90 protein-coding genes and 1 riboswitch (2 of these 91 running past the window's edge) are annotated in these 115,343 nt (G+C 62.4%); of the genes, 53 read left to right on the top strand and 37 right to left on the bottom strand.

All coding sequences use genetic code 11. From position 1 onward, the window contains the following. Positions 1-616, top strand: the 3' end of a protein-coding gene (locus tag ABD837_RS11960; RefSeq protein WP_345054591.1) for a TonB-dependent receptor. 2,735 nt of this gene lie to the left of the window's left edge; only the last 616 of its 3,351 coding nucleotides appear in the window; its start codon lies beyond the left edge, outside the window; the stop codon is at positions 614-616. A gap of 100 nt (positions 617-716) precedes the next feature. On the opposite strand, the gene ABD837_RS11955 is transcribed toward ABD837_RS11960, so the two are convergent. Next, positions 717-1,958: a carboxypeptidase-like regulatory domain-containing protein gene (locus tag ABD837_RS11955; protein WP_345054588.1), complete on the bottom strand. Its 1,242-nt coding sequence runs from the start codon at positions 1,956-1,958 to the stop codon at positions 717-719. Positions 1,959-2,077: 119 nt separating this feature from the next. On the opposite strand from ABD837_RS11955, the gene ABD837_RS11950 reads away from it, so the two are divergent. From ABD837_RS11950 to ABD837_RS11940, 3 genes are all read left to right on the top strand, one after another. After that, the gene (locus ABD837_RS11950) at positions 2,078-4,567 is read left to right on the top strand and encodes a TonB-dependent receptor (protein WP_345054586.1); all 2,490 of its coding nucleotides are present in this window, start codon (positions 2,078-2,080) and stop codon (positions 4,565-4,567) included. Positions 4,568-4,657: 90 nt separating this feature from the next. Next, positions 4,658-5,854: a glycosyltransferase gene (locus ABD837_RS11945; protein WP_345054583.1), complete on the top strand. Its 1,197-nt coding sequence runs from the start codon at positions 4,658-4,660 to the stop codon at positions 5,852-5,854. Between the two features lie 34 nt (positions 5,855-5,888). Further along, complete coding sequence (locus ABD837_RS11940; RefSeq protein ID WP_345054581.1) at positions 5,889-7,169, top strand: lipopolysaccharide biosynthesis protein; 1,281 nt, start codon at positions 5,889-5,891, stop codon at positions 7,167-7,169. Positions 7,170-7,283: 114 nt separating this feature from the next. Here the strand turns inward: ABD837_RS11940 and ABD837_RS11935 are convergent, their stop codons facing one another. The 3 genes from ABD837_RS11935 to ABD837_RS11925 form a co-directional block, all read right to left on the bottom strand. Then, positions 7,284-7,634, bottom strand: coding sequence for a hypothetical protein (locus tag ABD837_RS11935; RefSeq protein WP_345054578.1), 351 nt, complete (start codon positions 7,632-7,634; stop codon positions 7,284-7,286). Between the two features lie 100 nt (positions 7,635-7,734). Continuing rightward, positions 7,735-11,319 (bottom strand): DUF7948 domain-containing protein, encoded by a 3,585-nt coding sequence (locus tag ABD837_RS11930; protein WP_345054575.1) that lies wholly within the window; start codon positions 11,317-11,319, stop codon positions 7,735-7,737. 89 nt (positions 11,320-11,408) lie between these two features. Further along, a complete protein-coding gene (locus ABD837_RS11925; RefSeq protein WP_345054572.1) occupies positions 11,409-14,924 on the bottom strand; it encodes a DUF7948 domain-containing protein in 3,516 nt (1,171 codons plus the stop codon). 155 nt (positions 14,925-15,079) lie between these two features. Between ABD837_RS11925 and ABD837_RS11920 the strand changes: the two genes are divergently transcribed. The 4 genes from ABD837_RS11920 (at position 15,080) to ABD837_RS11905 (ending at position 20,833) form a co-directional block, all read left to right on the top strand. Further along, the gene (locus tag ABD837_RS11920; RefSeq protein WP_345054569.1) at positions 15,080-16,237 is read left to right on the top strand and encodes an endonuclease/exonuclease/phosphatase family protein; all 1,158 of its coding nucleotides are present in this window, start codon (positions 15,080-15,082) and stop codon (positions 16,235-16,237) included. 460 nt (positions 16,238-16,697) lie between these two features. Beyond that, entirely contained in the window at positions 16,698-18,230 is a 1,533-nt protein-coding gene (gene cysS, locus ABD837_RS11915; protein WP_345054566.1) for a cysteine--tRNA ligase, read from the top strand. Positions 18,231-18,338: 108 nt separating this feature from the next. Then, complete coding sequence (locus ABD837_RS11910) at positions 18,339-19,376, top strand: M28 family peptidase (protein ID WP_345054564.1); 1,038 nt, start codon at positions 18,339-18,341, stop codon at positions 19,374-19,376. Between the two features lie 131 nt (positions 19,377-19,507). Then, positions 19,508-20,833: an alpha/beta fold hydrolase gene (locus tag ABD837_RS11905; protein ID WP_345054561.1), complete on the top strand. Its 1,326-nt coding sequence runs from the start codon at positions 19,508-19,510 to the stop codon at positions 20,831-20,833. A 57-nt stretch (positions 20,834-20,890) separates the two neighbouring features. Here ABD837_RS11905 and ABD837_RS11900 read toward each other — a convergent pair whose 3' ends face one another. The 5 genes from ABD837_RS11900 to ABD837_RS11880 all read right to left on the bottom strand — a co-directional run bounded on the left by ABD837_RS11900 (position 20,891) and on the right by ABD837_RS11880 (position 26,225). Continuing rightward, a complete protein-coding gene (locus ABD837_RS11900; RefSeq protein ID WP_345054558.1) occupies positions 20,891-21,898 on the bottom strand; it encodes an SDR family oxidoreductase in 1,008 nt (335 codons plus the stop codon). Between the two features lie 93 nt (positions 21,899-21,991). After that, a complete protein-coding gene (rfbB, locus tag ABD837_RS11895; protein ID WP_345054556.1) occupies positions 21,992-23,047 on the bottom strand; it encodes a dTDP-glucose 4,6-dehydratase in 1,056 nt (351 codons plus the stop codon). Positions 23,048-23,150: 103 nt separating this feature from the next. After that, the gene (gene galE / locus ABD837_RS11890) at positions 23,151-24,164 is read right to left on the bottom strand and encodes a UDP-glucose 4-epimerase GalE (RefSeq protein ID WP_345054553.1); all 1,014 of its coding nucleotides are present in this window, start codon (positions 24,162-24,164) and stop codon (positions 23,151-23,153) included. 99 nt (positions 24,165-24,263) lie between these two features. Further along, positions 24,264-25,559, bottom strand: a complete 1,296-nt coding sequence (locus ABD837_RS11885; RefSeq protein WP_345054550.1) for a nucleotide sugar dehydrogenase — start codon at positions 25,557-25,559, stop codon at positions 24,264-24,266. Positions 25,560-25,592: 33 nt separating this feature from the next. Continuing rightward, on the bottom strand, positions 25,593-26,225 hold the full coding sequence (locus tag ABD837_RS11880; RefSeq protein ID WP_345054548.1) for an acyltransferase: 633 nt from the start codon (positions 26,223-26,225) through the stop codon (positions 25,593-25,595). 89 nt (positions 26,226-26,314) lie between these two features. Between ABD837_RS11880 and ABD837_RS11875 the strand changes: the two genes are divergently transcribed. Continuing rightward, entirely contained in the window at positions 26,315-26,905 is a 591-nt protein-coding gene (locus ABD837_RS11875) for a Uma2 family endonuclease (RefSeq protein ID WP_345054545.1), read from the top strand. On the opposite strand, the gene ABD837_RS11870 is transcribed toward ABD837_RS11875, so the two are convergent. Together ABD837_RS11870 and ABD837_RS11865 are read right to left on the bottom strand one after the other, a co-directional pair. Continuing rightward, a complete protein-coding gene (locus ABD837_RS11870; RefSeq protein ID WP_345054542.1) occupies positions 26,902-27,228 on the bottom strand; it encodes a hypothetical protein in 327 nt (108 codons plus the stop codon). The two genes, ABD837_RS11875 and ABD837_RS11870, sit on opposite strands and share 4 nt — an antisense overlap. 70 nt (positions 27,229-27,298) lie before the next feature. After that, positions 27,299-28,741, bottom strand: a complete 1,443-nt coding sequence (locus tag ABD837_RS11865) for an aldehyde dehydrogenase (protein ID WP_345054540.1) — start codon at positions 28,739-28,741, stop codon at positions 27,299-27,301. Between the two features lie 182 nt (positions 28,742-28,923). On the opposite strand from ABD837_RS11865, the gene ABD837_RS11860 reads away from it, so the two are divergent. Further along, positions 28,924-29,727 carry a dolichyl-phosphate beta-glucosyltransferase gene (locus ABD837_RS11860; protein ID WP_345054537.1) on the top strand — a complete coding sequence of 268 codons (804 nt, stop codon included), beginning with the start codon at positions 28,924-28,926 and terminating at the stop codon, positions 29,725-29,727. A 50-nt stretch (positions 29,728-29,777) separates the two neighbouring features. After that, positions 29,778-31,361: a hypothetical protein gene (locus ABD837_RS11855; RefSeq protein WP_345054535.1), complete on the top strand. Its 1,584-nt coding sequence runs from the start codon at positions 29,778-29,780 to the stop codon at positions 31,359-31,361. Here ABD837_RS11855 and ABD837_RS11850 read toward each other — a convergent pair. After that, complete coding sequence (locus ABD837_RS11850) at positions 31,249-33,708, bottom strand: DUF6311 domain-containing protein (protein WP_345054532.1); 2,460 nt, start codon at positions 33,706-33,708, stop codon at positions 31,249-31,251. The genes ABD837_RS11855 and ABD837_RS11850 overlap by 113 nt on opposite strands. 185 nt (positions 33,709-33,893) lie before the next feature. On the opposite strand from ABD837_RS11850, the gene ABD837_RS11845 reads away from it, so the two are divergent. The 5 genes from ABD837_RS11845 (at position 33,894) to ABD837_RS11825 (ending at position 39,711) form a co-directional block, all read left to right on the top strand. Next, positions 33,894-34,442: a carbohydrate binding domain-containing protein gene (locus ABD837_RS11845; protein WP_345054529.1), complete on the top strand. Its 549-nt coding sequence runs from the start codon at positions 33,894-33,896 to the stop codon at positions 34,440-34,442. After that, positions 34,432-34,983 carry a hypothetical protein gene (locus ABD837_RS11840; RefSeq protein ID WP_345054527.1) on the top strand — a complete coding sequence of 184 codons (552 nt, stop codon included), beginning with the start codon at positions 34,432-34,434 and terminating at the stop codon, positions 34,981-34,983. The genes ABD837_RS11845 and ABD837_RS11840 overlap by 11 nt, the downstream gene beginning before the upstream one ends. A gap of 34 nt (positions 34,984-35,017) precedes the next feature. Then, a complete protein-coding gene (locus ABD837_RS11835; protein WP_345054525.1) occupies positions 35,018-36,346 on the top strand; it encodes a hypothetical protein in 1,329 nt (442 codons plus the stop codon). A 66-nt stretch (positions 36,347-36,412) separates the two neighbouring features. Beyond that, on the top strand, positions 36,413-37,777 hold the full coding sequence (locus tag ABD837_RS11830; protein ID WP_345054523.1) for a glycoside hydrolase family 16 protein: 1,365 nt from the start codon (positions 36,413-36,415) through the stop codon (positions 37,775-37,777). A gap of 80 nt (positions 37,778-37,857) precedes the next feature. Beyond that, complete coding sequence (locus ABD837_RS11825) at positions 37,858-39,711, top strand: hypothetical protein (protein ID WP_345054520.1); 1,854 nt, start codon at positions 37,858-37,860, stop codon at positions 39,709-39,711. Positions 39,712-39,753: 42 nt separating this feature from the next. Here ABD837_RS11825 and ABD837_RS11820 read toward each other — a convergent pair whose 3' ends face one another. Together ABD837_RS11820 and ABD837_RS11815 are read right to left on the bottom strand one after the other, a co-directional pair. Beyond that, positions 39,754-40,479 carry a glycosyltransferase family 2 protein gene (locus ABD837_RS11820; RefSeq protein ID WP_345054518.1) on the bottom strand — a complete coding sequence of 242 codons (726 nt, stop codon included), beginning with the start codon at positions 40,477-40,479 and terminating at the stop codon, positions 39,754-39,756. Between the two features lie 138 nt (positions 40,480-40,617). After that, complete coding sequence (locus ABD837_RS11815; RefSeq protein WP_345054515.1) at positions 40,618-41,406, bottom strand: SDR family oxidoreductase; 789 nt, start codon at positions 41,404-41,406, stop codon at positions 40,618-40,620. 114 nt (positions 41,407-41,520) lie between these two features. Here ABD837_RS11815 and ABD837_RS11810 point away from each other — a divergent pair, with 114 nt between their 5' ends. The 10 genes from ABD837_RS11810 to ABD837_RS11765 all read left to right on the top strand — a co-directional run bounded on the left by ABD837_RS11810 (position 41,521) and on the right by ABD837_RS11765 (position 50,462). Beyond that, complete coding sequence (locus ABD837_RS11810) at positions 41,521-43,077, top strand: DUF2079 domain-containing protein (protein WP_345054513.1); 1,557 nt, start codon at positions 41,521-41,523, stop codon at positions 43,075-43,077. Positions 43,078-43,109: 32 nt separating this feature from the next. Next, positions 43,110-43,640: a 3-hydroxyanthranilate 3,4-dioxygenase gene (locus ABD837_RS11805; protein ID WP_345054511.1), complete on the top strand. Its 531-nt coding sequence runs from the start codon at positions 43,110-43,112 to the stop codon at positions 43,638-43,640. A 189-nt stretch (positions 43,641-43,829) separates the two neighbouring features. Then, the gene (locus ABD837_RS11800) at positions 43,830-44,840 is read left to right on the top strand and encodes an amidohydrolase family protein (RefSeq protein ID WP_345054508.1); all 1,011 of its coding nucleotides are present in this window, start codon (positions 43,830-43,832) and stop codon (positions 44,838-44,840) included. Positions 44,841-44,918: 78 nt separating this feature from the next. Beyond that, positions 44,919-45,467, top strand: coding sequence for a hypothetical protein (locus tag ABD837_RS11795; protein WP_345054505.1), 549 nt, complete (start codon positions 44,919-44,921; stop codon positions 45,465-45,467). 33 nt (positions 45,468-45,500) lie between these two features. After that, entirely contained in the window at positions 45,501-46,793 is a 1,293-nt protein-coding gene (locus tag ABD837_RS11790; RefSeq protein WP_345054503.1) for a hypothetical protein, read from the top strand. A 95-nt stretch (positions 46,794-46,888) separates the two neighbouring features. Further along, the gene (locus tag ABD837_RS11785; RefSeq protein ID WP_345054501.1) at positions 46,889-47,239 is read left to right on the top strand and encodes a transposase; all 351 of its coding nucleotides are present in this window, start codon (positions 46,889-46,891) and stop codon (positions 47,237-47,239) included. Between the two features lie 20 nt (positions 47,240-47,259). After that, complete coding sequence (locus tag ABD837_RS11780) at positions 47,260-47,667, top strand: transposase (protein WP_345054500.1); 408 nt, start codon at positions 47,260-47,262, stop codon at positions 47,665-47,667. 84 nt (positions 47,668-47,751) lie between these two features. Beyond that, on the top strand, positions 47,752-49,011 hold the full coding sequence (gene kynU, locus ABD837_RS11775) for a kynureninase (RefSeq protein ID WP_345054498.1): 1,260 nt from the start codon (positions 47,752-47,754) through the stop codon (positions 49,009-49,011). Positions 49,012-49,096: 85 nt separating this feature from the next. Further along, a complete protein-coding gene (locus tag ABD837_RS11770; RefSeq protein WP_345054496.1) occupies positions 49,097-49,789 on the top strand; it encodes a hypothetical protein in 693 nt (230 codons plus the stop codon). Between the two features lie 70 nt (positions 49,790-49,859). Next, on the top strand, positions 49,860-50,462 hold the full coding sequence (locus tag ABD837_RS11765) for an alpha-ketoglutarate-dependent dioxygenase AlkB family protein (RefSeq protein ID WP_345054494.1): 603 nt from the start codon (positions 49,860-49,862) through the stop codon (positions 50,460-50,462). 416 nt (positions 50,463-50,878) lie between these two features. Here ABD837_RS11765 and ABD837_RS11760 read toward each other — a convergent pair whose 3' ends face one another. Then, on the bottom strand, positions 50,879-53,647 hold the full coding sequence (locus ABD837_RS11760) for a TonB-dependent receptor (RefSeq protein ID WP_345054491.1): 2,769 nt from the start codon (positions 53,645-53,647) through the stop codon (positions 50,879-50,881). Positions 53,648-54,234: 587 nt separating this feature from the next. On the opposite strand from ABD837_RS11760, the gene ABD837_RS11755 reads away from it, so the two are divergent. After that, a complete protein-coding gene (locus tag ABD837_RS11755) occupies positions 54,235-55,626 on the top strand; it encodes an FAD-dependent oxidoreductase (protein ID WP_345054489.1) in 1,392 nt (463 codons plus the stop codon). A 192-nt stretch (positions 55,627-55,818) separates the two neighbouring features. Here ABD837_RS11755 and ABD837_RS11750 read toward each other — a convergent pair whose 3' ends face one another. Beyond that, a complete protein-coding gene (locus ABD837_RS11750) occupies positions 55,819-56,244 on the bottom strand; it encodes a hypothetical protein (RefSeq protein WP_345054486.1) in 426 nt (141 codons plus the stop codon). A 200-nt stretch (positions 56,245-56,444) separates the two neighbouring features. On the opposite strand from ABD837_RS11750, the gene ABD837_RS11745 reads away from it, so the two are divergent. Further along, on the top strand, positions 56,445-57,161 hold the full coding sequence (locus ABD837_RS11745; protein ID WP_345054483.1) for a LytR/AlgR family response regulator transcription factor: 717 nt from the start codon (positions 56,445-56,447) through the stop codon (positions 57,159-57,161). A gap of 104 nt (positions 57,162-57,265) precedes the next feature. Here the strand turns inward: ABD837_RS11745 and ABD837_RS11740 are convergent, their stop codons facing one another. The 3 genes from ABD837_RS11740 to ABD837_RS11730 form a co-directional block, all read right to left on the bottom strand. Further along, entirely contained in the window at positions 57,266-58,483 is a 1,218-nt protein-coding gene (locus tag ABD837_RS11740; protein WP_345054480.1) for a DUF1501 domain-containing protein, read from the bottom strand. Positions 58,484-58,644: 161 nt separating this feature from the next. Then, positions 58,645-60,204, bottom strand: coding sequence for a DUF1800 domain-containing protein (locus ABD837_RS11735; protein ID WP_345054478.1), 1,560 nt, complete (start codon positions 60,202-60,204; stop codon positions 58,645-58,647). Positions 60,205-60,407: 203 nt separating this feature from the next. After that, a complete protein-coding gene (locus ABD837_RS11730; protein WP_345054476.1) occupies positions 60,408-63,005 on the bottom strand; it encodes a lamin tail domain-containing protein in 2,598 nt (865 codons plus the stop codon). Positions 63,006-63,127: 122 nt separating this feature from the next. On the opposite strand from ABD837_RS11730, the gene ABD837_RS11725 reads away from it, so the two are divergent. The 4 genes from ABD837_RS11725 (at position 63,128) to ABD837_RS11710 (ending at position 67,772) form a co-directional block, all read left to right on the top strand. Further along, positions 63,128-64,126 (top strand): aspartate-semialdehyde dehydrogenase, encoded by a 999-nt coding sequence (locus ABD837_RS11725; protein WP_345054475.1) that lies wholly within the window; start codon positions 63,128-63,130, stop codon positions 64,124-64,126. A gap of 64 nt (positions 64,127-64,190) precedes the next feature. After that, positions 64,191-65,015, top strand: coding sequence for an energy transducer TonB (locus ABD837_RS11720; protein WP_345054472.1), 825 nt, complete (start codon positions 64,191-64,193; stop codon positions 65,013-65,015). A gap of 135 nt (positions 65,016-65,150) precedes the next feature. Further along, positions 65,151-67,073 carry a carboxypeptidase-like regulatory domain-containing protein gene (locus tag ABD837_RS11715; RefSeq protein ID WP_345054469.1) on the top strand — a complete coding sequence of 641 codons (1,923 nt, stop codon included), beginning with the start codon at positions 65,151-65,153 and terminating at the stop codon, positions 67,071-67,073. A 90-nt stretch (positions 67,074-67,163) separates the two neighbouring features. After that, complete coding sequence (locus tag ABD837_RS11710) at positions 67,164-67,772, top strand: DNA-3-methyladenine glycosylase (RefSeq protein WP_345054467.1); 609 nt, start codon at positions 67,164-67,166, stop codon at positions 67,770-67,772. Positions 67,773-67,881: 109 nt separating this feature from the next. On the opposite strand, the gene ABD837_RS11705 is transcribed toward ABD837_RS11710, so the two are convergent. The 5 genes from ABD837_RS11705 to ABD837_RS11685 all read right to left on the bottom strand — a co-directional run bounded on the left by ABD837_RS11705 (position 67,882) and on the right by ABD837_RS11685 (position 72,689). Further along, positions 67,882-68,064 carry a hypothetical protein gene (locus ABD837_RS11705; protein WP_345054464.1) on the bottom strand — a complete coding sequence of 61 codons (183 nt, stop codon included), beginning with the start codon at positions 68,062-68,064 and terminating at the stop codon, positions 67,882-67,884. Between the two features lie 59 nt (positions 68,065-68,123). After that, positions 68,124-68,780, bottom strand: coding sequence for a toxin-antitoxin system YwqK family antitoxin (locus ABD837_RS11700; RefSeq protein WP_345054461.1), 657 nt, complete (start codon positions 68,778-68,780; stop codon positions 68,124-68,126). Beyond that, a complete protein-coding gene (locus ABD837_RS11695) occupies positions 68,770-70,410 on the bottom strand; it encodes a hypothetical protein (protein ID WP_345054458.1) in 1,641 nt (546 codons plus the stop codon). Before ABD837_RS11695 ends, ABD837_RS11700 begins: the two co-directional genes overlap by 11 nt. A 66-nt stretch (positions 70,411-70,476) precedes the next feature. Continuing rightward, the gene (locus ABD837_RS11690) at positions 70,477-70,821 is read right to left on the bottom strand and encodes a DUF4280 domain-containing protein (RefSeq protein WP_345054454.1); all 345 of its coding nucleotides are present in this window, start codon (positions 70,819-70,821) and stop codon (positions 70,477-70,479) included. Between the two features lie 53 nt (positions 70,822-70,874). Beyond that, positions 70,875-72,689, bottom strand: a complete 1,815-nt coding sequence (locus ABD837_RS11685; RefSeq protein WP_345054451.1) for a type VI secretion system Vgr family protein — start codon at positions 72,687-72,689, stop codon at positions 70,875-70,877. 204 nt (positions 72,690-72,893) lie between these two features. Here ABD837_RS11685 and ABD837_RS11680 point away from each other — a divergent pair, with 204 nt between their 5' ends. After that, the gene (locus tag ABD837_RS11680) at positions 72,894-73,832 is read left to right on the top strand and encodes a hypothetical protein (protein ID WP_345054448.1); all 939 of its coding nucleotides are present in this window, start codon (positions 72,894-72,896) and stop codon (positions 73,830-73,832) included. 65 nt (positions 73,833-73,897) lie between these two features. Then, positions 73,898-74,251, top strand: coding sequence for a hypothetical protein (locus ABD837_RS11675; RefSeq protein WP_345054444.1), 354 nt, complete (start codon positions 73,898-73,900; stop codon positions 74,249-74,251). Between the two features lie 595 nt (positions 74,252-74,846). On the opposite strand, the gene ABD837_RS11670 is transcribed toward ABD837_RS11675, so the two are convergent. From ABD837_RS11670 to ABD837_RS11655, 4 genes are all read right to left on the bottom strand, one after another. After that, positions 74,847-75,569, bottom strand: coding sequence for a GAF domain-containing protein (locus ABD837_RS11670; RefSeq protein WP_345054440.1), 723 nt, complete (start codon positions 75,567-75,569; stop codon positions 74,847-74,849). 586 nt (positions 75,570-76,155) lie between these two features. Beyond that, positions 76,156-76,635 carry a hypothetical protein gene (locus tag ABD837_RS11665; RefSeq protein ID WP_345054437.1) on the bottom strand — a complete coding sequence of 160 codons (480 nt, stop codon included), beginning with the start codon at positions 76,633-76,635 and terminating at the stop codon, positions 76,156-76,158. Positions 76,636-76,862: 227 nt separating this feature from the next. Further along, on the bottom strand, positions 76,863-77,315 hold the full coding sequence (locus ABD837_RS11660; RefSeq protein WP_345054434.1) for a GNAT family N-acetyltransferase: 453 nt from the start codon (positions 77,313-77,315) through the stop codon (positions 76,863-76,865). A 162-nt stretch (positions 77,316-77,477) separates the two neighbouring features. Then, complete coding sequence (locus tag ABD837_RS11655; protein ID WP_345054432.1) at positions 77,478-82,358, bottom strand: fibronectin type III domain-containing protein; 4,881 nt, start codon at positions 82,356-82,358, stop codon at positions 77,478-77,480. 504 nt (positions 82,359-82,862) lie between these two features. Here ABD837_RS11655 and ABD837_RS11650 point away from each other — a divergent pair. Continuing rightward, positions 82,863-85,304 carry a T9SS type B sorting domain-containing protein gene (locus ABD837_RS11650; protein ID WP_345054430.1) on the top strand — a complete coding sequence of 814 codons (2,442 nt, stop codon included), beginning with the start codon at positions 82,863-82,865 and terminating at the stop codon, positions 85,302-85,304. Positions 85,305-85,387: 83 nt separating this feature from the next. Here the strand turns inward: ABD837_RS11650 and ABD837_RS11645 are convergent, their stop codons facing one another. Then, a complete protein-coding gene (locus ABD837_RS11645) occupies positions 85,388-86,374 on the bottom strand; it encodes a cation diffusion facilitator family transporter (RefSeq protein ID WP_345054429.1) in 987 nt (328 codons plus the stop codon). Positions 86,375-86,591: 217 nt separating this feature from the next. On the opposite strand from ABD837_RS11645, the gene ABD837_RS11640 reads away from it, so the two are divergent. From ABD837_RS11640 to ABD837_RS11620, 5 genes are all read left to right on the top strand, one after another. Next, positions 86,592-87,938: an Nramp family divalent metal transporter gene (locus ABD837_RS11640; protein ID WP_345055101.1), complete on the top strand. Its 1,347-nt coding sequence runs from the start codon at positions 86,592-86,594 to the stop codon at positions 87,936-87,938. A 295-nt stretch (positions 87,939-88,233) separates the two neighbouring features. Next, complete coding sequence (locus tag ABD837_RS11635) at positions 88,234-90,696, top strand: TonB-dependent receptor (RefSeq protein ID WP_345054427.1); 2,463 nt, start codon at positions 88,234-88,236, stop codon at positions 90,694-90,696. Between the two features lie 77 nt (positions 90,697-90,773). Further along, positions 90,774-91,634 carry a transporter gene (locus ABD837_RS11630; protein WP_345054425.1) on the top strand — a complete coding sequence of 287 codons (861 nt, stop codon included), beginning with the start codon at positions 90,774-90,776 and terminating at the stop codon, positions 91,632-91,634. A gap of 84 nt (positions 91,635-91,718) precedes the next feature. Beyond that, positions 91,719-91,934: riboswitch (cobalamin riboswitch) on the top strand. Between the two features lie 163 nt (positions 91,935-92,097). After that, entirely contained in the window at positions 92,098-94,155 is a 2,058-nt protein-coding gene (locus ABD837_RS11625; protein WP_345054423.1) for a TonB-dependent receptor plug domain-containing protein, read from the top strand. 69 nt (positions 94,156-94,224) lie between these two features. After that, positions 94,225-95,295 carry a DUF5074 domain-containing protein gene (locus ABD837_RS11620; protein WP_345054421.1) on the top strand — a complete coding sequence of 357 codons (1,071 nt, stop codon included), beginning with the start codon at positions 94,225-94,227 and terminating at the stop codon, positions 95,293-95,295. Between the two features lie 83 nt (positions 95,296-95,378). Here the strand turns inward: ABD837_RS11620 and ABD837_RS11615 are convergent, their stop codons facing one another. Together ABD837_RS11615 and ABD837_RS11610 are read right to left on the bottom strand one after the other, a co-directional pair. Beyond that, positions 95,379-96,170: a hypothetical protein gene (locus tag ABD837_RS11615; protein WP_345054419.1), complete on the bottom strand. Its 792-nt coding sequence runs from the start codon at positions 96,168-96,170 to the stop codon at positions 95,379-95,381. A 67-nt stretch (positions 96,171-96,237) separates the two neighbouring features. Beyond that, positions 96,238-97,209, bottom strand: coding sequence for a YihY/virulence factor BrkB family protein (locus tag ABD837_RS11610; protein WP_345054417.1), 972 nt, complete (start codon positions 97,207-97,209; stop codon positions 96,238-96,240). Between the two features lie 173 nt (positions 97,210-97,382). Here ABD837_RS11610 and ABD837_RS11605 point away from each other — a divergent pair, with 173 nt between their 5' ends. Beyond that, positions 97,383-98,198, top strand: a complete 816-nt coding sequence (locus tag ABD837_RS11605; protein WP_345054415.1) for a hypothetical protein — start codon at positions 97,383-97,385, stop codon at positions 98,196-98,198. 93 nt (positions 98,199-98,291) lie between these two features. On the opposite strand, the gene ABD837_RS11600 is transcribed toward ABD837_RS11605, so the two are convergent. Continuing rightward, on the bottom strand, positions 98,292-99,035 hold the full coding sequence (locus tag ABD837_RS11600; RefSeq protein ID WP_345054412.1) for a DUF3891 family protein: 744 nt from the start codon (positions 99,033-99,035) through the stop codon (positions 98,292-98,294). Positions 99,036-99,174: 139 nt separating this feature from the next. Here ABD837_RS11600 and ABD837_RS11595 point away from each other — a divergent pair, with 139 nt between their 5' ends. The 3 genes from ABD837_RS11595 (at position 99,175) to ABD837_RS11585 (ending at position 101,775) form a co-directional block, all read left to right on the top strand. Beyond that, the gene (locus ABD837_RS11595) at positions 99,175-100,065 is read left to right on the top strand and encodes an alpha/beta fold hydrolase (RefSeq protein WP_345054409.1); all 891 of its coding nucleotides are present in this window, start codon (positions 99,175-99,177) and stop codon (positions 100,063-100,065) included. Positions 100,066-100,149: 84 nt separating this feature from the next. After that, the gene (locus ABD837_RS11590; RefSeq protein WP_345054408.1) at positions 100,150-100,914 is read left to right on the top strand and encodes a TerC family protein; all 765 of its coding nucleotides are present in this window, start codon (positions 100,150-100,152) and stop codon (positions 100,912-100,914) included. Positions 100,915-101,106: 192 nt separating this feature from the next. Continuing rightward, the gene (locus ABD837_RS11585) at positions 101,107-101,775 is read left to right on the top strand and encodes a hypothetical protein (RefSeq protein ID WP_345054406.1); all 669 of its coding nucleotides are present in this window, start codon (positions 101,107-101,109) and stop codon (positions 101,773-101,775) included. A gap of 5 nt (positions 101,776-101,780) precedes the next feature. Here ABD837_RS11585 and ABD837_RS11580 read toward each other — a convergent pair whose 3' ends face one another. Further along, entirely contained in the window at positions 101,781-102,407 is a 627-nt protein-coding gene (locus tag ABD837_RS11580) for a response regulator (RefSeq protein ID WP_345054403.1), read from the bottom strand. A 114-nt stretch (positions 102,408-102,521) separates the two neighbouring features. Here ABD837_RS11580 and ABD837_RS11575 point away from each other — a divergent pair, with 114 nt between their 5' ends. Both ABD837_RS11575 and ABD837_RS11570 read left to right on the top strand, forming a co-directional pair. Continuing rightward, complete coding sequence (locus ABD837_RS11575) at positions 102,522-103,103, top strand: Crp/Fnr family transcriptional regulator (protein ID WP_345054401.1); 582 nt, start codon at positions 102,522-102,524, stop codon at positions 103,101-103,103. Positions 103,104-103,195: 92 nt separating this feature from the next. Continuing rightward, complete coding sequence (locus ABD837_RS11570) at positions 103,196-103,756, top strand: DinB family protein (protein ID WP_345054400.1); 561 nt, start codon at positions 103,196-103,198, stop codon at positions 103,754-103,756. 81 nt (positions 103,757-103,837) lie between these two features. On the opposite strand, the gene ABD837_RS11565 is transcribed toward ABD837_RS11570, so the two are convergent. Then, positions 103,838-105,754 carry an ATP-binding protein gene (locus ABD837_RS11565; protein ID WP_345054397.1) on the bottom strand — a complete coding sequence of 639 codons (1,917 nt, stop codon included), beginning with the start codon at positions 105,752-105,754 and terminating at the stop codon, positions 103,838-103,840. A gap of 288 nt (positions 105,755-106,042) precedes the next feature. Between ABD837_RS11565 and ABD837_RS11560 the strand changes: the two genes are divergently transcribed. The 3 genes from ABD837_RS11560 (at position 106,043) to ABD837_RS11550 (ending at position 109,350) form a co-directional block, all read left to right on the top strand. Next, positions 106,043-106,618 carry a DUF3575 domain-containing protein gene (locus ABD837_RS11560; protein ID WP_345054395.1) on the top strand — a complete coding sequence of 192 codons (576 nt, stop codon included), beginning with the start codon at positions 106,043-106,045 and terminating at the stop codon, positions 106,616-106,618. 129 nt (positions 106,619-106,747) lie between these two features. Further along, entirely contained in the window at positions 106,748-107,461 is a 714-nt protein-coding gene (locus ABD837_RS11555; protein WP_345054393.1) for a hypothetical protein, read from the top strand. Positions 107,462-107,628: 167 nt separating this feature from the next. Then, on the top strand, positions 107,629-109,350 hold the full coding sequence (locus tag ABD837_RS11550) for a T9SS type A sorting domain-containing protein (protein ID WP_345054391.1): 1,722 nt from the start codon (positions 107,629-107,631) through the stop codon (positions 109,348-109,350). Between the two features lie 264 nt (positions 109,351-109,614). On the opposite strand, the gene ABD837_RS11545 is transcribed toward ABD837_RS11550, so the two are convergent. Next, entirely contained in the window at positions 109,615-110,607 is a 993-nt protein-coding gene (locus ABD837_RS11545; protein ID WP_345054389.1) for an NAD-dependent epimerase/dehydratase family protein, read from the bottom strand. Positions 110,608-110,746: 139 nt separating this feature from the next. Here ABD837_RS11545 and ABD837_RS11540 point away from each other — a divergent pair, with 139 nt between their 5' ends. Together ABD837_RS11540 and ABD837_RS11535 are read left to right on the top strand one after the other, a co-directional pair. Further along, complete coding sequence (locus ABD837_RS11540) at positions 110,747-111,169, top strand: BLUF domain-containing protein (RefSeq protein WP_345054387.1); 423 nt, start codon at positions 110,747-110,749, stop codon at positions 111,167-111,169. 42 nt (positions 111,170-111,211) lie between these two features. After that, positions 111,212-112,291, top strand: coding sequence for a patatin-like phospholipase family protein (locus ABD837_RS11535; RefSeq protein ID WP_345054384.1), 1,080 nt, complete (start codon positions 111,212-111,214; stop codon positions 112,289-112,291). Positions 112,292-112,365: 74 nt separating this feature from the next. On the opposite strand, the gene ABD837_RS11530 is transcribed toward ABD837_RS11535, so the two are convergent. Next, positions 112,366-112,728: a hypothetical protein gene (locus ABD837_RS11530; RefSeq protein ID WP_345054382.1), complete on the bottom strand. Its 363-nt coding sequence runs from the start codon at positions 112,726-112,728 to the stop codon at positions 112,366-112,368. Positions 112,729-113,149: 421 nt separating this feature from the next. Next, a complete protein-coding gene (locus tag ABD837_RS11525; RefSeq protein WP_345054379.1) occupies positions 113,150-113,638 on the bottom strand; it encodes a TVP38/TMEM64 family protein in 489 nt (162 codons plus the stop codon). A gap of 106 nt (positions 113,639-113,744) precedes the next feature. Between ABD837_RS11525 and kbl the strand changes: the two genes are divergently transcribed. Both kbl and ABD837_RS11515 read left to right on the top strand, forming a co-directional pair. Beyond that, the gene (kbl, locus tag ABD837_RS11520; protein WP_345054376.1) at positions 113,745-114,998 is read left to right on the top strand and encodes a glycine C-acetyltransferase; all 1,254 of its coding nucleotides are present in this window, start codon (positions 113,745-113,747) and stop codon (positions 114,996-114,998) included. A 279-nt stretch (positions 114,999-115,277) separates the two neighbouring features. Then, positions 115,278-115,343 carry the 5' portion of a TIR domain-containing protein gene (locus ABD837_RS11515; protein WP_345054374.1) on the top strand. 1,575 nt of this gene lie beyond the right edge of the window, so only the first 66 of its 1,641 coding nucleotides appear in the window; its start codon is at positions 115,278-115,280; its stop codon lies off the right edge, out of view.

Raw genomic sequence — 115,343 nt, 5'->3', positions numbered from 1 at the left:
CTACACCTGGGTGTACAACAACAACCTGCTCGGCAACGGCCAGCAGAACGTGCAGCTGGCCTACATCCCGAGCGGCCCGAGCGACATCACATTCGTAACGGCCGTGCCCAAAACCACTACTAACCCCAGCGGCTTCGCCGTGGATGCCAGCGGCGCGCAGTACAACGCCTTCAGCCGCTTCGTGGATGGCGACTCGTACCTGAGCACCCGCCGCGGCAAGTATGCTGAGCGCAACGCCGGCCGCACCCCCTGGAACAACCAGGCCGATGTGCGCTTCATGGTGGAAGCCAAGCTCGGCAACCTGGAGCCCAACGCGGCTAGCGTAACGACTTCAGGTGGCCACACGCTCCAGATTTCGCTGGACCTCATCAACGTGGGCAACCTGCTAAACAAGAGCTGGGGCCGCCAGTACTTCGTGCCCAACACCTTCAACTCGACGCTGGGCACGGGTCTCACGCAGGCCGCCGCCTACGCCGATGGCGCGGGCAACCTCTCGGGTAGCTACACCTCAGTGTTCAACCGGCCTACCTACACCTACGGCACACCGGCCACGTACTCGGTCGACCAGCTGGCCTCGCGCTGGCAGGGGCAGCTGGGTCTGCGCTACTCGTTCTAACTAACAGGTTGACGCTAATTCCTGTATTCAGCACAAAGCCCGCCCTTTGCAGGGGCGGGCTTTGTTTTTACCGACTGCGTCGGATATTGCCCCGCTGGCGCTAGCGAGTCAGGGAGGGAACATAGTCGAGCGGCAGGGCTTCGCCTACTCTTTCGAAAGCCCAGTAGCCATCTACTTTCACGCTCATAGGGTTGGCCAGGTAGCCGTTGGGCTGAATGACGGCAGCCGGGCCCAGCAAGTGCAGCTCCGACACTTCCAACACGGGCTCATAGGGTGGCCGGCCCAGTCCGACTTCTGCCCGGCTTGCCGGCCACTGGCTTTTGGCTGCGGCCCGCGACTCGCTGATGCGGGCTTGTAGTATGCGGGCCGCATATTGGCCGTCTGGCAGCTCGTTCTGATAGGTGACGCGCAGGTCGAAAGGGGTTTCAAGTTTCACCTGGCCGGCCGCAGCCTTGCTTATTTGCGCGGCGCTCAAGGGCTGCTGGTACACGAGGGCCACGATGCCGGGGGTAGGGGTGAGAACGGCAGCCAGCGAATCGCCGGCTTGCTTTATCCGTTGTTGCGTGGGGCCCGAGTTGAGCGCGAGGACCATTGCCTCTACCCGAAACCCTTCCTGCGCGAGCCGGTCTTCGCGCACACTGCGCAGGAAATGCGGCAGCGAGCCGGCGTAGGCTTTGCGCCGGCTTGCCTCCCAGCGCTGCTGCTGCTGGGCATCAGTGCTTTTCAACTCTTCGAACACCGGCGCCGCCGTAAACGTGATGCGTTGGCTGGCGTAGTCGACCCGGAAATCGAAGTGGTGATAGGTGATGCGGTAGCCCAGGGCCTGATTGATAACCGACAAGTGCCGCGGGGCCACGGCCACCAGCTCGTGGCGGCGCTGGTCGATGAATACGGCCACGTCGGCGGGGTTTTCGATACGGCAATGCTCCGACAAAGCGCTGCCGCCCAGGAACTGTCGCACGAAACGCCGGTAGTCGGCCGGCCGGTTTTCAGCCGGTCGAACCACTACTTCATCCAGATGAGCGGCGGGCTGGAGACTGGGTGTGAAGGTGACCGACTGGCGCAGGTCGAGTAGTTTTTTATAGAGGTCGTAACCCACGTAGGACACCATGAACTCGTATTGCCCGGCCGGCAGGCCAGCCAATGCAAAATGGCCGGTCGAGTCGGTGGTGGTGCCGTAGGTGGTGTTGGCCAGAAACACCGTGGCAAAAGGCAGGGGCTGCTGCGTGCGGGCGTCGCGCACCTGGCCATCGAGCCTGATTTGGCCCCAGGCAGACAGGTGCAGCAGGAGCATAGCCAGCACAAGGCTACCGGTAGCAAAAGGAAAGCGCTTCAGAATCATGGCTCTGAGTAGAAGGTGGAAAGAAAGCAATGATACAATATGAAGTGCGTTTCAGGAACCTGGCAGGCTGCTTAAAGAAGGCTGCTACTTTTACACTGCTAATTCTACCCTTGCAAAAAATGGCCTTTTCCAAATTGAACCGCCCATTGGGTAGTCTGGCAATTATCGCCGGCTTGCTCTCCGTTGCTGCCTTTCGGCTGCCGCCGGAAGAAAATCCTTTCCGGCGCATCGTGAAAAGCCTGCTGGGCTTTTACGCTACGACCCTGCCCGAAAAAGCCTACCTGCACCTCGACCGGCCCTGCTACGCCAGCGGCGAAACGGTCTGGTTTAAGGCCTACCTGGCCGAAGCCGACTCGCACCGGCCCGATACGCTGAGCAAAATCCTGTACGTGGAGTTGGTGTCGCCCGAGCGCCGCATTGTCGCCCAGCGTACCCTGCGCCTGCAGGCCGGCGTAGCCCCCGGCGATATCGTTCTGCCCGACACATTGCCCGCCGGCACCTACCAGCTCCGGGCCTACACCAGCTGGATGCGCAATGCCGGCCCCGCATTTTTCTTCAGCCGGCCCCTGGCAGTGCTCGATGCGCGCGGCAAACTGCCCGCCGGCCCGCTCCCCGCTACGAAAACCGACCTGCAGTTCTTTCCCGAAGGCGGCAGCCTGGTTGATGGAATAGAAAGCGAAGTCGCCTTTCGCGCCGTTGACAGCCAGGGGCACGGGGCGGAAGCGCAGGGAGTAGTGCTCGATGGGCAGGGGCGGGAGCTGACGCAATTCCGCAGCCGTCATTTGGGCATGGGTACTTTCCGGCTGGCCCCGGCCCCAGGCCAGCACTACCGGGCGGTGGTGGCCGGGCCGGGCTCGGTGCGAACTGAGTACGCCCTGCCCGCCAGCCAACCCACCGGCTACGCGCTGCGCGTGAGCGAAACCGAAACCGACTTCCTGGTAACCATACGGCGGCACGCAGCGCCCGGCGCGGCACCAGCGGGACCGGCCATGCTGCTGGCCCAGGTGCGCGGGCAGGTGAGCTTCGCGGTGGCCGTGCCCGGTGCGGGGGCTGCGCCCGTGGCCGTGCGGCTGCCCAAGGCGAAGTTTCAGCCGGGGCTTGCGCACCTTACCTTGTTCGATGAGAAGGGAACGGCGGAGTGCGAACGGCTGGTTTTTGTGCCTAATCCACCCGGAGTACGGCTGACTCTTACCCCAAACAAAACGGCCTACGGCCCGCGCGAGGCCGTGCAACTGCGCCTGAAGGCCACCGACGCCACCGGCCAGCCCATTGCCGGGCAGTTTTCGGTGGCCGTCAGCGCCGCTTCCGTGGCCGATGACGGACCCACCATTGTCTCGCATCTGTTGCTGAGCTCCGACCTGAGCGGGCCCGTTGAAGCGCCCGGCTATTATTTCCGTGAGCCACAAACTCCGGAAATTCGCCAGGCACTCAACGATTTGCTGCTCACCCAAGGGTGGCGTCGCTTTGTGTGGAAAGAGCTGCTGGCTAATACATTGGCCAAGCCCGAATTTCTGCCAGAGCAGGCCCTGACGGTGAGCGGGCAGGTGTTGACGGCGGCCCGGCAACCCGCCGTGCGTACCGTGGCCTATTTGCAAACCAACCCCGCCCGCCAGGCCGAGATGCCCGCCGATGCCAGCGGGCGCTTCCGGTTCCGGGGCCTCGACGGCCTGGATACAACCCAGGTAATGGTGCGCGCCCAGCCCTTGAAGGGCGAGCGCGAGCTACTGATTCGGGTGCTGGGCCCCCCGCCCATTGGGGCTATGCTGTCCGCGGCGCTGCTCACGAGCCCGGCCGGTTCTTCGGCACTGGCTGCCTACGTACATGCCAGCCAGCAGCAGCACACTGCCGAAAAGAGCCTCGCACACTCGACCATTGCGCTGAGTACGGTGAAGGTGCTCGGCAACCGAACCAAAACCGATGATGGGATTGCGCGGCCTTATTCGCTGGGCAACGCCAAGGTGCTGCAAGTGGGCGAGCTGGCTAAAAACGGCAATAGCCAAACGGTAGCCGACTACCTGCAGGGACGCCTGGCGGGAGTCACGGTGTCGGGTGGGCACGTCAACATCCGCAACATCATGTCAATGGGCGGTAATGCGGCCAAAAATAATTTCCTAGTTGAGGCGCTGTACCTGATTGATGGTACTGTCGTGTCGGCCAGTGATTTTGCTGCCTTTCCAATCAGCGACACCGAGTCCATTGATGTGATGACGCAAAACGGGGCCGGGCTGTTCGGTACCCAGGGCGCCGGCGGCGTTATCGCAGTGCATTCGCGCAAGGTGGGTTTGGTGTATGACACCGACCCCAAGGACGCCTTTGCGGCGGCCCGCACCGGCCTGCTGTCAATGCAGGTGCCGGGCTACTACCGGGCGCGCGAGTTCTACGCGCCGCGCTACGAGGCAGCTGCTTCCACGGCCCTGCCCGACCCGCGCTTCACCACGCTTTACTGGGCCCCCATGGTGCAAACCGACGCGACCGGGCAGGCCCAACTGTCGTTCTATACCTCGGATGCCGTTGGCCGCTTTCGGGTGGTAGGAGAAGGCTTAGGCACGCAGGGCCTGCCCCTGAGCGGCACTACTGAGCTAGTGGTACAGCCACAGCCTACGCGTTAGGGAGATGCTTTACGTTTGGGCAGTAGCTGGGTCGAATCCACACCCGTACCTTGTGCGCCGTTGCCCCAGCAAAGTATTTTGATGACCCCGGTGAAAAGGTCCCGCGTTTTGCACCTGCCTAAGTGGTACCCGCACCGCTACGACGACCAGGACGGCGACTTCGTGGCCCGGCACGTGGCGGCCATCGCGGCCCACGGTGGCGTGGATAGCGCGGTGCTGTTTGCCGCCGTGGCGCGTGGCCCACTGCCGGGTTTGGTGGAGGCGGACGAGGATTTCAGTGGCCCCGTACCCACGCTGCGCTACTACTACCGCGCCACGCCCACGGGCCTGCCGCTGCTGGATAAACCGCTGAAGCTGCTACTGTATTTCTGGTGCCTGCTGCACGGTTACCGGCGGCTGCGGCTGCATTGGGGCGGCCAGCGGCCCGACCTGGTACACGTGCATGTGCTGCTGCGCACGGGCCTATTTGCCTGGGTGTTGCGGGCGGTGCGGAGCATTCCATTCATCATCACCGAGCACTGGACGCTGTATTTGCCGGAGCGGGCCGGTGGTATCGGCTGGTGGCGGCTGGTGCTGACGCGGGCGGTGGTGCGCCGGGCGGCGGCGGTGCACACGGTGTCGCGCAACTTGGCTAATGCGCTTGCTGCGTTAGGAATACAGAATGCGCGAACTGCTTATATTCCCAACGTAGTCGACACCGACCTGTTTTATCCTCCGCCGGTGCGGCGTAGTTCTGGCTTCGAGCTACTGCACACTGCTGCTTTCAACGAGGCGGCCAAGAATTTGACGGGGCTGTTGCGCACGGTGGCAGGTTTGCGCACACAGATGCCAGAATTGCGGCTTCGCATCGGAGGCTATGGCCCCGATGAGGCCTTGGTGCGCCAGCAGGCGGCTACGCTGGGCCTACTAGCCGATGGCACCGTAACCTTCCTGGGCAAGCTGACTCATGCTCAGGTAGCGACAGAAATGCGAGCAGCTGCCTGCTTTGTGCTTTTTTCAAACGTGGAGAACCTGCCGTGTGTGCTGATTGAGGCGCAGGCCAGCGGGTTGCCTGCCGTAGCCACCCATGTGGGCGGCGTGCCCGAACTGCTCCCCGCCGACGGCCGCTATGGCCGCTTGGTAACGGCCGGCGACGAAACCGAACTGGCGGAGGCTATACTGGCTACGTTCGCTGCTCCGCCCGCGCCCGAAGCCATGCGGGCGCGGGCACTGGCCGAATTCAGCGAAGCAGCCGTAGGACTTGCATTCGGGAAGTTGTACCAGCAGGTGCTAGACGGCGCGACTTGAATCTGGCGTTCTTGCGCTCCCAAATTTCCCCTTCATGCTTCAGCGCATTCTTCGGCATTTCACGGCGCGGGTCCTTACAGCGGGGCTGAGCTTTGCGGTGGTGTGGCTCACGGCGCGCTACCTGGGCGCGGCCGGGCGCGGGCAGGTCAGCCTGTTTCTGACCGATGTGTCGGGGCTGGCGCTGCTGGCCGGGCTGGTGGGCGGTTCGTCATTGATATACCTGGTGCCGCGCCGCAACGTGTGGCTGCTGTTGCGGCCGGCCTACGCCTGGGGCACGGCCGTGAGCTTGTTGGGGGCAGCCGTCATCACCTTGCTGCGGCCGGTGGGCATGGCCTACGGGCTGCACTTGGCCGCCGTGACGCTGGTGCAAGTGCTGCTATCCATCAACGTGCTGCTGCTATTGGGGCGGCAGCGTGAACAAACCTATAATCTGCTCACTACTGCCCAGGCGGCGTTGCTGGCCCTGGCCCTGGCAGTGGCCTATGCGGGCGCGCACTGGCTGCGCATCGAGGCCTATTACTACGCCAACTACCTCGCCTATGGGTTGCCCTGGCTTATCAGTACAGTGCTGCTGCTGCGGTTGCCCGATGCCTGGGCGGCCAGCCCGCGCCGGGGCCGGGCCGGCGCCCGCGAGCTCGCGCGCCACAGTCGGGGCGCGCATCTCAGTAACCTGCTGGCCTTTGCCAACTACCGTTTCAGCTACTACGCGGTGGCAGCGCTGGCCGGGCCGGCGGCACTGGGCGTGCTCTCGGTGGGCGTGGCGCTGGCCGAAGCCATCTGGCTGGTACCACGCAGTACCGCTCTTATTCAATACGTTGCGCTGGTGAACGCGGCCGACAAGCACGGGCAAACCCATGCGGCCTTGCACGGCAGCCGCCTCACGCTGCTGGCCACAGCCGGCGCGGTGCTGGCGCTGGCCGCGGTACCGGCCGGGTGGCTGGCTGCAATTTTTGGTCCCGAATTCGGGGCCGCGCACGGTGTGATTCTGGCCCTGGCTCCGGGCATTCTGCTGAATGGGGCCGGCATGCAGGCCAGTACGTACTTCGCGGGGGTGGGCCGCTACAGCGTGAACAACCGCGCCACGCTGCTGGGCCTGGCCCTCACGGTGCCCGGCTGCCTGCTGCTGGTGCCGCGCTTGGGCATCGAGGGAGCGGCTCTGAGCATGACGCTGGCCTACACGACCTCCACGCTCTATCTATTCGGCCATTACCGTCGCGCCATCGGGGCTGTCTGGGCCGATTTGTTGCCGGGTTGGGCTGATGTGAGGTGGCTGATGACCAAAGCAGTCACCCCGCGACGCGATGCGGTGAAATAATGCGACGACTACTGCTGCAGTGGCACTACCTCATCAGCTTGGAGGAAAGCACCGGCCTGGTAAATATCGCGCGGCCAGGCAATTGGCTGGCGGAAAGTGCAGCAGCACCCGGGCTCAGCGGGTACCAATGAAAGCCTGCCACAACAGGGAGCCCAGATTGGCGCGGTCGAGTTGCGGGTAAGCCTGCCAGATTTGGTCGTAGGCGTCGTTCTGGGTAATATCCTGGCGGTTTACCTGCTGGCCCAGGGTGGTGGCCAGTTCCTGCAATTCCGCCATCTGCCGGGCCACGTCAACCTCTTGGGCAACTGATAGAGTTGGAAAAGCAGCCTGAGCAGGCCCGGTAGATTTGCTTCGGGCAAAGCCTGGCAGGCTAATAGCCAAAGCGTAGTCCAGTGGGTCGGTAAACAAGCGCGGCGCGGGTAGAGGGCGGCGCCACCAGCGGCCCAGAAAGTTGGTCCAGTTCATTACATAAAAGTAATCGGGCCCAAGGGCGATTTCTTGACAAACCGCATTCACCAGGCCGGCCACTACGTCGCCCCGTGCGGCTTCGGAGTCAATGGCCGCTTTAGCGTCGCACCTCCACCCAGCCCTTCAGGCGCTGGCCGTCGGGGTAGGTGAGGAGGTAGTAGTACACGCCGTCGGGCTGGCCGGGGGCGCTCCATTCGTCGTGGTAGGCGGGGCTGTCGAACACAAGTTGGCCCCAGCGCGAGAACACCTGCAGGTGGGGAGGGCAGTCAGGGCCCAGCTTAAAGGTCTGGTTCTGGGCATCGCCATTGGGAGTGATGATGTTGGGGACTTTACGCTCCAGCACTGTGACAGGAGCCAGTTCCACTACCGTTTCGCAGAGGCCCTGGAAGTAGCGCGCCCGCAGGCGGGGCAGGTAGGTGCCAGGAGTGGCGTAGGTATGCACCGGGTTGGTATCGGCCAATTGTGTGCCGTCGCCAAAATCCCAAATGGGTACCAGCGGGGAAGTGGGGCTGCCCAGCGAAAACTGCACCGTCAGGGGCGCCAGCTGGGTTTCGGGGCACGAGGTCGGGGCCCAGGAGGGGCGCAGCGCTGGCGGGTTCGTGACCGCAAAGCGCCGGGTAGCGGCCAGGCTGGTGCAGCCCGCCGCACTCGTGTAGCGGTAGCTGACGGTAAACGGCCCCGCCTGGCCCTGCGGCGCAGCAAAGCTGAAGCCTGTAGCCACGCTGCCACTCACCCCCGGCCCGCTGAAGATGCCCCCTGCCGGGCTGCCACGCAGCGCCACCGGCGCACTGCCAAAGCAGACGGTGGTATCGGCCGCCAAGGCAGAGGTTGGCAGCGGCGCAATCACCACGGACTGGCTGGTTTGCACGGTGCAGATGCCTACCGTTACCGCGTAAGCCAGTTGATAGGTGCCCACCGGTAGCGTAGGTGTGAAAATATAGCCGGTTGCCGCACTGCCGCTCACCCCGGGCCCGCTGAACGTGCCGCCCGCCGGCGTAGCTGTCAGCAGCACGGGTGCGTTGGGTACCGATACACAGTACGTGCGCTGCAGCAGCGGCGTAAACACCACCGTCGGCGGGGCTACCACCGTAATGCGGCGCGTGCCCGTGGTGGTGCACAGCCCGGTGCTGGGCACGGTGTAGGTGAGGGTTTGCACGCCCACCAGCGCCGCCGAGGGCGTAAACACGTAGCTCCCCGGCCCACCGCTCACGCCTGGCCCGGTCCAGATGCCGCCGGTAGGGTTGCCGGCCAGCGCCTGTGGGCCCGCGTTGGCGCACACGTTCTGGTCGGCGCCCGCGTCGGCTATTTCGGGTCGAAAATCGAGCACGAAGGCCGCGTTGTTGCAGTTGGCCGCGTAGCCCGGGTAGCTGCTGCCATTTACGGTCGAGTACGTGTTGGCCCCGGGCGGAATAGGGAAGCCCGAGCTTGAAAAGCACGAGCACACTGCTTCGTACACAATGCCGCGCGGGTCGAAGCGCGAGGTGCCGCCGTCGACGTGCTCGCCTTCGGTGCCGGGCGTCGTGTCGCCGTAGTAAGTGGCGTAGTCGAGGCGGGTGAGGCCGGCCGAGAACTGGGCCAGGTAAAAGTCCGAGCCATCGGTGGTGGACTGAGCTGCGTTGCTGGTTACGGGCAGGCCATCAGTGGTACCGTTGCCGTTGAGGTAGGGCCACATAGCTGCGCCGGTGGGCGAGGTTCGCCCGTTCACCTGGCCGCCCCAGCCGCACACATACACCCGGTCGCAACGGTCGACGAGGAAGGCGGTGGGGTCGAGGTTGACCAGGCCATTGTTCGCCGGCAGGCTGCTGCCAAACACCGTTGAGAGCTGCACCTGGGCTAGGGTGGCGTCGAGCTTTTGAATAAACTGCGTGCCCTTGAGCGTGGTGTACAGGCCGGGCGTAACCAGAAAGTCGCCGCGCGTCTGGCCCAGCAGGTACACGCCGCCATCGGTGCCCAGCTGCAGGAAAAAGGCTTGGTCGTAGGCCGCCGTGCCCACGTAGGTGGCCCGCCGCAAAGTGGTGCCGCCGGCTGCAACGCGCGCCACAAAGCCGTCCACGTCGCCGGGCCGGGTGGGCTGCGTAGTGCCCGCCGTGGTCGGGAAATTGGCGCTGGTGGTACCGCCGGCCACATACACCTCGCCAGTGCCGGGCTCCACCTGCAGCGAGTAGGCCGCATCGGCCCCGCTGCCGCCCAGGTAGCTGGCCCAGTGCACCGCATCAAGGCTGGGGGTGAGCTCGACCAACAAGGCATCGGAAGTGCCGCCACCGTAGCTGCGGCCCAGCCCTCCAGCTACCGGAAAGTCGCGCGACGTGGTGCTCGAAGCCAGGTAAACGTTGTCGGCTGCATCCACGAAAATATCGCCCCGGAAAGGGTCACCGTAGTTATGGGCCAGCTGCAGGGTCGAACTCTGGGCCGAGAGCACGGGGTCGAGCGGCAGCAGGCCCTCGTTGCCGGTGCCGCCCAGGTAAGTGGAGCCAACAAGACCAGTGCCGGTGGCGTTGAGACGCGTAATCACTAGGTCCGAGCCGTGGGGCAGGTTGTAGGGAGCACCGTAGCCGAAGGGGTCGGCGGGAGTGCCGCCGGCATAGGTGGGCTGCGCCGCGCGGGCCGTCACGGGAAAATCGTCCGAGCCCGAAGTGCCCAGCACCAGCAGTTCGCCCCGGCTATTCGCCACCAGACTGGCCGGAAAATCGGCATCATCGCCGCCCAGGTAGGTGGCCCACACCCGCGCCGGCGGCCCGCTCACGTGGGTGTCGAATTTGATGATGGCAATATCGACCAGCGCGTTGAACGACGTTTGAAATGCCCCCGGTGTGGTGGGGTAGCCTACCTCAAACGCAATGCCGCCCGAATACAGGTTGCCGGCCGGGTCGTAGGTGGCCGTGAAGCCCCAGTTGTTGGCCGCCGAGCCCGTGTAGCTGGCAAACACCACCACCGGGTCGATGACGAGGGTGCGGCCGTGGTCGTAGTTACCCAGACCGAAGCGCACGGTGTTGTCGGTGAGCACGTAGCGGCAGCGCACGGGCTCGCGGCCACCCGCGGCATTGGTTTGCCAGGCTTGAGGCGCGTGCTCTACCACGGTGCCCACGCTGGTCTTAACCACGAGGTTGCCAGTCTCGTCGAGGACCAGGGCATCGGCTCCTTCGTGGCGCAGGCCAATAGCAGTGGCGTCCGCGCCAGGGGCGAGCACGAAGTCGTATTCCAGCTGCTGCTCCTTGTTTTCGTAGAGGCGGGCGCTCACGCCGGGCCACAGGCCGTCGTAGCGCAGGGCACGGTAGGCGGGCACATCGGCGGCCCAGTGGGCGGGGTCGTTGCCAAGGAAGTAGCTGCGGTGCTCGGCGGTGCGGGTTTCCGGGGCAATGGCCGCCGGCCCGGCGCCGGCAAAGCGCAGCGTGAGGGCATGGCCGCGCAGGGGGGCATGCTCGGTGCTGGCTTGGTTGCCGGACGGCCCCCGGTGGTTGCGCTGGCCCGGGCCGCCATCGGCGAGCAGGGCCAGGGTGAGGCCGTCGGCTTCGACAAACAGACGGCCGCTGGGTAGTTCGGCAGCGTAGCGTACCGGTGCGGCCCACTGGCCCTGGTTGGCCACAAATTCCAGCGTAGCGCCGGCCGGCACCGGCGGGGGCGGCGTTTGGGCAACGGCAGGGCCGGCCAGCAGGGTAACGGCGGCGAGTAGCAGTGGCTTCATAGGCGCGGGGAAGGATAGACTATCGGAATGGCAGTACTAACATTTTCTGATAACAGCCTTCTGGAAGGCACTACAATGCCTGGTCGGTGCTAGCGCCGCACTTCGAGCCAGCTTTTCTGGCGGCGGCCGTCGGCATCACGCAGCAGGAAGTAGTAAATGCCGTCGGGTAGATTTCGGGCATCCCAGTCGTTGTGGTAATCGTCGGACTGATATACGCGTTGGCCCCAGCGCGAGTACACTTCCAGCGAGGTAGGCTGGCAGCTAAAGCGGGGCTTAAACGTGTCGTTGAGCGAGTCGCGGTTGGGGGTAATGATGTTGGGAAGCTTTACCTCGCCCACTTCAATCGGTGAAAACCCGGTGAGTGCCTGGCAGTTGCCATAGCGGGCCGTGAGGCGGATGCGGTACAAGCCCGGCTGTGCGTACAGGTGCGTCGGTGTGGGCTCTATGCTCACCTGGCTGCCATCGCCGAAGTCCCATTCGTAGGTGGCTTTGGGGGCCAACAGTACCGGCGTGAGCGTGGCCTTGAAGGGCGCGAGGCCGGCATACTCGGGGTGGCTGTTGCACACCGGCAGGTTCAGGCCCACGTCTTGAGCCGACACCGGTGCCAGCACCACCGTGCGGGTGGCCGAAGACTGGCAGGGACCATCGCGCACGGTATAGGTGAGGACGTACACGCCGCCCCGATTGTTGGTATTGGGCGGGCTGAAAAAGCCTGCGGCCGTAACGCCTGTGCCGCTCCAGGTGCCGCCGGCCGGGGTGGCGCCCAGCAGTTGGAAGGGCCGCTGCAGGTCGGCGCACAGCGTGCTGTCGCGGCCGGCATACACTGCGGGCGGGCGCACCACCCGCACCTGCCGAGTCGTGACGCCGCAACCCATCGAGTCGACCACGTTGTAGGTGAGCGTGTGCAGCCCCGCGCCGGCCGCCGCCGGGTCGAAGCGCCCGTTGCTCACCCCTGGCCCGCTGAAAGAGCCGCCCACCGGGGTAGCAACCAATGCCACCGAAGCTTGTGTGGTGCATAAGTCTGGTACAGGAGCTATTGCGGGCACCACAGGTGGGGTCACTACGTAGCGCACGTAGCGGGTGCTCACACAAATACCCGTGGTAGCCACCGCATAGCTGATGATGTATTGCCCCGGCCCCACCGCCGTGGGCACAAACCTGAAGCCGCCACCCGCCACGGCCTGCACACCGGGGCCGCTCCAAGTGCCGCCGGCCGGGGTGCCGCCCAAGGCTACCGCGCCACCATCCAGGCACACAAAGCGGGCCGGGCCGGGGTCGGCTTGGAGGAGTTCGAAGTTCATTTTAAAGGCTCCGTTGTTGCAGTTCGAGCTGCCGTTGCGGATGGTGTAGGTGCCCGCGCCGGGGGGCTGCGGAAAGCCCTGCGTGCCCCGGCAGCTGGCGCACACGGCCTGGTATACCACCCCGCGCTTGTCGAAGCGCGAGGTGCCGCCGTCCACGTGTTCGCCCACGCCGCCGTACTCGCCAAAAAAAGTGGCGTACTCCAGCTTGGTCAGTCCGGGCGCAAACTGGGCCAGGTAAAAGTCCGAGCCGTCCGTAACGGACTGCACTGCGCCTGGCGTCACAGGCAGGCCCGTGGTGGTGCCGCCCAGGTAGCCGTTGTTGTCGGTCCCCCCCCAGCCGCTGATGTACACCCGCTCGCAATCGTCGACCAAAAAGGCAGTGGGTACGATATTGGGCTGTTTGAATGCGGTACCGGGGACGCCGCCAAAGGTGATGCTGAACGGAGCAATTGCCAGGTCAGAATCGAGCTTTTGAATAAACTGCGGGCCGCCGGGCTTGCCCGCCAGCCCGGGAGTGTTTGGGTAGAGGCCCAGCGACTGGCCCAGCACGTATACCCCGCCCGAAGCGTCGAGCTGGAGCAGCTGCGCCAGGTCGAGCAGGCTGGTACCCAAGTAGGTGGCGCGCTCCAATGTGCGCCCGTCGGCGCTGATGCGGGCCACGAAGCCATCGGCGGCGCCTCCGGGAGCGGTGGCGAGGTGCGAGCCGGGCGTAGCCGGAAAATTAACCGAACTGGTGCCGCCGCACACAAACACCCGCCCCTGCCCGTCGCGCTGAATGGAAAACGCGGCGTCCTGGCCGTTGCCACCCAGCAGGCCGGCCCACAGCACCGTGCGCAGGTCCGGGCTCAGCTTGCACACCACGGCATCAGATGCCCCGCCGCTGTAAGTAGGCCCGAAGCCGCCGGCCAGTCCCGGAAAGTTAGACGAGGCGGTGGAGGCCGCCACGTACACGTTGCCCGACCCATCGAGCAGCACGTCGCTGCGGAAAGCGTCGCCGTAGTTCGCCGTCACGCTCGAACCGGCATTTATCACGCCGTCGCTGCCCGTGCCACCCAGGTAGGTGCTGGCCAGCAGCGCCCCGCCATCGGCTCGCAGGCGCGTCAGTATCAGGTCCGACCCGTTGGCCATGTAGTAGAGCGAAGCCGTGGAGCCGAAGGGGGCCACCCCCGGGCCGCCCCGAAAAGTGCTTTGCACCGCCCCGGCCGTGGTGGGGTAGTCGCGGCTCGAGGTGCTGCCCAGCAACACCAGCTCGTTTTGCCCGTTCACCACCAGGCTGTGCGGAAACTCGGTGTTGTTGCCGCCCAGGTAGGTGGCCCACACCCGGGCCGCCGGGCCGCTCACCGTGGTGTTGTATTTGATGAGGGCAATGTCGGCCAACCCGGCAAAGAATGTTTGAAACGCCCCCACGGTGGTGGGGAAGCCAATGTCGAACGCAATGCCGCCCGAGTACATATTGCCCGCGTTGTCGTACGTCGCCGTGAAGCCCCAATTGTCGGCTCTCGAGCCGGTGAGGGTCGAAAACTGCACCGTTGGGTCGATGGTGAGGGCGCGGCTGGGGTCGTACTTGCCCAAGGCAAAGCGCACAGTATGGCCAGCCAGCACGTAGCGGCAGGCTACCGCTTGCCGCTGCCCGGCGGCATCAAACTGCCAGGCCTGCGGGGCCAGTTCAGTTGTGGTGCTCACGCTGGTTTTGATGACGAGGTTGCCGGCGGCATCCAGGGCCAGGGCCGAGGCCCCGTCGTAGCGCAGGGCCACGCGGGCCGGGTTGGCGCGCGGAGCCAGGAGCACGTCGTATTCCAGGCGTTGGGACTGGTTTTCGTACAGCGTCAGGTCGATGCCTGGCCACAGGTTGGAGTAGCGCAGCTGGCGGTAGGCCCGCACGTGGCTGGCCCAGCGGCGGGCGTCGCTGCCCACGAAGTAGTTGCGCTCGCCGGGGGTGGCTTCCGTTGCCGTAAGGCGGGCGCGGGAGTTGGCTTTCTCAAAGAAGATGGAGTAGGCGTGGGCCGCAATTGCATCCTTAGCCGGAACTACCAGAGCCGCCGGGGCCGCAGTGCCCGAGTGGTGGTGCTGGTCGAGAAAAGCGGGGTCGTAGAAGGCGTAGGTAAGGCCGGTGGACTGCACAAACAAGCGGCCGCTGGGCAGCGCCGCCGCGTAGCGCACGTGCTCATCCCACTGCCCCTGGTTGCTGATAAACTCCAGGCTTTTACCCTCGGGCGCGGGCGAAGCGGCTTGCGCGGCCACGGGTAGCATCAGGCTCAAAGCCAGGCGCCAGGCCCGGCCAACAAAGCGAAAAGGTAGCGTCATACAAAAGGAAAGGGAACGCAAAAAGGAAAGGATAACCCCAGTGCCGGGCCCGGGGCGCAGGCCGAACGCCGGCTGCGCAAAATTCGTGCGAGGGTGCAAGCGAAGGTATGGCCGCCGGGCTCGCCCTACCTTTGCCGCACCTCCTCGTTTGTGCCGTGCGCCGTTCTTTTGCCTTTAAGCTTACCCTTCTCACCCTGGCCTGGCTGCTGTTGGCCATTGCCTGCGAGCAAATTCCGGCGCGGGCCTTCTGGCCGGCGTCGTTCGGGGCGCTTACTACGCCGGTAGCGCTGGTGTGCACCGCGCTGCTAGCCCTGTACTGGCTGCGGCGCAACTGGCGGGTAGCGCTGTTGCCTCTGCTGGCCCTCGGGTTCACGTGGCCGCACGTGCAGCGCGGGCTGGCGTTACATCCGTCACAGTTGATAACTAATTACGAGCAAGCGGTTCGCACTAATCAAGGCTTGCATCCCACTTTTTTGTCTGAGGTGGGCACTGCGGGTACCGTTTCGCTGCTCTCGGCCAATGTCCGCATCTTCAACGTGTATTCGGAGCTGCGCGAATCCGACGATGCGTCGTCGAAAAACTTCATTCACTGGTTGGCTACCAGCCCGGCCGACGTGCTCTGCCTGCAGGAGTATTACAACGAGCCCGGCGGCTCGCCCGAGGGCGGCAAAGTGTTTCGCAGCGACGAGGCCATTGGCCGGGCCAGTGGCCGGCATTCGTTCGTGTCGACCAGCCTCACCAACCGCATCGGGGCCGAGTTCGGCATGGCCATCTTTTCGCGCTTTCCCATTGTGCAGCGCGGCACCATTCCCTTTGGCAAGCTCACCCAGAACCACGCCATGTGGGCCGACCTGGCCCGCCCGAAGGACACCATCCGCGTGTTCAACGTGCATTTTCAGAGCATGAGCATGGCCGAAAGCGACATCGTGAAGGCCACCGAAAGCCGCACGGGTCTCCGCCAAAAGGCGCCGAACCTGCTGCGCCGCTTCCGCAACGGGGCCGTGGCCCGGGGCACGCAGGTCGATACCGTGCTGGCCCGGGTACTGCGCTCGCCCTATCCTGTGCTGCTGGCTGGCGACTTCAACGACCTGCCCTATTCCTACACCTACGACCAGCTGGCCGACCACATGCAGAACTCCTGGGCCACCGCCGGGCTGGGCGTTGGCGCTACCTACCACGGCCAGCTGCCTTTCCTGCGCATCGACCAGCAGTTTGCTTCCAAAGAGTGGCAGGTACTGGGCTGCCGCGTACACCAGGAAGTAAAATGGAGCGACCACTACCCGGTGGAAGCGCTGTACCAGTTGAACCGTTGAACGATGTAGAGACGCGACCCTTCGCGTCTCGGCGTTCGCTTCGCTGGACTTCGTTTGCTGATGTTGTTTATGTTGGGGCAAGCGGCAAGCCGTTCAACGCCGAGACGCGAAGGGTCGCGTCTATACATCGTTCTACCAACTGCCAAATGGCTTCGCTGGCCCTGCCAACCCCTCCGAACCTGCCGCGCAGCCGACGAAACGCTCAGCGCAGCCCTCCGCACCATCCGCCGGCTCCTCCGGACACTCAGCCCAGCACTCCGGATGCTCAGCACAAGACATTAAACGCTCAGCCCAAGCTCTTTTTGGGCGTTCGGCTGCTTCGGGCCACCCGTTGAAAACTTCTGGTGGCCGTTTGGCGATTTTAGCCCGACCTGCTCGGCCTTTGCCACCAGCCGCTTTATTCCCCGGGGACAAAATTTCAGGAGCTTCCCAGCGCTCTCAAATCCCCTACTTTTGCACCATGTCGCTTCAGCTTTATAACACGCTTACCCGCAAAAAAGAAGAATTCCAGCCCGTGCACCCGCCCCAGGTGGGCGTGTACCTGTGCGGCCCCACCGTGTACAGCGAGGCCCACTTGGGCAATGCCCGCGGCCCGGTGGTGTTCGACGTGCTCACGCGCTACCTGCGCCACCTGGGCCACCAGGTGCGCTACGTGCGCAACATCACCGACGTGGGCCACCTCGAAAGCGACGCTGACACCGGCGAAGACAAGATGGAAAAGGCCGCCCGCGCTGCCCGCATCGAGCCCATGCAGGTGGCCCAGCACTTCACCAACCGCTACCGCCAGCACATGCTGGGCCTGGGCTGCCTGCCGCCCGACATCGAGCCCCAGGCCAGCGGCCACATCATCGAACAGATTCAGGTGATTGAGGAAATCATCGCCAACGGCCTGGCCTACGAGGTGAACGGCTCGGTGTATTTCGACGTGCCCAAATACAACGAAGGCGGCCAGCGCTACGGCAAGCTCTCGAACCGCAGCATCGAGGACCAACTGGCCGGCACCCGCGCCAACCTCGAAGGCCAGAGCGAAAAGCGCAGCCCACTCGATTTTGCCCTCTGGAAAAAGGCGTCGCCCGAGCACATCATGCGCTGGCCCTCGCCCTGGGGCGAAGGCTTCCCCGGCTGGCACCTCGAGTGCTCGGCCATGAGCCGCAAGTACTTAGGCGAGCTGAGCGACATCCACGGCGGCGGCCTCGACCTCATGTTTCCGCACCACGAGTGCGAAATCGCGCAGAGCCAGGGCAGCCACTCGCACACCGACGAGGCCCGCATCTGGATGCACAACAACATGATAACCGTGAACGGCACCAAGATGAGCAAAAGCCTGGGCAACTTCGTGCTGCTCGGCGACATGTTCCTCGGGCCGACCGGGCCGCTGGTGTCGGGCTACTCGCCCATGGTGGTGCGCTTCTTCCTGCTGCAGGCCCACTACCGCTCGCCGGTCGATGTGAGCGACGATGCCCTGCAAGCCGCCCGCAAAGGCTACCGCAAACTGATGAACGGCCTGCGCCTGCTGGATAAAGTAGTTGTTAGTGATTTGTTGTCAGTTGTTAGTGAGGGCGGAAACATCCTGACAACGGACAACCAACAACTAACAACTGAAGCCGCGCAGTTGCTGGCCCTGGCTGCCAAGCCGGCCGAATTTCTTGACGACGACCTGAACACGCCCCGCGCCCTGGCGGCTTTGTTCGATTTGCTGAAGCGCTTCAATACGCTGGCCGCCAACCCCGCCGCGCTGGCCGAAGTGGGGCCCGCTACCCTTGCCCAAGCTGCTGCCACCTACCGCGTGTTGGTGCAGGACGTGCTGGGCCTGCGCGACGAGCCCCGCGCCAACGTGGAACAGCTGCTGGAGCTTACCCTCGGCTTCTACTCCGAAGCCAAAGCCGACAAAGCCTACGACAAAGTAGACCAGATTCGCGGGGCCCTCAAAACCCAGGGAATCGTGATAAAAGACACCAAGGCCGGCGTAGAGTGGGCCTACAGCGAGGAATAAAGATGTAGGGGCGGGGCTTGCCCCCGCCCGGCTAGCGGAACGACGGCCGAAGTTCGTTCACCATCATCGTTCAACCGTCCGGGCGGGGACAAGCCCCGCCCCTACAGCATGAAACTCGCAACCTTCCGCCTTCCCCTCGCTGCCCTGGCCGGCCTTGTGCTGCTCACTGGCTGCCCCGACAAAAAGTCTACCGAAACGGCCGAAAGCAGTGTCCCGGCCGCCGCGCCTGCGCTACCCCAAGCGCCGGTGTTCAACGCCGACTCGGCCTATGCCTTCACGGCGAAACAGGTGGCCTTTGGGCCACGCGTGCCCAACTCCAAGGCGCACATTGCCACCGGCAACTGGATTGTGGCGAAGCTCAAAAGCTATAAGCTGAAGGTGATGGAACAGCCCTTCGAGGCAATGACCTTCGATGGCACCAACATCCACGCCCGCAACATCATTGCGCAGTACCAGCCGCAGGCGGTGCGCCGGGTGGCCGTTTTCGGCCACTGGGACACCCGGCCCTTTGCCGATGCCGACCCCGACCCCAAAAAGAAGAACAAGCCCATGGACGGTGCTTCCGACGGCGCCAGCGCCGTGGCCGTGGCCCTCGAAATGGCCCGTATTCTCAGCCAGCTGCCCGAGGCCCAGGCGCCCAACGTGGGCGTCGACTTCATCTTCTTCGACGCCGAGGACTGGGGCCACGACGAAACCACTCAGAAAGACGTGAAGAACCAGCTCGAAGGCGGCACCACCGACTCGTGGTGCCTCGGCTCGCAGTATTGGGGCACGCACCTGCTGCCCGCCAACTACAAGGCCGAGTACGGCGTGCTGCTCGACATGGTGGGGGCAAAAAACGGCAAGTTCACCCGCGAGGCAACATCGGTTGCCAGCGCCGCCTTTGCCCTCGATAAAATTTGGGGAGTGGCCGCGCAGCTCGGCTACTCCAACTACTTCCAGTACGAAAACACCGGCGGCATCACCGACGACCACGTGTACACGAACAAGGCCGGTATTCCCACCATCGATATCTACCACTACAACTCACCCGACAACTTCTTCCCGGCCTACCACCACGCCACTTCCGACAACATGAGCGTCATCGACCGCCAGACGCTGAAAGCCGTGGGCCAGACGATGACGCAAGTGCTGTTCGTGAACTAACGTAACCAGCCGTAGCCCCAGCCTTTGCTCTTGCTGCCCGCAGTTTTACTCGAACTTTAAAAAGTGGCCGTCGGGACAATCCGACGGCCGCTTTTGGTATAATTCAGGCTCACCTTTCGCATTTTCTCCAGTTGAAATTTTTCCTTTCCAGCCTGCTATTGCTGGTGCTCACGTTGCCTGCACTGGCCCAATCCAAGCTTAAAACGTCGAACAGCACGGCTTTTTTCTTTCGGCAGCGTGTTGATGTCGTAGCCTTTGCCGGCTACGCGTACCGCCTTTCGGCCCGCATGAAGCTAACCGCGCCCGATGGCGACAGCGCCAACGCCAACGTGTTTTCGGTAGTGGTCGGCGCGAAGGACAACTACCTGAAAACCGACTCCAATTTTGGCCGCATGCGCGCCCGGCGGCGCGATGGCCAGTGGCGCACCTTCAGCCACCAGGGCAAGCTTCCGGCCGGAGCCGCCCGGCTGGCCATCATGGGCCAGGTATTTTTGAATGGCACCTTCGGCTTCGACGATTTTCGCCTTGAAGTTGAAACTGCTAAAGGCCGCTGGCAGGCCGTGCCCGTGCCCAACGGCGACTTCTCGGCCGCCCGCGCCGACAGTGCTAGTGGCTTTCCCAACAATTGGCGGCCCCTATCCCTGGCCACTGGCTTCCGCTTCGGCACAGCCACCGATGCCGGCAATCCTTACTTCGAGATAACCGGCTCGGGCGTGGTGAACTACGGCCGCAATGCCTGCGCCGGCCACACCGTGGCCCTAAACGGTGTCAAGCTTTACTACGAAACCTATGGGCAAGGTGAGCCCTTGCTCTTGTTGCACGGCAATGGTCAGTCCATCAGTGCCTTCAATAACCAGATTCCGGAACTCGCCAAGCACTACCAGGTAATTGCCGTGGACACCCGCGCCCAGGGCCAGTCGACCAACGGCCGGCAGACTCTCACCTACGACCTGTTTGCCGACGATATAAGCGCCTTGCTCACCGCCCTGCATATTCCGGCCGCCCACGTTGTGGGCTGGAGCGACGGCGGCAACACCGGCATCAGCCTGGCCATGCACCACCCGCAACAGGTGAAAAAGCTGGTGACCATGGGTGCCAACCTCTGGGCCGATACACTGGCCGTAACCGCCGCCACGCTGAAGGAAGTAAACAAAGACATCCGCCTCGTCACTTTCATGGGGCCAATAAATAAGCAGGCCCGGCAGGCGCGCCCGTTGCTGAAATTACTTCGCGACTATCCCCGCCTCAAAGCCGCCGACCTGACCGGCATCACGGCGCCCACGCTGGTGCTGGCCGGCGAGAAGGACGTCATTCAGGATGCCCACACCCGCCTGATTGCCAGTAGCCTGCCGCATGGGCAGCTGTGCATCTTCCCCGGCCTCACGCATTACGCACCGCGCGAAGACCCTGCTACATTCAACGCGGCCGTGCTGGGATTTCTGCAGGCGCGTCTTTAAAGCAAAAAGCCCCCCAGAGCTAGTCCGAGGGGCTTTTTATGGTCGACGTTCGAACGATTAGTTGCGCGCCTCAATGAATTCCTGGTTGGCCTTGAACCACGCCAGCGTCTGGCGCAGGCCTTCGCGGATGCGCACCTGCGGCTGGTAGCCCAGTAGGCGGTTGGCCTTCGAGATATCAGCCAACGAGTCGCGGATATCTCCGGCGCGGTCGGGGCCGAATTTCGGAGCTAGGTCCGAGCCGGCTTCCTCGCGCAGGATGTCGTACATCTGCACCAGCGAAGTGCGGTCGCCCACGGCGATGTTGTACACTTGGCCCAGGGCCTCGGGGTTCGTCACGAGCGCGGCGCGAATGTTGGCTTCCACGCAGTTCTCTACGAAGGTGAAGTCGCGGGTCTGGCCGCCGTCGCCGTTCAGCGTGGGCGGCTCGTTGCGCAGAATAGCGTCGATAAACAGCGGAATCACAGCCGCGTAAGCGCCGCCCGGGTCTTGGCGTGGACCAAAGATGTTGAAGTAGCGCAGGCCGATAATCTCCATGCCGTAGGTACGGGCGAATACGTCGGCATACAGTTCGTTGGCATACTTGGTGACGGCATAAGGCGAGAGCGGCTTGCCGATGCGGTCCTCCACCTTGGGCAGGCCGGGGTGGTCGCCATAGGTCGAGCTGGAAGCGGCGTACACGAAGCGTTTCACACCCGCATTTTTAGCAGCCGTCAGCATCTGCACAAAGCCGCCCACGTTCACGTCGTTCGTCAGCACCGGGTCCTTGATGGAGCGCGGCACCGAGCCGAGCGCCGCCTCGTGCAGCACCACGTCCACGCCTTCGCAGGCGTTGGCGCAAACGGCCGCGTCACGAATGTCGCCGTCCAGGATTTCGAGGCGGGAATCGCCGGAGAAAAGCGCCAGGTTTTTGTGGAAGCCGTTGGAGTAGTTGTCCAACGTGCGCACCTTTTTCACGCCGTATTTCAGCAGGTACTCCACGATGTTGGAGCCGATGAAGCCCGCGCCGCCGGTTACAAGAAAGGTCAGGTTATCGAGCGGCTGCTCGTGGAAGGGATTGTCGTACACGATGATTAATGTGGTAAAATGTGAAAATGTGGGAAATATGAAAATGCTTTAGCGCCGAACAGCACGTATTTCTACATCTCCCACATTTTCACATTATCGATTACTGTATTGCTGCTGGTTGTAGTCCTGGTACGCGCCGCTGGTTACGCTGTTCAGCCACTCCTCGTTTTCGAGGTACCAGTCCACGGTTTGGGCGAGGCCTTGCTCGAAGGTTACGGAGGGCTTCCAGCCCAACTCGTTCATGATTTTGCTGGAGTCGATGGCGTAGCGCATGTCGTGGCCGGCACGGTCGGTCACGAACTTGATGAGCTTGCGCGAGGTGCCTTGTTCCTGGCCGGTTTTCTGGTCCACCACGTCGCAAAGCAGCTCGATAAGCTTTAGGTTTTGCCACTCGTTCACGCCGCCGATGTTGTAAGTGTCGCCGTTTTTGCCCTTGTGAAACACGGCATCAATCGCCGTGGCGTGGTCCTTCACAAACAGCCAGTCGCGCACGTTTTCGCCTTTGCCGTACACCGGCACCGGCTGGCCGGTACGCAGGCGGTGAATGGCCAGCGGAATCAGCTTCTCGGGGAAGTGGTTGGGGCCGTAGTTGTTCGAGCAGTTGCTGAGCTTAATGGGCAGGCCGTAGGTGTGGTGCCAGGCGCGCACAAAGTGGTCGGAGCTGGCCTTGGAAGCCGAGTAGGGCGAGCGCGGGTCGTACGAAGTTTCCTCCGTAAACATCTCGGGCCCAAAGTCCAGCGAGCCGTACACTTCGTCGGTACTCACGTGGTAAAACACGTGGCCGTCGTAGCCGCCGGGCTGCCACAGGTTGCGGGCCGCGTTCAGCAGGTTCACCGTGCCGATGACGTTGGTTTTCACAAACGCCATGGGGTCGGTGATGCTGCGGTCGACGTGGCTTTCGGCCGCGAGGTGAATCACCGCGTCGGGCTCCTCGTGGGCAAACAGCTGGTCGATAAAGCTCTGGTCGGAAATGTCGCCTTTTATGAAGCGGTAGTTCTCCGCCTTCTCAATGTCGCGCAGGTTCTCCAGGTTGCCGGCATACGTCAGCGCGTCAAGGTTGAGAATCTGGTGGTTCGGGTATTTGGTAACGAACAGCCGAACAACGTGGGAGCCGATAAAGCCAGCGCCACCAGTGATGAGGATTTTCATAGTTTTTGAATGTGAAAATGTGGATGATGTGAGAGATATGGAAATTGTCGTGAATGAAAAATAAATTCATCTTCACATTTCCACATCAATTGATTTCCCACATTTAAAGGGTTTGCTGCCACTTCCATGAGCTGGCGAGCGAGTCGGCGAGCGAGGTTTCGGTTTTGAAGCCCAGTACCTGCTCGGCCTTGGTGGCGTCGGCGTAGATGGCGGGCACGTCGCCGGGCCGGCGCGGGCCGATGCTGTAGTTCAGCTTCTGGCCGCTGGCTTTCTCGAACGCCTGCACCACTTCCAGCACCGAATTGCCGTGGCCGGTGCCCACGTTGAAGGTCTCCACGGTGTCGGTGGCTTTGCGGTCGAGTAGGCGCTGCACGGCCACCAGGTGGGCCTTCGCCAAATCCACGACGTGGATATAGTCGCGGACGTTGGTGCCGTCGGGCGTGTCGTAGTCGCTGCCGTAAATGGTCAGTTCCTCGCGAATGCCGGCCGCCGTTTGGGTGATGAACGGCACCAGGTTGTTGGGCACGCCCAGCGGCAGCTCGCCAATCTTAGCCGATTCGTGCGCTCCAATCGGGTTGAAGTAGCGCAGCAGGATGGTGCACAGCGTGTTATCAGGCGCAGCCGATACGTCGTGTACCACTTCCTCGCACATTTGCTTGGTGCGGCCGTAGGGCGACGAAGCCGGTTTAGTCGGCGTGGCTTCCGTCACGGGCAGTGCGTCGGGGATGCCATACACGGTGCACGAAGACGAGAACACCAGGTTTTCCACACCAGATTCCTTCATCACCTGCAGCAGCGTCAGCAGCGAGCCCACGTTGTTCTGAAAGTAGGCCAGCGGCTTCTGCACCGACTCGCCCACGGCCTTGTAGGCCGCAAAGTGAATCACGCCTTTGATGTCTTTCTCGGCCTCGAATACTTGGCGCAGGGCCGCTACGTCGCCGCAGTCGATGCGGTAAATCGGCACGGTCGTACCCAGAATCGATTCAATGCCCACCAACGCCGACTCCAAAGAATTGCTGAAGTTGTCGATGATGACGGGCTGGTAGCCAGCCTGCGCCAGCTCGACCACCGCGTGGGAGCCAATGTAGCCGGCCCCGCCGGTAACAAGAATTTTCATGTCGTTAGCTGCTAGCTGAAAGCTATTAGCTGGTAGCTTTTCAGCTGGCACCCCGACCGGGAGCTAACTGCTAATAGCTTTCAGCTAATGGCTAAATAATTACAGGCTCCAGTACTGGATTTCCTTCATTTTGCCGCGGTACAGGCCTTTGATGTCGACTAGGACCGGGTTTTCGGAAGTTATAGACTGGAAATAGGCTTCGTCCTTCTCGGCGTAGGGCGTGTGGCTCACGGCCACAATCACGGCGTCGTAGTCGGTGCGCACGTCGTCGTTGTGGGTCAGGCGGAAGCCGTACTCGTGGTGCAGCTCGTTCGAATCGGCGTGGGGGTCCACAATGTCAACGTTCACCGAGAAGTTTTTCAACTCCTGAATCACGTCGGCCACTTTCGAGTTGCGAATGTCCTCCACGTTTTCCTTAAAAGTGGCGCCCATCACCAGCACGCGACTTTTGGCTACGTCCTTGCCCTTCTTAATCATCATCTGCACCGTTTTGCGGGCGATGTATGCTCCCATGTTGTCGTTGGTGGTGCGGCCGCTCAGAATAACCTTGGCGTCGTAGCCCAGCTCCTTGGCCTTGTAGGTCAGGTAGTAAGGGTCGACACCAATGCAGTGGCCTCCCACCAGGCCGGGCGAGAACTTCAGGAAGTTCCACTTGGTGCCGGCGGCTTCAAGTACCTCGTAGGTATTGATGTTCATGCGGTCGAAAATCATCGACAGCTCGTTCATCAGCGCTATGTTCACGTCGCGCTGGGTGTTTTCGATAATTTTGGCGGCCTCGGCTACCCGAATGCTGCTGGCGCGGTGCACGCCGGCATCCACCACCAGCTCGTACACTTTGGCCACGGTGTCGAGGGCTTCCTCGTCGTTGCCGCTTACCACCTTCACAATGCGGCGCAGGGTGTGTTCCTTATCGCCGGGATTAATGCGCTCGGGCGAATAGCCGACCTTGAAATCGGTTGGGAATTTCAGGCCCGACAGGCGTTCCAGTACCGGAATGCAGTCTTCCTCGGTGCAGCCAGGGTACACGGTACTTTCAAACACCACGTAGTCGCCCTTTTTCAGCACTTTGCCCACCGAGCCCGACGCACCCAGTAGGGGCTTGAGGTCAGGCTGGGCGTGCTCATCAATCGGCGTGGGCACGGCCACGATGTAGAACTGCGCCTGGCGCAGCACTTCGAGCGAGTCGGTGAAGGTGATGTCACAACCCTCGAAGTCCTTTTTTTCGAGCTCGCCACTGGGGTCGATGCTCTGTTTCATTAGAGCCACACGGCCAGCATTGATATCGAAGCCAATCACCTTCAGCTGCTTGGCGAATTCGAGGGCGATGGGCAGGCCTACGTAGCCGAGGCCGATGACGGCCAGGGTGGCCTCTTTGCGCAATAGTTGGTCGTACACGAGAAGTAGTTGTCGGTTGCTAATTTATAATTGCTAGTTGCTGTTTTTCGGCAACTTAGGGATTTTGGAAACCATCGGCCGCACCGTGGTGCTGTCGGGGCTAAGCTCGTATTTTTCCCCGCTTTCGGGACAATCGGCCCGGCCCTGCGCATCGAAATTGAGGCGGTGGCCGGCGGCGCTCATCCAGCCTTGCGGGCGGGCGGGGGTACCGTATACGAGGGCATACGCCGGAACGTCGTGCGTGACCACACTACCTGCGCCCACAAAGGCGTAGCGACCCAGCCGCACCCCGCACACAATGGTGGCATTGGCGCCGATGGTGACGCCCTGTTCGAGGTAGGTAGTGAGGTACTGCCCGGGGCCCTTACGCGGAATGGCGCTGCGCGGGTTCTTCACGTTGGTGAATACCACCGACGGGCCCAGGAACACGTCGTCTTCGCATACCACACCGCCGTAGAGGCTCACGTTGTTCTGCACCTTTACGTTGCGGCCGAGGGTCACGCCATCGGCCACAAACACGTTCTGGCCCAGGTTGCAGGCCTCACCAATGTCGGCCCCCGCCGAGATGTGGCAGAAATGCCAGATGCGGCTGCCCCGGCCTACCTGGCAGCCTTCGTCGAGGATGGCCGTGGGGTGCGCGTAGTAATCGGGGGAAGCGTGGGACATGCGGGCAGCGGGTAGTTTCGGCCCGCAAAGGTAAGGCAGCGAGCGGGGTTGGGTTCGTACTTTTGGGTAACACCTCATCCAACGATGCTATGGGCCTGCTTGTTCGCCAAACCGATAACCCCGATTTTGTCTCGTCCGAAGATTACTTGCGCTTGGAGCGTGAAGCAGAATTTAGACACGAATACATAGAGGGAAAAATAATCGACATGGCTGGTGCGGGGTATTGGCACAACCTTATCTGTATGAATTTGGGCGGCGAAATGCGGAGCCAGTTGCGTGGCAAAAGTTGCTCCGTAGTGGGCAGCGACCAGCGCCTGCAAATCATGAGCGGCAGTGCTTTCGTCTATCCTGACCTGACGGTTGTGTGCGGCCCGCCTGAATTTAACGAGGAAAAAAAGCCGGATACTCTGTTAAATCCAACATTGCTGGTAGAAGTATTGTCGCCGACCACCAGCCAGTACGACCGGAGCGATAAGTTCATGCTGTACCGACAGGTTCCCAGCCTGCGGCAGTACCTAACGCTGGATTCTCACTCCATCCATGCCGAACTGCATACCCTGACGAAGCCTGGGTGCTGGGTGCTTACCGAAACCCGCGACTCGAATACGGTGTTGGACCTTAGCAGCATCGGTTGCCAGGTGCCTTTGGCAGAAGTGTACGCGGGCGTGGCGTTTACTTAGGGGTTGAAAACCGCGCGCAGCACTTCGACTACTGTCGCAGCGTACAGCACAAACACCATCACCAGTTGGCAGAGCCCCATCAGCAACAGGCTACTGGCCAGCAGCGCGGTGGCTTCGGCCTTTTGATGGCGCTTAGCTGCGCGTTGCAGAGCAACGAGGTGGGCGGTAATACCAGCGGCCCAGCCAATGTTCACTACCCAGACGCTTGGCCCGGCCCAGTCGTGTGGGCCGGGGCCGGAGGTATAAGAAATAGCCAGGAAGCCAGCCTGCAAAATTGCCCCTGCCCCAAGGCAATCGAGCAGCACCAGTACGAGCAGCCGCACGCTGCCGCGCCGCCAGGCAGGCCAGTAGGATGCTGAGGGATAGACTGCTGTGTTAATTACTTCTAATATATTACAGCTTCACGCACACGTTCTGGGCCTCGGTGAAAAACCGCAGGGCCTCCAGCCCGCCCTCGCGGCCCACGCCGGAGTTTTTCATGCCGCCGAAGGGGGTGCGCAGGTCGCGGTGCAGCCAGGTATTTACCCACACAATGCCGGCGTGCAGCTGGTGGGCCACCCTGTGGGCCCGTTGCAAATCGCGCGTCCAGATGGTGGCGGAGAGGCCATAATCGGTGCTGTTGGCCATCATCAAGGCTTCTTCGTCGGTATCAAATGGCGTGAGGGTAACGACCGGGCCGAAGATTTCCTCCTGGTTGGTGCGGCAGTCGAAGGGCAGGTTTTCGAACACGGTGGGCTCCAGGAAGTAGCCGCCCTCGCAGCGGCCGGGTACGGTGGCGCGGTGGCCGCCGGCCAACAGGGTGCCACCCTCGGCGTGAGCTAGCTCGATATAGGCCAGTACTTTGTGCAGGTGCGCTTCGCTGATTAGCGCGCCCTGCTTGGTGTCGGCGGCAAGCGGGTCGCCGATTTTCTGGTCTTGGAGCTGCTTAAGAAACTCGGTTTTGAAAGCCTCGTACATCGGCCGCTCAATGAAAATGCGCGAGCCGCACAGGCAAATTTGGCCCTGGTTGGCGAAGCTGCTGCGTATGCTGGTAGCCACGGCAGCGGCTAGGTCGCAGTCGGCAAAAACGAGGTTGGGGTTTTTGCCGCCCAGCTCCAGGCTCAGCTTTTTGAACATGGGTGCGGCGGTGGCCGCGAGGTGCCGCCCGGTGGCTGTGCCCCCCGTGAAGCTGATAGCCTTGATGCCCGGGTGCTCCACGATGGCTTGCCCGCAGTTGGGGCCGTTGCCATGCACAATGTTGAGCACGCCCGCCGGCAGGCCGGCTTCAATGCACAGCTCACTCAATAAAAAGGCCGTGGCCGGCGTAATTTCCGACGGCTTGGCCACCACGCAGCACCCCACGGCGAGGGCCGGCGCAATTTTCCAGGTGAAGAGATACAGCGGCAGGTTCCAGGGCGAAATGCAGCCCACCACGCCCACCGGATGGCGCACGGTGTAGTTCACGGCTACGCCTTCCTGCACGTGGGCTTCGGTGGCGAAGTGCCCGGCAGCAGTGCCGAAAAAGTGGAAGTTGCTGGCTGCCCGCGGAATGTCCATCACGCGGGCCAAGCTTAGGGGCTTGCCGTTGTCCTGGCTTTCGGCAAGGGCCAGGCGCTCCAAGTTGGCATCAATCAGGTCAGCGATTTTTACGAGTAGGCGGCCGCGGTCCTCCGCTGCCAGCTTGCGCCAGGCGGGCAGGGCGGCTTCGGCGGCGGCTACGGCGGCAGCTACGTCTTCGGGGCCGGAGTCGGGAATCTGGCCATACACCTGGCCCGTGGCGGGCTCCACGTTATCGAGGTAGCGGCCGGCGTGGGGCGGCACGAGCTGGCCGTTGACGTAGTTCTGGAGGCGGAGCATAGGCGGGAGCAGGGCAGGAGCGGAACCCCAAAGTAACGGCCCACGGCCCAAGGCTGAAGGGCCGCGTCCGCAGCTTGGCAACGGAAAAAAACGGGCGCACGAAAAGGCGGGCGCAATAGCTAGCTTTGTAGCACTGCATTGTCCCTTCCCGCGTCATTTGGCGCCACTTATTTCTATTCAGCTTGCCCGTTCTCTCCGTCATCATTCCAGCCTACAACGAAGCTGCGCGGGTAGGGCGCACCATCGAGCAGGTGCTGACGTACCTGCACGCGCAGCCGTTCAGCAGCGAGCTTATCGTGGTCAGCGACGGCTCGACTGATGACACCGGGCGGGTAGTCGAAAGCTATTTTGCCACCCACCCCGACACCATTGCCACCCGCCTCATCAGCTACCCGGCTAATCGGGGCAAGGGGTACGCGGTACGTCAGGGGCTGCTGGCTGCCACCGGCACCGTGGCTTTGTTTTCGGATGCCGACCTCTCGACTCCCATCGAGGAGCTGCACAAGGTGGTGGACCCGATTCTGGCCGGCCAGTACGACGTAATATTTGGCTCGCGGGCCCTCGACCGCAGCCTCATTGGGGTGCATCAGCCCTGGCTGCGCGAGTACAGCGGCCGCATCTTCAACCAAATAATGCAGTGGGCCACCGGCCTGCCCTACGCCGATACCCAATGCGGCTTTAAGGCCTTCCGCATGGCTGCCTGCCGGCCCATTGTAGAAGGAGCGGTGCTCGACCGCTTCGGGTTTGACGTGGAGTTGCTTTTTCTGGCGTACAAAGCAGGCCTGCGCATGCTGGAACAACCCGTACGCTGGAACGATGCCGCTGGCAGCAAAGTCGGCTTTCTTAGCGGCCTCGACGGTTTCCGTGAGCTGCGCGAGCTGCGCCGCCGGTTCGGCCGCGGGCACTACGATGCGGCGCTGCAGCGCACCCGCCAGGCCCAGGCAATGCCGGTAGCATCTAGTGGTCCGCTGCCTGCTGCCGAGTAAGCCGCCAGTGCCCAACAGCGGCGCTGTCTTCCCTTCATCTGCTTTGTTACATGCTTGATTTTTCGCGTTCTTCTCCTCAGCAGCACCGCATAGTGCGCGCCTTCTTCGGAACGGTGCTGCTTCTTGGCCTGCTGATATTCCGCCAGTTCGGAATTTCTGTTGATGAAAACCAGCAACGGGATACGGGCATGGTAAGCCTCAAGCACGTCGCTATGAAGATAAGCCCGTCGTGGGTGGAAAACGACGACAATTTCGACCGCTACGGGGTGCCGCTGGATGAGTACCAAGACCGCGACTACGGCGTGGCGTTCGAAGCTCCGGTGTCGTTTCTGGAACGGGTGCTGCGCATCGACGACTGGCGCAATAAATTTTTGCTGCGCCACTTATTCACGTTTCTGATATCATTTGGAGGCATGCTGGCCGTGTACCAACTGGCCGCGCGGCGCTTTCACGACTGGCGGGTGGGCCTGCTGGCGGCCAGCTGGCTGTTGCTTTCGCCGCGCCTTTTTGCCGAGTCGTTCTATAATGACAAGGATGCCGTGTTCATGGCGCTGTTTGCCATCGCGACCAATACGGCTGTTCAATTGCTACTGCGTCCTACCACGCGCCGGGCGGCCTGGCATGCGCTGGCCTGCGCCATTGCCATCGACGTACGGATTATGGCGGTGCTGGTGCCGCTGGCTACCGGGGCGCTGCTGCTGTGGCGCGGGTTGCGGAGCGAAGTGGCATGGCCCCGCGTGGCCCGCACCCTGGCGCTGTATGGCGGCCTGCTCGTGGTGCTGGTGGTGGCCCTGTGGCCCTACCTGTGGCCAGCACCGCTCACCAATCTGTTCATTGCCTTTCGCAACATGGCCGCGTTCCGCTGGGGCGGGCTGGTGCTGTACATGGGCGACCTGATTCCGGCCACTGAAATCCCCTGGCACTACGCGCTGGTGTGGATGGGCATTACCACGCCGGTGCTGTACCTGGCCGCAGGTGGGCTGGGCATCGGGCTGGTAGTACGCGAGCTGCTGCGGCAGCGCTGGCGGCTGTGGGTCAACGACGACCAGCTGCAGGACGTGCTTTTTCTGGGCCTGGGCGTAGGGCCGCTGCTGGTGGTCATCGCGCTGCACTCGGTGCTGTACGACGGCTGGCGACAGCTCTACTTTGTGTATCCGATGCTGCTGTTGCTGGCCGTGCGTGGCTGGGCGGCGGCAGCTAAGTGGCGGCCCCGTGCGGTGCGCGCCATAACAGTAGTTAGTGCGGTGGTTATTGGCTTCCAGATGATATTGATGCACCCGCTTCAGATGCTGTATTTCAACGTGTTGGCAGGCCCCAACGTGGCCGAGCGGTTTGAAATGGACTACTGGGGCCTGGGCTACCAGCAGGACCTGGTGTACATTGCCGAGCACGACACCCGCTCAAGCATCAAGGTGTATTCGCCTCCGCCATCACCCGCCCCCATTGCCCTGCAAATGCTGCCCAACGAGCAGCGCGAACGCATTCAAATGGTAGACCAGGAGGAAGGAGCCGATTATATTATCACCAATTACCGTTGGCATCCGCAGGCGTATTCTTACCCGCCTGGGGCCGAGGTGTACCAGCTGCGGGCCGACGGCCGGCGCGTACACTCCATTTTCCAGCTTCGCTGGTAGGGCTGCCAGCTGCCGGGTCCAGGGCGTAGGTATTCTTCACGAGCCGCGGCCGGTCTTCGGTGCCCACGTAATAATAGGCGTCGGTATCAACGGGCCGAATAAGCAGGTCATCGACCAGCAAGTCGCGGTTTTCGTAAAGTACCATGAGGCGGTTGGTGCCGGGCTTAACGCGGATGGGCAGGACTACTCGGACCCAGTCGCCGTCGATTTCGGTGCTGGAGTTGGAGCCGATTCCTTGCTGGTTGGTCTGGGCATCGCGCCCGAACTGCTTCACCTGCATATTGCCCAGGCCGTAGGCCGTCTGCGCGTTTACCCACACGCTTACCTCATAGCGGCCGGTGTCGCCGGGGGTGGGCAGTGGGCCGTCGTATAAGGTCGAAAACTGGTCCAGCGGTTCGTGGAAAGCGCCAGGGGCCAACCGGCCGCGCCGGTCGTTGCCTTGGTCGAACGATTGCAGCAACACGGTTTTAGGCGTCGTCACAAACAGGCCATCGGCCTGCCGGCGCAGCGTGGGCAGCAGGGCTTGGGCCCGCGCGCGCTCAGCAGCCAGTTCGTTGGCGGCTAACGCAGCGATGGGTAATTCATATAAGTCCGCTTCGGGGCGGCTGGCTATACGGTGCGCGAGTGTGACGAGCCGCTGCTCGGCAGTGGTAAGCCCGACGCCGGGCACTACCAGCAGCAGAATCGGCTTCGTGTTCGGGAATTTGGCTACTACCGGGCGCGCCACCAACGGGCTACTCAGCAGTTGGGTGAGGGCCAGGGTCTGGCCCACCGAAGAGCGAGCCATGTGCACTGCCAGCAACGGCAGGCCGGTATTCAGCGAAGCCTTGTAGCACTGGTACATCGCATTTGGATTGCCCTGAATATCAATTTTATCAGTGCCAATGGCGAAGTAAGGAAGCGGCATAATTGCCTGGAAGTCGCTGGGGTTGCGGTTGGCCCAACTCAGGAAATTTGTGTAGTTGTCGGTGTCCTGAATCATATCAGTCGTCTCGGGCTGCAGGCCAATGCGGTCGGCTTTCTCGTGGCTGTGCACGTAGGCTTCGGCCGTCCATAGCACCAGCAACGGAGCCAGTAGTGCTACTCGCCAAACGCCGCCGTGTAGCCAATGCTGGCGCAGGTAGCGGGCCAGCCGGTAGAAATACCAGGCCGCGTACACCCCGGCCACGTAATAAAAAGGCCAGGCAAAGCGGCCGAGGGAGCGAAACTGCTTCACGGCGGGCAGCACGTCGGCCAGCCAGCCCAGGCCCGGGATGGCAAACGGGTAACCCATGCTTAGCACGAGCAGAAAGCCCGCTGCCCACAGGCCTACCCGAAGGTGCGCAGGCGCTACCAGCCGAAAAATTCGCCGCCAGCGCCGCCGGAAGGCGTAGCGTAGCATCAGCACAAGGGTGAGCAGCAGGGCCAGGTCGGCTACCATGCTAATGTAGGAAAACCCTTCGCCGTGCGGCTCGCTGGTGTGCAGCAGCTGCTGCCAGAAGGACTTAAACGGCTCAACGACGGGCACGAAAACACTGCTAAAACTGGCCACAAACAGGCCAAAGCCGAAGGGATTGCGCGCCCGGTCGGTCACGGGGTCGACCAGCGCCATCCAGCCCTGAAACAGCACCAGCGGCACGAGGGCAGTGAACACCAACCAGCCCAGCCACGGCCAGAGCCGACTTGGGCGCTGGGCCGCCCGGGGCCCCTCCTGTGCGGCCAGTACCAGCACGTGGGCCAGCAGGAAAAACGACGACATGGCCAGGTAGTAGGCCGAAACCAGCCCCAACAGGAAGCTGCAAGTAGCGTAGGCCACGTACCAGCGGGTGCGGCCGGGAGCCTGCTGCACCCGCACCAGGCAGTACCACAGCAGCGGTATCCCGCAGCCGTAGCTTAGGGTCATGTGGCCGTCGAGGCGGTTGTTTTGCGGGGCCATGAAGCCAATAAGCAGGGCCGCCACCGCCGCGAACACCACCGGCAGGTGGGTGCGGCGCAGAATGGCGTAGAGCACCACCGGGGCCACCACCATCGACGCCAGCACCAATAAGTTGAGCAGGGCAATGGCATTGCCGGTCGTGACGATGCCCAGCGGGCGGGCCAACGTAGCCAGGCCGCTCACAAGGGGCTGCAGGTCGGGGTAGGTGTAGTGCTCGCCCAGCGGGTAATTCATGCCCGTGAAATGCTGGCCGTGGTCGTACTTCATAAAGTACGCCGCCACAAAGTAGTTCTTCAGGCCGTCGCCGGCCCCGCTGAAAAAGTAGGCCGAGGGCTGCCGCAGTACATTGGTGAACAGCAAGCTAACCCAGGCTGCTGCCGCTGCCAGCACCCCACCCATTCCCAGCCAATGGGCCTTAACAGCACGCCTCATAAATAACCAAGCAAAGCAAGTGAAGCCGTAAAAGTAGCATGCTTGCCCGGGGCCTTGCTACCCGCTGCCCGCTACCGCTGGGCCACCACCCGCCAATGGCTATTGCACGGTATCATTTTAGCCCAATGCGCAGTAGTTTTGCGATGGCGTACCCCGCCGCTGCGCTTTCTTATTTGTTTCAGTTCATGAAAAAACCTTTCCTGTTTGTTGCCGCTGCCGCACTCGCTACCATCCTGGGCGCGTGCTCGAAAGACAAGTCAGCAGATTTGCCCGAGGGCACGGTCACCGTCAATAATTTCGAAAACGTGCAGGGTTGGGGTGGCGCCAACGAAGTCAGCGTTACTGCCGAGAAAGCCCACTCGGGCCGGTATTCGGTGATGACCAAGCCCGGGCTTGACTTTGGCTATACCTACGTGAACACCTTGGGGCAGATGACGGGCGGCAAGCCCAAGAAAGTAACCATTTCGGGCTGGGCCTGGGTGCCCAATAAAGATGCCAACGCCACGGTGGTGCTCGACATTAAGCACTCGGCCACCAACGGCAGCCAAGTCTATTACGCCGGCCTGGAAATGGCTCGCTCGGTGAAGAAGTTCAGCGAGTGGCAGGAGGTAACCAAGACCTTCGACCTGCCCGATTCCATTGCTTCCATCAACATGTGCAAGGTGTATATGTGGCGCGGCAGCAGCCCCAGCCCGGTGTACCTCGACGATGTCACAATTCAGGTTGAGAAATAGCGCCCTCCTGGCGGGCGGGGTGGTGCTGGCCGTGGCGGCCGGCTGCTCGTCAGCTCCGGAAACGGGCCAGTGGGTGGGCGACTTGGTGACGGCCAGCGACTACGAGGCCGTGGCCGGCTGGGTGCCGGGCGCTACGTCCCTGAGCCGCGACCACGCCCATTCGGGCCGGTTTGCCGACCGTATTGATGCTGAACATACTTTCGGCCTCACGTTCCAGCTACCGTTGAACCAGGCCAGCGTGCATGCCCTGCGCGGGCTGGATGTAGAGGCTTGGACCTATTTCAGCAGCCTGAAAAGTGGAGGTGCACTGCAGGTGCAGGTGTGGGCCCACGGACCGGGCCAGGATGCAAAACCCCTGTACGAGGAACAATTGAACTTGCGCGAGCAGGTGACCGACTCGTGCCACTGGACGCAAGTGCATCGGCGCTTTACCCTGCCCGACAACCTGCCCGGCGATGCTAACCTGCGCCTTTTTATTTGGGGCAACCCCTCGACCAAGCCCGTGTACTTCGACGACCTGCGGGTGAAAGCCCTGGAGTAGCGCGCGGCTTCAACTCATTTTCTACCCCTCTGCTATGCGTGTTCCGTTGTGGCTGGCCCCCTACCGGCCCCGGCTCTGGAGCTGGCTGTGGATATTGGGCTGCTGGGCCGCCGCTTGGCTGGAGTGCCGGCTGATGACCGACCTGCGCAACTACTACGGCCCGTACTGGAGCCCCGTGGCAGTGTTTGCCGCCGCCGTAGTGCTGTGCGCGTGTGCCCTGGGCTTCTGGCTGAGCCGGCCGCTGGCCGAGGCGGCCCCGGCCCGGGCCCTGAACCGCACGCCGCTGGCCGGGCTGCTGCTGCTGGCCGGCGCCGTGCGGGTGCTGTATCTGCAGGCTCCGCTGATAGCGGCCCATCAAAACACACTGGCTTTTTCCGACGTCATCACGATTCTGCAAACCTATGTGGCGCGGTTTCGGAGCGGGGAGGTCGTGTACCGCTACCTTACCAACCTCAACTACCCGCTGTTCCCCAACCACTTGCCGCTGCAGTGGCTGCCCTACGTGCCGGCCGATGCGCTGGGAATCGACTACCGCTGGTGGAGCCTGGGCTTGTTGTTGCTGCTGGGCTTTGGAGCTTACCTGCTGGTGCTGGTGCGCCAGCCGCTGCCTTGGGCCGAGTTCGTGCTGAAGGCGCTGCTGCCGTTTCTGGTGCTCGCGCAGCTCATCAGCTACACGCCCGACCTGTACACGTTCACCTGCGAGCCCACCATCATTGCCTACTACTGCCTGCTGGCGGCGGCCGTGCTCAGCCGGTCGGCGCTGCTGCAGGGCGTGGGGCTGGTGCTGTGCTTGCTCTCGCGCTACTCGGTGGTGTTCTGGGTGCCGTTTTACCTGTGGGTGCTGTGGCGCGAGCTGGGCCTGCGGCACGCACTGGCGGTGGCCACCATTGTGGGAGCGGGCATTATGGGCATCTACGTCATTCCGTTTCTGAGCCACGACTGGACCATTTTCACCCATGCCCTGGCCGAGTATAAAATTGCCACGCTGGGCGAATGGAGCCACGGCGACGACTCCGGCCACCCACCCCAGCTCTTCAATGGCGTGGGAGCCGCTTCGTGGTTCTACTCCTACGGCAGCGGCACCCTGGTCGAAAAAATTGCCGCCCTGCAACGCACGCACGTGGTGGCCTGCGTGGCGGTTATGGGCCTGATTGCTTGGCTCTACTACCGCTTCCGGCACCGGCTGCCGTACCAGATAGCTGCGCTGCTGGGCTTGAAGCTCTACCTGACGGTATTCTATACCTTCCTGCAGATTCCCTATCTCTACCTCACGTCGTTGGGGCTCTTTATAAGCCTGTTTGTGGCCCTCACGGTGGGCTTTCGCCCCCGCGAAGCCCAGCTGCCACTCCCGGCTACCACGTAGCCAGCCGGTGTGCAGCGGCTAGGGCTGGGCTTGTGCTTTCTTTGTGCAGAGTCTTTCGCACTACTTATGGTCTGGTCCGTCGTTCGCTTTGTGGGAATACTGGTACTGCTCGGGCTGAGCAGCCGAGGTGCGCAGGCCCAACGCCGCATCAACTACAACGACTGGCGGCTCGAATGGAGCGACGAGTTCAACAAGGCATCCGATACGGTGGCGCTGGCCAACCACTGGAATTTCGCGTTTCCGTGGGGCCGCAACCTGATAAACAACCTCGAAACGGAGTTCTACACCGGCGCGGGCGTGCGGGCCGACTCGGGTGGGGTGCTGCACCTGGTAGCCCGCAAGCTCGACAAGCCCATCAGCTACCTTGGCAAGCAGCTGCGCTACTCGTCGGGCATGCTGATGAGCCACCACCCCGACGACCCCTTGCGCCCCAAAAGCTGCCCCGACCCGGCCGACGGCTTCAGCTACGGCCTGTTTGAGGTGCGCTGCCGGCAACCCGCAAAACCTAACGTGTTCCCGGCGTTCTGGCTGTGGGGTGGCGGCCCCGACGAGTTTGACGTGTTCGAGGGTGGGCGCGACCTATTCGCCAACACCATTCACACCGATACGCCGGGCTACTGGTACCCCACCCGCACGCACACCGACGGCTGCTCCTGCGTGTTTTACGACAAGGACCCGGCCGGCGACCTGCACGACCAGTTTCATACCTACGGCCTGGAGTGGCGACCCAACGAGGCCATCTTTTATTTCGACGGGTACCCCATCCGGCGCGAAACGCGGCTGCTGGCCACCGGCTGCGCCATGTACGTCATCGTGAACCTGGCCATGTGGAACTGGGCCGACATGCCGGCCGATACCTTGCACATAGACTACATCCGGGTGTACCGGCCCCGCAGCCTGCCCGACCCCGTGGCCGTGGTGCGCTGGGGGGGCCTGCAGCCCGGCTCCGAGTACGAGTGGACGCCCTTCGAGCACAAGCCCGGCCGCGCCATCGAGGGGCGGGTGCAGCGTTGGGAGGCACGTCCCCGGCCTGGTGGCCGCCTGGATTTACAGCTTGTTGATAACCTGAATGCAGCCTGTGAAGTAAGGCTGCCCCTGCCCGTGAACAACCGCTGGGACCCGCCCTGGCTGGTCTACGATGGGCTGCCCGATGTGCGTCTGCGCTTCACCGCCCCCGACTCGGTGGCCTGGCAACTGGCCGACCGTTGGGGCCGACCCGTCGTATCCGGCACGGCACTTGGCGGAACCGAATGGCTGCCGCGCTGGCCTAGCTTGCCGCCCGGCCACTACGCCCTGCACTTGCGCCAGGGCTCGGCTGTGGCCACGCAAACGGTAATTGTGTTGGGCCGCGGCCCGCTCGATGCCCAGCCCCTGCCAGCCTGGCTGGAGCCCGTACCACCGCCCGTCGCCGATTCAGTAGCGGCCCCCTGACACTGCACAGTTGTTTCTGGATCAATTGCACCCGCCTCAGGCGGTGGCCGGCGTTACTTTGCGCTCTCGTTTCCATTCGTATGAAATCCCGCTTTCCGAATCCCTACTCGCTTGTTGCCATTCTGGTGTTGTTTCTGCTGATGGTGCAGGCGCGCCTGTGGGCCCCGTACTGGGACACGCGCAATGTGCAGGCCATCCTCACCTGGGATGCGATGGGGTACTACCTCTACCTGCCGGCACAGTTCATCTACCACGACCTGAGCCAGATGCACTTCGTGGCCGACATCATGCGCGAGTACGGCCCCAGCGGCTCGTTCTACCAGGCCGCGCAGGTGCCCGGCGGCCCCGAAGGCCACCTGGTGATGAAGTACACCTGCGGCCTGGCTATTCTCTGGACGCCGTTTTTCTGGCTGGGCCACTGGGCCGCTGGCTGGCTGCATTACCCGCAGGACGGCTTTTCGGCTCCTTACCAAATTGCCATTGCCTTCGGTGGGCTGCTCTATGGCTTGCTGGGATTAGGGCTGCTGCGCCGGGTGCTGCTGCGCTACTATTCCGATGTGGTGACGACGCTGGTATTGGTGACACTGGTGCTGGGTTCCAACTACTTCCAATACGCGGTGTTCGATGCGGCCATGGCCCACAGCGTGCTGTTCACGCTCTATGCGCTGCTGCTCTGGCTCACGGTGCGCTGGCACGAGCGGCCCACGCGGCTGGGAGCATTTGCCATTGGCCTCACCCTGGGCCTGATGGTGCTCATCCGGCCTTCTGAGGCGGTAGCGGCGGTGTTGCCCGTGCTGTGGAGCGTGGGCTCGGTGGCGGCGGCCCGCCAAAAGCTGACCATGCTACTCACCCGCTGGCCCGACGTGCTGCTGCTCGGGCTGGGCGGCTTGCTGGGCGCGCTGCCCCAGGCCCTGTACTGGAAATGGGCTACCGGCCACTTCCTGTTCTACTCCTACGGCGACCAGCACTTCAGCTTCCTGCACCCGCACACCTGGGACGTGCTCTTCAGCTTCCGCAAGGGCTGGCTCATCTACTCGCCGCTGCTGTTGCTGCCGCTGGCGGGGCTGGTGGTGCTGTGGCGGCGACAGCGGGCGCTGGCCGTGCCGGTGCTGGCGTTTTTCCTCCTGAACCTGTGGGTGGTGTCGGCCTGGGACATCTGGTGGTACGGCGGCAGCCTGGGGCAGCGCGCGCTGGTGCAGAGCTACGCCGCGCTGGCCCTGCCCTGGGCAGCGGCCGTGGCTTGGCTGCTGGAGCCCGTTCGCCGGCCCCTTGTGCGGGTGGCCGCCGCTGTGGCCGCCGTGCTACTGGTCGATTTAAACCTGTTTTCGCACTGGCAATACATGCGCTCCATCATCACGCCGGAGGAGATGAACCGGCGCTATTTCTTCGCGGTGTTCAACAACACCATGCCCACGCAGGCCGACTACAACCTGCTCGACGTGAAAGACCACCTGCCCAAGCCCGAACGCTACTACCGCCCCCAGGCGCTGGGAAAACTCGATTTCGAAAACCAAGCCCCTGACCCAACCACCGGCATTTCGGCCGACATGGGTTACTACAGCCGCCAGTCGTTTCATGCCGATGCCGCCCACGCCTACGGCCCGGCTGTAGCGCTGCCGCTGGGCGCGGCTGGCTTGCAGCCCGGCCAGTTCGTGCGCGCCTCCTGCCGCGTGTTTTCGGACTACGGCGCCTGGGGCAATAAGCTGGTGCTGAGCCTGGACCGCGCCAACAAGCCGGTGCTCTGGGAAGCCATTCGCCTGCAAAATAACCTCAGCCAGAACCGTACTTGGAACCGCGTGTACTTCGATGTGCCCCTGCCCGCCGATTCCCGCCCCGACGATGTGCTGAAGGTATACGTGCTGAGCGAAAACGCCTCCGGTTGCTACATCGACGATGTGCAGGCCGAACTCATGAAGCCCGCTACCGACTGGTAATACGCTTTGCGTAGTGAGGAAGGAGGAAGTAAGCTATAGGCGCTACTGCCCCAGCAGCCCGTATTTCAGAATGCAGTAGATGGCCCGGAAGCCGTCCCGCCAGCCAATTTTTTTGCCCTCGGCGTAGGTGCGGCCGTAGTAGCTGATGCCTACTTCGTAAATGCGAATGTCCTTGAGACGAGCCACTTTGGCCGTTACCTCCGGCTCGAAGCCAAAGCGGTTTTCTTCCAGCTTCAGGCCCTGAATAATGTCGCGGCGGAACAGCTTGTAGCAGGTTTCCATGTCGGTCAGGTTCAGGTCCGTCATCATGTTCGACAGGAACGTGAGCATCTTGTTGCCGATGCTGTGCCAGAAGAACAGGATGCGGTGGGGGTTGCCGCCAATAAAGCGCGAACCAAACACCACATCAGCAAAGCCCTTGAGAATGGGCTTGATGAGGCAGTTATACTCCTCGGGGTCGTACTCCAGGTCGGCATCCTGAATGATGACGTAGTCGCCGGTAGCCTCCCGGATACCCGTGTGCAGGGCCGCGCCCTTGCCCTGGTTCACGGCGTGTTCAAGCAGCCGCAGCTGCATCTCGGGGTAGCGCGCCGCGTAGGCCCGAATGGTATCGGCCGAAGCATCCGTCGAGCAGTCGTTGACGAGGATAATTTCCTTGCCGATGCCGTTTACTAACTCCAGTTCGCGCAGCAAATCCAGAATCTGGTGGATGGTGCGGGCCTCGTTATAAACCGGGATGACGATGGAAAGCGTATCGAATTTAACCACTGGAAAGGGCTGAGCAAAGCGAATAAGCTGTAAAGCTAGCAGTCAGTTGACAGTTGTTTGTTGTCGGTTGCTAGTCTTGTTTTTCTGCGAACCGGTGATTCAGACTTCACAACTGATAACAAATAACTGTCAACTACCCTAAAGCGCCCCCGTGCGGCCGCCATCCACCGGCACGCTGGTGCCGTTGATGTAGCCGGCGGCCGGCGAGGCCAGGAAAGCAACGGCTGCGGCCACTTCCTCGGCCAGCCCGAAGCGCCGGGCCGGAATGGTCTTCAGCATGTCGGCCTCAATGGATTCGGCCGACTGCCCGGTCTGGGCTACCTTCTTTTCAATGAGCGAATGGTGGCGCTGGGTGAGGGTGGCCCCAGGCAGCACGTTGTTCACCGTGATGCCGTGCGGGCCCAGCTCGTTGGCCAGTGTTTTGGCCCAACTGGCCACCGCCCCCCGGATGGTGTTGCTCACGCCCAGCCCAGGCAGCGGCACCTTCACCGAAGTGCTGATGATATTAATGATGCGCCCAAACCCGGCCGCCCGCATGGCCGGCACCACGGCCTGCGCCAGCAGCTGGTTGCAGATAACGTGCTGGTTGAACGCCATGCGCAGTGCATCGACCGGCGCATCGAGCAGCGGCCCGCCGGCTGGTCCGCCGGTGTTATTCACCAGAATATGAAAGCCGCCGGGGTGCTGCGCTAGGTAGCCCTGCACCACCTCGGCGAGGTGGCTGGGGTCGTCGTAATCGGCCACCAGGTAGTCGTGCACGTGGCCGGTGGGCGTGGGCAGGGCGGCCACTGTTTCGCGCAGGCGGTCTTCGTTGCGGGCCAGCAGCGTGAGGCCGCAGCCGCGCTCGGCCAGCAGTTGGGCCACGGCTCGGCCAATGCCTTGGGTGCTGCCGCCCACCAGGGCGCGGTAGGGGAGGAGGTCGCTCATGGAAACAGGGAAAAGGGGAGTGAGGGCGCCAAGCCAGGGCGTTAGCTTTGTGCCGCGCCGCAGGTGGCCCGGCAGCGGGACCGTTGCGGCGTTGATGGCTTTTTATTCCAACAAATGTATTCCCTGTCCGCACCGCCTGCCAAACCAGCCGCCCGCCGCGTAGCGCTGGTGTTGCTCATCTTCGGCTGCGCCTATGCTTTGCTGTCGCTGGTCAACCACTACCTGTTCCGCACCTACGCGTTCGACCTCGGCATCCATACCCAAACCGTGTGGGACTATGCCCACCTGCGCTTAGAACCCAGCTCGGTGGTGCGCTACAACAACATGTTCGGCGACCATTTCGCGCTCCTGCAGGTGCTGTGGGCGCCGCTGTACTGGGTGTTCGGCTCCTACACGCTGCTGGTGGTGCAGGTGGCAGCCTTACTGGGCGGCGGCTATGGCCTCTACCGCCTGCACCTGCTGCGCACCAGGGGCCAGCAGTCCGGCGCGGCGCTGGCCTTGCTGGTCCTGTTTCTGAGCACCTGGGGTATCTATTCGGCCCTGGCCTTCGACTACCACGACAACGCGCTGGCGGCCATGCTCCTGCCCTGGCTGTTTTACTTCTTTGAAGCCGACCGACGCGGCCGGGCCACCGTGGTGGCTGTGCTGATGACTGTGAGCAAGGAAAACATGGCCCTCTGGCTAGTATTTGTGGCGTTGGGGCTGGCGCTGCTGCACTGGCGCGAGCCCGCGCGCCGACGCTGGGCGCTGGCCGTGGCGCTGGGCGCGGCCGTGTACTTCGTAGTGGTAGCCGGAGTGGTTATCCCGGCCCTAAGTGCCGGCTACCCGTACCGCTACCAGCAGCTTTACTCAGCGCTGGGCAGCACCCCCGGTCAGATGCTGCGCACTATGCTCACGCGGCCGTTCTACACCTTGCAGCTGCTGTTCGTCAACCACCTGCACTCACCCGATGGGGAGTTTGTGAAGCCCGAGCTGCACGCCATGATACTGCTTTCGGGTGGGCTGGCCCTGCTGCGCCGCCCGGCCTACCTGCTCATGCTGGCCCCCATCTACGGTCAGAAGCTGCTGTCCGACAACGTAATGTACTGGGGCATCAACTACCAGTACTCTATTGAGTTTGTGCCGGTGCTGGGAGTAGCAATGAGCCAGCTGGTAGTGAGCCTGGCCCCGCGCCGCGCCGCCGGGGTGGCTGCCGGCGCAGCGGTGCTGGCGCTGGCTGCTACCATCGCGTCGATGCAGGTGCGGGTGTCACCGTACTACGACAAGGCCGCGGCCCAGTTCTTCAAGGCCCGCCATTACCAGCGCGATTTTGATGCCACGGCTGTGCACCGCGGCTTGGGGCTGATTCCGGCCGAGGCTCGCGTGAGCGCCTCTTCGCCGCTGGTGCCGCACCTAGCCGAGCGCGCCTACATCTACCAGTTCCCGTACGTGGCCGATGCCGACTACATCGCCGCCCTGCGCCACTCGGACACCTACCCGCTGAGCAACGACGCGCTCGAGGCCCAGCTGGCCGAGTACCGGGCCAGCGGCCGCTGGCGGGTAGTGCTGGAACAGGGCCCGCTGCTGCTGTTGCAGCGCGTGCGGCCGCTGCCCTACCCGGTGCGCCGCTTTTTTGCCAGCCGCGCCCAGGTCGAAGACGATACTACGCGCGGGCCGGGAGCGCGGCAGTAAATTAGCCACCCCAATCAACCCCCGCCCCGCCCATGATAACCCGCGCCTTCAACGTTCAGCAGTGGATTGAGGACCACCGCCACCTGCTCAAGCCCCCGGTGGGCAATCAGCAGATTTTCAAAGACAACAAAGACTTTATCGTGATGGTGGTGGGCGGCCCCAACGCCCGCAAAGACTACCACGTCGATGCTGGCGAGGAGCTGTTCTGGCAGGTAGAGGGCACGATGACTGTCAAAATCATCGAGGATGGCCAGCCAGTCGACATCACCATCGGCCCGGGCGAGATGTTCCTGCTGCCGCCCAACGTGCCGCACTCGCCGCGCCGCCCGGCCGGCACCATCGGCCTGGTTATCGAGCGCTACCGCACGGCCGGCGAAATCGACGGTTTCCAGTGGTACTGCGAAAACTGCGGCAACAAGCTCTACGAAGAGTTCGCCGAGATTACCGACATCGTAACCCAGCTGCCGCCCATCATGAATGCCTTCTGGCGGGACGATGCCAAGCGCACCTGCCAGGTGTGCGGCACTTACATGGAAGCGCCCGCGCCGGTGGTGGCGGTGTAGGGTAAGGGAAAAAGCCGTCAGGAAATTACTCGCAATTATTGAACGTCATGCAGAGCGCAGAGAAGCATCTCGCGTGCTCAAGTAACTCAATCGATTGGTTTACTCTAGGCATGCGAGATGCTTCGCTGCGCTCTGCATGACGGCCTTTGCCAACTCTTAATTCACATCCATCCCCCACCCGCCCCGCGTTTGCTTTCCATCGACATCCACACCCACATTTTGCCCGAGCGGTGGCCCGATTTGGCCGCCCGCTACGGCTACGGGGGCTTCATCCGGCTCGACCACCACAAGCCCTGCTGCGCCCGCATGATGCAGGACGACAAGTTCTTCCGCGAAGTGCAGGACAACTGCTGGGACCCGGCCGTGCGCCTGCGCGAGTACGACCAGTTTGGGGTGCAGGTGCAGGTGCTGAGCACGGTGCCGGTGATGTTCAGCTACTGGGCGCAGCCGCTCGATTGCCTCGATTTGAGCCAGCTGCTGAACGACCACATTGCCGACGTGGTGCGGCGCTACCCCACGCGCTACGTGGGCCTGGGCACCCTGCCTATGCAGGCGCCCGACCTGGCCATCCGCGAGCTGGAGCGCTGCATGAGCATCGGGCTGGCAGGGGTGCAGATTGGCTCGCACGTGAACGACTGGAACCTCGATGCCCCCGAACTCTTCGAAGTATTCGCCGCCGCCGAGCAGCTCGGGGCCTGCGTGTTTGTGCACCCCTGGGACATGATGGCCCAGCAGAAAATGCCCAAATACTGGCTGCCCTGGCTCGTAGGTATGCCCGCCGAAAGCACCTTAGCCTTGTGTTCGCTGATATTCGGCGGCGTGCTGGAGCGCCTGCCCAACCTGCGCGTGGCGGTGGCCCACGGCGGGGGCTCGTTTGCCAGCACCGTGGGCCGCATCGAGCACGGCTGGCAGGTCCGGCCCGACCTCTGCGCCATCGACAACCCGCACAATCCGCGCAAGTACCTGGGCAAGTTTTGGGTTGATTCGCTGGTGCACGACCCGCTGATGCTGGACTACCTGATGAAAACCCTGGGGCCGGATAAAATCACGCTCGGCAGCGACTACCCCTTCCCGCTGGGCGAGCTGGAGCCCGGCCAGCTCATCAAATCCATGCCCTTCGGCGACGACATCAAGGCGCGCATGCTGGGCCAGAACGCGCTGGATTGGCTGGGGCTGGAAGCTGCCCGGTTTGGTAAGTAGGCAGCATCTCCGCTGCCCGGCATACCTTGCGCATTAATCCGGGTGCCACAACCCGGCGTTTTAGCTGATTTCTACTACATGGCGACTGGTTTGTGGCGTGGCACCTCACGCGGCCTGAGCGGGCTTGTGCTATTGGTTTTGCTGGCTGGGTGCCGCTCGGCCGCCGACAAGGAAACGGTGCTGCTCAATTGCAGTTTCGAAGAGTTTGAGGCTTGGTCGCAGCCCATTCCCACAATGTTGTCGACCGAAAAGGCGCATTCGGGGCGCTATTCCTACTGCGTGAAGCAGGGCGATGACTTCGCCGGCAACTACCATACCTCGCTATCCGACTGCCCCGAGCCGCCGACGATGATGCGCCTGGAAGGCTGGACTTACCTGCCCAACGTGCCAATTGGGTCCACCATTCTGGTGCTCGAAGTGCACTGCCACGGCCGGCGGCCCGATGTGTGGAAAGGCATCAGCATCGACCAAGTGGTGCGGCGCTACGAGAAGTGGGAACATTTCACCAAAACCTTCCGGATGCCCGACGACCTGCTGCCCAGCGACGAGATTAAGATTTACGCGTGGTGTCCGGAGCGCGGCCCCGTCAAGTATTTCGACGACCTGAAACTCGTGGCCTGGCGGTAGTTGCGGCCCTTTCACTTCTGCCTCAATTTCGCCGTGTCTTTCTCCCCTCTTATAGTATTCGCTAGGCGTTACCCCACGCTGGCCGTGGTGGCCCTTCACCTGCTGCTGCTGGCCGTGCTAACCTCGGCGCTGTATGCCTTCGGCATAATCCGGTACCTGCCCGGCAACGACAACCTGATGCACCTGGACGTGTACTGGTACGACAAGATTCGGCAGGAGGGCTACTCCTATTCGACCACCACCACGAGTAGTGTGGCGTTTTTCCCGCTGCTGCCCTACTTCTGGCGATTCACCCGCCTGAGCATGGCCGGTATGAGTGTGTTGAATTTCAGCATGTTTCTGGCGGCTTTTGCCTGGCTGGCTCACCAGTTGCGGCTGGCGTCCCGCTTGAGCTTGCTGCTGCTTTCCACGCCGGTGCTGGTGTTCATGGCCATTCCCTACACCGAGGCATTGTTTTTCGTGTTTGGCAGCTGCCTGCTGCTGGGCCTGCACCGCGGCCGGATGGGGTGGTGGGTTATCGGCCTGTTCGGCTGCGGCCTCACGCGCACGGCCAGCATCATGTTTGTGCCGGTGCTGCTGTTCATGGTGTTGCTGTGGGCGGCCCAGCCGGGGCAAGCGCGCCGCGCTCTGCGCTGGGGAGGTGCCGGGCTGCTGGCTATTTCGGCGGCGGTGAGCATAGTGGCCTACATGCAATGGAAGCAGGTGGGCGACCCGCTAGCGTTTACCAAGGTGCAGAAGTTCTGGAACAACCACCTGCGCTGGCCCGAATACCCTTTTGTAACCCCCGCGGGCATTGACATGCTGTGGCTCGATGCGCTGGCGCTGTGCTTGGGCTGTGGGGCCCTGGGGGTATGCGGCTGGCTGGCCTGGCGGTGGCTGAAGCAGCGCCGCCTACCGATGCCCCAAATTCCGCCCATGGTGCTGTTTGCGGTGGGCTACTACGCGCTGCTGGTCGTTTACATCATCTCGCACCAGGGCGGCAGCATCTGGAACCTGAGCCGTTACCTGCTGGCCAGCCCATTTTTTGTGGTGCTGGTGTGGTACCTGAACACGCTGCCAGCTTGGCCCGGGCGCTATTATGCGTACCTGCTGCTGCCCGTGCTGGCGGTGTGGCAGCTGTTCGGGGCCTTCACGTTGGAGTTTGATAACTTCACCGGGGGCCAGGCGGTGTGGTATTTCGGCTTGCTCAGCACCTACCTGTTTGCTTACCTGATGCTGCGGCAGCTGCCTTGGCGGCGCGAAATCATCATGCTGCTCTACGTCTTCAACCTAGTAATGCAACTGCATCTGATGGACTCCCTGCTGCAGGGGTACGTGATACAATAGGCCTTGGCAATGGTAGGGCTACAACTTAGAGGGTATAGGGTAAAAGGATAGGGATTTATCTTTGCTGGATGAATCGCCGTGCTTATCCAACCGATTTGACTGACGAACAATGGCTTGTGGTGGAGCCCTACATGGCCACCAGTGGCTATGGACGGCCGCCGCTGCATTCCAAACGGGAATTGCTCAACGCCATTTTCTATCAAGGCCGCGCCGGCAGCGCCTGGGCGCTGTTGCCGCACGACCTACCGCCCTGGCGCACGGTCTACAAGCAGTTCGAGGCTTGGCGGGAGGACGGGACCTGGGACCGGCTCATGGACGGGCTGCGCCGGGCCGTGCGCCAGCCCCAGCGCGCGGCCGAGCCCACGGCCGGGGCCATCGACACGCAGTCCGTGCGGACGGGGGCTAAAAGGGGGGCTGTTACGGGTACGATGCCGGCAAACAAGTAGCTGGCCGTAAGCGACATGTCGTGGTCGATACCGAAGGCCTGCCCCTGGCCGTGCAGGTCCAGTCGGCCAGCGTGCAGGACCCGGTAGGGGCTGGTTCGGTGTTGGCCGAGGCCAAAGCCCGCGCCCCGAACCTGCAACTCGTTTGGGGCGATGGCCGCTACAAAGGCCCGCTGGTGGACCACGCCGCCCAGGCGTTGGGGATGCGGGTGGAGGTCGTCAGCAAGCCGCCCGGTACGACGGGCTTCACCGCACTGCCCCGCCGTTGGGTCATCGAGCGGACCTTTGCGTGGCTGGGCAAGTACCGACGACTCGCCGGGCGTGATTACGAAACCAATCCACGCAACAGCGAAGCCTGGATTAAAATCTGTCTCTGCAACCTAATGCTCAGACGACTCGCCAAACGGCCAATATCGAAACCTGACGATTAATTTATCCTACACGCTCTTACAAGTATAAGGCCATAACCTTTTGTTAGCACTGCGCGTGGTTTGCCCCGACCTTTGCGGCACGATATGAACGACACCGCTGCTACCCTCGACGCCACCGACCCGCTGGCCTCCTTCCGCCAGGAATTTCACCTGCCGCCCGGCCCCGAAGGGCAGCCCTGCGCCTATTTCTGCGGCAACTCGCTGGGCCTGCTGCCCAAAGCAGCCCGTGCCGCTGTCGAGCGCGAGTTTCAGTCCTGGGAAGAGCGCGGCGTCGAAGGCCACTTCCTTGGTGCTTCGCCTTGGATGCACTACCACGAAACGCTGGCCGAAGCCACGGCCAACCTGGTAGGTGCCCGCCCGCTCGAGGTGGTGGTGATGAACAACCTGACCGTGAACCTGCACCTGCTGCTCGTTTCGTTCTACCGCCCCACCGCCACTCGCTACAAGGTGCTGATGGAAGGCGGCGCGTTCCCCTCCGACCAGTACGCCCTCGAAAGCCAAGCCCGCCTGCACGGCCTCGACCCTGCCGACGTGATTGTGGAGTTGGTGCCCCGCCCCGGCGAGCACACCCTACGTACCGAAGACATTGAAGCCAAAATTGCCGAGCTCGGCAATTCGCTGGCCACCATCATCATCGGTGGCGTGAACTACTACACCGGGCAAGCCTTCGACATGGCCGCCATCACCCGGGCCGGGCACGCCGCGGGCGCTATGGTGGGCTTCGACCTGGCCCACGCCGCCGGCAACATCGAGCTGCACCTGCACGACTGGGACGTGGACTTCGCCTGCTGGTGTACCTACAAGTACCTCAACTCTGGCCCCGGCGGCACTTCCGGCGTGTTCGTGCACGAGCGGTTTGCCGAACGGCCCGACTTCGTGCGCCTCGCCGGCTGGTGGGGCCACGATGCCAGCGAGCGGTTCAAAATGAAAAAAGGCTTCCGGCCCATGCCCGGCGCGGCTGGCTGGCAGCTCTCCAACGGCCAGATTTTCCCGATGGCCATTCACGCCGCCAGCCTCGCAATTGTGGAGCGCGCCGGCGGCATGCCCGCCCTGCGCCGCAAGAGCGAGCAGCTCACCGCCCGCCTCGAAAGCCACATCCGTGGCCTGGGTTTGCCAACCTCGAAGCTCGAAATCATCACGCCCACCGACCCCGCCCAGCGCGGCTGCCAGCTCTCGGTGCTGGTGCACGAGCGGGGCCGCGAGCTGTTCGATTTCCTGGCCGCCCAGGGCATCATCGCCGACTGGCGCGAGCCCAACGTCATCCGCCTTGCACCCGTACCGCTCTACAATTCGTTTGCTGATGTAGACCGCGTGGGTGCGGCGCTGCTGCGCTTCTTCCAATGAGGAATGAGTGCGAGGAATGAAGAATTATTTCGGCATTCCTCGCACTCATTCCTCGTTTCTCATTCTTCATTCCTCATTCAATTTTATGGAAGATTACGCCGCCAAGATGCTGCTAAAGACCGACGCGGCCCTGCGCGAGTACGTGACCGGCCATGTTCAGTACCGGGAGGCGGCCGTGCTCGCCGCCCTCGACGAGCTGCGCCGCCGCGGCTTGCCTGCCCCTGAAGAAGCCACCCTGCGCCCGGGCCTCGAAGGCGGGGCCGCCGCCCAGCAGGCCCTCGATGAGGCCGAAGCCGTGCGCCAGGAGGCCATACGCCCAGCTACCACGCCGCCTGAGGAAGCGGTAGAGGAGAACAGCGTGGCGCTGTACTCGCCGGTTACCATTGTGTTGTTCTCGGTGCCGTTCACCTTTGTGGCCGGAGGCGTGCTGCTGGGCCTGAACCTGTGGCGCCTCGACCGCAAGCGGGCGCTGCTGGTGCTGGTGCTGTTTCTTATTGCATATCTCGTGGGGGTGGTAATGGCCTTGCAATGGGCGTTGCCCATTTACGGCATAAGCTCCTGGTACGGCCCGCTCATCAATTTGCCGCCTATTCTCGCTTATGTGCTCTGGTTCTGGCCGCGCAACATGAGCGGCGTCAGCTACCGCAGTCGCAGCTGGCTGCCGCCCTTGCTGGTGTGCTTCGCCTTCTTATATGGTGCGCAAAAATTCAATGCTTACATGATGAAGAAGCAACCTAAAGAAGTGCAGGAGCAGTTCGAGCGGATAATGCCGAAGTAACTCAGATGGCCCGAATAAGTTGGTAAATCAAAATGTAGGCGTACCAGAACACCGAAAAAGTTTCGTTTGCATGCCTCTCCAAAGCCTGCCGCTGCCCGGGGCCGAACTGCTGCTCGACTCTGTCTTCCTGCCCGCCGACGAAGCCAATGCACTGCTGGCTCAGCTCACCGCCGAGGCCGCTTGGGAGCAGCGCACCATTCGCTTGTTTGGGCAGGAGCTTCCGCAGCCCCGCCTCACGGCGTGGTATGGCGATGCAGACGCCCGCTATACCTACTCGGGGCTGGCCTGGGAGCCGCGCCCCTGGCTGCCCGCCCTAGCCCACCTGCGCCAGCGCCTCGAAGCCGCCACCGGCACCCGCTACAACAGTGTGCTACTAAACCTGTACCGCGACGGCCGCGACAGCATGGGCTGGCACGCCGACGACGAACCCGAACTCGGCCCCGCACCCGCCATTGCCTCGCTCAGCCTGGGCGCGGTGCGGCGCTTCCGGTTACGGCCCCGCCCGGGAGTACCCCACGCCCCGTTTGGTATTGATTTACCCAACGGCAGCTTGTTGCTCATGCGCGGCCCTACGCAGCAGCACTGGCAGCACGCCCTGCCCAAAACGGCCCGGCCTGTGGGCCCGCGCCTCAACCTCACATTTCGGTGGGTAAATACTGCCAAGCCAGGCTAGTACCGGATGCCGGGATGCCCGCACAGGCCTGGGCAATAGGTTTCGCCAACTTCGTAGTCGCCCACCCGCAGCACGGGCCGCACGGCAAAAGCCTTCGCCAGAGGCATTGAATAGGAAAAAGCGGGCGGCTCTTCGCTGGGAGAGGCGTGCAACTCCGCCATGATTAGCGAAGGCTTGGAGCGGCGGAGGATGTTACTAGCAGGCATGAGCAGGCAGGAGAGACGGCGGTGGGAATCGCCAACAACCCAACCCCGGACGGCCCGGTGGCATCAGGCTCATTTCAAGGAATGTACCAGCTTTTGAAACCGCCTCAGTAAGAATATTGATTTACTGCATTTTACTGCTGAGCTACAAGTCATGAAAAAAGCCCCGTCCAGCTACTGGACGGGGCTTTTCGCAAATAAACAGCCGGCTGCTTACTTAATATCGAACAGCAAGCCGAAATAGCCGAGGCGACCGTAGCTGGGCGCGCCGTATACCTGGAAGTTCTGGGCATCGAACAGGTTCGTAACGCCGGCCTGGGCCGTGAGGTGCAGAGACTTAATGAGGTAGCCTACCTGCGCATCCACCGTCTGAGCCTTGGATACGTTGCCGGTGGCAAAAGTCGACTCGTACAAGTAGGAATCAACCCAGCGGTAGTTCACATTGTAGCTCAGGGTGCGGTCCAAGGCTTGGCCATCGAAGCCGAGGTTGAACTTATGCTTGGGGGTGTTGAAGAACGACTGCGTGCCGGCCTTAAAGTCCTTCGTGATGAGGTCGTTGTAGCTGTAGTTGCCGTTCACCGTCAGGGCCGGGGCAAAAGCATAGCTCAGGGTGAGGCCCGCGCCTTGGCTCTGTACGCGCTGGTCGACGTTGGCCGCAATCTGAATAACGCGGGTCGGGAGCGTGGGGTTCTGGAAGCGGGCACCAGCTGCAGCACCAATCTGCGAGGCCGTAGGCCGGCTGCCGTCCACATTGCCGATGAAGTTCTGGGTGGCAATGAAGTTGTTGTACGTGTTGTAGTAGTAGTCGGCGTCGATGTACAGCTTCTTGGCAAGCTGGGCACGGTAGCCGAATTCCACGCTGTTCACTTCTTCCAGCTTCAGAGCCGGGCCGTTGTACTCGAAAGCAGCCAGTTCCGCCGAGCGGGACGGAGCCAGAATAGTTGGGTCGGTAGCTAGGCGGCCACCCAGTGCAGGCGTGTAGCCGAGGAAGCCCCCGCGCACGTTGCCGAGCAGAATAGCGCGACCTACGTCGAGCTTGATGTACTGGTCGTTCTGGGTAGGAGCACGGAAGGCGCGGCTATAGCTTACGCGGAAGTTCTGCAGCTTATCGGCCCCGAGCGAGTACACGGCCGATGCGCGCGGCGAAAACGCCGTACCGAAGTTCTTGAAGTTGTCGACACGGCCGGCGGCGGCCAGTTTCAGGTGGTCATCAAGCAGGGTTTTGCTGGCCTGAGCGTAGGCGCCGTACTCGTAGTTTTTGATGCGGTCGCCGTCTTTGGTATCCTCGAAAAGGCTGCCATCCGAACCCAGCAGGAACTGGCGGTAGGCCGCGCCCACCGTGACATCGGCAAACTCGTTTTTGAGCGTGTACTGGCCACTGCCCTCGTTCAAAATAGAGCGGAGCACCAGGCGGGCGCCCTGGCCCGGCGTCGAGTTGTGGATGATTTGGTTGCGGGCGGCGTCGAACTCAGGCGTGCCGGGCTTCAACAGGGGGGCATTGGCATCGGCGGCGGTGCGGGCTGACTGGGCAGCAGCATCAGCGTTGCGGCCGTTGGCGGTGAATGCCTGGTTGTACACGGCGGCATAAGTACCGAAGTACCGCTCGGCATAAGTGCCCGGGCGGGTACCACCGCTGCCGTTGGGAACGTTGAAGTTGGGGGCAATCTGCGTTTGTAGGAAAGCACCCAGGAAGCCCAGGTTATACGAACCATCAGTCTGAGGGTCGCGGCCGCCCGAATAGTCGTGCGTCGTAAAACCTCGCAGGAACCAGTTGTTGCCTTCGAGCTGTATCCGGCCCTGATGAGCACCGCTATTGACGAAGCGATAGCGGCTGGCGCTCTGGTAGGTGGTGGCGCCGTTGGTGTAGCGGTAGTCGATGGTGGCCTTGATGCGGTTGGTAACGAGTACCGACAGGCTAGGGGCAATTTTGTAGGAGTGCGTGGTGCTGTCGCCGGCTATAAGCTGCCGCTCGGAGTAGCCCGGCAGGAACACGGTTTTGCCCGCCAGCGCGCCGCCAGTGGCACCGAAAGTGTTGCCGATGTCGCCGTAGCGGCTCACCGCGTCGTAGCCTTGGTTCGAGCCCGCTACGTTGTTGGCCGGCTCAATCAGCGGCGAAGTGGCATCAAAGTTTGCCGCCAAAAAATCCGTAGCCCGAATAGCGCCACCCGAAATTTTAAAGGCAATGCGCTCACCGATTTTGGTGGCGTAGCGGAACTGGCCGTCGAGCATGTTGCGGTTGCCGGCGCGCACCCGCAAGGTCAGGCCGGGGTCACGGAACGGGTCCTTCGAGTTGGTAAGTAGCACGCCGTTGAAGGCGTTGGCTCCGTAGAGCGCCGAGGCTGGGCCGTGCACTATTTCCACGCTGGCTACATCAAGCATGGGCATGCCCAGCAGGTTACCGAAGTTGCTGCTTAGGCTGGGCAGTTGGGTATCCATGTAATCGGCCAGCTGAATGATGCGCTCGGAGCGCGACGAGTTGAAGCCGCGCGTACTGAAGCTGGCCGACAGCATGCTGGAGCTGCTTATATCGATGGCCTTAAAGCGGGCCATGCCCACAACCAGGTCGGGCGTGGTCAGTTGTTCTACCTGGCGTCGGTCGAGTTTTTCAACCGTTACCGGCACCTGGCCGATGTTCTCTTCCACACGGGAAGCCGCCACCACTACCTGGTCGAGCATGGCGCTGGGGCGCAGCGTCACAACCAGGGTGTTGTCGGGGCCCGCGATGGGCAATTCTTGGGTTTCGTAGCCAATAAAGGAGACCGAAAGAGTCTGAACGCCTTTCGAGAAATCACCTTTCACCTGAAACTGGCCTTCTTCGTTGGTACTGCTACCCGTGTAGGTACCCTTAAAGAAAACGGTGGCCCCCGGCAGGGGCGTGCCGGCCTCGGTTTGAACCGTGCCGCTTACGGCCTGCAGGCCCTGTGCGTAGCTACTTGCCGTTAGGCAGAAGCATAGGATAAAAAACGCGTAAATAGTGCGCATAAGGAAGAGAATAGGTTGTTGGAAACCCAAAGATACTCTTTATTTCCTATTGTCACTTTGCGTACTGTTTTCTTTTTTTTCTAAAAATTGGTCAAGATGAAGTCTTTGTTCAAGCCATTGATTGGCTATTTCATATTTATTAGTGCTAATATCGGATATGCGGGTGGCCCAGAATTCGGGGGTCTCCTTCCGGGCTTATTACAAATTCCCCAATTTGAATAGTTGGTGTGCTGCCGACCGGACCCCTCGGGCCAGCCACCTGAACACGCCACGTTGTTGCAGTAGGGTTGTTATTCGTTAACCAAGCCGCTGGAACAAGCGCCATCCCGCGCCGCAGTATGGCTGCTTGCCGCCACCGCGCCAAGCCAGTTCGGAAATCATGCGTTCGGGTCATGCTGCTGATTTATATCGGTTTAGTTCTAGTTTGACAAAGGTCTGGGTGTGGGTGCCCGTTACATAAAATTTACGACTAACTCGGCTGCTTCCCCGCCGAATAGCATCGCTCTCACGTTGATGAGTTGCCTTGGCGTCCGCCAGTGCGCAGAGGCGTAGTAGCTTCGCTGAGCATTTCGTTTTCCCATCCTCGCATGACCATGTCTTCCACTGCCTCGCCAACCTCGGCTCCCAGTTCTGTCACCATTATGGGCGCCGGGCTGGTGGGCTCGCTGCTCTCGCTGTACCTGGCCCGTCGGGGGCACACGGTGCAAGTATTTGAACGCCGCTCCGACCCACGCCGCGCCGATGCGCAGGAGGGCCGCTCCATCAACCTGGCTTTGTCGGACCGCGGTTGGAAGGCCCTGGCGGGCGTAGGCGTGGCCGATGACATTCGACAAGTAGGCATCCCCATGAGCGGCCGCGTGATGCACGACGTGCACGGCAGCCTCACGCGGCAGCCCTATGGCAAGGAAGGCCAGGCCATTTACTCCGTCAACCGGGGCCACCTCAACCGCCGGCTGCTCGACTTGGCCGAGGCGCAGGCGGGCGTGCAGGTGCGGTTTGGCCAGCAGTGCCTGGGCATCGATTTGAAGGCCAAGGAACTGCGCCTGCGCGACGCGGCAACCCACGAAGAGCACACCGAGCCCTACCGCCGCTTGTTTGGCACCGACGGAGCTTTCTCGGCCGTGCGCGCCGCTTTGCAGCGCACCGACCGGTTCGATTACTCGCAGGACTACCTCGACTACGGCTACAAGGAGCTGACCATTGCCGCCGGCCCTGGCGGCGCGTGGCAGTTCGAGAAGAACGCGCTGCACATCTGGCCCCGGGGCCAGTACCTGATGATTGCGCTGCCCAACCTCGACGGCTCGTTCAACTGCACCCTGTTTTTTCCCTTCGAAGGCCCCGAGAGCTTTGCTGCCTTGCAAACCCCGGCCGATGTGACCCGTTTTTTCGCCCGCGTTTTCCCGGATGCAGTGCCGCTGATGCCCGCCCTGACGGAAGAGTTTTTTGCGCATCCCACGGGCTCGTTGGTTACCGTGCGCTGCTTCCCGTGGAGGCACGGCGATGACGTGCTGCTGCTCGGCGACGCGGCCCACGCCATTGTGCCTTTCTACGGCCAGGGCATGAATGCCGGCTTCGAGGATTGCACCGTGCTCGACCAACTGCTCGCGCAGCATGCCGATGCCGACTGGGCCAGCATCTTCGCCGAGTTTCAAGCCCAGCGCAAGCCCAACAACGACGCCATGGCCGACTTGGCCATTTACAACTTCGTGGAGATGCGCGACCGCGTGGCCGACCCGCGCTTTTTGCTGCAGAAGAAGATTGAGGCAAAAATCTCGGCCCAGTTTCCTGGCCGTTGGGTGCCGCTGTACTCGCAGGTTACCTTCTCCGATACGCCCTACGCCGAAGCCTGGGCTGCCGGCCAGCGCCAGGATGCGATTATGGCGCGCCTCATGTCCCACATTCAGACCGAAGCCGATTATGAGCAGCCTGCCGTGCAGGAACTGGTGCAACAGGAGCTGGGCCAGCAGACCGGGCACTGAGGCTGCCCCGCTCGATAGCAGCGGTGGCAACTGGCACGGCGGACCCACGTGGCGGGCAGGGTAGGAATGGTGCAAGGGCAGCGGATTCTTCGGGTTGCAGAATGGCCGTCCCCACTAAAAAGGGGGGCTAAACCAATGGAGAAGCAGAAAAAATCGTTGAGTATCGGTTGCCGGGCGGCTTAAGAGAAGCGCCTAGAGGGTAGCTAGGCCGAGGCCATCGAGGGGCAATAAGGTACCTTCGAGCCGCTGGCGTAAGAGCACGTAGGTGCGCAGCTGGCTGGAAGCCAGTACCCGGCGCACGCTGGCCAGGTAACACGTCTGCGCATCCTGAGTATCCTTTTCGGAAGTGGCTAGCAATAAGGCCGAGCGCTCGGCTACGGTGCATTGTTGCAAGGCCATTTGCTGGGCAGTGCTCAAGCGAAGGGCATCGGCGAGGTAGCCCGTAATGCGCTGCACATCGTGTACGTGGCGCGAAAGGCTGGGGGTCGCGGTTTCGTTTTGTGTTTCGTCAATGGCCGTCGCAGGGTGCGATACCCATAATTGGGCCTGCGCTGGGCTGGCCGCAAAAGCCAACAGCGCAACCATAAAGCAGGCAATAACCCAACGAATAGGAGGCATCGGCTGTTGAATAAGAGGCAATAACAACGGGGTGATACTTGGCATGCCACAAATCTATATAAAAATCACCACATTGTTTTATCAAGAATAAATTTACTTCGCCGGCCGATGGCATAACTTGCCATCTGAACGGCTACTTTAGACCGACGAACGACCCATTTGGAGCCAGCTCCGAGCTGGCTATTCCCACCCGCTGCCCTATGCTTACCTGCGCTATAATCGACGACGACGAAATAAATCGCCTTACCCTAGAGCATTACGTGGAGCTAATGCCCAACCTAAAGTTGATGGCCTCGCTGGCCGACGGTTTGGCTGGTCTGGCGTTTTTTCGCGAAGGCAACCGTGTCGACGTGCTTTTTCTCGACATTGAGATGCCGCATCTGAGCGGGCTTGACTTGCTGCGCGTGCTGCCCAATCCGCCGGAGGTTATTATCACCACAGCGCGGCAGGATTTTGCCGTCGATGCCTTCGCGCTTCGCGTGACCGATTACCTGGTGAAGCCCTTTGAGTTTGCGCGCTTCACGCAGGCAGTAGAGCGCGTGAGCAGCCGCGTGAGCAGCACTGCGCCCGCGACGCCGCCGGCCGCCGAAGTGCCGACCCGCAGCGACCTGTTTGTGAAGGTGAACAGCCGCATGGTGCGCATCAATTTCGACGAAGTACTCTACGTAGAGGCCTTGTCAGACTACGTTAACATTGTGACCGATAAGCACAAGTACATTGTGTACACCACGCTCAAAGCGCTGGAAAGCCGCCTGGCCCCGTACATCAACTTTGTGCGGGTACACCGCAGTTACCTGCTCAACACGCAGCACATCGAGTCCATCGAGGATAACACGGCCAACCTGCACGGCGGGCACTTTGTGCCCATCGGCAAGTCGTATCAGGAGGGCTTCTACAAGAGCCTGCAGCGGATTTAAAGTGCCCACGACAAAGACCATGAAAAGGGCGCGGAAAGTATTCCGCGCCCTTTTCATACAAATGCAGTCTGCCGGATTAAGCTTGGCCCAGCAACTCCTGGGGGTTATACCAGCCCAGGCATTCGCTCGAAGCCGGTGCCGAGAATAGCCGTGTCATCCGCCCCAAGCCAGTCCTTCAGCACGCTGGCGTAGATGCTGCGGAAGTCGATTTGGTGGCGCAGGTCGCCCTGGTCGAGGTTGGCGAGGTCGGGCGCATGGTTGAGTACGCCTTTTTTCTGGAGTGCGCCGCCAGCCAGAAACACGTTGTTGGCCGTGCCGTGGTCGGTGCCGTTGCTGGCGTTCTGGCCCACGCGCCGCCCGAATTCGGAGAAAACCAGCACCAGCGTGTTGTTCCATTGGTCGTGCTGTCGCAAGTCGTCGGCCAGCGCCGCGAGGCCATCCCCGAGGTCGGTAAAAAGGCGCTGCTGCTGCTCGTGCTGGCGCACGTGGGTATCGAAGCCGCTCAGGGCCAGGTAGAATACCCTGGACTCTACACCGGAGTTAATCAGCTCGGCGGTGGTTTTCAGGTTTTTGCCGAAGTCAGAATTTGGGTAGGCCACCGTCGACTTGTAGATTTTCGATTTGTCGTAGAGGTAGTCGGCCGAAGAGGCAGTTTCGGCCAGCGTCTTGTAGAGGTAGTCGACCTGTTCCTGATGAGCGGGCGCGGTTTCCTGGCTCACCTTGCTAAGCAGCCGGTTTTGGGTGAGCTGGTGGAATTTGTCGGGCGTTTTCAGGGCGAGGCCTTTGCGCTGGCGACCTTTCAGGGCCAAGCTCAGGGTATCGTCGATTTCGAGAGCGTTGTAGGGGCGCTGGCAGTCGGCGCAGCTCGAATCGAGGTAGCGGCCCAGCCAGCCGGTGCTCACCACCTGGTCGGCGCCCGAGCCCGACTGCCAGATGTCCATCGAACGGAAGTGCGAGCGGTCGGGGTTGGGGTAGCCCACCGAGTTCAGCACGGCCAGCTGGCCCTGGTCGTAGAGGCCCTTCAACCCTTTTAGGGCTGGATGCAGGCCCAGGTCTTTTCCCAGGGCCAGAATACCCTCACTTTCCTTAATACCCAGCGTGGGCCGGGCTTTGTAATAGAGGTCGTTGCGGTAGGGGATTACGGTGTTCAGCCCGTCGTTGCCGCCGCCCAGCTGCACTACAATGAGGCGGCGCGCCCTCGCCGCATCGCGCAGGCCGGCCAGCCCCGGCCCCCGGTCGAGGGCATGCAGGAACTTGGGCACCAGCAGCAGCGTGCTAGCCAAGGCAGAGGTGCGCAGAAAATCGCGGCGGGAGGTAGGCATAATTGGAAAGGGATAGCGGAGCAAGAAGGAGAGGAAAGAAGAACGTCATGCAGAGCGCAGCGAAGCATCTCGCGTGTGTGAGTAATTCAATCGTTGAAAAAGAATTAGTGGTGGCCCGCGAGATGCTTCGCTACGCTCTGCATGACGGTCAGTTAACGCACCTACGCCAGCTGGTACTCGGGCAGGCTCAGCAGGCTAACCAGCGTGGTGCGCAGGGCGTCGGCGGGCTCTTTTTGCGCGGCGGCCTGCTGCACCAGGTGCAGGTTTTCGGGCCTGATGCTGGCCTGCAGCAAAAACGCGCTCAGCTTTTCCGGCTGCTGCGATGCGGGCGTAGCGCCAAGCAGCTGTTGCAACGGAGCCAGCGGCAGGTGAACCCCGACGCCGGCCTGTACGGTGCGCTGGGCTTTGGTTTGGTTGGGGTCGAGGTCGTTTTCGTCCTGCTTCAGGGCCACGGCAAACTCGGCGTTTTTGAACAGGATGGCCGGCAGCTGCAGGCGCAGCAGCAACGACGAAGAATCAATCCAGTTGCGGCCGCCGGGCCAGCCGGCCACGTTGGGCGGCTGAAACAGGGTTTGGCCCAGCGCGCGCTGGTAGCCCAGCAGCGGCTGTTCATTGTCGATTTTCAGGTTCAGGGAGCGGCGCAGGCCGGCCAGCAGCTCCACGGGGCTTTTGATGTGGGTGCCCACGTTGGCCGGCTCATAAAACCAGTCGGCCGAAAACATGCGCTCCAGCAGGTCGGCAATGTCGTAGCCGCTTTTGCGGAAGGCGGCAGCCAGCGGCTCGATGTGGGCCGGGTTGGGCACCTCATTCACGAAGAATCGGTAGATTTTCGTGGTCAGAAACGTGGCGGCGGCGGGCTGCTCCAGAATGATGCGCAGTACGTCTTCGCCCGTGAAGTTGCCGGTGCGGCCAAGGAAGTTCTTTGAGCCGGCGTCGTGGTCCCGCTCGCGGAACCGGAAGTTGCCCTGGTTGTCGTAGCCCCAGCCGGTGAAGGCGCGCGCGGCTTCTTTCACGTCGGTTTCGGTGTAGTTGCCGCGCCCGAGGGTGAACAGCTCCATCACCTCGCGGGCGAAGTTTTCGTTGGGGTGCTCCTTGCGGTTCTGCTGGTTGTTGAGAAACTGCAGCATGGCCGGCTCCCGGCTCACGGCCAGCAGCAAGTCGGGGAACTTGCCTAGGGCGTGCTGCCGGGTGGTGTTGTGCAAGCTGAGAGCCGGGCCGGGCTGGCGTACCCGACAGGCAAAGTGCCCGTGCCAGAACAGGGTCAGTTTCTCGCGCAGTTGAGCTGGCGAGTTGGCCATGCGGTTTATCCAGGCCGTGCTCATGTTGTTGAAGGCGTCGCGGATGCCCCGGTTCTGCATCTTGCGCTGCTCGGGCGTGAGCTCGGCGCGGCGCAGGCGCGGTACGCCCGCCGCCACCCCCGTTTTGAAGGCGGCGCGGGGCCGCATGGCAGCTACCGGAGCACCGGGCGCGGCCGGTTGGTCGGGCGTGGTTACCATGCCATTGGGCACGGGGTTGTTTTTCATCGTGGCCGGGTCGGCCATTACCGCGCCCTGCGGGTCGGTATCGTTTAGGTCGGCTCCTACCAGTGGCTCGTAGGTAGCCGAGTCGTGGAGCAGCTGGCGCAGGGCTTTGCGCGGGCTAAGGCCGGCGGCCACATCCTGCGGGCGCGGGCCGAAGCCGGCGCGCCAGTAGAGGTGTTGCAGTTGCAGGGTGCTGTTCATGTCTTTTCAGACGTGCGCAACCGGCCAGGGTTTAACAGTGGGGTGGGGGCTGCTTCCGGAACGGTCATGCTGAGCGCAGTCGAAGCATCTCTACCGCGCAAGTAATTCATTTACTACTGCGGTAGAGATGCTTCGACTGCGCTCAGCATGACGTTCTTTCATTCCTCATTCCTCATTCCTCATTTCTTATTAAGCCGAAGGCGTTAAAACCGGGCACCCAACACCACGGTCTTCTTGTATTCGCGCTTTTCGCCGCCATTGGCACGGAACAGCTCGACCAGCAGAATATAGTAGCCAACGGCCGCCTTGTGGCCCCGGTCGTCGACGCCGTCCCACTGCACGAAGCCGGTGGTGGGCAGGGTTTCGTTGCGCACAAGGTGGCGCGTGAGGCGGCCCAGGGCATCGTACACGGTAATAGTGGCTGCGTAGCCCGTGGCGTCGAGGTGGTAGTTGAGGGTGGCAAAATCCTGTTGGCCGTCGTCGTCGGGGGTGAATATTTCTGGCGTGATAGCCAGTTCCTGGTTGCCACCTACTTCGTCCTGGGCCTGCGAGTTGGGCCGGCCGGGCGTAGCGTAGCCTACCGCGCCGGCCGCCGAGTGGAAGTTGCTGCCGTTGCTGGGCCCGTTGGTCCGGATGCGTTCCAGCGAGACGCCATCCTGGGTGTTGAGCAGGCTCAGGTGCAGGTTTTTGCTATACGTAAACCGGTCAATTTCAAAGCCCCGGCCGTCGGCAATGATAACGGTGCCGGCATCGGGGAAAGCGGGCAGGCTGCTGATTTGCAGCAGGTTCACCGCGTCGCTGCTGCTAGGATACTGCGCCGTAATAATGGCCGTGCTGCTGGTGAAAGCCAGGAGCTGGCCCGGGCCCAGCACCACGGGCGCGCTGCCCAAAATGGCGTTGTCCACGCTACCGTCGGGCTTGAGATTGCCCAGCTGCCAGCCCTGCAGGTCGATGAACTTGGTGCTGCGATTGATGAGCTCAACGAAGCGCACGCCCCCGGTGCGGGGGTTGAACAGAATTTCGTTGATGACTACGTCGCCGCTCACCGCTACTTCAGGTAGGGCAAAAGTCAACGACTGCAATCGCCCGCTGGCGTTGCCGACGCAGTCGGTGGCTGTTTGCACGGCCAGGGTAGTGGGGCGGCTGGCTCCCAGGGCTGCACCCAGCGTCAGGTCGACCTGCCGAAAATCGGGACCTATTGGCGTGGCGCTGGTAATTGCGATGGTGGGCGAGAGCGTGTAGCGGCTAAGCGTAGCAGCCGAGGCGCTGTCGAGTTTTTCGGAGAAGTAAGCGCGTACGGTGGTGGCATTCAGGGCTAAGGCGCGGAGCAGGGTGGGGGCCAGGGCGTCGGTGTTGGCGGCGCGCACCGAGTTGGCGCGGCCGGGTGTGCCGCCGGTGGGGTCGGTGCTGGCCGTCCAGTTTTCGCCCCCGCCGCAGTAGTTGTTGGTGTCAATTATCTCCAGGCTCCAGCCGCCGTCTTTTTTCTTGGCATCGCGGTACCAGGCATCAGAATGCGAGACTTCGAACAGCGTGCGGCCGTCGCGCCCGCGCAGCACCAGCTGGTCGCCGCCATTGCTTAGCGAAGGGAAGTTGGTGGGGCCGTACACCTTGCCGTAGCTAGCGAACTGCAGCGTGCGCGTGCTGCCGCACACCACCGCGTACTGCCCGGGCAGCAGCTTGGCGGTGTCGGGGAAAACGGCGACGGTAGGGCTGCCGGCCTTGCCCAGGCGCACGCCGCGCAGGCTCAGGGTTTTGGTGGCGCTGCGGTTATAAATCTCAATGTATTCCGAGAGTGGTAGCCCGACCTGCGGCGTTTCATCGGCGAAAATTTCGCTGATAATCAGCTCGCCCACGGCCGGAACCGCCGGCAGCGCCGTGAAGGGGGCCGTGAGTGGCCCGGCCGCCACGTTGCCGTAGAGGTCGGCAATGGCGCGGGCTTCCACCGTACTCTGCGCGGCAAAATCGGCGCCGAAGGTGAGGCGCACGCCGGCCGGGTTAGTAGCCAAAACCTGCGCTGCAACAGGTACCGCGCCGCTTTGCAGGCGATAGTTGGCGGCCAGGCCCGCACTGGCCGCGCTCACCGGCTCGTTAAACAGCAGGTCGATCTGCCGCGCATCAACGGGCACGGCGCGCACGAGCAGCGGCGCGGTGGCATCGGTTACGGCAAAGTCATCGAAGGCAAACTTGGTATTGTTGGTAGCGGAATAGAGCAGCGACACGCCGATGGCCACGCTGCGCTGGTAGGTGGCGTCGGTGGGTTGGGCGGCCTCGGCCACGAACGTGCGGCCTCCGGTGAGGTCGCGCTCCAGCGTCCAGCGGTTGGCGGTGGTGCGCGTCACGCGCACCCGCACCAGGTTGTTGGTGGTGCTGGCCAGCGTGCCGTTCAGGCCATCGATGACGAGTACAGCGGCTTTGGTGGAGTCCTTCCGGAAGAGGCTCACTTCATCGTCGGTGCCGCCGAGGCGCACGAAATAGCCGGTGTTGTTCGGGGTTTTGAGGTCGGGCTGGGTGGCCAGCAGCCACACGTCGGCCAGGTTGCCCGAGCTGGTGGCAAGCTTCAGGTTGGCCCAGAACTCCCACACCGTGCCAATGTTGGCCTGGCTGGGCGTGCTCAGGGCAATTTGGGTGCCGGTGGTGGCGGGGCCGTTGCTTTGCAGCTGCTGGCCTACTACTTGAAAACTGGCCGCGTCGCCCGTCCAGGTAGGATTCGCGGTGAAGTTGCCGTCGGCGAAGGCATCGACTACCTGCGCCTGGGCCAGGGCGGGCAGCAACAGCAGCAGAAGCAGGTATAAGTGTTTCAACCGAAAGGACGCGATAAAGTGAATAAGCGAAAATCAAGAAGCGGGGTCTAAAGTAATCCATTTTTGGCGACATTTGCGAATGTGTGCGCAGTGGCGTACCTGTTTAATTTTCTGCTTTTTCCATGAAAATTGCTGTTGTGGGTGCCACCGGACTGGTGGGCACCGAGATGTTGAAAGTGCTGGCCGAGCGCCGGTTCCCCCTCACCGAGCTGCTGCCCGTGGCTTCTGCCAAATCGGTTGGACAAGAAGTTGAATATCAGGGCAAGAAATACCCCGTGGTGAGCATGGACGACGCCATCGCGGCGCGGCCTGATTTCGCCATTTTTTCGGCTGGCGGCTCTGTAAGTAAAGAGCACGCGCCGCGCTTTGCCGCTGTAGGCACCGTGGTTATCGACAACTCTTCGGCCTGGCGCATGGACCCCACCAAGAAGCTGGTGGTGCCCGAGCTGAACGCCGATACCATCGGGCCCGACGATAAAATCATTGCCAACCCCAACTGCTCCACCATTCAGATGGTGGTGGCGTTGAACGACTTGCACAAGCGCTACCGGGTGCGCCGCATTGTGGTGAGCACCTACCAGAGCGTGACCGGCACCGGCAAAAAAGCTGTGGACCAACTGCTGGAAGAGCGCGCCGGCCGCACCGCCAGCAACCCCGCCTACCCGCACCCCATCGACCTGAACGTGCTGCCCCACATCGACGTGTTCGAGCCCAACGGCTACACCAAGGAGGAGTTGAAAATGGTGAACGAGACCAAGAAAATTATGGGCGACGACAGCATCCGGGTGACGGCCACCTGCGTGCGCATCCCGGTAATGGGTGGGCATTCAGAGTCCATCAACGTGGAGTTTGCCGAGGAGTTTGACCTGGCCGAGGTGCGCGAAATCCTGGCCAACACGGCCGGTGTGGAGCTGGTGGATGACCCCTCGACTAACACCTACCCCATGCCCAAGGACAGCCACGGCAAGGATGCCGTGCTGGTGGGCCGCCTGCGCCGCGACGAAACCCAGCCCAAAACCCTGAACATGTGGGTAGTGGCCGACAACCTGCGCAAAGGCGCCGCCACCAACGCTGTGCAGATTGCCGAGTACCTGGCCGGCAAGCTGGCCCTGAAGGCATAAGCCGGGCAGTTAGTGCACTAAAAGGAACCGTGCTTTTCCTGATAACCACCCTTACTCTACCCCGATGAAACCCATTCTGTTGAAGATGCTAGCGGCCGGAGTGCTGCTGTTTGCCAACCAAGCTGCGCGCGCACAGCAGCAATCAAGTCCTGCAGAGCCAGTATACGTGGTGGTTGATAAGATGCCGCGCTTTAAAAGCGCCGATTCCACTTCTGTCTCGATGCTTGATTACTTGAGCCGTACTACGCGGTATCCGGTGGGGGCGCTTCGGGACGGGGCTACTGGGCGGGTATACGTCAGCTTTGTAGTGAACAAGAACGGAGCAGTCGAGCAGGTTAAAGTTGTGAAAAAGGGGCACGTGGAATTAAATAAAGAAGCCCTGCGGGTGGTCAGTGAGATGCCTCGTTGGGAAGTGCCTGCCCAGAAAGACGGGCAACCGGTCAGTACGGCATTCACTGTGCCCATCACGTTTAATATGCGTATTGCAACGCCAGCCGACATGCAAGCCATGCAAAACCAGCGTCAGGCAGCGGTGCTAAAGCAATTCGCGGATGCCCGGACGGTATTGTCGTCGCCGGTTGCTGCCAACGAAACGGCGGCCGTTTTTCTGGCCGACCCGCTGGGTGCGGTACATTACTTGTCCCAGCAAGTGCAATACCCACCACAAGCCCGCCGGGCACAGCAGCAAGGAGTGGTATTGGTTGATTTTGTGATTGGTAGTGATGGCAAGGTGACCGACGCGCGCGTTGCAAAGGGCATCTCTCCAGCCCTTGACAGCGAGGCCTTACGGGTCGTGTCAGCAATGCCACCTTGGCAGCCTGCTACCCGCGAAGGCCAGCCGGTGGCACTACCGATGGCAGCGGTGCCAGTTGCTTTCAAGCTCAAATGATGCGTGCGACAATTGATGACGCATCGCTGTAACCGCTGCAGGGTTTAGGCATTGAATGGCAGCACACAACTTTGCAGAATCATGGGGCCATTAACGCGAGGGGTTTGCTTAGCATGGCTGATATTTGGGCCATTGTTGGTCCGGGCGCAAGTCCTGCACGGCCGCGTGCTCGATGCCGAAACCCAGCAGCCCATCCCGAACGCGCAGGTGGGTGTGGCCGATAACCGCCTCGGCACCAGCACCAACGATGATGGGCGCTTTGTGCTCAGTATTCCGCCGGCCTACCAAGCTGCGCGCCTGACGGTGGCGTTGCTCGGCTACCGCAGCCACACCCAGGCGCTGCCGCCGCTGCCCGGCCCGGAGCTGCGCATCGAGCTAAAAATAAGCCCGGCCGCGCTGGGCGAAGTGCAGGTAACGGGCTTGGTAGAAGGCATCGTGCGCGAGGCCGTGGCGCGCATTCCGCGCAACAACCCGGCGCGGGCCACTCAACTTACGGGCTTCTACCGCGAGTCGGACAACGACACCATCGGTCGGCCCCGCTACCTGGTGGAGGGCCTGCTGACGGTTTTCAAGCCCGATTACCGGCAGCCCGGCGATGATGGCGACGTGCAGATTCGGCAGGTGCGCAAGGTGGACCTGCGGCCGGCCGGGCAGGCGGTGCGCATCGACTGGGCGGGTGGGCCATTCATTGCGCAGTTCGGCGATTTTGTGCACCGCCGTGCGCAGTTCATCAACCCCAGGCATTTTCGCGATTATGCCTACCGCCTCGGGCCGGGGAGCAGCTACGCCGGCCGGGCGGTGTACGTGGTGGCGTTTGGGCCGCGCAAAGGCAATAGCCGCGCCGACTGCGAAGGGCAGCTATACATCGACCAGGCCAGTTATGCTTTTCTGGGCGCCGAGTGGCACTACACCGCCGGCGGGCTGCGCCGGGCGCGTCACAGCGGGGCCAGTTCCCGCCAGCTGCGGGTGGCCTACCAGCCCTACGCCGGCCGCTGGCACCTGAAAACCGTGTGGTGGCAAACCCAGGCCCGGCTGCCCATTGGGCCCCCGCTCAACTACTTCGGCGAGTTTCTGACCACGGCCATTGATACCGCCCAGGTAGCCCGGCCCGGGTATGTGGAACGGGCGCAGACGCACGACGTTTTTCTGCGCACCACCGTGGCCTACGACTCGGCGTTCTGGGCGGGGCAAACCACGCTGCTGCCACCCGCGGCCCTGCGCCAGGCCCTGCTCGACCAGCCGCGCCAGCAACGGGCCGACTCGTTGTTTCGAAGACGCCGGACCGGGGCCGATTCCAGCACGGTAGGGCCAGCTGCCCGGCCCACGCCCCGCGAATCGGGGCGGCTGGGTTTCCTGGGTCGCCTCAGCTTCGGGGCGGCAGTGGGCCTCTTCCCGCTGGCTGGCGCTGGCGGCGAGTTGGCGGTGAGATACACCCCGGCGGGTTCTGGCTTTGCGCTGCGGGGCACGGCCGCGGTAGCTACGCCCGGGCCAGCGCTGGCCACCAGCTTCGACTATCAGTTTGTGCTTACAAAAACGCTGGCGCTACGCTTGGTCACGACGTGGCTGCATGGGCAGTTTGAAGGGGAGGGATGGCAACTAGGGGCGAATTACCAGCGCAACCTGCGGCCGGGCCACCGCCCGCTCTATGGCCGCGCCGGCCTGGCCTACATCCGCCAAACGGTGGCCTACCCCGTGGGCACCTTCGACAACCCCGACGATGCTCTGCGCGTGGCTGGCACCAAACTCGGGGCCGACCGCCTCAGCGCCCGCCTGCAAACCCTGACCGAAGCCGTGTTGCCCACCCTCGGCCTTGGCCTGGAGCTAACCCACCAGTTCGAGCTGGTAGCAGATGCCGGCTACCTGCTGCATCTGCGCACCCGCGCCCAACTGCAGCTCGATGAGGAGAGTGGCTTCTTTCTTACGCGCAGTTCGGCTACCATCAACCTGCCCAACGCCGACGTGGACCTGCGCGTGAACAACCAGCCCACAGCCACCCTGCCGTGGCAGCCGCAGCATTGGCTGCTGAGCGTGGGGCTGCACTACCGGCTGCGGCCATAGCCGCCCGGCGAGCGGCGGGCTGGTTGCGTATGCGGTTTCGAGCCCGCCACTCCCGCCCATTCGCTGAGTATATACTCTCCACTTATGCTTATGCCTGCCACGCTGCCCGCCGTCTTCTTCCAGCGCCCCGATGTGTTGGCTATTGCCCGCGAACTGCTGGGCAAGCACCTCTTCACACACATCGACGGTGTTGTTACCGCTGGCCGTGTTGTGGAAACGGAGGCCTACCGGCACGAGGGCGACAACTCGCTCATGATGCACCTGCAGCGCAAGCGCCACCAAGCGCAGGGCCTGCACATGCCCGGCGGCCACGCCTACATCTACACCGTGTATAACCGCCACGCGCTGTTCAACATTGCCACCCACGACGCCGCCCATCCCGACGCCGTCCTCATCCGGGCCATCGAGCCCATTATTGGAGTTGAAGCAATGCTCCACCGGCGCGGGCTAGCAACCCCCGTGCGGGCCCTCACCGCCGGGCCGGGCGTGCTCTCGCAGGCACTGGGCATCACGCCCGCGCTGAGTGGCGAGTTGGTAACGGGGCCGACCATCTGGTTTGAAGACCACGGCGAGCCGGTTTCGGCCGCCGCTGTCGTGGCTAGCGCCCGGGTGGGGCTGGCCTACGCGGGCGAGGAAGCGGCTGGGCTGCCCTGGCGGTTTCGGGTAGGGGATAGCAAGTGGACGAGCCCGGCGAAGTGAAGGGCCGCGCTGCATGTACAAGGGCAGAAAAGTGCGTTCTTCGGCGTAACCGTAGATTGCAAAACTCAAGTCCGTGTCCCTAGTTGTCAAAGTTGGAGAGCAGGATGGTTTAGGCGCCTTTGGCATCGTTCATCACCATTTCGTTGCCCCCGGCCGTTTGCAAGCCCTTCAGGTGGTTGTCGGCCGTCGTGTATTTGGCTCCCTGCGCGTTCTGGGGGTGGACCAGGTTGCCTAGCACCACCGGGAAGTTGGCCTGCCTGTGCTCGTTGTGTACTAGCACCTGCAAGCTCATCTACGGCGTGAAATATTGCTTTTTATCCAGGCACTCAGCCTTATGATACGAATAGTTTTTTAGTAGGTTTTATTGCTACGAACAGCCCCGTGGTCGTACACCATCTCGGACTTGATTGCGCCATCAGGGCTATATTCTATGCGGGCACCCTGTAGCTGACCATCAACTAGCGAGTATACTGTTTTAATCTTACCTGAAGGATAGAATGATTTCCAGATACCCGTTCCTTTCCGAAAGGCGGTGCGATAGCGAATAGTTTTGTTTCGATTGAATACAATAAATTCCCCGTTTAATAGCCCATTTTTGTATGTTTCACTATAAGGCAACCCATCAGCAGTTAATAAAAATTCTGTTTTCCACACGCCCTGTTTAAGTCCTTTGTTTAAAACACCTTCTTCAAAATAATAAGGTGATTTATCGAGTACATCATCCGGTTGACGGTCTATGCTATAAAGAATCCTATAATAACCATTAAGCACGCCATGTTTATTTTTATAAAGGAGGGGGTTAACTGAGTCAGAGCAATTATCTTCCGAGTTTAGCAGAGTAATTGTTTTGGGAGACTTTGGTGGGGCCACAAGATGTGGGTGAGGGGAAACTGCTTTCTTTATTTTAGCGGATTGGCTGAACGCCACGAAAGGGAAAAAGCCACTTGCCGCTAAACAGAACCCTAAACAGATGAGATTGAATGAGTACATAAGTGATTTAGCTCCCATAATATCGGATTACATCATTTTGCATGATTTTCCATTGCCAATGAAAGAAGTAGGCTCTGGTGGCAACATAATCCATAAAGTTTTGTGTAACCCCGCTACCAAACTTAAAGGGATTAGCCGCGTAGGCCTGTATTTCCTGTTTATTACTGGCGATTTGGGCCTGAGCTTGCATTATGGTTTTCTCATTTTGCGCAACTGCTTTTCTCTCCGCTTCCAAAGCGTCCTGGGCGACTTTTTGCTCAGCGGAACCACTTGGACTATTAGCTATTTGAGCTTGAAAATATTTTATTCGGGCAGTGTATGCGATTCTAGCTTTTATGTCGAGTGCTAAGACGCTTTTATTACCTAAAATATTAGCTTTTCTGGCGCTCAAATCTGCCTTGTCCTCTACTCCCAGAAAAGTGTGGTCAAGTCCCAGCGTATGTCCAATTTCATGGGCATAACTCGACTCCTTTTTTAGATTCGTTTCGTAAATAATGATACCCCTGGCATTGACCGGCCGAACCTGGCTGACGCCTCCCTCGTGGTCCGCTGGATTTTTGCGAATATCCGTCACCACTAGCACTATCCCCCGGAATGGAACGGTGCCGCTGGCTTCGTACTTTGCCCGGTAGTCGGCCATGACTTTTTCTAAAAAAAGCGTCTTGGGTATACCAACGTAATCGGTATACCACATGTTAGCCACGTCGTAGTATTTGCCAGCCCATTCCGTCTCCTTGAAGACAAGTTGATACGTTTGGCTGGTCCTTTCAAAAAAGGTTTGAATATTTGCTTGGTTGAGGGAGTTCTCATTCAGGTACTGAGAAAGATTGAGTCCGGCGAAGGTGCTTTGCAGCGCGCTCAGGTTGGTCGAAGATGCCGCGCCGTCTTTCACCAAGTATACGACCCGGATGGGTAATTGATGGATTTTGGTATTGCTCACCACATTAAGTTGACCGGCCAAGTTGCCGTTCTTGTCCAGTACACACAGGGAGGTGTCCGAGCAGGCTTTTATACACTTAACCGTGATATCCACAACCTGTGGTGCCTTCTCGCTGCTGCCGGCACTGGGCGTAATCCGGATGGCCTCGTTCACCTGGCCATTGACCGTGACCTGGTAGTTGGTGTGGGCATCAAACGTAAGGTAGTCGCCGTTGCAGGGATTGGCGTTGAGCGCTTCGATGTGCAACTGCAGCTTTGCCTCCTGCCCGGGCAAGAGCGACAACCAGGCAGGATAATAATCTTCAGAATAGACGGTTACGCGGGGGTATTTGTCTTGAAGCTTCTGCTTGAGGTGGGCGTCCAGGCCCACGGACAAATACTGTTGCTTGTGCGCATCGAAGCAGTATTCAAAGTTAGCAATGGGCAGCCCCATTACTTCGGTTATTTCATCGTTGAGTTGGTTTGGAATCATCTTCCAGTTCATCCAGTCAAAGCCATATTCCCCATTATAAGGCGTTCCGCGCACAAACTTGGCCCAGCAAAGCAGGTCGGGCGACGTCGTCGGGGTGGTCGTAGCCGGGGCGCTCGCGCCCGTGCTTGTCCGACCCGGTAGCCGGACTACTGTTGGCTGAACCATTTGGGAAGAGTTAGCTTGGGGCGAAGGGGCAGGGGTAAAACCTAGGGCGTCGGGATAAACAGCAGGCTGCATAGTGGGTGAAGCAAGAAACGAAAAAAAGGCACTTGATAAGAACGTGTGCGGACCTTTAAGTATCTCTCAACCCAGTTGGCCAGAATCTAAAAAGGTGATACGGCCGCCAATTGCACACATAATGAACGAGCAGTCCAACAGTGCGGGGCGGCCGGCCACGTCCACGCTGGTTTGCACGTCCAGCCATTGCAAGGGCCGGCACGTGAGCAGGCACGGCTTCTGGGTAACGGCGCACACCCCAAAATTGAGTTGGTTGACAATCGGGTCGCGGTCGTTCGTGTTGCACCACGGCTTACCCGCCAAAGTAGGCGTGCGGGGCGGCACGGAAAGGGGACACGGCTGTGCCCCCTTGTCGCAGCGCAACAGGGCGCCGGCCCGGATGTAATCGTGGGAAGAGGTGCTCTCTGGCATGGTCAAAGTAGATAAGATTGAAGAAACCGTGGGTGCAATAAATTATTGCTCCTCTAGGAGTTGACTTTGACTTTGCCGGCTTTGATGTCCACGCTCGAGCCGCCATCAATCACTAATTTTTTACTGGTTTTGATGGTCTTCTCCTTGGCCTGCACCTCCATCTTTTCTTCCGCGGCGACCGTTATGTTCTTTTTCGCCGTCAACGCAATGCTCTTGGCGTGGGAGCTAATCATGAGTTCTTCCTCGGCATCCAGGGAGATGGTCTTGGCGTGGAGCTTAATGGCGCCTTTCGCCCCCGCTTCCAAGGTAATGTCCGGGCTGAGCACCCGCACCGGGCCGTTGCTTTTGATGGTGATGCTGCCGTCGCCCTTGAAGCCGACCTCCACGGCCGTGTCCTTATTGTTGGAGTTGGAGAGCAAGATGGTCTGCTCGCCCTTTTTGTCCGACATCACCACTTTGTTGCCGCCAGCGGTTTGCAAGCCCTTGAGGTGGTTGTCGGCCGTGGTGTACTTCGCCTGCTGCGGGTTCTGGGGGTGAAACAGGTTGCCGAGCACCACCGGGAAGTTGGCCTGGTTTTGCTCGTAGCCCACCAGCACCTGCGAGCCCACCTCGGGCGTAAACATTTGCCCCTTGCCATTGCCCGAGTAGGGCGTGCTCACCCGCATCCAGCCAGTTTCGGCATCGGCCCGCTTTTCCACCGACCAGTAATAGCGCACCCGCACGCGGCCCAGGTGCTGCGGGTCGGCCACGTCGATGACCTCGGCCAGCTCGGGCACGCCCGGCGGGGACTGCACCTGCGGGTTGGCCGGTGGGTGCTTGGCCGCATCGGGCAGGGCGACGAAAGCATTCTGGTACATGTCGCCCTGCACCGAGTGCGTGACTTCGGTAAGGCGGTAGCGACCATAGTCGTGGGGTTTGCCCCCCTGATTTCCCTTTACCGCGACCACCCGGCCCACCCCAAAGCTGGGATTTTCGCCCGTGCCCTGGAACGTGACCAAGCTACTAACCTGGTTTTCCTGCCACTCCTTGATGGTGGTGTTGAGCTGCTGTTGGCTGCGCACGTGGCGGTCGGCCTGCAGCCGCGCCGGCTGCTGAAACAGTTGGTCGGACTGCTGCAGCGCGAAGGCAGCGAATGGGTTCATCTGCGTCGGCGACTGGCTGGCGGAGCTGCCCTCGTGGGGCTTGTGCGCCAGGTAGTCGTAGCGGGTAAGGGCAAACCGGGTGGGCTGCAGCTCAATGGCCATACTGAAGCCGTCGGTGCCCTGCACGGCAAACGGCAGCGCGTCCTGGTCGGCGGGCGGGCCCAGGCACAGCGCCCGCCCGTCGTAGTAAAACCACTCGCCGTACTCATCGGCCAGCCGCCGCAGAAAAGCGTAGGGGCTCTCGCCGTACTGCACGGTATACTTGACGGCCTCCTGGTGCTGGGGCGCCAAGGGGCCGGCGTTCGGCACCAGCTGGCTGTACGGCTGCAGCACGTGCGTGAAAATTTCTTTCAGGCCCTTCTTCAAAAAAGTGCGGCGCTGGGTGCCGTCTTCGAGCAGGTAGGTGGGGCTGAAGCCGCTAAGCACGAAGCTATGGGCAAAATCGCCGGAGTTAGAAAGGGCAATGTGGGTAATGACGCCTTTAAACAGCAGCGGCGGGTCTTTGCTGACGGCCGGCGTGAGGGTAATGGTCAGAAACTTGCCGCAGTAGCGGGTGTGGGCTTCATGAAAAAAACCGTCCCCGTGCTCGGTTTCCAGCATCTCGTATGGCACCGCCACTTGGAAGGAGTGGTGTGTGAACAACTCCTGCCGGATGCTGACGCTGTGGTAATCGGGCAGGGCGGGGCCGCCATCAATGCTGATGGTAACGTTTACGGCAATCGCCATTAGGTATTGGGAAAGGGGTGGAAATCGTGGCAGGCCGGTAGGGCAATAGTAGAACCACTATACAAAAGAACGAGAAGTATCCCAAAGTAGCGTTGTCGACAACGGTGGCGCCCGCAGATGCGCCCCAAAAAAGTGACAGTCAGCCTTACCTTTATCCACCACTTTCCCTTTCCGCAACCTTCCAAACAGCCTGTCTACCTTATTATGCGTTCCCCTGCTCCCGCTGCGCATCGCACTGACCGCCAGCGCCTGACTCGCGTCAGCCAGCCCCGGTTGGCGAGGCCAGCCCCCGTTGCCGACCGGGCCCGTCAAGTGCGCGCGCCCGCCCTACCCCGTCCCCCCGCTCCGCCCGCGGCCGTTAGCTACAACACGCTGGTCATCAACGGGGAGAATGACTCGCGCTGGCAAATTATGTTCGGCGATGGCAACCAGGTAAGCACGGTGAACCTAGCCGATTACCGGGTGCACGCCGACATCGGGCACCGCGTGTACAACCTGACGGGCATCCTGCCCGACGCAATTGGCATTGACCTGAATGCGGGCGCGGGCGTGCATTCGTTTTCGATGTCGGGAGGTGTCAACTTTATCTGGCACACGCGGGGCGACGTGACGCTGTTTCCCGAGGTGCATTTCTACAAAGGGGCCAACCTAGGTTTTGCCAAAGGCATCACCTCCGCGGGCACGGATGCCTCGGTGGGCGGGGCCTTGCTGCTGGCCTGGGCCACGGCCTACGACACAAAGGGCAACAGCACGCCAGCTCCCAGCGCCTGGGTGGCCAATGGCTACAACTGGACCGGCTACTTCTGGTCGGCATCGCTGAGCATTCCCACGCCCTGGGGCTTCAACGCCACGGTGTCGTATTTCACCTCCGACTGGCACCCGGTGCGCAAGGACAACACCGTCTGGTGGGGCGTCTCCATCGGGGCCTCGCGAAACCTGCAGCCCACCGGTAACCTGCCGTCCAAGGCCTGGGACATCGCGAAGCTGCTGGCCGGTAAATCAGGCCTGGCCCTCTCGCAGCAGGAGTACTACATGGTTTTTGGCAATGGCCAGGATTATCTGCTGGACCAGCGGGGTCGCCCGACCAAGTCCATTTCGGGTGGGCAATGGTTTATTAATCAGAATGATTACAATAAAAAGTAAGTGGCCCTCAACCAACGGCTACTTGACTTTAAGCTTTCCTTTATTTTTAAAATGGGGTCTCAGCCATGAAATTCTTTCTTGTTTTTGTTGTCATTGCGGGAATTTTTCTATGGCTAGCGCCCAAGCTGATAAGTGGAATAGGCTACCTCCTGAGCCCGCCCTATGTGGCTGTGGAAAAGCAGACCGAACTAGCAGGTAAAGTCACGGTGTACAGTGCCAACCGGCGAAAGTATCTTTATTCACTCGAAGGCCGGCGCGAAACCTTCGACTTCGATAGTTTCCAGAATGAGGGGCTTTGGGAGGGCGGCCGATTGGGTACCTACCTGGAAAGTGGCGATGTAGTGCAGAAAAAGGCCAATTCGGATACCTTACGTGTTACACGCAATGGCCAGCACTCTAGCTGGACAATAGTCCCTTAAGCTGCCGGATATTTTGAGTGGAACAATGTAGTGTAGGCTGGCCGAAGTAGGGTCGAATAGCTTGAGGACGGACACTAGTGGCGAAGAAAGAGATATGAATGAGCGGTAAACTTGCCGCCGCTGTCGTGGCTAGCGCCCGGGTGGGGCTGGCCTACGCGGGCGAGGAAGCCGCCGGGCTGCCCTGGCGGTTTCGGATACGAGATAGCAAGTGGACGAGCCCGGCGAAGTGAAGGGCCGCGCTGCATGCACCAGGGCGGAAAAGTGCATTCTTCAGCGTAACCGTAGTTTACCAAACCCATTTCCCGGGCACGTTTCGCAAACGTTAATCATTAAACCAATTTCTTAAATAATCCCGGTCTGGCAGTAGCTTTAAGTGTTTGATTTTGAGCAGTTGTTTAGGGTTTACTAAAAGGAGCCGGCAAAAAGCAGTGGCACGGTCAGGGCTGCGTATTCCCATGCCTGCAAGCCGCAAAGGCGAGCGCAGTGTACCCGCGGCGGGGGTGGGCTAGTTTGGTAACCACAGGCCTGGCCGACCCCAAACGAGCGGGCCCGGGGGTGCTCGTTTGGGGTGGTGAAAGGTAGCGACGCGGGTGCTTTAGCAGGGTTGTTCACGCAGCAGACCCGCCATATCGAACAGGCGGCGTTCCACCTGCGCCAGCAGAACAGGGGGAACGGGAACCTGAACGCCGTGGCGCGTGAAGAGGTAGCGCACCAGGGCGGTGAGTTCGCGCACTTCCTCCTGCAGCTGCACGCGCGTGCCGTGCCACTGCCGGGCGCCGTCGGACGCCGTCCGACTGGAGTGGCAAACGGCAATGGCGTGGCTGATGAGCGCGGCCAAGAGCCCGAGGGCTCGTTCCTCGGCGGGACTAAAGGTGCGGGGCTGGCGGTCGACGATGCAGAGCGTGCCCAAGGGGTACTGGTCGGGCAGGCACAGCAGGGCGCCGGCGTAGAACCGGACCCCGTGCTGGCTGGCGGTGTGCAAGGCTTCGGCAGGCACGGCGGGGTAGGTTTCAAGGGCCAGGTCGTGGTACACCACGGCGCGATCTTGCGCGATGGCCGTTGCGCACAGGGTACCGGCGCGGGGCAGGCGGCCGGGGCCGGGGCCGGGCATGCCAAAGTGGACGGGGTACAGCACCTCGTCTTCTTCGACCACCGCAATCAGGGAGATGGGCAGGCCAAAGACCTGGGCCGTAAGCGCCACGAATTCATCGAATAAGGGTTCGATGAGGGTCGGCAGCACGTCGTGGGCCCGCAAGCTGCGCAGGCGTTCGGATTCGTTGGGAGGCAACAAAGTAGCGGAATTCGGAGAGGTAAGCATATTCGAGGAGAAAACGTAAAACCAATCGTTGCCGGGGCTGATGGGCAAGCCGCAGCGAGGCGGGCCCTGCCTGGTGGAACCCGCGGAGGGGAAAGCGGGGCCTGTTCCAAAAGTCCTTTCCACGCTTCGGTAACCGCTACTCTAGGCCCCGCGAACGCCGTGCCGGTATAGTAATCGACCGCAAAATCGTTGTAATTCAACTAATTGCTTAATGCCCGGTTCGGCGCTTCTCTTATTCCTGGATTCGGCTCCAGATACGGGAGTTTTTAGGTTTTCTTAAAACCGTTGGCGCTCTCTTCAGCAGAGGATACAGCCACTATGGTAGAAGGTGCCCGTTGAGCGACTGGTCACGTCGACACGGCTCAACGGGGCAGGTGGGCACAGGGGTCGGGACGACGGGGCGGGGCTCAGCATGAGCTGGGCTGGGGCGTTTATAAAGAGAGCCCAACGGGAGTACCTGTTCAGCAGAAGGGTGGAAAAGCACTCTTTTTGTTTGGAAAACCCGTTCACTTTCCGCTAGAAGGTGTCGTGAGTACCTCCTCACGGCCGCCAATCTATTGAGCGGAGGGATGGTTATTCCGCGCTTTCAGTCCAGGGTTCCGGTTGTTTTGAATGTATACCAGGTGAACCGTTGGGTGCGCGGAGCGTCCCGCTGTGTGGTGATACTTCCTTGGTAGACCACCTCAAAGAAGCGTGCTTTGCGCAACTCGGCTTCGTCGTGGTCGCCGCTTGGACTTTCTATTGCGTAGCGAATGGAGTCGCCGGGCGCCAGCCAAGCCGGACCGGCCTCGGCAGGGTTGCAGTAGCGTTTCACCTTCCGGTTAGGCATCAACGGCTGGTGCTGGGCATCGTAGAGAAATAAGTAAACCGAACAATGATACGGGCGGGTGAGAAAGTAGGGACGCGTGCCCGCGTTGCGCACCGTCAATTCCCCGCCCGAGCGCACGTTGACGTGCCGGGTGTGCACCAGTACCCCAGTCGCCGCCGCTTCCGCTTCTGTAGCGAAACGCAGTGCAGGAGCGCAGCCGGGGAGCAGGGCGCAAACAAGCAACCACCGAACGAACATAGGTTTGTGAGTTGGTATAGAAATAGAAAAACGTTGGCATGGAAACAGAAAAACAGTGTTTTTTCCGGTGAGATAAACGGTCCGAAAGCAAACGGTCTTCTACGCGGCGACTGCACCCGGTAACAGCAGCCACGAGTAATAGAATACGGATTAGGGGTTTGTGCATAGCGTTAGCTTGGGTGCGTTCAACGAGGCGTTAGAATAACCCACCCATGCCAAGCACCCAGCTATCCGTACGGGTTGGTAATTTTGATTTCCAGCCAACGGTCGGGCCGGTCGAGGGGCTCGTAGCCGAAGCGCTGGTAGAGGGTGTGGGCGTCGAAGGTGGCCAGCAGGTGGCGGCGCAGGTTTTGCAGGTCGGGGTGGGCGAGCATTTGCTTCACCAGCCACTTCGAGAGGCCGTGGCCGCGGTGAGCGGGCAGCACAAATACGTCGCAGAGCCAGGCGAACGTGGCTCGGTCGGTGACCACCCGGCAAAAGGCGGCCTGCTGCCCATCGGGAGCGTAGATGCCGAAGCACAGCGAATGGGCAATGGCCCGCTCCACAGTGTCGCGCGGAATGTTCTTGGCCCAGTACGACTCTTCGCTCAGCCAGCGGTGCACGGCCACGACGTCGAGCTGGGCAGGGTCGGTGCTGAGCGTATAGCCCGAGGGGTGGGCAGCCGTGAAAAAGGCAAACATAGCGGGCGGTGGGGCAAAAATGGCTGCGCAAGCTACAAAAGCCGCCGGGATGCTCGGGCTTCGCACCCCATTATCAATTCCGTGCAGGCCTGCGCCCCGAACACAAAAAAAGAGCCGGCAATTTTGCCGGCTCTTTTTGCAAAGGCGAGAGGACTGGGGAAATTATTCCAGCACCACTTTCCGGGTCAGCACCTGGCCGGCCACCGTCACGCGCAATGTGTAGAGGCCCGTGGCCATGCCGCGGGTGCTCAACGTCTGCTCGGTGGTGCCGTTCAGGTTTTTGGTGGCGACCACCTGGCCCAAGGCATTGAGCAGGGTGGCCTGGCCGGCACCGTTCTGGCCACTGAGGCGCAGCGTGAGCTGGCCCGTGCTGCTCGGGTTGGGGTATACCAGCAGGGCGTCGGTATCGGCCTGGGCCTTGGTACCGGTGGCAATGGCCCCAATGGTGAAGCTGCCCTGCGTGTCGCCGCTACCGTAGCCGCTCACGGCCATGTAGTAGCGCGTGCCCACCGTGAGGCCGGTGATGGTGAGTGGCCCCACGTTCTGGTTGTTGTTGGGGCCCGCCTGGCAGAACACCCGCGTAAACGGGCCCGCCGAGCAGCTGGGGCTGCTGTATACCGTTACCACGCCCGCCGCCGTGCCCGTAATGGTCATGGGCATCGACGCCGCCGAAGCAGTGAAGGTGAACCACACATCCTTGGGCAGCTGCGCGCCCGAACAGGTGGGGAGCGTCACGCCGTTCTGGGTGCTGGTCGAAGCACCCACGTTGTTGCTAGTGGTCACGGTACTGCCCAGGGCTACGGCGCCGCAGGGGTCGTCGTTGGCGGGTACTGGTAGCGGCGTAGTGAAGCACACCGGGCCAGCGTAGCTGCTGCTGCCATTGGCCGTGCCGCAGTTCTGCCGCACATAGAAGCAGTAGTCCTTACTCTGTGTGAGGCCGGTGAGCGTGTAAGTGGCGGCGGTGAGGCCGGTAACCTTCGTGCCCGAACCCAGCACGAAGCCCTGCAGGCCGTACTCAATTTCGTACGTGGTGCCGGTAGGCGCACCGGCTGGCGGCGTAAAGCTGAGCTGCGCGCCGCTGCTGGTGACGTTGGTGGCCGTGAGGTTCGACACCGGCAGACAGGCCGAGTACGTTACCCGCACGTTATCGACGCCAATGTCGGTGGTGCCGAAGTCGCTGAAGGCCTGCAGGCGAATGATGGTAGTGGCGCCAGCCGAGGCGGGCAGGGTTACGGTCTGCCGCGTCCAGGCGCTGGCCGTGGTCAGCTTGAGCAGGGTCGGCCCGAAGGTAGTGCCCCCGTTGGTGCTCACGAGGACTTTCAGCGAATCGGTGCCCGTCGTGTTAAGGTAGTCGAACGTGAGGCCTGCCGCGGCACCCGTGCCGGCCAGGTTCACATACAGGTCGAGCTGACCGCTGGTGCCCCTGGTGGCGTTGTAGGAGTGGAAGCGGGCCGAGTGGGTGCCGGAGGCTCCACCCACCGTGCTGCTGGTGGGAGTGTAAGCGCCCGAGGTAGGCCCTACCCAGGCGGCACTGGCGCCGTCGTCTTCGCGGCGCCACGAGTTGTTGCCCGTCACGGGCTTGCCGCGCCAGTTCACCGCGGGAATCTCCCGGGTACCGCACTGGCTCAGCCAGGTGGCTTCGAAGTCCTGCGTGTAGGGCGTCGAGTTGTTCACCAGCACGTAAGGGGCGGCCACGCATTCGGTGGTGAAGGTGACGAACGTGGGCGCGGAGTTGCCGTTGGTGCCGCCGCAGTTGGTCACGATGCTCACCGTGTAAGCGGTGCTGGAGGTCAAGCCGGTCAGGGTAACCGGCGAGGTGGTAGCCGGTTGCGAGGTAGCGGTGCCACCGGCCGGCGTTACCGTCACGGTGTACGAAGCGGCACCGGCGGCGGGCGTAAAGCTCACCGTTGCGCCCGTGGCCGTGGTGTTGCTAACCGAGGCAGCCGTCACAGCCGAGCAGGTGATGTAGTCCACGCGCAGGTTGTCAACACCGATATCAGTAACCCCGAAATCGCTGATGGCCCGCAAACGGATAACCGTAGTGGCCGTGAGGCCTGTGGGCAGGGCCACAGTTTGCCGCGTCCAGGATGCCGCGTTGCGCAAAGCCAGTATCACCGCCCCAAAGCTGGTGCCGCCGTTGGTGCTCACGTACACCTTCAGCGAGTCGGCACCGGAAGTGTTGAGGTAGTCGAAGCTAAGCGTGGGAATACCCGCCGTGCCGGCCATGTTCACCGACAGGTCGAGCTGGCCGATAGTCCGGTTGGCGGCACTGTAGGAGTGGAAACGAGCCGAGTGCAGGCTGGTGCTGCCCAGCGGGCTGCCGGCTGGTGTGTAAGCGCCCGAGGTAATGCTCGTCCAACCGGCGCTGGCGCCGTCGTCCTCGCGGCGCCACGAGTTGTTGCCGCTTGTGGGCGTGTTGCGCCAGTTCACACCCGGCGCCTCGTTGGTGCCGCACAGGCTCAGCCAGTTGGCTTCAAAATCCTGCGTGTAGGGAGTGGCATTGTTCACCAGCACGTAGGGAGCCGTGGTGCAGTCGGTGCGGAACGTAACAGTGGCCGCCGTCGAATTGCCATTGGCCGCGCCGCAGTTGGTTACGATGCTAATCGAGTAGGCCGTGCTGGGCGTCAGGCCGGTCAGGTTCACGGGCGAAGCCGTTACCGTCTGGGTCGTGGCCGTGCCGCCGGCCGGCGTCACCGTCACGAGGTACGAGGCCCCGCCGGGCGAAGCCGTAAAGTCGAGCGTGGCGCCGTTGGTGGTGATGTTCGACACCGAAACCGCCGTCACCGCCGGGCAGCTGATGTAGCTCACCCGCAGGTTGTCGACGCCGATGTCGGTAACCCCAAAGTCGCTGATGGCCCGCAAACGGATGATGGTGGTGGCCGTGAGGCCCGTGGGCAGGGCCACGGTTTGGGCCGTCCAGGTGCTGGCGTTGCGCAGGCTCAATACCGCCGCTCCAAAAGTGCTGCCGCCGTTGGTGCTCACGTATACTTTCAGCGAGTCGGAGCCCGAAGTGTTGAGGTAGTCGAAGCTGAGGGTGGGGGTACCTGCCGTCCCGGCCATGTTCACCGACAGGTCGAGCTGGCCAGCAGTCCGGTTGGCGGCACTGTAGGTGTGAAAGCGGGCCGAGTGCAGGCTGGTGCCACCGCCCAGCGGGCTGCCGGCCGGCGTGTAGGCGCCCGAGGTGATGCTCGTCCAGGCGGCGCTGGCGCCGTCGTCCTCGCGGCGCCACGAGTTGTTGCCGGTTAGCGGCGTGTTGCGCCAGTTCACGCCGGGTGCTTCCCGGGTGTCGCACACGCTCTGCCAGGCCGCTTCGAAGTCCTGTGTGTAGGGGGTCGTGTTGTTCACCAGCGCATACGGCGCGGCCACGCAGGCCGTGGTGAACGTAACCACTGTTGCCGCCGACGAGCCGTTGGTCCCGCCGCAATTGCCCACAATGCTAACCGTATAAGTGGTGCTGGCCGTGAGACCGGTCAGGGCTACCGGCGAGCCGGTCGGAGCGGGTGTTACCGTGGTGGCCGTGCCGCCAGCTGGCGTCACCGTCACGGTGTAGGAGCCCGAACCGGCCCCCGGTGTAAAGCTGAGCGAAGCACCCGTGGCCGTAATGCCCGAAATGCTGGCCGCCGTCACGGGGGGGCAGCTCACGTAGCTTACGCTCACGTTGTCGAGGCCAATGTCGGTGAAGCCGAAGTCGCTGCTGCCGCGAAAGCGAACGACAGTAGTAGCCGTCAGGCCGGTGGGCAGGGCCACGGTGCGGCGCGTCCAGGCCGTGGCCGTGACAAACGCAGCTACCGGTGTGGCGCTGAACGTGCTGCCGCCATCGGTGCTCACGTACACTTTCAGCGAATCGGTGCCCGAGGTATTGATGTGGTCGAAGTTGAGGGTAGGGGTACCAACGGTGCCGGCCATATTCAGGTACAGGTCGAGCAGGCCCGCGCTGCGGCTGGGGGCATTGTAGGAGTGAAAGCGGGCCGAGTGCAGGCTGGTGCCGCCACCCAGCGGGCTGCCGGCAGGCGTGTAGGCGCCTGAGGTGGGGCCGGTCCAGCCGGCGCTGGCGCCGTCGTCGTCGCGGCGCCACGAGTTATTGCCGGTTAGCGGGGTGTTGCGCCAGTTGGCTGCCGGCGCTTCTTTGGTGCCGCACTCGCTCAGCCAGGTGGCTTCGAAGTCCTGCGTGTACGGGGTCGTGTTGTTCACCGTGGCGTAGGGTGCCGCAGCACAGCTCGTCGAGAACGGAACCACGTAGGCCGCGGAAGTCTGGCCCGCGCCGCAGTTGCTCACAATGCCCACCGTATAGGCGCTGCTGGCCGTCAGGCCGGTCAGGTTCACGGGCGAGGCCGTTACCGTTTGGGAGGTGGCCGTGCCGCTGGCTGGCGTCAGGGTTATGGTGTAGTTGCTGGCATTGGTGGTTGGCGTGAAGTTCACCCGGACCCCAGTGGCCGTGATGTTGGTGATGCTGACCCCCGATACGAGCGGGCAGGCTGCTGGCGCGCCAATGGTAACGGTGAAATCCTTGGTTTCGCCGCTGAAGAATTGGGTGCAGGCATCGCCGGACCCGTTAACGCTACCCGTTGAGCGGCTGCGGACGCGCATGGCCGTTTGGCCTTGCACGGCGGTGGTTGGCACCGTAAACTGCACGCTCACCGGCGAGTTGGTGGGCGAGTTGGTGGCTACCTGCGTCCACTCCGACGCGTCGAAGACAAAGTTGTGGTTGTAGTCAATCCAGACCGACACGATGCTGGCCCCGCTTAGGGTAGTCGAGAGCGTGTAGGCTGAGCCGCTGGACAGGGTAGCGGTGGTGTTGCCCGTGGCCGGATACGTGGTATAGGCCTGCGTACCCGTACCCGGGCAGGTAAGGCCCGTGGCGTTGAGGGTAGTGCCCGGAATGGTAACGGCGGTGATGTCGTTGCCGCCGCAGCCGCCGCCCAGGCCGGTGGCGCAATAAGCGGTGGATTGGGCATGGCTGGCAGCGCCGGTCAGCAGCAGGGTTGCTACCGCCAGCGCCTGAGCTCCGGAGCCTCGCAGTCTGTTAAGTAAGCGTTTTTTCATGGGGTGAAGGGGAAAAAGATGAGTTGAAAAAATCAAATGGGCCCACTGCCTCGGGTGACCAGCGGCCCGGATAGTCCTGACTAAGTGAGCAATGTAAGCACAAAGCGGAAGCAATAAAAGGGCGTGGCCGCTTGCTGCTATTCGGCTACCGGCCCGGGTGGCTGGGGCGCCGAGCGAATAGGCGCAAGCAGCGGGTTTGTGCGAGGTAGCGTAGCAACTTAGGGAGAAAGTAACGCGAGAAGAAACAATCGAAGAATAGTTCCTTTCCGCTGTTTTTTTGAACTGTGTGGCGCGTAATTTGCTCGTTGAGAAGTAACTAAAAAAATTATACTGCGGGCTTGATTTCGCTTCCGGGTTTTGCTGGTGTTGCACTTACTTGTAACTTGGAAGTCCGAAGTCATGCTCCCGTGGCATGGCCTGCTCTCGGGTCGGCTTGCTGACCCTTCTTTTGCCACCCCCACCCGCGTTTGTTTTCCTCCCCTTCACCCATGCACCCCTTCACCCATGAAAAAAACGTTACTTTCTTATTGGCTCTTGCTGTGGGCGTGCGCCTTGCTGGGCGGGCTGCCAGCGGCTAGGGCATCGCACCTGCTCGGGTGCGACATGACCTATACTTCGCTCGGGGGCAACCAATACAAGGTGCGGTTCCGACTGTACCGCGACTGTTCGGGCGCGGGCACCCCGACGTCGTTCGACCTGGAGTGCCGCAACGGGGGGTGTAATGCCCCGGCCAGCGTTACGGCCAGCCTTATGCCAGTGGGCCAGACCATTGCCGCTACGCCGCTGTGCCCCACCAACCCCACCACCTGCAGCAACCCTTCGGGCACGTACCCGCTTTACGACTTCACCAACTACGAGGCCACCGTGACGCTGCCCCCTGGCCAGTGGACGATGAGCACGCGGCTGGGCAACCGGCCCGATATCGGCAACCTCACCGGGGGCGCGTCCAACTACCTCTACACCGAGGCGTTTCTGGACAACCGCGGCACCGCTGTGGTGAACACCTCGCCCCAGTTCGACCCGCAGGATGTTCCGATTCAGTACGTGTGCGTGAACCAGCTCACCACGTTTGGTTTCTCGGCCATCGAGCCCGACGGCGACTCGCTGGTGTACTCGCTGGCCGCCCCCCTGGACAATTGCGGCGCTCCCATTGCCTACAAGCCCTATCCCGGCGCGGCGGGTGGGGTAGTCATCATCACCCGCAGCCCGCTGTGTGTGTTGGAGTTTCCGTCGCTTACGGGCGGTAGTACCTACACGCCGCAGCTGCCGCTGCCGGTGGCCTACGATGTCATTGGCTCGTGCCCTATCCAGCAGGGGGTGCCCTATTTCCGCCTCAACCAGCAGGCCCGTACCGTAACCTTCAAGCCCAACGTTTACCTGCCCAACCTGCCGGCCGGCGACGGCGGCAACAAGTACGTGGTGGTGGTGGAAGTGAGCGAGTACCGCCGCATCAACGGCGTGCGCCGCATTATTGGCCGCGTGCGCCGCGAGGCCGTGCTCATCGTCATCGACTGCGGTACCAACAGTACCCCCAACCCGGTGGTGGCTCAGAACCAGACGCCCAACTCGAACACCGCCACTACGAACACCGTCGATACCACCCGGATTAACGTGTATTCGTGCAGCTACTCGCGGGTGAGCGTGAACTTCACCGACCCCGACAACCTGAAGACGCCCAGCGCCCGCCAGCGCCTGACCGTAACCTTGCCGGCCACCATCAACTCCGACCCCAGCTACCTGGCCGGGGGCGACGTGGGCACGTTTGCCTTCAGCACCGACCCGGCGCACGTCAACGGCTCCGAAAACCCTCAGGCCACGTTCATTTTCCAGCCCTCGCCCAACATGGTCGGGCGCACCATCCGCATCAACGTGCGCATCGAGGACAATGCCTGCCCGGTGAAGGGGCTGCAGAACCGCGTTATCGTTATCCGAATACTGAAGGGCAACTTTGCCACGGCCTTGGCCACTGCCGGCGGCACCAACCTTACCGGCGTGACGCCGCTTACGCTGTGCAGCGGCTCGCTGGCCCTGAAGGGCTCGGTGGTACGTCCCGACTCCATTCGCAACCTGGCCACCAACAAATCGGTGGTGCAAGTCTACGCCTACCAGTGGAGCCTGGTGCGTGGCAATGGCTTTAATGCCGCCACGGCCACCAGCCAGAACATCTCCGTGAACCCCACTATTACGAGCCGCTACAAGTTGCTCATTACGCCCACCAGCGGCTTCGGCCCGGGCTGCGGCGACACCACTTCGATTCTGGTGCGGGTAGCTCCGCCGGTAGCGGCCCGCTTCACCATCACCGACTCCATTTCGAGCCGTCCGGTGAGCAGCACGGGCATTGCGCCCGGCCGCCTGGTGCCGCCCATCACCTACAAGTTCACCAACCAGTCCACCATCAACGGGGCGGTGCCGTGCAGCAGCGGGGTAACCACCAATTGCTACGCTTCCCCGGAATTCCGGCTCGATTCGTTGGTCTGGACTTACCAGCGCATCAAGGACGGGACCGGCAGTCCCACAGCCAACGCGCCAGTGGTGGTATTTGCCCGTGGCTATGCACCCAAAGACCTGAAACTGACCGATGGGGGCACCTACCTCATCAAGCTCAGCGCGGCCTCTACGCTCATCACCAACAACACGACTTCGCGCGTGCCCGGCCAGTGCGCGGCCTCCTTGTATCAGCGCCTCGTGATTGTGCCCGAGCTGAATGCTCCCAACATCATCACCCCCAACAACGACAACCTGAACGACGTGTTCGTGCTGCCCTTCAGCCAGCGCGGCGGCAAGCTCGAAATCTTCAACCGCTGGGGCAGCAAGGTGCAGGAGTACAGTAACTACCAGAACACCTGGGCCGGCGCCGGCCAGCCCGACGGGGTGTACTACTACTACGTCACCGACCCCAGCGGCAATAAGTCGAAGGGCTGGGTCGAAGTGCGCCGCGGGCAGTAGTTCGCTGCCGCAGTATTGGTTAAAAAAGAAGGCCGCGATATTCGCGGCCTTCTTTTTTGCTTTTGAGTTGAGCGCGGTAAGCCTCAGGCCAGGCGGTGGCGCTCGTCCTTAATGGCGTTGTTGACCGTCCAGGGCACTGGGTGTAGCAGGGGGTGCTGCCGCACGGGGCAGTCGGGCATCAGGCAGAGCGAGCAGGCGGCAAACGTGCAGGGGTCGGCGTGCACAAACATTTCAACCTCCACGGCAAAGCGGGCCCGAATCAGCTCCTCAATGTCGTGCATCTGGGTGTGCACGGCTTCGAGGGAGAAGTAATAGGGCATCTGCATGTGGCAGTCGATGTGCAGGTTGGAGCCGTAGCGCTGCACGCGCAGGTTGTGCACATCAATCCAGGACGGGCGGCGCTGGGCCTGCAGCTCGGCAATGACTTCGGCTACCACCGCAATGTCGGTTTCGTCCATCAGGCCCGACACGGCTTTGCGCAGCATGCGGCCCCCATTCACCAGAATGAAGCCGCCCAGCAGCAGCGCCGCGCCGCTGTCGAACCGCACGATGCCGGTGGCCTGCACCAGCAGCAGCGCCCCCGACGAGACGATGGACGTTATGGCGTCGATGTACAGGTGCTGGCCGTCGCCCACCAGCGCCACCGATTTCAGCCGCTTGCCGTTGCGCACCAGCAGCATGCCCACCGCCAGGTTCACCACGGCAGTGCTGGCCAGCAGCAGGACGCCCCAGTCGGGCTTGGCCACAGGCTGTGGGTGCAGCAGGTTGCGCGAGGCGCTGTAGAGAATAAACGCGCCGGCCATGAAAATCAGGCCGCCCTCGAACCCCAGCGACAGGTTCTCGATTTTGCCGTGGCCGTAAGGGTGGTTTTCGTCCTTGGGCAGGCTGGCCAGGTAGAGGCTGTACAACGCAAACCCGCTGGTGAACACGTTGATAATGCTCTCCAGGGCGTCGGTGAGCACGGCCTGCGACCGGGTGAGGTGGTAGGCGTAGAACTTGATGGCCACCAAGACAATGCTCACCACGAGGGAGAGCAGGCCGAGGCGGTTTTTGGTTTGCGTGGGCGTCATGAAGGGGGTGTTACAACTGCAAAGGTCGGGCACCGGGGTAGAACGGCCGGGCCAGGACAGCCAGGGGTAAAATTTCGGACGATAAAACTGACTGCCAGGCAAAACCTTTTTTCGACTTCTGCTGTATTTAAGTCCGCCGAAAAATATTTTTAGGGCAGTCTAAAAAACTGCTACCTTTGCTTTGAACCAACCGCTTAACGTGCCGCCTTCTACTCTCATTGAATCCCAGCCCACGACGGCTGCCGAAACCGGCTGGCGCCATGCCCGGCGCGCCAATTCCCTGAGCGAAGTCTACGCCAGTATAAAAGTGCCGGCCGCCGACGCCTCGTTCTGGCGCAAGCTGTTTGCCTTCTGGGGGCCCGGCCTGATGGTGGCCGTGGGCTACATGGACCCCGGCAACTGGGCCACCGACCTGGCCGGCGGCGCCCGCTACGGCTACACGCTGCTGTCGGTGGTGCTCATTTCCAACCTGTTTGCCATGCTGCTGCAGCACCTGGCGGTGAAGTTGGGCGTGGTAACCGGGCGCGACTTGGCCCAGGCCTGCCGCGACCACTACTCGCGCCCCGTGAGCCTGGTGTTGTGGGTGATGTGCGAAATTGCCATCGCTGCCTGCGACCTGGCCGAGGTCATCGGCTCGGCCATTGCCCTGAACCTGCTATTTGGCCTGCCGCTGGCCTGGGGCGTGGTACTCACCACGCTGGATGTGCTGGTGGTGCTGTTTTTCCAGAACAAAGGCTTCCGCGTGATAGAGAGCATCGTGGCCGGCCTCATTGTGGTAATTTTTGGCTGTTTTCTCTACGAAATTATCGCCTCGCACCCCGACTGGCTGGCTTTGAGCAAGGGCCTCGTGCCGCGCCTGGAAATCGTGACCAACCCGCAGATGCTGTACGTGGCCATCGGCATCCTGGGGGCTACCGTCATGCCCCACAACCTGTACCTGCATTCGAGCATCGTGCAAACCCGGCAGATTGAGCCCACCGAAACCGGCAAGCGCATGGCCATCAAATTTGCCACCATCGACTCGACGGTGGCGCTGTTCCTGGCGTTTTTTGTGAACGCGGCCATCCTCGTCACGGCCGCTGCGGCCTTCCACGGCAAGGGCCACGACGCGGTGGCCGACATCGCCGATGCCCACAAGCTGCTCACGCCGGTGCTCGGCGCGGGCGCGGCCAGCGCGCTGTTTGCCATTGCCCTGCTGGCCTCGGGCCAGAACTCAACCCTCACCGGCACCCTGGCCGGCCAGATTGTGATGGAAGGCTTCCTGGATTTAAAAATGAAGCCCTGGGCGCGTCGGCTCCTCACCCGGCTCATCGCCGTGGTGCCGGCCTTGGTGGTGGCCATTTACTACGGCGAGAAGGGCACGGGCCAGCTCTTGGTCCTCAGCCAGGTCATTCTGTCGTTGCAGCTCAGCTTTGCCGTGGTGCCGCTGGTGTTGTTTACCGGCAACCGGGCCAAAATGGGCGTGTTCGTGAACCGGCCCGGCTTGCAGGCGGTGGCCTGGGCCGTGTCCGGTATCATCATCGGCCTGAACGTGTTTTTGCTCTGGCAAACCTTCACCGGATGAGCCCGCGAATAGCAAAGGCCAGCACCGGCCGCAACCCTATGTGCTACTCCCTGCCGCACTGGTTCCGCTTAAGACGGGAAAGTGCGCACTTTTCAAGCCCCGTTTCTGACCCGCAGTCCCAAACGCCGCTCCGCGCAACCGGCGCCGGACCCTTGCCGCCACATCGGTGCGATAACCCCACCGCTACCTCCCACCGACTGCCCCTGACTGGCCGCCCCTGCCAGTCTTAACCCGAGCCTGTATTCGGTTCGGAGCGGGATTCCTCACGATTTATAATTCTACTAAATACCTGTATATGAAGAAGTTATTATTTTATTTGTTGTTGATGCCGCGCCTGCTTTGGGCTCAAGCCGGCACCCTTACCGGCGTGGTGCGCGACGAGCAGCAACGGCCCGTACCCTTTGCCAGCGTAGCCCTGCCCACGGCTAAACTGGGCGCCACCGGCGACGCCCAGGGCGTGTTCCGGGTCACCGACGTGCCGGCTGGCCCGGTGCGCGTGGTGGCCAGCGCGGTGGGCTTCACGGCAGCTTCGCGCACCGTGACCCTGGCCGCTGACGAGGTGCTGGACGTGCCGCTCACCCTGACCGCCGCGCCCGCCGCCCTCACCGAAGTGGTGGTGACGGGCGTGAGCCGGGCTACTGAAGTACGTCGCAGCCCCGTGCCCATCGCCACCCTCAGCCGCCGCGAAATCACGCTGAATGCCAACACCAACGTGATTGATGCGGCCGTGCGCGGCATTCCGGGCCTGAGCGCCGTGACGACCGGCCCGAACGTGTCGAAGCCATTCATCCGGGGTTTGGGCTACAACCGCGTGCTGACCATGTACAACGGCCTGCGCCAGGAAGGCCAGCAGTGGGGCGACGAGCACGGCGTGGAAGTCGACGGCTACGATATTGACCGGGTGGAGGTGGTGAAAGGCCCGGCCAGCCTGCTATACGGCTCCGATGCGGTGGCCGGCGTGGTGAACCTGCTGCCCGCCCTGCCCAGCGGTCCCGAAGGCCGGCTGCGCGGCGAAGCCCTCACTGAGTACCAGGCTAACAACGGCCTGATTGGCAATTCGCTGGGACTGAACTACCAGAAGAACGGCTTCCAGACCAGCTTCCGGGCCAGCAACCGAATGGCGCGCGACTACCGCAACGCCGTCGACGGTTTGGTGTACAACACCGGTTTCCGCGAACTGACTCTCACTGGAATGGTGGGCCTGAGTAAGGCCTGGGGCAGCAGCCACGCCTACCTCACGCTGTATGACAACCGCCAGGAAATTCCGGACGGCAGCCGCGACTCGCTCAGCCGCCGCTTTACCCGGCAGGTGTTCGAGAGCGGGCTGGACGATATCAAAAACCGGCCGCTGGTGTCCGACGACGAGCTGAATTCCTACGCCATCAGCCCGCTGCACCAGCGCATCCGGCACTACCGGCTGTTCACCAAAACGCAGGTGCACCTGGGTGGCGGCGAGCTGCACCTGCTGCTGGGTGCGCAGCAAAACAACCGCGAGGAATTCAACCACCCCACTGTGCGCAGCCAGGCCGGGTTGGCGTTGCAACTCACCACTTACACCTACGACGTGCGCTACCACCTGCCCGAGTGGCAGGGGCTGCAAATCAGCCTCGGCAGCAACGGCATGGGCCAGCTCAACCGTCACCAGCAGGCCACCGACTTTCCCATTCCCAATTACGACCTGCTCGATGCCGGCAGCTTCCTGCTCCTCAAAAAACCGCTGGGCAAGCTGGAGCTGAGCGGCGGCCTGCGCTACGACCTGCGACTCGTGAACTGGTCGGATTTTTACGTCGGCCCCAACCCGGCTACTGGCTTCGACGCCCAAAGCCGGGCTGGCGTGCCCGGCGCGCAGCTCCAGTTTCCGGCGTTTCGGCAGCAGTACCGGGGCGTGTCGGCCAGCGTTGGCGGCAGCTACCTGGCCACCGAGCGGCTCACACTGCGCGCCAACTTGGCCCGCGGCTACCGCGCCCCCAACATCCCCGAAATCGGCTCGAACGGCCTCGACCCCGGCGCGCACATCGTGTACCTGGGCAACCGCGGCTTCCGGCCCGAGTTCAGCTGGCAGCAGGACCTGGGCGTGCTCTGGCACCAGCCCACGGTCGACGTGAGCGTGGAAGTTTTCCATAACTACGTGCAGAACTTCATCTACCAGGCCCGCTTGCTGAATGACGCCGGGCAGCCAGTGGTCATCGTGCCGGGCAACACCACCTACCAGTTTCAGCAAGCCGCCGCCCGGCTCTACGGCCTCGAAGCCAGCCTGAGCCTGCGCCCCGCGGCTTTGCCCTGGCTGACCAGCTCCAGCAGCTTTGCTTTTGTGAACGGCGAAAATGCCGACGCCGCCCGGCTTGAGCGCGAGGGCCCCACCGCCCGTTACCTGCCGCTGATGCCGCCGCTGCGGGGCCGTACCGAGCTGCGCGCCACCCTGCCTGCCCGCGAAGGCTGCCGCCTCACCGCCACCTACTTCCGCGCCAGCCTCGACGGCAGCGCCCGCCAAAACCACTTTCTGGCCCTCGATAACAGCGAAACCGCTACCGCTGGCTACGTGCTGCTGGGGCTGGGAGCGGGCACTACGTTTGCGAGCCGCGCCGGCCGGCCGGTGGCCCAGCTAGTCGTGCAGGTCGACAATGTGTTTGATACGGCCTACCAGGCCCACCTCAACCGCCTCAAGTACTTCGAGTATTACGCCGCTTCGCCCACGGGCCGCACGGGTATCTACAACCCCGGTCGTAACGTGGCCGTGAAGTTGGTGGTGCCGTTTTAGCAGTATCAGGAGGATTGTAAAGCATCGTGCATGACGTTCGAATTTCGACCAAAACTCGCGCAGCGCGTAATGAGGGCATGAAACACCTGTTCGCATTTGTTGCGCTGTGCGGCCTGCCCTTCCTGGCGAGCGCCCAGGCGCCCGCCAAAACATCTCCCTACGACTCGGCCCATTTTAGCTGGCGCAAGCCCGTGCCGCGCACCCGCCTGCGCGAGCTGCAGCCCGACCGGCCCGGCATCACCGAAAGCCCGTTCACCGTCGATGCCGGCCACTTTCAGCTGGAAATGGATGCGCTGCGCCTCATCAACAGCGGCTCGGGCAGCAATGGCCAGCGCCGCGAGTGGCACGCCGGGTACTCGACGCTAAAGCTGGGCCTGAGCCGCCGCACCGACGTGCAGCTCGAGCTGCCCCTCTACAGCGTCAACAAGCAGCAGCCCTCCGACCCCACCCAGGACCGGGAACGCCATGCCGGCTTCGGCGACGTAACGGTGCGCCTCAAGCACAACTTCGTGGGCGACGACCAGCAGGGCAAATTTGCCATGGCGGTAATTGGCTTTGCGCGCCTGCCCACTGGCGGCCAAGTCGGCGACGGGGCAGTCGAATACGGGGTGGTGCTGCCCATCGACGTGGAGCTCAGCGACGACCTCAACTTCGAAGCCCAGGTGGAAGCCGAAGTCGATTACGACCGCGAGTCTGCGCAGCACTACCTGAATGCGGTGCCTTCTATAGCCCTGGAGTACGATTTTGCCAAACACTTCGGCCTGCTCGCCGAAGGCGTGGCCCAATGGAACACCGAGCAGCGCCGTTGGCAGTCGTCGGTGAATCTGGCTCCCATCATCAAGGTCAGCTCCAACGTGCAGCTCGACCTCGGCACTCACCTGGCCCTGAACCGCATCAGCGACCACGAGTACTTCGTGGGCATCACCCTGCGGCGGTAGCGGTGTAGCGTGGACTCTGCGAGTCCGCGTCTTTCAAATAGATGTTCGTTTATGCGCGGACTCGCAGAGTCCACGCTACGCGCCTTACCTTTGGGCCGCCAAGGTGCCAGACCCCAATCGCGGGGCGCGGCTGAAAAGGGAATCCGGTTCAACGCCGGAGCTGTCCCCGCAACTGTACGCTTCATATCGGAGCGGGCCACACAAGCCACTGGTTACCAGCTGATTTTTCGGCCCGGCAACTGGGAAGGCGGCCCGCTCGGCGAAGCAAGCCAGGAGACCTGCCCGGGCATTCATAGGTTCAGCATTCGCGGAGGACGGATGGAGAAAGAAGACAGCGGTTGCTTTCGGGCAGCCAGATTATCCCACTGTTTTTCGGCCTCGGTCTGGCAGCCGGTTTCTTTCAATTGAAAGAGCTTGCGGGCAGATTTTGAATCGAATTTTCATCGCTGAGAATTTGATTCGGTTGCGTATTCATTCCTTGTTTGGCCGGGCACTGGCCGGTTTGCTGCTGGCCCTACCGGTTGCGGGCAGCGCCTGGGCGCAGATGCCAGCGGACTCAGCCCGCCTGAGCCGGCGGCTGCACCGCCTGGGCGAAGTGCGCGTGCGGGCCGTTGGCACCGAGCGGTTTGCCGTAGGCAGCACCCGCACCGAGCTCGACTCAGCCGTGCTGGCCCAGTACCGCGGTAGTAACCTAGCCGAGGTGCTGCAGGCCCGCACCCCGTTGGCGCTCAAATACTACGGCCCGGGTCAGCTGGCTTCCATTGCGCTACGTGGTACGTCGGCCCAGCACACGGCAGTGCTTTGGAACGGGCTGAACATCATGCTGCCCACCCTGGGGCAGACCGACTTTGCGCTGCTGCCCGTCGGGGCCAGCACCCGCGTCAGCATTCAGCCCGGGCCGGCGGCTGCGCTGTATGGGAGCGGCGCCGTAGGCGGCGCGGTCCTGCTCGACGGCGCCCCTGATTGGCGAGTTGGTAACCACAACAGCGTGCAGCTCGATGCTGGCAGCTTCGGCTTGCTAGGGGGCAACTTCGAGGCCCGGGCAGCTTCGGCGACGTTGGCAGTGCGGGTGGCGGCTAGCTACCGTGAGGCGCAGAACAACTACTCCTACGTGGTGCAGGAAGCGCGCGGCCCGGTGCGCTACTCCCTGCAAAATGCTGCCCTGCGCCATCAGTGGAGCTTTAGCCCCGACCTGGCTTGGCGGGTGGGCCGAGCAAGTGAGCTCACCGCGGCCGCCTGGCTAACCGACACTGACCGCGAAATCCAGTCCGGCACCGGCATCATCGGCGGCCAGGCCCGCGAGCGCGACCAGAGCCGCCGCCTCACGCTGGGCTACCGCCACGTAGGGGCCCGGGGCCAGTGGAGCGGCCGCACCGCCTGGTTCGAAGACGTGCTGAACTACCGCGACGGCGGCGCACCCAGCAACTCGCGGGTGCGCACCACCCAGGCCCAGGCCGAGCACACCGCCGCCCTGGGCGCACGCGGCAGCCTGCGCCTGGGTGCTGAGGTTCAGCACTTCGCCGCGCTGGTGGATGGCTACGGCGGGACCCCCATACGTGAAAACCGCGCGGCGGCTTTCGCCCTTTTGCGCTACGACCCGCGCCCGACCCTGCGCCTCTCGGCCAACCTGCGCCAGGCTGCGCTGCCCGCCGGCCTGGCGCCTCTCACGCCCACCCTGGGCTTGGAGTGGGACCTGTTGCGCTCGGCAACCGCCGCCTTAGCCGACTCTGCGGTGGCTTTAGAAGTAGCGAATCCAGCTTTGCCCGGCTCAGCCATTCGGCCGTTCGGCAATTCATCAACCCGCGCGTTCACCCATTCGCTCACGGCCAAGGCCAGCGCGGCTCGCAGCTACCGTGCCCCCACTCTGAACGAGCGGTACTGGCGGCCCGGCGGCAACCCCGACCTGCGGTCCGAATCAGGCTTTGGTTACGAAGCGGGCCTGCGCCATCGGCTGGCTACAGGAAAGGGGCTCACGCTTGAAACCGAGCTCACTGCTTTCCGGCAGGAGGTAGACGACTGGGTGCAGTGGCTGCCCAGCAACCGCACCGGTATCTGGAGCCCACGCAACCTGCGCCGCGTGCGCAGCCAGGGACTGGAAATGAGCACAACGCTGCGCCTGCGCCAGGGCCGCTACACCGGCTCCGCCCAGGTAGCTTACCACCTCACCGACACCCGCAAAACCCAGGGCACGTCCGACGACCCCGACCCCGTGGGCGTGCAACTGGCTTTTGTGCCCCGGCACCAGGCCAGCTTCGGCACCGACCACCGCTGGCGTGGCTGGCTGGCCAGCAGCACGCTGGTGTTCGGCAGCTACCGCTACATCAATGCTTCGGGAATAGACTACCTGCCCGGCACGCTGCTGCTGGGGGCCACCCTGGGGCGCACGTTGCGCGGCCCGGGCAGCACGCAGCTGTTGCTGCTGGCGCAGGCCAACAACCTGCTGGGCCAAGCCTACGAGAGCTACCCCGGCCGGCCGGCCCCGCCCCGCAGCTTGGGCGGCAGCCTGCGGGTCGATTTCTGATTTCAACACTTTCACTTAACTCCCCAATCTGCCGGCTACGGCCGGCGCTGTTTATTCTTCTCTTTTATTATGAAAAATCTGATTCCGGTGGGCCTGGCGGCCCTGGTTTTGCTTTCAGCCTGCGACCCTCAAAAGGAAGTAATTACTGACCCGGTACCGGCGACCACCGCCGTGTATGTACTGAGCGAAGGCCAGTTTGGGGCCGGCGACGGCGTGGTAAGCGTATTTGACCGCACGGCCAAATCGTTGAATGTGGATGCTTTCGGTAGTGCCAACAACGGGGCCAAGCTCGGCGATGTGGTGCAAAGCATGGGCGTGCGGGGCAGCAAGGGCTACGTCGTGGTCAATGCTTCCAACAAGATTGAGGTCGTGAACCTGCCCGACTTCAAAACGGCCGGCACCATTGCGGGCCTCACCCAGCCGCGCTACTTCACCTCCACGTCGGCCACGCGCGGCTACGTTACGGAGTGGCGCGGGCCCTATACCGGCTACCTGCCCGGTGTGCTCAGCATTCTGGACCTGAACACCAACACCGTGAGCAGCCGCGTAACGGTGGGCCGCAACCCCGAGCAGCTACTGGCCCTGGGCGGCAAAATTTACGTGCCCAACAGCCTCGACAACACCGTGTCGGTGATTGACGAAGCTACTGGCACACTCACCAGCACCATTACAGTTGCCGACGGCCCCAGCAGCATGGTAGCCGATAAGGACGGCAACGTGTGGGTGTTGTGTTCGGGCTTTGTTACCTACCTCTCGGTGCCACCCTACACGGCCACCCGTGTGTCGAACGGCACGTTGGTGCGCTTCAGCCCAGCCAGCCCGGGTACGCAGCTCAAGCTGACTTTTCCAGGCACCGGCAGTCCCAGCAAATTGCGCATCAACCCAGCTCAGGACCAGCTGTATTACAGCTTCGGTGGGGCCGAATACCAGATGAGCACTTCGGCTACCGCATTGCCGAACACGCCCTTCCTGCGGCGCAGCTTCTCGGGCTTTGCCATCGACCCCCGCGACAACACCATTTACGGGGCCATTGCGCCCAGCTACAGCAGCAACGGCCGCTTCGTGCGCTACCAGCCCAGCGGCGTGCCCATCGATTCCTTCACCGTGAAGGTGGGGCCGAATGGGTTCGTATTTAATTAACCTTCCTTTTTCCACTTTCCTCAGTAACAAAAAAGCCCCCGCTGATTAGCGGGGGCCTTTTTGTTAGGTGCCTGCTAGGTGTGCTACCTGGTTCGGCCGAAGCGGAAGGTGACGTCGGCATAGGGCCCAACGGCCCCGTTCCGGTTGCTAATGGTGCTGCTGGCCGACTGCTCGCGGTAGTCGTAGGCGAGGTAGGCCAGGCCCAGGCTGGCACTCAGGCGCGGCCACACGGCGCGCCCGCCCGCTACGCCCGCCAGCGCCGAAATGCGCCGGCCGCTGCTGGTATGCAGCAGGTAGGTTTCATCGACCAAAAACAGGCGGCGGCCCAGGCGGGTGGCTCCGCCCAGCATGAGCAGCGGCGTGCTGCCAAAGCCGCCGCTGCCGCTGAAGCCAAAGCCTACGCCAGCCGTTAGCTGGTGGTCGGCAGTGCCCAGCGTGGCGTTGACGTAGGTAAGGCCCACGGCCGTACCCGCCACGTAAAGGCCAAACGCGCCCACGCCCACGTGCAGCCGCTCGGCTACCAGTGCGCTGAACTTGGGCGCAATGCCCACCAGGTTGTAGTTGCCGAACCCGGGTGCAAACGTACCCAGCACGCCTATTGAGAATCTATCGGTGATGCCGTAATCGACCGTCAGGGCAAACACGGCAATGTCCTGCACCGTGCCCTCGCCCCGCCGCAGGTTGCGGCCCGTGGGACCCACAAACAGGCGGCTGCCGTTGCCAGCATAGGGGCGGGTTGGATTGGCTTGGCGCTTAGCCGTGGTGTCGGGCGCAGTTGGAGCCACCTGCGCACACACCGGCGCGGCGGCCAGCACGGTGCCGAGCACAACGAGGCCGCCCAGTCGGGCCGATGCAGAGCGTAAGCTGAGGGGCATGAAGCGGTGAAAGGGTGGCCCAAAGATGCAGCCGCGAGACCAGAGCCGCCAGTGGGCCCGGTGGGCGCTACTTGCGCCAGCTGCCCGTGGCGTGCGGCCGGCCGGTGGCCTTTTCCTCCTCCGACTCGCCCGGGGCAATTTCCTCCAGCCGCACGCGCACGGCGTGGGCCTTGGGGTGCACTTTCTGACCGAAGGCGTCGGCGAACTCCTGGGTGAATTCGGCCCCGAAGAAGATGATGAGCGACGAGTAGTTCACCCACAGCAGCAGCACAATGGCCGAGCCCGCCGCTCCGAATGCCGAGCCGGGGTCGGACTTGGCGATGTAGAAGGCGATGAGAAACTTGCCGATTACGAAGAGCAGCGCCGTGATGAAAGCGCCAACCAGCACATCGCGCCAACGGATAATGGCATCGGGCAGGAAGCGGTAAATCAGCGCAAACAGCAGTGTGGTGATGCCCAGCGACAGCGCAAAATCAACTATTCGGATGGCAATAATGCCAACTTCGGGTAACAGCCGTTGCAGCCAGCCAGTGAAGGCGCTGAGCACGGCACTGACCACGAAAGAGATGAGCAGCAACAAGGCCACACTCAGAATCAGTCCAAACGACAAAAAGCGCTGCTTGATAAACGCGCCAATACCGACGCCCACGGTCTTTACTTTCAGGTTCCAGATGTCGTTGATGCTTTCCTGCAGCGTGACAAAGAAGGTAGTGGCGGCGAAAAGGAGCGTGGCCACGCCAATGGTGGTAGCCACCGGCCCGCGCTGTTGCAGCGTGAACTTGGCAATGCTGTCCTGCAGGAACTTGGCCGAGTCGGGCCCCACAATGCCCTTCAGCTGCCCGTAGACCTGGCCCGAAATGGCCTCGCCGCCATACACCGAGCTGGCAATGGTGATGACGATGAGCAGCAGCGGCGGCAGCGAAAAGATGGTGTAGTACGACAGCGCCGCGGCGTGCCGGAACGAGTTGTTGTTGCTGAACTCGCCCGCTGACGATTTGATAACAGCGAGAACATCGGAGAATTTGTAGTGCGTAGGCATGCAGAGTAAGAAAGGGCCAAAACAAAAGGCGCTTGAGTTAGTACGCACGAGGCGGCCAAGCGTTGGCCGAGCCCGCCCAAGCAGGCCCATGCCTAGGCGGTAGTACCTTGCGGCTGCGGCCAGCCTGGCCAGCAGTCGGCCGTAGCCCTGTATTCTTCATACCCCTGTTTCTTATGTTCCTGCTTGTTCGATTTGCCCGCCCCTTGGTATTGATAATGGGGCTGTGCGCACTGCTGGCGACACCAGCCCAGGCGCAGAAAAAAGCCAAAACTGCAAAAGGCTCGTACCCCGCCGCCGAGGGCTTCGATGCGGCCGGCTCCGATGCCAAGGCCGTGGCCATTGCCGACCGCGTGATGCGCGAAATGGGCGGCTACGAGGCCTGGCAAAACGCCCGCTACTTTGGCTGGAGCTTTTTTGGCGGCCAATACCAGCTGTGGGACAAGTACACCGGCGACTTCCACTGGGAAAAAGATACCCTGGTGGCCAACTACAACCTGAACACCAAGCGGGGCCAGGTTTTCAGCCGGGGGCAGGACGTGTCGGCTACGCCTACGGGCCAGAAGGTGCTCGACAAGCTGAACCCCATCTGGATAAACAACATGTACTGGCTGCTCATGCCCTTCAAGCTGAAGGACTCGGGCGTGACGCTGCTGTACAAGGGGGAAGCCAAAACCCTGGCCGGCGCCCCCGCCGACCTGCTGCAAATGACCTTCAAAAACGTGGGCGTAACGCCCCAGAACCGCTACGAGATTCTGGTGAACCGCGCCACCGGCCTGGTCGATGAGTGGGCCTACTTCGCCAAGGCCGACGACGCCCAGCCCGCCTTCCGCCGCCGCTGGACCGACTACGTCCGCCACGGCCAGCTGCTGCTCGCCGCCGACCGCAGCGATGCCACCAAACCCACTCGCCTCGACAATATTTTCCATGCCCAGACGCTGCCCGATGGCGTAATGACCAGCAAAACGCCGGTGGCGAAGCCCAAGGAGTAGCGGGACTTCATTGTTCCATCTGTCATCCTGAGCGCAGCGAAGGTCCTTCGCTTCGCTCAGGATGACAGACGAAATGACGCGCGCCCACTCCCTTCACCCCCGCCGCAATACCCAGCGCAGCGTTTCAACCGGCGCGGTGCGCAGGGCGTCGGCCAGTTCGGCATCGTCCGCAAACTGCAGCTGCTTGAGCTGGCTGGCCTCTACGCTGACCTCGATTTCGGGCATCTGGAATGGCCAGGGCTTTATGACGACTGGTTCGCCGGCCCCGCCGGGTTGGGCCAGGGTGTACATCGTACCATCGGGGCCGGCGTAGATTTCGACGGCCCGGCTCATCTCGGGGATTTCGTGGCGGCAGAGAATGAGCGAGAGGCGGTCAGCCCAGTGCAGCAGGGTATAGGCTTGGTCGGCTTCTTTTTTGGAGAGTTTCAGTTCGCGGCGCCACTTCTGCTGCCGGGCCCGCAGCTCGTCCAAAAAGTCGTCGGTTTCCTTTTTTTGCCCCCGCAAGCCTTCGTACAAACAGCTCAGGTGCAGGCTGGTGAGCAGGCTGCGCCAGCGCCCCTGGAAGCGGGCCGCGGCCAGCACACCGGTGGCCTGCTCCAGCGAAAATTCCTTGTGGGTGAAATTGGCCGGCGCCCCGGCGGACGTGAGGCCGTAGTGGCCGCCACGCCCACGCCAGGCCGCCTGCTCGTCGTCGTGCTGCGTGATGGCGGCCAATAGGCCCACCCAGCGGTCGGGCGGCAGGGTAGGGGCCCAGGCGTAGGCGAGCTGGGCGGCCAGCAGCGCATGGGCCTGCTGGTAGATGATTTCCCAGCCGGCGGCGGTGTAGTTGACTATCATACAAGGGAACAAGAACTGGGTACTTCCTGATGCATGCTGGAGTTGGCCAGCCCGCTATTGCTTCAACTGCCCGGACGGGGCTGGGGTTGCCACTTGGGCCGGTTGGCCGCCCCGGCGAGCACTGCGTATGCAACGGCTTATGTCAGCTTCGCTTTCGCCTGCACCTCTTACCGTCCGGCTGCCCGACGGGCGTACCCTGGGCCTTACCCGCTACGGCGACCCCGCCCACCGGCCGGTCGTGTATCATCACGGCTTTGGCACTTCTGGCCAGGGGCTGCTTAACGACACGGCTTTGCTGGCTCGCCTACAGCTTCAGCTGCTGGCGCCCGACCGGCCCGGTGGGGGGCAATCCAGCGTGTACCGTCCGCTCACTTTTCCCTCGTTTGCCGACGACGTGGTGGCCATGCTCGACGCGCTGGAAATCCGGGAGCCGGTGGGCACGATGGGCTGGTCGGTGGGCGGGGTGCACGCGCTGGCGCTGGCGGCACGGCACCCGGCGCGGGTGGCGGCGGTAACGCTCCTCAGCACCTGCCTGCCGCTGGGCGAGCGAGAAGTCTATCGCCACCTCTCCTGGCTCTGGAAAGGGCTGCTGTGGGGCCAACTGGGCTTCCCGTGGCTGAACCGCACCACCTTCCTGTGGCTCAGCCGGCAGTGGGCCCGCCACCCCGACCGCACCATCGACTGGTTTATCCGCGGCATGCGGCCGGCCGAAGCTCGCGTTACGGCCCGCTTCCGGGAGCTGCTGCGCGATGCGGCGGTGCAGGGTTTTGCGCACCACGGCCGGGGCGTGTACGACGACGCGCAGGCCTGGTGCCGCCCGCTCGGGTTCCGCATTGAGGATGTGCGCGCGCCCGTGCGCCTCTGGCACGGCCAGGCCGACGGCGTGTGGGGGCCCGGCAACATTCCCTACCTGGCCCAGCGGCTGGGAGGTGCGCCCGTACACCTGCTGCCGGCCCAGGGCCACATGCTGTATCTGGAAAACTGGGAAGCTATTCTGGAAGAAATGGCCGAGCTACTGCATGAGAAATGAAGCTCGACATTTTTTGGTTGACGTTCTTTGGGCTGGTATCTTTTCTTACCCGCGCTGTTCTCCCACTACGCTAGCTTTACCCGCGTGAATCACTACATCGAGCAAATTCTGCAAAACCCGCTGGCCTCGGCAGCCATTGTGGGCAACCTGGTCATCATCGAAAGCCTGCTTTCGGTGGATAATGCTGCCGTGCTGGCCACGATGGTGGGCGACCTGCCCCGCGCTGAGCGCCAGAAAGCCCTGCGCTACGGCATTTTCGGCGCCTACATTTTCCGGGGCCTGTGCATCCTGTTTGCGTCGTTTCTCATTAAATTCTGGTTTTTGAAGCCGCTGGGCGGGCTCTACCTGCTGTACCTGGTATTCGCCCATTTCAGGACCAACCCGACGCACGACGAGGAGAAAATCGAGAAAGAAAAAAGCTGGATTTACCGCAACACGCTGGGTTTGTTCGGCAAGTTCTGGGCCACCGTGGCCCTGATTGAGCTGATGGATTTGGCCTTCTCCATCGACAACGTGTTCGCCGTCGTGGCCTTCACCGACAACCTGATTCTGATTTGTGTGGGCGTGTTCATCGGTATTCTGGCCATGCGGCTGGTGGCGCAGGGCTTCGTGCTGCTGATGGGCAAATACCCGTTTCTCGAAACGGCGGCCTTCGGCGTCATTGGCCTGCTGGGCCTGAAACTGGTGCTCTCGCTGGTAGCGCACTTCGCGCCCGGCCACCCCGTGAGCGAGGCCCTGGAAAGCGAAACGGCCGACGTGCTGATTACCGTGCTCACAGTAGCCGCGTTTGCCGTGCCGTGGGCTACCTCGGTGCTGTTCAACGTGCCCCGACACATGAGCCAGCGCTAGCTTGAGGGCAGGAGCCTCGCCACAGGAGCAAGCTTGGTTGCAGGCTCGCCGCCAGCTGCGGCGCGTACCAGAAAACCAGTATTTTTGGCCTCCAACCGGCTGTTAATAGGCTATTGCATGGGCAGGCAGCGGATTTAGCGTTAGTTTCGACCAGCTTTCAGCGGGGTTGCCTTCCCGCCAAAAACTGACCCGATGCTTTCCATTATTACGCTTTGCGTTGCGTTTTGGGCTGGGCCTACCGCTCCTACCCAAACGGCCCCGACGGATACCACCCGCCAATTCCGTGGGTTCGCCAACCTGCCATTTGCCTGGGGCACTGCCGTGCTGCGCAAGGGCAAGGTGGTGCGGGCCTACCTGCCCACGGCTACCACGCGCGGCCTCGAAACGATGGTGCCTTATTACCTGCAGGCGCCCGGCCCCGGCAAGCTCCCCAATCCCAAGCTCCTGACGGCGGCCAACGTGCAGTGGATGCGGGTGGGCGGGCAATACTGGGAAGTGCTTCGCAACAACCGCAACGACGAGGGTAGCCTGGCCCAGCGCCGCCAGGCCGGCACCGTGGACCTGTTTCTGGTGCAGGCTTCGGCCACGCTCATTCTCACCGCCCTGGAGCCCAACCCCGTGCTGAGCTCGCCCGCCGGAGCCACCTTGCCCGAAATGTCGCCCTCGCCAGCTAGCTGGTACCTGCGACGGGCAATGGGGCCACCGGTGCTGGTGGCGCAGGCCACTTTTGCCACGCAGGTCGCGGCTTTTCTGCACGACGACCCTGAGCTGGCGCGCCGGGTGGCCACCAGCCAGCTTGGCTACCGGTACGCGGAGCTGGAAAGCATTATTCAGCAATACAACCGGCGCGCGCACCGCTAGCTGCCCTACAGCAGCTGATGCTGCGCCGCCAGCCGGATAAGCGAGGCCGTGTTGTTGACTTCAAACTTGGCCAGCAGATTGCGGCGGTGGGTTTCGACGGTGAGCGCACTCAGAAACAGCCGGTCGGCAATGTCCTGGCTGGTAAGGCCCTGGGCAATGAACCCGAGAATTTCCTTTTCGCGGCGCGTGAGCGGGGGCACCGCTGCCACAACTGGCTCGGGCTGCAGCAACAGCTCCTGCACTTCTTCGCTGAAGTACTTTTTGCCGGCCTGCACGCGGGCAATGGCCTCGGCCAGCTCCTCGGGCGAGGCATTTTTGAGCACGTAGCCGGCCGCGCCCTGCGCCATCATGCGCGTCACGTAGCTTTTTTCGTTGAGCGTGGTGAGGGCCAGCACCTTCAGCCCGGGATATTCGTCAACCAAGCGGCGGCACACGTCGAGGCCGCTTTGGTCGGGCAGGTTAATGTCGAGCAGCACCACGTCGGGCTGGTGGGCGGCTACGGCGGCGTAAGCTTCGGCGGCAGAGGCGGCCGTGGCCACCACCGTCAGGCCGGGCAGTGGCGCCAGCAGGGCCTGCAGCCCGGCCACTACCATGGGGTGGTCATCAACGAGCAGCACGCGGGTCGGGGTCATAGCAGTGGTTTGTTAGGAAGGAGAGGCGGCGGTTTGCAAAGATGCGGTACAAGCAGCTGCCTTCCGGGAAAGAACCAGCTGCTTGGTTCGCTCGCCGGGCTTTTTCTTTGCGCCATGCCCGCTACTCCCGAAGCCAACGCCATGCTCATCGCGCTGCTGCACCAGGTGCCCGGGTTATCGCCCGAGGAAATAGCAGCGTTTGCTGCGCGCTGGAGCCAGCCGCTGCGGCTGCGGCGGGGCAGCTTCCTGGTGCAGCCGGGACAAGTAGAACAACGGCTGTGCTTTGTGCAGCACGGGCTGCTGCGCATTTACTACCCCGTAGTGCCGGGCCAGGAAACCTGCGTGGGCTTTGGCTATGCCAACTCGCTGCTGGTCGCGTTTCCGTCGTTTGTCACCGGGCAGCCGTCAGAATACGCCATCCAGGCGTTGCGGCAAAGCGAGCTGCTGGCCATCAGTCGGGCCGACTTCCTGGCATTTGTAGAAAGCAGCCCGGCCTTTGCCCGCTTCTGGCGCACCGAGCTGGAAAAAGCGTTGGTGGGCCGCATGGAGCACGAAATCGACTTGCTGCTGCCCGAGCCAGCCCAGCGGCTGGCGCGGTTGCGGCAGCGCAGCCCGCACATTTTCCAGCTGGTGCCGCGCAAGTACTTGGCCTCCTACCTGCGCATGGCACCCGAAACCCTAAGCCGACTGCGCTGACTTGTAGCGGAGCAGTAATTCTTGATTTCGGTCAATGTGTAGGGAGGTGGGCAGTCAGAAATTTGCTGCATTAACACTGCGAATTTCATTTCATGGCCCCCACTTCCTTTCTCGCCGCACTGCATACTGCCGTAACCGGCCTGCGTGCCACCGTTCAGGAGCAGTTTGCTCCGCTCGGCCTTGCCTTGCTCAATCAGCGGCCAAGTCCCAGCAGCTGGAGTATGCTCGAATGCCTGGAGCACCTTAACCGCTATAGCCGCTATTACAACCCTGCCTTGGGCAAGGCTATCGCCAACAGCCAGCCGGCGAGGCCCGCCGAAGTAGCCTACAGCTGGCTCGGCCGCAAATCGGTGAACCTGATGCGGCCCGATAATGCCACCAAACAAACCACGCTTAAGCGCATGAACCCGCTGGGCAGCCACTTAGGGTGGAAAACCTTGGCCGAATTCGACCAGCACCAGTCTGGCCTGCTGGAGCTACTCGCCTTGGCCCAAACGGCTGACCTTAACCGCAAAGCCGTGCCCGTCGAGTTTTTCCGATTGCTTAAGCTGCGCCTGGGTGAGGCCTTGGAGTTTGTGGTGGTGCACCAACAGCGGCATGTGCAGCAGGCACAGCGTGTGCAGCACGGCCTACGGGCCGAACGGGCGCGCTAGTCCCTGCCGCTTCGTGCCGATGGATGCTACTGGCTCCCAACATTACAGGCAACCCTCACTGCACGAGCGGAATACTTCCGCTCATGCGGGCAGGCGCAGCTCCAGGCTGAAGGAAGTGCCCTGGCCGGGAGCCGACTGCACCTCTAGCGTGCCGCCGAGGTAGTGTGCGCGGGCCTGCACGCTACGAAGGCCGACGCCGGTACTAGCCACGGCGGGGTCGAAGCCCCGGCCGTCGTCTTCCACCACGAGGTGCAGCTCGGTATCGTGGCGCATCAGCTGCACCAGCACCTCTTGGGCCTGGGCGTGCTTCAGCACGTTGTTCAGCAACTCCTGCACCAGGCGGTACAGCTCTACTTCCAGGGTTTGGGGCAGGCGGGTTTCCAGGCCGTGGGTGTGCAGCTGCACGCGCAGGTTGCCGGCCTGCTGCACGCTGGCGCACAAATCCTGCAGGGCCTGGGCCAGCCCAAAGGCCAGCAGGGCTTCGGGCATGAGGTTGCGGGCCACGCGGCGCAACTCCCCAATGGAGCTGTCGAGGTGCTCGATGGACTGGGTGAACAGGGCGGTGGCCTCCTCGGGCTGAGCAGCGCGGCTGCGGGCCGATGCCAGGTAGTGCTTCACGGTAGAAAGCATGCCGCCGAGGCCATCGTGCAGGTCGCGGGCCAGGCGGCGACGCTCTTCTTCCTGGCCTTGCAGCACCGCCTGGGCCGTTAGCAATGCTTTCTCCTGCTCGCGCTGCCGGGCCGCCTGCCGCTGGCGGTGCCGCAGCAGTGCGGCTGCCAGCCCACCCGCCGCTACCAGCACCAGCAGCAGCACGAGGTACACGGCGTTCAGGCGGCGCTGCTGGCGCAGCACTAGCTGCTCGGCGGCCTGGGCCTGGCGCAGCGTGCGCAGCTGCTCGGCCTGCTGGCGGGTGCGGTAGCGCGTTTCGAGCTGAGCTACCTGCGCCCGTACGGCCGTGCTGGCCAGCGTGTCGCGCAGCTCGTGGCTGCGGCGGTAATAGCGCAGGGCCTCGGGCCACTGACCGGCCTGCTCGGCCAGCCGCGCCAGCCCTTCGAGGTTATCTACGAGCTGGCGCGAGTCGCCCAACTGCTCGGTGATGGTCAGGCTGCGTTCCAGACTGGCGCGGGCAGCGGGCAGGTCGCCGACCTGGGCCGCCAGCTGGCCCTGCTCAAACAGCAGCTTGGCTTCATACCCGGCTGCCCCCTTGCGCCGGGCGTAAGCCACAGCCTGCCCGAATGCCTGCCAGGCCGCCGTAGGCTGCCCAACGCTGCGGTAGTACTGGCCCAGCGTGCCATAATACTGGTCGGCATATAGCTGGCTACCGGGCAACAAGGGACGCGCGGCGCGCAAAACCTGCCCGGCACTATCGGAGTGCGCCTGTTGCAGATGCAGGCGGGCCAGCTGCAGGTACACGGGCAGCAACTCGGGCACGGGGCCGGTACGGGGGGCGAGGGCGGTAGCCAGCCGCCAATAGCGCGCCGCCTGGGCCGGCTGATTGGCAATGAGTAGGCTGTTGCCGAGGTTGGCGTACACGGTAAGTAGGGTGCGGCCGGCCTCGGGCAGCGGGGCTAAGTAGGTGGCGGCTTGCAGGTAGCTGCGCACGGCGGCGGCGTACTGGCCCTGGCGGTCGGCTACGCTGCCGCGGTTGTTGGCAATGGCGGCCAGCAGCCGGGCCAGGCGTGGGGCCGGCCGCTGGCGGTAGAGCGGCGCGGCGGCAGCCTGGGCCTGGGTTCCGTAGCGCGCGGCCCGGACATTGTCGTTGCGAATAATAGCCAGTGCGCTCAATTGCAGCCAACTGTGAGCCTGGCCGTAGCCGAAGCCACTGGCCTGGCTCAGGGCCAGGGCCTGGCGGGCGTAGCGCAGGGCCTGGGCCGTGTCGGTGGCAGCTAGTGCGGCCGAGAGGTGCAGGGCGGTTTTGGCGCGGGCCGTGTCGCTAGAAGCCGCCTGCAGGGCGCGCAGCAGGCTATCGGGTGGGGTAGAGGGGCCTTGCGCAGCCACCCGGCCAGCCAGCAGAAGCCCACCAAGCCCCAGCGCCAGTAGCCGCCGAAGTCCCCGCCACCGCAGGAGCCCGCGCCCCGCCGGCTGCGCAAAAACAGAAGAACACCACTCCGCCATAGCAGCCAAAATTGGGCAGGATTCGGTGAAAAACCGGGGCTTCGGCCGAAACTACTGGTTTTCTGGGAGGGAGAATTACTGCTTTCCGGCGATTTCGCCGCATGGGGCTGGTATCCAACTTTGCATCATCAAATCACTCTCTTTATCAATCCCTTATCAACCCCATTTCTCATGAAAAATTTCGCCGCCTCCGCCTTCGTTGCCGCTTCCCTGCTGCTGGGTAGCACCGCCGCTTCGGCCCAAACCAATGCCCTGAAAGTAAACCTGCTCAGCCCCCTGTTCAAGACCGGCTCCTTCTTCTACGAGCACAAGCTCAACGACGCCAGCAGCCTGCAGCTGGGCGGCCTGTTCACGTACTGGGGCTTGGGCGACACCAAGATTTCGGGCTTTGCCATCACCCCCGAGTACCGCCGCTACCTCTCCAACGAGACGCAGGCGATAGAAGGCTTCTACGTGGCTCCCTTTCTGCGCTACCAGAACCTGGGCCTGAGCATGCAAACCACCACCTTCGACGGCACCCAGGCTACTGCCAAAGCCACCCTCAACACCATTGGCGGCGGTGTGGTAGTGGGCCACCAGTGGATTTACCGCCAGCGCGTTACACTCGACACCTTCTTCGGGCCGTCCTACAATTCCAACTTCACCGAGCTGAAAACCAGCGGTGGCGAGAGTGCTGACAGCTTCGATGTGGGCTCGTTTAAGGGCTTCAGCCTGCGCACGGGCATCACGCTGGGAGTTGCTTTCTAGCCCACTACCTCCCTGCGCCGTCCTTTTCCTTTCCCAACCAGCCCTCCTTTTTTCTGCTCCGGGCTAGGCCGCTGCTACCGGCGGCCCGCGCTTTGGCCCTTCCTTTTAATCTTCTTCAGCTTCAACGTCATGCTTTTCGCTAAACTCCTGCTGGCTGTGGCCGGCTGCGCCATTGCTTCGGCCTCCGTTGCCCAAACGCTTCCCGAGTCGCCAATCACTCCGGCCCCGGCCGTTTCCAAGTGGCAGGTCTACGCCGAGGCGGGCCCTTCGGCCAGTCGTTTCGTCAACTACTCGCACGGTACCACTACCCTGGAGCCCGGGGGCAGCACTTCACCCTATTACCGCGAGTTCAAGGTCGACAACACGGTAGCAGCTTTTGCCGATATTAAGGCCCTGCGCTACCTGACGCGGCACCTGGTGTTTGCCGGTTCGGCCGGGCTCGACATGCAGCAGCTGGACTTCAGCACCACCTGGCGGGCCACCATGCCGGGCTACCCCGGCGGCGGTTCCGGCGAGCGGGTGGTGCGCCTGCTCACCCGGGTGCGCCTCGATGCCGGCCTGCACGCGGCCCTGGGCCTCGGCCGAGCGGGCCAGCTGCTGCCCGGGGTGTCGCTGGGCCAGCTGGTAAGCGTATCGAAAAACGGCTTTAGCTACTCCATCGTGCAGCCCGAACTGTGCTACGCGGTGGGCCCGGTGCTGCTTTCGGCGCGGGCGTCGTTTATGCCCTACAACACCACAATTCCCGACATCGACGCCGTTGCCCGGCGCGACGACCGCGCCGTGGTGGAGCGCGAAGAGTACCGCATCAGCGAGTTTCGGCTCGGCATTGGGGTGAAGCTGTAGGGCGGAGTTTACGGAACATTATCATGCGCTTAGCTGAAGGTAGTTTTGGCTGGTGGAGCATGAATGGGAATTATCTTGACAGGGGCAAGCAACTAAAAAGGCCGGCAAGCAATCAGTTGCCTGGTGGCTGTTCCACACAGCCTTTTTATTCTTTTTCACGCTGCCCCATGAAAAACCTCCTACAGCGCCAGTGGGCCATGTCCGGTCTACTGGCCCTAGCTGCTTCAACCGCGCTTCAGGCGCAAACCTGGCACTGGGCCAGTGCCCCCACTGCCATCATCGACCCTGCGCCTGCGGGCGCACCTGGTGGCTCAGCCATTGTCGCCACCGCTTCGGATGGAGCGGGTAACACCATCGTGGCCGGAAATTTCTACGGCAGTCTGACCCTGGGAGCCACTACGCTCATCAGCGCGGGCCACACCGATGTATTTGTGGCCCGCGTGGGTCCCAACGGCGAATGGTTGCAGGTAGCGCAGGCCGGTGGGCCGAGCGAGGACCTTGTGAGTGGCCTGAAGCTGGATGCAATGGGCAATGCAGTTGTCAGCGGCCGGTTTGGGAACCTGGTTACGGGTGCCAGGGCGAACTTTGGCTCGCTGGTGCTCACCAGCGCGGGCAGTACCGATGCCTTTGTGGCCCGCCTCAGCCCCAGCGGCCAGTGGACGCAGGCGGTGCGGGCCGGGGGCTCGGGCAACGACGAAGCCAATGCCCTGGCCCTCGATGCGGCCGGCAATGCCGTCGTGGCGGGCAGCTTCCAGGGCAGCACCAGCTTTGGCTCGACTACTCTGGCTGCTGATGGCGTGACGACGGCCGCATTCGTGGCGCGCCTCAATCTGGATGCCGGCACCTGGACGCAGGCCAGCCAGAGTACCTGTGCGTTCAGCGCCGTGCCCTTCCGCAACTTGGTAACCGCGGTGGCGCTCGATGCGGCCGACAATGTGGTGCTCGCCGGGCAGTTCGATGCCAATACCCGCTTCGGCTCGCTTGCCCTCACCAATACGTTGGGCGGTACGTCGGCCTACCTGGCCCGGCTCAGCGCCAGCGGGCAATGGACGCAGGCCGTGCAGTTGAACAACAACAACCGCAATGCTCCGCCACCGGTCATCAACGCGCTAGCCGTCGACGGGGCTGGTACCGCCACCGTAGCGGGCATATTGGTAGAAACCGTGGCTTTTGGCTCCAGTACCCTCACCAGCGCGGGTGGCTACGATGTATTTGTAGCCCGCCTCGATGCGGCCGGGCAGTGGACGCAGGCCGTGCGCGCCGGCAGCCCGGCCAACGACATTGCCCGCGCTTTGGTCCTCGATGCGGCAGGTAATGCTACCGTGGCGGGCCTGTTTGGCGTCTACAGCAGTGCAAGCGCAACCACGGCCATGTTTGGTACCCTGCCAATTACCAGCAGCGGCGGGATGTACGACGTATTTGTGGCCCGGCTCAGCGCCGGTGGGCAGTGGACGCAGGCCGTGCGCGCCGGCGGGGCGGGCAACGACGAAGCCAATGCCCTGAGCCTTGATGCCGAAGGTTCTATCACCGTGGCGGGCTCCTGTAGCAACCCCGCCACCTTTGGCAGCACGATGCTCAGCGGCACCACCAGCCACGCCATGGCGTATATGGCACGCTTTGCCAGTACGGTGCTGGCCACCAATACCCCCGCGTCGGCCGAAGCCTTTGCCCTGGCTCCCAACCCCACGGCTGGCCTCGTGCAGCTGAGCTGGCCCGACGCCAGCGCAGCTACGCGCCGGGTACAGCTGTTTGATGCGCTGGGCCGCGAGGTGCGTCGCCAGCAGCTGCCGGCCCACACCCGCGCCACTACGCTCGATGTAGCCGGCCTCACGCCGGGCCTCTACGTGGTGCGCTGCGGCACTTCCACCAACCGGCTACAGGTGGAGTAGTCAACCGCTGTTTTGCAAAAAGCCCCCGCATCAGTAGTTGCCTTGTCCTTACCCAAAACTGCGGTCGTTGCTCCGGTCCGACCGCCCTAGGCGGTCCGACCGGTTGTTGGCGGGACAAAATCGGGGGTTCTTCAACCGGTCGGACCGCCTAGGGCGGTCGGACCGGACCGGTCAAGTGCCGCCAGCAGGCAGGCAAAGAGTTTTGGGTAAGGACAAGGCATCAGTAGTTGCGGGGGCTTTTATTTCCAATAAAGCCAGTATGCGTTACGCTTGCTTCATTTCCTTTAAGTGCAGCAGCATGTCGGCTGTCATCTTATTGAGGTCGAAATCGGGCTGCCAGCCCCAGTCCTGCCGGGCCTTGGCATCGTCGATGCTGGCGGGCCAGGAATTGGCGATTTGCTGGCGGCCATCGGGCTTGTAGGTGACTTCAAACCCGGGCTCGTACTGCTGGATACTGGCCTTGATTTCGGCCGGCGAGAAGCTCATCGCGCCCAGGTTGTAGCTGGTGCGCACCTTGATTTTCTCGGCCGGTGCGTGCATGAGGTCCAGCGTGGCCTTTAGCGCATCGGGCATGTACATCATCGGCAAGTAGGTGTTTTCCTCAAGGAAGCACTCGTAGTTTTCGCCGGCCACGGCCTTGTGGTAAATGTCGACGGCGTAGTCGGTGGTGCCGCCGCCGGGCAGGCTCTTGTAGCCGATGAGGCCGGGGTAGCGCAGGCTGCGCACGTCCAGGCCGTGCTTGCGGTGGTACCACTCGCACCACTGCTCGCCGGCCAGCTTGCTGATGCCGTACACCGTGTTGGGGTTCATGATGGTGACCTGCGGCGTGTTTTCGCGCGGGGTATCGGGCCCGAACACGGCAATGGAGCTGGGCCAGTACACCTGCGCCACGCCGTGGGCCACGGCGGCCTCGAGCACAATGAGCAAGCCGTCCATGTTCAGCTGCCAGCCGAACAGCGGGTTCTTCTCGGCCGTGGCCGATAGCAGGGCGGCCAGGTGGTAAATCTGCTTGGGGCGGTACTGCCGGATGAGCTTGTCGAGGCGCGAGCGGTCGAGCACGTCGAGCAGCTCGAAGGGTCCACCGGCCAGCATGTTGGGGTCTTTGGGCGGGCGCACGTCGGCGGCAACTACCAGGTGGGGCTCGTAGCGTTGGCGCAGGGCGGCTACCAGTTCCAGCCCAAGCTGGCCGCAGGCGCCAATCACCAGCACGGAGCCGGGTAATACAGAAGTTTCAGTGTCGCCGGGAGTGGTGGCCATGCGGGAAATTAGAAATAGGTGAACGGTGGGATGAGCACAAAGATACCGGGACCTTCGCCGCCGCGGGCACCGTTTTGCCCACAACGGTGTTGAGGCGCCTTAGTTACACCAATCGTGGCTGCCTATGCCCCCACAACCTATGCTTTACACGCTGATTTATCGCAGCCAGGCCTCGCGGGCAGTGCACGAAGTAACGCTGCCGCCGCTGCTGCGCAAGGCCCGCCTGCACAACGAGCGCGCCCGCCTCGGCGGACTGCTGCTGTATGCCAACGGTGAATTTATGCAGGTGCTCGAAGGCCCCGAGCCCGCCCTGAGCCAGCTGTACGCCCGCATTCAGGCCGACCCGCGCCACTACGCCGTGCGCACCCTGGCCTACGGCCCCATTGCCGAGCGGGCCTTCCCCGACTGGCGCATGGCCTATGCCCCGGCCGACGCCAAGGCTCTGGAGAAAATCACCGGCTTTATGCCTTTAAAATCTGCCCCGGGCCTCGCGCCGCATCCGGTCGAGGATGTAGCGCTGCTGCTGCACAACTTTGTGCAGGGCGTGGCCTACGACGAGTAGCACCCGGCGTGTCGGCTACTGCCCGGCGGTATCTTTGGGGCCATGAAGGTGCGTTTGCTGCTATTGAGTTTTGGCGTCTGGCTGCTTGCAAGTGCGGCGGCCCACGCCCAATCCGTAGCCCCGCCCCGCTACCGCAACCTCGTGATGGAGGGCGGCGGCATCCGGGGCATTGCCTACGGCGGGGCCTTGCTGGAGCTGGAGCAGCGCGGCGTGCTGGCCGGCCTCACGCGGGTGGGCGGCACCTCGGCCGGGGCCATTCAGGCGGCGCTGCTGGCGGTGGGCTATTCGGCCCAGGAAATTATTGACGTGGTGAATGCCACGCCCGTGCAGCGGCTCAACGACGGCCGGTTCATCTTTTTCGGGGGCACGCACCGGCTCATTACCCAGTACGGCTGGTACCGGGGCGACGAGTTCAGCACCTACCTGGGTGAGCTCGTGGCCCGCAAAACCAAAAACGCCCACCTCACCCTGGCCGAGCTGCACACGCTGGCCCAGAAAGAGCCCGCGCGCTACCGCGACCTCTACACCACCGGCACCAACCTTACCCAGCAGCGGGTGCAGGTGTTCAGCTACGAAACCACGCCCACCATGCGCGTGGCCGATGCCGTGCGCATCAGCATGAGCATTCCGCTCTACTTCCGGGCCGTGCTGCTCGATGCCGAGAACAAGGTCATCAAGGGCGACCCCGCGCCCGGCCAGCCCGTGCAGGTACTCGTCGATGGGGGCCTGATGGCCAATTACCCGGTCGATTTGTTCGATTTCCCGCGCTACCTGCCGGCGGGCCCAGCTGCCGCGCCCGATGCCCACGGCCGCGTCTTCAACCCCGAAACCCTGGGCCTGCGCCTCGACCGCGCCGAGCAGATTCCGCTGGATGGCACGCCCGCCGCCCGCCGGCAGCTTGCCCCCTACGACATCACCGATTTCAATACCTACATGGGCGCCCTCTACACCGTAGCCCTCGAAAACCTCAACCCCGTGCAGCCCGGCGACTGGCGGCGCACCATCAGCATCGACTTCCTGAATTTCAGCCCCAAAATCAAGCGGATTTCGGATGTACAGAAAAAGCAGCTGATGGACAGCGGCCGCAAGGGCGCGCAGGCGTTTTTTAGCCGTAAAAACTAAATCCGCACAACAAAAAGGCGTTGCCCACCAGGTGGGCAACGCCTTTTTGTTGTGCGGATAATTCGGCCCAGCGTTTAGGCAGTGCGGAAGCCAGTGGCCTGCCGGATGCTGCGCTCGTTGCCAGTAGCGGGGTCGGCATACGAGTGGTCGCCCACTTCTACCGACAAGCGCTTGCCCACCAGTTGCTTGGTGTCGAGGTCTTTGCCTGCTTCGGGCTTGATGCCTACTGCGGAATACAACTGGAGAATGATGGGGTGACCGGCTTCAGAGTTATAGAAGCGCTGCGATACGAACCCGTCTTCGTTCTCCATGTGAGCAGCAAAAAACGGTACGTTCTGGTGCTCACTCACACCTTCTTCAATGGCGGTAATTTCGACGGTGTGGCGGCCATCGGGGAGGAAGCCTTTGTCCTGGCCTTTGTCAACTGCAATTTTCATATGGCTAAATTTATTGGGAGTTTAAAACTAATTATATTAGCTTAACGAGCCTGCGGTTTCAAGGTTTCGTTGCAAGCACCAAAAATTTGGTTTTTGGGCTTGTTAGTGCCTACTGGCTTTGCTCAGCCATTTATTCCCCTAAGCCTTACGGCTTGCGGTGGTTCGCATACTTGCCAAAAACTGGAACAGAAAGCCATTGCCAGCAACCCAAACCGAGCGCATTTCGGATGTGCAGAAAAAGCAGTTGATGGACAGTGGCCGCAAGGGCGCGCAGGCGTTCCGGGGGCGGCAAGCAAAGGAGTACATTTCGGGCCGATGGTGCAGCCCGCCAACCGGCAGTCGCGGAATAGCGGCTGTGGATTAAGCAGGCGGTGCGCCCTGCAATGGGGCAGATGGTTGCGACATCGGACCGAACCGGCGGCTACCTCTTTTCCCACAGTTCGGGGTAGTATTGGGGGCACACACAATAGCGGTTGTCCTGAGGTGGGTCGATGATGCGCGATTCCTGTAAGGCCAACTGCTGCTCTACGGCTTCGGCAGCGGCTATGGTAGCGGCAGTTACCTCATAGGGGTTGTTGAGGTCCCGTATGGCCAGCATCAAGCGCGGCTCGGGCAAGTCATAGTGCCAGGCACTTACTTGCTGTCCTGCCACCGTCAGCAGGCCGGATGGCAACGCTATAAGTTGCGCGCTGAGAGGTGCCCACGTGCCCAGTTGGGCCAGCAGGCGGCGTAAATCTGCAGCGTCGACGTAGCGCAGGGCCGCTAGTAGCTGGTCGCCGTCGTTGGAATGGGCCCCGTAGGCTTTACAGAACCGGAAGTAGCGCAGCCGCTGAACCCAGGTGCTGAGCTCGGCCGGCGGATGCCCTTGAAAAAGGTAGTCGCGCCAGTGAGGGTCTTGGGTATTGTGCATAGCCATAGCACAAAGGTGCACCGGCAGCAGCAGCCGGCGGAGGCCCATTGGTCCCTTCGACCCGGTATCTTTGGCTTCTTCACTCTTTACTTTTCTAGCCCCACCCATGTACGCTACGCTCCAGCCCGACCTTACGCAGCAGCTTCAGGAAATCAAAGACGCCGGCCTTTTCAAAAAGGAGCGCATCATTACCTCTCCCCAGGCGGCCGAAATCGACACCACCGAAGGCACCGACGTGCTGAACTTTTGCGCCAACAACTACCTGGGCTTGAGCTCGCACCCCGAGGTAATCCAAGCGGCCAAAGACACGATTGATTCGCACGGCTACGGCATGTCGTCGGTGCGCTTCATCTGCGGCACGCAGGACATTCACAAGGAGCTGGAAGCCAAGCTGGCTGAGTTCCTGGGCACCGAAGACACCATCCTCTACGCGGCGGCTTTCGACGCCAACGGCGGGGTGTTTGAGCCGCTGTTCAACGAGCAGGACGCCATTATTTCCGATGCCCTGAACCACGCCAGCATCATCGACGGCGTGCGCCTGTGCAAGGCCCAGCGCTACCGCTACGCCCACAACGACATGGCCGACCTCGAAAAGCAGCTGCAGGACGCCGTGGCCAAGGGCACGCGCCACCGCATCATCGTCACCGACGGCTCGTTTTCGATGGACGGCACCATCGCGCAGCTCGACAAAATCTGCGACCTCGCCGACCAGTACCAGGCCCTGGTAATGGTGGACGAGTGCCACAGCAGCGGTTTCCTGGGCAAAACCGGCCGCGGCACCCACGAGTACCGCAACGTAATGGGCCGCGTCGACATCATCACCGGCACGCTGGGCAAGGCGCTGGGCGGGGCCATGGGCGGCTTCACCTCGGGCCGCAAGGAGATTGTCGACATGCTGCGCCAGCGCAGCCGGCCGTACCTGTTCAGCAACACGCTGGCCCCGGCCATTGTGGGCGCCAGCCTGCGCGTGCTGGAGCTCCTGACGGAAAGCACCGAGCTGCGCGACCGCCTCGAAGAGAATACGAAGTACTTCCGCGCACAGATGACGGCTGCCGGCTTCGACATCACGCCCGGCGAGCACCCCATCGTGCCGGTTATGCTCTATGATGCCAAGCTGGCCCAGGAATTCGCTGCCAAAATGCTCGACGAGGGCATCTACGTGGTGGGTTTCTACTACCCCGTGGTGCCGCAGGGCAAGGCCCGCATCCGGGTGCAGTTGAGCGCGGGCCACACCCGCGCGCACCTCGACAAGGCCATTGCCGCCTTCAAAAAGGTAGGCCAAGAATTAGGAACCCTCAAAGACAAAGCGGCGGAAGCTGACGCGCCGCAAGGCACTCAGGTAGTGACAAACACGCCCTGAAGCGTAGGCTAACCGCTTCGTGTAGCTGCGAAACCCCGCTCCGGTACCTGCCGGGGCGGGGTTTTTCGTGTTGGCCCAGGCTGCGTGCTGCCAGCTCAACTGCTCCACCTTTACCAGGCTTGCCCTGCTCGCGGTGGGCTGAGCTGTGCTGCGACAGTTGCTGTAAGCGAGTGCAAGTGGTCCACAGCAAGCGCGGATATGAGCAGCTCTAAAGTCGACTATTGCATATAGGAAAGATAGTATCTTTAGCGCCCCGCCTTTGCCAACTCTACCCGATTCATGGCCGCCCTGCTTCCCGATTTCGAGCACGACATCTTCATCAGCTACCGCCACAACGACGACCTG

Source organism: Hymenobacter glaciei, assembly GCF_039539585.1.
In the GTDB taxonomy this organism is placed as follows: domain Bacteria; phylum Bacteroidota; class Bacteroidia; order Cytophagales; family Hymenobacteraceae; genus Hymenobacter; species Hymenobacter glaciei.
Note: the sequence above shows the minus strand (reverse complement) of the source record. Positions and strands in the feature narration are given on the sequence as shown.

Bases quoted from the DNA above. Each gene is read 5' to 3' on its own strand.
- ABD837_RS11955 (WP_345054588.1), bottom strand. From the start codon at position 1,958: ATGATTCTGAAGCGCTTTCCTTTTGCTACCGGTAGCCTTGTGCTGGCT.
- ABD837_RS11950 (WP_345054586.1), top strand. From the start codon at position 2,078: ATGGCCTTTTCCAAATTGAACCGCCCATTGGGTAGTCTGGCAATTATC.
- ABD837_RS11940 (WP_345054581.1), top strand. From the start codon at position 5,889: ATGCTTCAGCGCATTCTTCGGCATTTCACGGCGCGGGTCCTTACAGCG.
- ABD837_RS11935 (WP_345054578.1), bottom strand. From the start codon at position 7,634: ATGAACTGGACCAACTTTCTGGGCCGCTGGTGGCGCCGCCCTCTACCC.
- ABD837_RS11930 (WP_345054575.1), bottom strand. From the start codon at position 11,319: ATGAAGCCACTGCTACTCGCCGCCGTTACCCTGCTGGCCGGCCCTGCC.
- ABD837_RS11925 (WP_345054572.1), bottom strand. From the start codon at position 14,924: ATGACGCTACCTTTTCGCTTTGTTGGCCGGGCCTGGCGCCTGGCTTTG.
- cysS (WP_345054566.1), top strand. From the start codon at position 16,698: ATGTCGCTTCAGCTTTATAACACGCTTACCCGCAAAAAAGAAGAATTC.
- ABD837_RS11910 (WP_345054564.1), top strand. From the start codon at position 18,339: ATGAAACTCGCAACCTTCCGCCTTCCCCTCGCTGCCCTGGCCGGCCTT.
- rfbB (WP_345054556.1), bottom strand. From the start codon at position 23,047: ATGAAAATCCTCATCACTGGTGGCGCTGGCTTTATCGGCTCCCACGTT.
- galE (WP_345054553.1), bottom strand. From the start codon at position 24,164: ATGAAAATTCTTGTTACCGGCGGGGCCGGCTACATTGGCTCCCACGCG.
- ABD837_RS11880 (WP_345054548.1), bottom strand. From the start codon at position 26,225: ATGTCCCACGCTTCCCCCGATTACTACGCGCACCCCACGGCCATCCTC.
- ABD837_RS11875 (WP_345054545.1), top strand. From the start codon at position 26,315: ATGGGCCTGCTTGTTCGCCAAACCGATAACCCCGATTTTGTCTCGTCC.
- ABD837_RS11865 (WP_345054540.1), bottom strand. From the start codon at position 28,741: ATGCTCCGCCTCCAGAACTACGTCAACGGCCAGCTCGTGCCGCCCCAC.
- ABD837_RS11855 (WP_345054535.1), top strand. From the start codon at position 29,778: ATGCTTGATTTTTCGCGTTCTTCTCCTCAGCAGCACCGCATAGTGCGC.
- ABD837_RS11850 (WP_345054532.1), bottom strand. From the start codon at position 33,708: ATGAGGCGTGCTGTTAAGGCCCATTGGCTGGGAATGGGTGGGGTGCTG.
- ABD837_RS11845 (WP_345054529.1), top strand. From the start codon at position 33,894: ATGAAAAAACCTTTCCTGTTTGTTGCCGCTGCCGCACTCGCTACCATC.
- ABD837_RS11835 (WP_345054525.1), top strand. From the start codon at position 35,018: ATGCGTGTTCCGTTGTGGCTGGCCCCCTACCGGCCCCGGCTCTGGAGC.
- ABD837_RS11830 (WP_345054523.1), top strand. From the start codon at position 36,413: ATGGTCTGGTCCGTCGTTCGCTTTGTGGGAATACTGGTACTGCTCGGG.
- ABD837_RS11825 (WP_345054520.1), top strand. From the start codon at position 37,858: ATGAAATCCCGCTTTCCGAATCCCTACTCGCTTGTTGCCATTCTGGTG.
- ABD837_RS11815 (WP_345054515.1), bottom strand. From the start codon at position 41,406: ATGAGCGACCTCCTCCCCTACCGCGCCCTGGTGGGCGGCAGCACCCAA.
- ABD837_RS11810 (WP_345054513.1), top strand. From the start codon at position 41,521: ATGTATTCCCTGTCCGCACCGCCTGCCAAACCAGCCGCCCGCCGCGTA.
- ABD837_RS11805 (WP_345054511.1), top strand. From the start codon at position 43,110: ATGATAACCCGCGCCTTCAACGTTCAGCAGTGGATTGAGGACCACCGC.
- ABD837_RS11795 (WP_345054505.1), top strand. From the start codon at position 44,919: ATGGCGACTGGTTTGTGGCGTGGCACCTCACGCGGCCTGAGCGGGCTT.
- kynU (WP_345054498.1), top strand. From the start codon at position 47,752: ATGAACGACACCGCTGCTACCCTCGACGCCACCGACCCGCTGGCCTCC.
- ABD837_RS11770 (WP_345054496.1), top strand. From the start codon at position 49,097: ATGGAAGATTACGCCGCCAAGATGCTGCTAAAGACCGACGCGGCCCTG.
- ABD837_RS11765 (WP_345054494.1), top strand. From the start codon at position 49,860: ATGCCTCTCCAAAGCCTGCCGCTGCCCGGGGCCGAACTGCTGCTCGAC.
- ABD837_RS11760 (WP_345054491.1), bottom strand. From the start codon at position 53,647: ATGCGCACTATTTACGCGTTTTTTATCCTATGCTTCTGCCTAACGGCA.
- ABD837_RS11755 (WP_345054489.1), top strand. From the start codon at position 54,235: ATGACCATGTCTTCCACTGCCTCGCCAACCTCGGCTCCCAGTTCTGTC.
- ABD837_RS11750 (WP_345054486.1), bottom strand. From the start codon at position 56,244: ATGCCTCCTATTCGTTGGGTTATTGCCTGCTTTATGGTTGCGCTGTTG.
- ABD837_RS11745 (WP_345054483.1), top strand. From the start codon at position 56,445: ATGCTTACCTGCGCTATAATCGACGACGACGAAATAAATCGCCTTACC.
- ABD837_RS11740 (WP_345054480.1), bottom strand. From the start codon at position 58,483: ATGCCTACCTCCCGCCGCGATTTTCTGCGCACCTCTGCCTTGGCTAGC.
- ABD837_RS11735 (WP_345054478.1), bottom strand. From the start codon at position 60,204: ATGAACAGCACCCTGCAACTGCAACACCTCTACTGGCGCGCCGGCTTC.
- ABD837_RS11725 (WP_345054475.1), top strand. From the start codon at position 63,128: ATGAAAATTGCTGTTGTGGGTGCCACCGGACTGGTGGGCACCGAGATG.
- ABD837_RS11720 (WP_345054472.1), top strand. From the start codon at position 64,191: ATGAAACCCATTCTGTTGAAGATGCTAGCGGCCGGAGTGCTGCTGTTT.
- ABD837_RS11710 (WP_345054467.1), top strand. From the start codon at position 67,164: ATGCCTGCCACGCTGCCCGCCGTCTTCTTCCAGCGCCCCGATGTGTTG.
- ABD837_RS11705 (WP_345054464.1), bottom strand. From the start codon at position 68,064: ATGAGCTTGCAGGTGCTAGTACACAACGAGCACAGGCAGGCCAACTTC.
- ABD837_RS11700 (WP_345054461.1), bottom strand. From the start codon at position 68,780: ATGGGAGCTAAATCACTTATGTACTCATTCAATCTCATCTGTTTAGGG.
- ABD837_RS11695 (WP_345054458.1), bottom strand. From the start codon at position 70,410: ATGCAGCCTGCTGTTTATCCCGACGCCCTAGGTTTTACCCCTGCCCCT.
- ABD837_RS11690 (WP_345054454.1), bottom strand. From the start codon at position 70,821: ATGCCAGAGAGCACCTCTTCCCACGATTACATCCGGGCCGGCGCCCTG.
- ABD837_RS11685 (WP_345054451.1), bottom strand. From the start codon at position 72,689: ATGGCGATTGCCGTAAACGTTACCATCAGCATTGATGGCGGCCCCGCC.
- ABD837_RS11680 (WP_345054448.1), top strand. From the start codon at position 72,894: ATGCGTTCCCCTGCTCCCGCTGCGCATCGCACTGACCGCCAGCGCCTG.
- ABD837_RS11675 (WP_345054444.1), top strand. From the start codon at position 73,898: ATGAAATTCTTTCTTGTTTTTGTTGTCATTGCGGGAATTTTTCTATGG.
- ABD837_RS11670 (WP_345054440.1), bottom strand. From the start codon at position 75,569: ATGCTTACCTCTCCGAATTCCGCTACTTTGTTGCCTCCCAACGAATCC.
- ABD837_RS11665 (WP_345054437.1), bottom strand. From the start codon at position 76,635: ATGTTCGTTCGGTGGTTGCTTGTTTGCGCCCTGCTCCCCGGCTGCGCT.
- ABD837_RS11660 (WP_345054434.1), bottom strand. From the start codon at position 77,315: ATGTTTGCCTTTTTCACGGCTGCCCACCCCTCGGGCTATACGCTCAGC.
- ABD837_RS11655 (WP_345054432.1), bottom strand. From the start codon at position 82,358: ATGAAAAAACGCTTACTTAACAGACTGCGAGGCTCCGGAGCTCAGGCG.
- ABD837_RS11650 (WP_345054430.1), top strand. From the start codon at position 82,863: ATGAAAAAAACGTTACTTTCTTATTGGCTCTTGCTGTGGGCGTGCGCC.
- ABD837_RS11645 (WP_345054429.1), bottom strand. From the start codon at position 86,374: ATGACGCCCACGCAAACCAAAAACCGCCTCGGCCTGCTCTCCCTCGTG.
- ABD837_RS11635 (WP_345054427.1), top strand. From the start codon at position 88,234: ATGAAGAAGTTATTATTTTATTTGTTGTTGATGCCGCGCCTGCTTTGG.
- ABD837_RS11630 (WP_345054425.1), top strand. From the start codon at position 90,774: ATGAAACACCTGTTCGCATTTGTTGCGCTGTGCGGCCTGCCCTTCCTG.
- ABD837_RS11620 (WP_345054421.1), top strand. From the start codon at position 94,225: ATGAAAAATCTGATTCCGGTGGGCCTGGCGGCCCTGGTTTTGCTTTCA.
- ABD837_RS11615 (WP_345054419.1), bottom strand. From the start codon at position 96,170: ATGCCCCTCAGCTTACGCTCTGCATCGGCCCGACTGGGCGGCCTCGTT.
- ABD837_RS11610 (WP_345054417.1), bottom strand. From the start codon at position 97,209: ATGCCTACGCACTACAAATTCTCCGATGTTCTCGCTGTTATCAAATCG.
- ABD837_RS11605 (WP_345054415.1), top strand. From the start codon at position 97,383: ATGTTCCTGCTTGTTCGATTTGCCCGCCCCTTGGTATTGATAATGGGG.
- ABD837_RS11600 (WP_345054412.1), bottom strand. From the start codon at position 99,035: ATGATAGTCAACTACACCGCCGCCGGCTGGGAAATCATCTACCAGCAG.
- ABD837_RS11595 (WP_345054409.1), top strand. From the start codon at position 99,175: ATGTCAGCTTCGCTTTCGCCTGCACCTCTTACCGTCCGGCTGCCCGAC.
- ABD837_RS11585 (WP_345054406.1), top strand. From the start codon at position 101,107: ATGCTTTCCATTATTACGCTTTGCGTTGCGTTTTGGGCTGGGCCTACC.
- ABD837_RS11580 (WP_345054403.1), bottom strand. From the start codon at position 102,407: ATGACCCCGACCCGCGTGCTGCTCGTTGATGACCACCCCATGGTAGTG.
- ABD837_RS11575 (WP_345054401.1), top strand. From the start codon at position 102,522: ATGCCCGCTACTCCCGAAGCCAACGCCATGCTCATCGCGCTGCTGCAC.
- ABD837_RS11570 (WP_345054400.1), top strand. From the start codon at position 103,196: ATGGCCCCCACTTCCTTTCTCGCCGCACTGCATACTGCCGTAACCGGC.
- ABD837_RS11560 (WP_345054395.1), top strand. From the start codon at position 106,043: ATGAAAAATTTCGCCGCCTCCGCCTTCGTTGCCGCTTCCCTGCTGCTG.
- ABD837_RS11555 (WP_345054393.1), top strand. From the start codon at position 106,748: ATGCTTTTCGCTAAACTCCTGCTGGCTGTGGCCGGCTGCGCCATTGCT.
- ABD837_RS11550 (WP_345054391.1), top strand. From the start codon at position 107,629: ATGAAAAACCTCCTACAGCGCCAGTGGGCCATGTCCGGTCTACTGGCC.
- ABD837_RS11545 (WP_345054389.1), bottom strand. From the start codon at position 110,607: ATGGCCACCACTCCCGGCGACACTGAAACTTCTGTATTACCCGGCTCC.
- ABD837_RS11540 (WP_345054387.1), top strand. From the start codon at position 110,747: ATGCTTTACACGCTGATTTATCGCAGCCAGGCCTCGCGGGCAGTGCAC.
- ABD837_RS11535 (WP_345054384.1), top strand. From the start codon at position 111,212: ATGAAGGTGCGTTTGCTGCTATTGAGTTTTGGCGTCTGGCTGCTTGCA.
- ABD837_RS11530 (WP_345054382.1), bottom strand. From the start codon at position 112,728: ATGAAAATTGCAGTTGACAAAGGCCAGGACAAAGGCTTCCTCCCCGAT.
- ABD837_RS11525 (WP_345054379.1), bottom strand. From the start codon at position 113,638: ATGCACAATACCCAAGACCCTCACTGGCGCGACTACCTTTTTCAAGGG.
- kbl (WP_345054376.1), top strand. From the start codon at position 113,745: ATGTACGCTACGCTCCAGCCCGACCTTACGCAGCAGCTTCAGGAAATC.